This window comes from Roseibium sp. Sym1 (assembly GCF_027359675.1).
GTDB lineage: Bacteria > Pseudomonadota > Alphaproteobacteria > Rhizobiales > Stappiaceae > Roseibium.
The window spans coordinates 5,883,399-5,998,741 of record NZ_CP114786.1 but is presented as its reverse complement, the minus strand read 5'-3'; the positions used below and the strand labels follow the sequence as shown (position 1 = coordinate 5,998,741).

General features: G+C 61.8%; 102 protein-coding genes (1 of these 102 only partly in view). 68 read left to right on the top strand and 34 right to left on the bottom strand.

What is annotated here, in order from left to right; all coding sequences use genetic code 11:
* Positions 1-157: the final stretch of a fumarylacetoacetate hydrolase family protein gene (locus O6760_RS27780; RefSeq protein ID WP_269582897.1), read on the top strand. 698 nt of this gene lie to the left of the window's left edge; the window shows 157 of its 855 coding nt (coding positions 699-855); its start codon lies off the left edge, out of view; the stop codon is at positions 155-157.
* A 218-nt stretch (positions 158-375) separates the two neighbouring features.
* Here the strand turns inward: O6760_RS27780 and O6760_RS27775 are convergent, their stop codons facing one another.
* Positions 376-936 (bottom strand): PAS and helix-turn-helix domain-containing protein, encoded by a 561-nt coding sequence (locus O6760_RS27775; protein ID WP_269582896.1) that lies wholly within the window; start codon positions 934-936, stop codon positions 376-378.
* 92 nt (positions 937-1,028) lie between these two features.
* On the opposite strand from O6760_RS27775, the gene O6760_RS27770 reads away from it, so the two are divergent.
* The 30 genes from O6760_RS27770 (at position 1,029) to O6760_RS27625 (ending at position 31,622) form a co-directional block, all read left to right on the top strand.
* Positions 1,029-2,354, top strand: a complete 1,326-nt coding sequence (locus O6760_RS27770; RefSeq protein ID WP_269582895.1) for an acetylornithine deacetylase/succinyl-diaminopimelate desuccinylase family protein — start codon at positions 1,029-1,031, stop codon at positions 2,352-2,354.
* Positions 2,341-3,825 carry an ABC transporter substrate-binding protein gene (locus O6760_RS27765; protein ID WP_269582894.1) on the top strand — a complete coding sequence of 495 codons (1,485 nt, stop codon included), beginning with the start codon at positions 2,341-2,343 and terminating at the stop codon, positions 3,823-3,825. The genes O6760_RS27770 and O6760_RS27765 overlap by 14 nt, the downstream gene beginning before the upstream one ends.
* A gap of 92 nt (positions 3,826-3,917) precedes the next feature.
* Positions 3,918-4,865 carry an ABC transporter permease gene (locus tag O6760_RS27760; protein WP_269582893.1) on the top strand — a complete coding sequence of 316 codons (948 nt, stop codon included), beginning with the start codon at positions 3,918-3,920 and terminating at the stop codon, positions 4,863-4,865.
* Positions 4,865-5,695, top strand: coding sequence for an ABC transporter permease (locus tag O6760_RS27755; protein ID WP_269582892.1), 831 nt, complete (start codon positions 4,865-4,867; stop codon positions 5,693-5,695). The genes O6760_RS27760 and O6760_RS27755 overlap by 1 nt, the downstream gene beginning before the upstream one ends.
* On the top strand, positions 5,692-7,281 hold the full coding sequence (locus O6760_RS27750; protein WP_269582891.1) for an ABC transporter ATP-binding protein: 1,590 nt from the start codon (positions 5,692-5,694) through the stop codon (positions 7,279-7,281). The genes O6760_RS27755 and O6760_RS27750 overlap by 4 nt, the downstream gene beginning before the upstream one ends.
* Positions 7,282-7,291: 10 nt before the next feature.
* Entirely contained in the window at positions 7,292-8,746 is a 1,455-nt protein-coding gene (locus O6760_RS27745; RefSeq protein WP_269582890.1) for an aldehyde dehydrogenase family protein, read from the top strand.
* Positions 8,747-9,034: 288 nt separating this feature from the next.
* Positions 9,035-9,775, top strand: a complete 741-nt coding sequence (locus O6760_RS27740; protein ID WP_269582889.1) for an SDR family oxidoreductase — start codon at positions 9,035-9,037, stop codon at positions 9,773-9,775.
* 10 nt (positions 9,776-9,785) lie between these two features.
* Entirely contained in the window at positions 9,786-10,172 is a 387-nt protein-coding gene (locus tag O6760_RS27735; protein WP_269582888.1) for a GFA family protein, read from the top strand.
* 368 nt (positions 10,173-10,540) lie between these two features.
* Positions 10,541-11,191, top strand: coding sequence for a hypothetical protein (locus O6760_RS27730; RefSeq protein ID WP_269582887.1), 651 nt, complete (start codon positions 10,541-10,543; stop codon positions 11,189-11,191).
* A gap of 35 nt (positions 11,192-11,226) precedes the next feature.
* On the top strand, positions 11,227-11,598 hold the full coding sequence (locus O6760_RS27725; protein ID WP_269582886.1) for a hypothetical protein: 372 nt from the start codon (positions 11,227-11,229) through the stop codon (positions 11,596-11,598).
* Between the two features lie 47 nt (positions 11,599-11,645).
* A complete protein-coding gene (locus O6760_RS27720) occupies positions 11,646-11,912 on the top strand; it encodes a hypothetical protein (protein WP_269582885.1) in 267 nt (88 codons plus the stop codon).
* 99 nt (positions 11,913-12,011) lie between these two features.
* Positions 12,012-14,306 carry a bifunctional salicylyl-CoA 5-hydroxylase/oxidoreductase gene (locus O6760_RS27715; protein WP_269582884.1) on the top strand — a complete coding sequence of 765 codons (2,295 nt, stop codon included), beginning with the start codon at positions 12,012-12,014 and terminating at the stop codon, positions 14,304-14,306.
* Positions 14,303-15,046, top strand: coding sequence for an SDR family NAD(P)-dependent oxidoreductase (locus O6760_RS27710; protein WP_269582883.1), 744 nt, complete (start codon positions 14,303-14,305; stop codon positions 15,044-15,046). Before O6760_RS27715 ends, O6760_RS27710 begins: the two co-directional genes overlap by 4 nt.
* Complete coding sequence (locus tag O6760_RS27705; RefSeq protein WP_269582882.1) at positions 15,046-15,510, top strand: MarR family winged helix-turn-helix transcriptional regulator; 465 nt, start codon at positions 15,046-15,048, stop codon at positions 15,508-15,510. Before O6760_RS27710 ends, O6760_RS27705 begins: the two co-directional genes overlap by 1 nt.
* Complete coding sequence (locus O6760_RS27700; RefSeq protein WP_269582881.1) at positions 15,500-16,300, top strand: enoyl-CoA hydratase family protein; 801 nt, start codon at positions 15,500-15,502, stop codon at positions 16,298-16,300. Before O6760_RS27705 ends, O6760_RS27700 begins: the two co-directional genes overlap by 11 nt.
* Positions 16,300-17,454, top strand: a complete 1,155-nt coding sequence (locus O6760_RS27695; RefSeq protein ID WP_269582880.1) for an acyl-CoA dehydrogenase family protein — start codon at positions 16,300-16,302, stop codon at positions 17,452-17,454. Before O6760_RS27700 ends, O6760_RS27695 begins: the two co-directional genes overlap by 1 nt.
* Before the next feature lie 3 nt (positions 17,455-17,457).
* On the top strand, positions 17,458-19,077 hold the full coding sequence (locus tag O6760_RS27690; protein WP_269582879.1) for an AMP-binding protein: 1,620 nt from the start codon (positions 17,458-17,460) through the stop codon (positions 19,075-19,077).
* Between the two features lie 137 nt (positions 19,078-19,214).
* Positions 19,215-20,351 carry an ABC transporter substrate-binding protein gene (locus O6760_RS27685; RefSeq protein WP_269582878.1) on the top strand — a complete coding sequence of 379 codons (1,137 nt, stop codon included), beginning with the start codon at positions 19,215-19,217 and terminating at the stop codon, positions 20,349-20,351.
* 60 nt (positions 20,352-20,411) lie between these two features.
* Positions 20,412-21,332, top strand: a complete 921-nt coding sequence (locus O6760_RS27680) for a branched-chain amino acid ABC transporter permease (RefSeq protein WP_269582877.1) — start codon at positions 20,412-20,414, stop codon at positions 21,330-21,332.
* Positions 21,329-22,312: a branched-chain amino acid ABC transporter permease gene (locus O6760_RS27675; protein WP_269582876.1), complete on the top strand. Its 984-nt coding sequence runs from the start codon at positions 21,329-21,331 to the stop codon at positions 22,310-22,312. Before O6760_RS27680 ends, O6760_RS27675 begins: the two co-directional genes overlap by 4 nt.
* Positions 22,305-23,069 carry an ABC transporter ATP-binding protein gene (locus O6760_RS27670; RefSeq protein WP_269582875.1) on the top strand — a complete coding sequence of 255 codons (765 nt, stop codon included), beginning with the start codon at positions 22,305-22,307 and terminating at the stop codon, positions 23,067-23,069. Before O6760_RS27675 ends, O6760_RS27670 begins: the two co-directional genes overlap by 8 nt.
* Positions 23,066-23,755, top strand: coding sequence for an ABC transporter ATP-binding protein (locus O6760_RS27665; protein WP_269582874.1), 690 nt, complete (start codon positions 23,066-23,068; stop codon positions 23,753-23,755). The genes O6760_RS27670 and O6760_RS27665 overlap by 4 nt, the downstream gene beginning before the upstream one ends.
* A gap of 4 nt (positions 23,756-23,759) precedes the next feature.
* Entirely contained in the window at positions 23,760-24,167 is a 408-nt protein-coding gene (locus O6760_RS27660; RefSeq protein ID WP_269582873.1) for an acyl-CoA thioesterase, read from the top strand.
* Complete coding sequence (locus O6760_RS27655; protein WP_269582872.1) at positions 24,164-24,559, top strand: RidA family protein; 396 nt, start codon at positions 24,164-24,166, stop codon at positions 24,557-24,559. The genes O6760_RS27660 and O6760_RS27655 overlap by 4 nt, the downstream gene beginning before the upstream one ends.
* 1,025 nt (positions 24,560-25,584) lie before the next feature.
* Positions 25,585-26,313 (top strand): FadR/GntR family transcriptional regulator, encoded by a 729-nt coding sequence (locus O6760_RS27650; RefSeq protein ID WP_269582871.1) that lies wholly within the window; start codon positions 25,585-25,587, stop codon positions 26,311-26,313.
* Complete coding sequence (locus O6760_RS27645) at positions 26,303-27,472, top strand: aminotransferase class I/II-fold pyridoxal phosphate-dependent enzyme (protein WP_269582870.1); 1,170 nt, start codon at positions 26,303-26,305, stop codon at positions 27,470-27,472. The genes O6760_RS27650 and O6760_RS27645 overlap by 11 nt, the downstream gene beginning before the upstream one ends.
* A gap of 43 nt (positions 27,473-27,515) precedes the next feature.
* On the top strand, positions 27,516-28,772 hold the full coding sequence (locus O6760_RS27640; protein ID WP_269582869.1) for an ABC transporter substrate-binding protein: 1,257 nt from the start codon (positions 27,516-27,518) through the stop codon (positions 28,770-28,772).
* Complete coding sequence (locus tag O6760_RS27635) at positions 28,769-29,698, top strand: carbohydrate ABC transporter permease (protein WP_442969836.1); 930 nt, start codon at positions 28,769-28,771, stop codon at positions 29,696-29,698. The genes O6760_RS27640 and O6760_RS27635 overlap by 4 nt, the downstream gene beginning before the upstream one ends.
* Before the next feature lie 8 nt (positions 29,699-29,706).
* Entirely contained in the window at positions 29,707-30,549 is an 843-nt protein-coding gene (locus O6760_RS27630; RefSeq protein ID WP_269582868.1) for a carbohydrate ABC transporter permease, read from the top strand.
* A gap of 11 nt (positions 30,550-30,560) precedes the next feature.
* Complete coding sequence (locus O6760_RS27625) at positions 30,561-31,622, top strand: ABC transporter ATP-binding protein (RefSeq protein ID WP_269582867.1); 1,062 nt, start codon at positions 30,561-30,563, stop codon at positions 31,620-31,622.
* Positions 31,623-31,656: 34 nt separating this feature from the next.
* On the opposite strand, the gene O6760_RS27620 is transcribed toward O6760_RS27625, so the two are convergent.
* From O6760_RS27620 to O6760_RS27605, 4 genes are all read right to left on the bottom strand, one after another.
* The gene (locus O6760_RS27620; protein WP_269582866.1) at positions 31,657-33,066 is read right to left on the bottom strand and encodes a metallophosphoesterase; all 1,410 of its coding nucleotides are present in this window, start codon (positions 33,064-33,066) and stop codon (positions 31,657-31,659) included.
* A 150-nt stretch (positions 33,067-33,216) separates the two neighbouring features.
* Positions 33,217-34,494, bottom strand: a complete 1,278-nt coding sequence (locus tag O6760_RS27615) for a TRAP transporter large permease (RefSeq protein ID WP_269582865.1) — start codon at positions 34,492-34,494, stop codon at positions 33,217-33,219.
* Positions 34,495-34,512: 18 nt separating this feature from the next.
* Positions 34,513-35,121, bottom strand: coding sequence for a TRAP transporter small permease (locus tag O6760_RS27610; RefSeq protein WP_269582864.1), 609 nt, complete (start codon positions 35,119-35,121; stop codon positions 34,513-34,515).
* A complete protein-coding gene (locus O6760_RS27605) occupies positions 35,118-36,095 on the bottom strand; it encodes a sialic acid TRAP transporter substrate-binding protein SiaP (protein WP_269582863.1) in 978 nt (325 codons plus the stop codon). Before O6760_RS27605 ends, O6760_RS27610 begins: the two co-directional genes overlap by 4 nt.
* 234 nt (positions 36,096-36,329) lie before the next feature.
* Between O6760_RS27605 and O6760_RS27600 the strand changes: the two genes are divergently transcribed.
* Complete coding sequence (locus tag O6760_RS27600; RefSeq protein ID WP_269582862.1) at positions 36,330-37,100, top strand: GntR family transcriptional regulator; 771 nt, start codon at positions 36,330-36,332, stop codon at positions 37,098-37,100.
* 117 nt (positions 37,101-37,217) lie between these two features.
* Here O6760_RS27600 and O6760_RS27595 read toward each other — a convergent pair whose 3' ends face one another.
* Complete coding sequence (locus tag O6760_RS27595; protein ID WP_269582861.1) at positions 37,218-38,582, bottom strand: MBL fold metallo-hydrolase RNA specificity domain-containing protein; 1,365 nt, start codon at positions 38,580-38,582, stop codon at positions 37,218-37,220.
* Positions 38,583-38,703: 121 nt separating this feature from the next.
* A complete protein-coding gene (locus tag O6760_RS27590; protein ID WP_269582860.1) occupies positions 38,704-39,543 on the bottom strand; it encodes a universal stress protein in 840 nt (279 codons plus the stop codon).
* Positions 39,544-39,643: 100 nt separating this feature from the next.
* On the opposite strand from O6760_RS27590, the gene O6760_RS27585 reads away from it, so the two are divergent.
* Positions 39,644-42,478 (top strand): cation-translocating P-type ATPase, encoded by a 2,835-nt coding sequence (locus O6760_RS27585; protein ID WP_269582859.1) that lies wholly within the window; start codon positions 39,644-39,646, stop codon positions 42,476-42,478.
* Here the strand turns inward: O6760_RS27585 and O6760_RS27580 are convergent.
* Positions 42,444-42,902: an Lrp/AsnC family transcriptional regulator gene (locus O6760_RS27580; protein ID WP_269582858.1), complete on the bottom strand. Its 459-nt coding sequence runs from the start codon at positions 42,900-42,902 to the stop codon at positions 42,444-42,446. The two genes, O6760_RS27585 and O6760_RS27580, sit on opposite strands and share 35 nt — an antisense overlap.
* A gap of 142 nt (positions 42,903-43,044) precedes the next feature.
* On the opposite strand from O6760_RS27580, the gene O6760_RS27575 reads away from it, so the two are divergent.
* The 8 genes from O6760_RS27575 to O6760_RS27540 all read left to right on the top strand — a co-directional run bounded on the left by O6760_RS27575 (position 43,045) and on the right by O6760_RS27540 (position 50,723).
* Positions 43,045-43,479, top strand: a complete 435-nt coding sequence (locus O6760_RS27575) for a universal stress protein (RefSeq protein WP_269582857.1) — start codon at positions 43,045-43,047, stop codon at positions 43,477-43,479.
* Positions 43,480-43,501: 22 nt separating this feature from the next.
* Positions 43,502-45,043 (top strand): alanine/glycine:cation symporter family protein, encoded by a 1,542-nt coding sequence (locus O6760_RS27570; RefSeq protein ID WP_269582856.1) that lies wholly within the window; start codon positions 43,502-43,504, stop codon positions 45,041-45,043.
* 96 nt (positions 45,044-45,139) lie between these two features.
* Positions 45,140-45,421, top strand: a complete 282-nt coding sequence (locus tag O6760_RS27565; protein WP_269582855.1) for a hypothetical protein — start codon at positions 45,140-45,142, stop codon at positions 45,419-45,421.
* Between the two features lie 179 nt (positions 45,422-45,600).
* Complete coding sequence (locus O6760_RS27560; RefSeq protein ID WP_269582854.1) at positions 45,601-46,854, top strand: ABC transporter substrate-binding protein; 1,254 nt, start codon at positions 45,601-45,603, stop codon at positions 46,852-46,854.
* A gap of 73 nt (positions 46,855-46,927) precedes the next feature.
* Positions 46,928-47,842 carry a carbohydrate ABC transporter permease gene (locus O6760_RS27555; protein ID WP_269582853.1) on the top strand — a complete coding sequence of 305 codons (915 nt, stop codon included), beginning with the start codon at positions 46,928-46,930 and terminating at the stop codon, positions 47,840-47,842.
* A gap of 15 nt (positions 47,843-47,857) precedes the next feature.
* The gene (locus O6760_RS27550; RefSeq protein ID WP_269582852.1) at positions 47,858-48,697 is read left to right on the top strand and encodes a carbohydrate ABC transporter permease; all 840 of its coding nucleotides are present in this window, start codon (positions 47,858-47,860) and stop codon (positions 48,695-48,697) included.
* Positions 48,694-49,728 (top strand): Gfo/Idh/MocA family protein, encoded by a 1,035-nt coding sequence (locus tag O6760_RS27545; protein WP_269582851.1) that lies wholly within the window; start codon positions 48,694-48,696, stop codon positions 49,726-49,728. Before O6760_RS27550 ends, O6760_RS27545 begins: the two co-directional genes overlap by 4 nt.
* Entirely contained in the window at positions 49,725-50,723 is a 999-nt protein-coding gene (locus O6760_RS27540; protein WP_269582850.1) for an ABC transporter ATP-binding protein, read from the top strand. The genes O6760_RS27545 and O6760_RS27540 overlap by 4 nt, the downstream gene beginning before the upstream one ends.
* Positions 50,724-50,998: 275 nt before the next feature.
* Here the strand turns inward: O6760_RS27540 and O6760_RS27535 are convergent, their stop codons facing one another.
* From O6760_RS27535 to O6760_RS27520, 4 genes are all read right to left on the bottom strand, one after another.
* Positions 50,999-52,432: an NAD(P)(+) transhydrogenase (Re/Si-specific) subunit beta gene (locus O6760_RS27535; RefSeq protein ID WP_269582849.1), complete on the bottom strand. Its 1,434-nt coding sequence runs from the start codon at positions 52,430-52,432 to the stop codon at positions 50,999-51,001.
* 12 nt (positions 52,433-52,444) lie between these two features.
* Positions 52,445-54,016: a Re/Si-specific NAD(P)(+) transhydrogenase subunit alpha gene (locus O6760_RS27530; protein WP_442969942.1), complete on the bottom strand. Its 1,572-nt coding sequence runs from the start codon at positions 54,014-54,016 to the stop codon at positions 52,445-52,447.
* Positions 54,017-54,414: 398 nt separating this feature from the next.
* A complete protein-coding gene (yghU, locus tag O6760_RS27525) occupies positions 54,415-55,281 on the bottom strand; it encodes a glutathione-dependent disulfide-bond oxidoreductase (protein ID WP_269582847.1) in 867 nt (288 codons plus the stop codon).
* The gene (locus tag O6760_RS27520) at positions 55,274-55,564 is read right to left on the bottom strand and encodes a hypothetical protein (RefSeq protein ID WP_269582846.1); all 291 of its coding nucleotides are present in this window, start codon (positions 55,562-55,564) and stop codon (positions 55,274-55,276) included. Before O6760_RS27520 ends, yghU begins: the two co-directional genes overlap by 8 nt.
* Before the next feature lie 155 nt (positions 55,565-55,719).
* On the opposite strand from O6760_RS27520, the gene O6760_RS27515 reads away from it, so the two are divergent.
* Positions 55,720-57,120, top strand: a complete 1,401-nt coding sequence (locus O6760_RS27515; protein ID WP_269582845.1) for a selenium-binding protein SBP56-related protein — start codon at positions 55,720-55,722, stop codon at positions 57,118-57,120.
* 3 nt (positions 57,121-57,123) lie between these two features.
* Positions 57,124-57,783, top strand: coding sequence for a hypothetical protein (locus O6760_RS27510; RefSeq protein WP_269582844.1), 660 nt, complete (start codon positions 57,124-57,126; stop codon positions 57,781-57,783).
* A 12-nt stretch (positions 57,784-57,795) separates the two neighbouring features.
* Here O6760_RS27510 and O6760_RS27505 read toward each other — a convergent pair whose 3' ends face one another.
* Complete coding sequence (locus O6760_RS27505) at positions 57,796-59,055, bottom strand: M24 family metallopeptidase (RefSeq protein ID WP_269582843.1); 1,260 nt, start codon at positions 59,053-59,055, stop codon at positions 57,796-57,798.
* A 95-nt stretch (positions 59,056-59,150) separates the two neighbouring features.
* Here O6760_RS27505 and O6760_RS27500 point away from each other — a divergent pair, with 95 nt between their 5' ends.
* The gene (locus tag O6760_RS27500) at positions 59,151-60,038 is read left to right on the top strand and encodes a LysR family transcriptional regulator (RefSeq protein ID WP_269582842.1); all 888 of its coding nucleotides are present in this window, start codon (positions 59,151-59,153) and stop codon (positions 60,036-60,038) included.
* Between the two features lie 158 nt (positions 60,039-60,196).
* Here O6760_RS27500 and O6760_RS27495 read toward each other — a convergent pair whose 3' ends face one another.
* The 4 genes from O6760_RS27495 to O6760_RS27480 form a co-directional block, all read right to left on the bottom strand.
* Positions 60,197-60,631 carry a universal stress protein gene (locus O6760_RS27495; protein WP_269582841.1) on the bottom strand — a complete coding sequence of 145 codons (435 nt, stop codon included), beginning with the start codon at positions 60,629-60,631 and terminating at the stop codon, positions 60,197-60,199.
* On the bottom strand, positions 60,628-63,252 hold the full coding sequence (locus tag O6760_RS27490) for a TRAP transporter permease (RefSeq protein ID WP_269582840.1): 2,625 nt from the start codon (positions 63,250-63,252) through the stop codon (positions 60,628-60,630). Before O6760_RS27490 ends, O6760_RS27495 begins: the two co-directional genes overlap by 4 nt.
* 183 nt (positions 63,253-63,435) lie before the next feature.
* Positions 63,436-64,404 (bottom strand): TAXI family TRAP transporter solute-binding subunit, encoded by a 969-nt coding sequence (locus O6760_RS27485; protein ID WP_442969835.1) that lies wholly within the window; start codon positions 64,402-64,404, stop codon positions 63,436-63,438.
* Between the two features lie 56 nt (positions 64,405-64,460).
* Positions 64,461-65,321 carry a MurR/RpiR family transcriptional regulator gene (locus O6760_RS27480; protein ID WP_269582839.1) on the bottom strand — a complete coding sequence of 287 codons (861 nt, stop codon included), beginning with the start codon at positions 65,319-65,321 and terminating at the stop codon, positions 64,461-64,463.
* A gap of 295 nt (positions 65,322-65,616) precedes the next feature.
* On the opposite strand from O6760_RS27480, the gene O6760_RS27475 reads away from it, so the two are divergent.
* A complete protein-coding gene (locus tag O6760_RS27475) occupies positions 65,617-66,495 on the top strand; it encodes an alpha/beta fold hydrolase (RefSeq protein ID WP_269582838.1) in 879 nt (292 codons plus the stop codon).
* Positions 66,496-66,713: 218 nt separating this feature from the next.
* Here the strand turns inward: O6760_RS27475 and egtD are convergent, their stop codons facing one another.
* Together egtD and egtB are read right to left on the bottom strand one after the other, a co-directional pair.
* Positions 66,714-67,661, bottom strand: coding sequence for an L-histidine N(alpha)-methyltransferase (gene egtD, locus O6760_RS27470; RefSeq protein WP_269582837.1), 948 nt, complete (start codon positions 67,659-67,661; stop codon positions 66,714-66,716).
* Positions 67,658-68,923, bottom strand: a complete 1,266-nt coding sequence (egtB, locus tag O6760_RS27465; protein WP_269582836.1) for an ergothioneine biosynthesis protein EgtB — start codon at positions 68,921-68,923, stop codon at positions 67,658-67,660. Before egtB ends, egtD begins: the two co-directional genes overlap by 4 nt.
* Positions 68,924-69,437: 514 nt before the next feature.
* Between egtB and O6760_RS27460 the strand changes: the two genes are divergently transcribed.
* The 6 genes from O6760_RS27460 (at position 69,438) to O6760_RS27435 (ending at position 73,592) form a co-directional block, all read left to right on the top strand.
* Positions 69,438-70,022: a TetR/AcrR family transcriptional regulator gene (locus O6760_RS27460; protein WP_269582835.1), complete on the top strand. Its 585-nt coding sequence runs from the start codon at positions 69,438-69,440 to the stop codon at positions 70,020-70,022.
* Positions 70,023-70,056: 34 nt separating this feature from the next.
* Positions 70,057-70,344 carry a YciI family protein gene (locus O6760_RS27455; protein ID WP_269582834.1) on the top strand — a complete coding sequence of 96 codons (288 nt, stop codon included), beginning with the start codon at positions 70,057-70,059 and terminating at the stop codon, positions 70,342-70,344.
* 131 nt (positions 70,345-70,475) lie between these two features.
* Positions 70,476-71,354: a 4-hydroxy-tetrahydrodipicolinate synthase gene (gene dapA / locus O6760_RS27450; RefSeq protein ID WP_269582833.1), complete on the top strand. Its 879-nt coding sequence runs from the start codon at positions 70,476-70,478 to the stop codon at positions 71,352-71,354.
* 388 nt (positions 71,355-71,742) lie between these two features.
* The gene (locus O6760_RS27445) at positions 71,743-72,255 is read left to right on the top strand and encodes an Hcp family type VI secretion system effector (RefSeq protein ID WP_269582832.1); all 513 of its coding nucleotides are present in this window, start codon (positions 71,743-71,745) and stop codon (positions 72,253-72,255) included.
* Positions 72,256-72,334: 79 nt separating this feature from the next.
* A complete protein-coding gene (locus O6760_RS27440; protein ID WP_269582831.1) occupies positions 72,335-72,745 on the top strand; it encodes a hypothetical protein in 411 nt (136 codons plus the stop codon).
* Positions 72,720-73,592, top strand: coding sequence for a hypothetical protein (locus tag O6760_RS27435; protein ID WP_269582830.1), 873 nt, complete (start codon positions 72,720-72,722; stop codon positions 73,590-73,592). The genes O6760_RS27440 and O6760_RS27435 overlap by 26 nt, the downstream gene beginning before the upstream one ends.
* 58 nt (positions 73,593-73,650) lie before the next feature.
* Here the strand turns inward: O6760_RS27435 and metG are convergent, their stop codons facing one another.
* From metG to O6760_RS27420, 3 genes are all read right to left on the bottom strand, one after another.
* Positions 73,651-75,171: a methionine--tRNA ligase gene (metG, locus tag O6760_RS27430; RefSeq protein WP_269582829.1), complete on the bottom strand. Its 1,521-nt coding sequence runs from the start codon at positions 75,169-75,171 to the stop codon at positions 73,651-73,653.
* 734 nt (positions 75,172-75,905) lie between these two features.
* Complete coding sequence (locus O6760_RS27425) at positions 75,906-76,901, bottom strand: YeiH family protein (protein WP_269582828.1); 996 nt, start codon at positions 76,899-76,901, stop codon at positions 75,906-75,908.
* A gap of 15 nt (positions 76,902-76,916) precedes the next feature.
* Complete coding sequence (locus O6760_RS27420; RefSeq protein ID WP_269582827.1) at positions 76,917-78,497, bottom strand: cytochrome-c peroxidase; 1,581 nt, start codon at positions 78,495-78,497, stop codon at positions 76,917-76,919.
* Here O6760_RS27420 and O6760_RS27415 point away from each other — a divergent pair.
* On the top strand, positions 78,417-78,722 hold the full coding sequence (locus tag O6760_RS27415; RefSeq protein WP_332306208.1) for a tetratricopeptide repeat protein: 306 nt from the start codon (positions 78,417-78,419) through the stop codon (positions 78,720-78,722). The genes O6760_RS27420 and O6760_RS27415 overlap by 81 nt on opposite strands.
* 111 nt (positions 78,723-78,833) lie before the next feature.
* On the opposite strand, the gene O6760_RS27410 is transcribed toward O6760_RS27415, so the two are convergent.
* The 6 genes from O6760_RS27410 to O6760_RS27385 are packed head-to-tail and all read right to left on the bottom strand — an operon-like array spanning position 78,834 to position 84,604.
* On the bottom strand, positions 78,834-79,892 hold the full coding sequence (locus tag O6760_RS27410) for a TRAP transporter substrate-binding protein (RefSeq protein ID WP_269582825.1): 1,059 nt from the start codon (positions 79,890-79,892) through the stop codon (positions 78,834-78,836).
* Positions 79,893-79,920: 28 nt separating this feature from the next.
* On the bottom strand, positions 79,921-81,396 hold the full coding sequence (locus O6760_RS27405) for a TRAP transporter large permease (RefSeq protein ID WP_269582824.1): 1,476 nt from the start codon (positions 81,394-81,396) through the stop codon (positions 79,921-79,923).
* Positions 81,396-81,986 (bottom strand): TRAP transporter small permease, encoded by a 591-nt coding sequence (locus tag O6760_RS27400; protein WP_269582823.1) that lies wholly within the window; start codon positions 81,984-81,986, stop codon positions 81,396-81,398. Before O6760_RS27400 ends, O6760_RS27405 begins: the two co-directional genes overlap by 1 nt.
* A gap of 58 nt (positions 81,987-82,044) precedes the next feature.
* On the bottom strand, positions 82,045-82,560 hold the full coding sequence (locus O6760_RS27395; protein WP_269582822.1) for a flavin reductase family protein: 516 nt from the start codon (positions 82,558-82,560) through the stop codon (positions 82,045-82,047).
* On the bottom strand, positions 82,560-83,450 hold the full coding sequence (locus O6760_RS27390) for an aldo/keto reductase (protein ID WP_269582821.1): 891 nt from the start codon (positions 83,448-83,450) through the stop codon (positions 82,560-82,562). Before O6760_RS27390 ends, O6760_RS27395 begins: the two co-directional genes overlap by 1 nt.
* Positions 83,450-84,604: an LLM class flavin-dependent oxidoreductase gene (locus O6760_RS27385; protein ID WP_269582820.1), complete on the bottom strand. Its 1,155-nt coding sequence runs from the start codon at positions 84,602-84,604 to the stop codon at positions 83,450-83,452. Before O6760_RS27385 ends, O6760_RS27390 begins: the two co-directional genes overlap by 1 nt.
* A 193-nt stretch (positions 84,605-84,797) precedes the next feature.
* Between O6760_RS27385 and O6760_RS27380 the strand changes: the two genes are divergently transcribed.
* Positions 84,798-85,508, top strand: coding sequence for a GntR family transcriptional regulator (locus O6760_RS27380; RefSeq protein WP_269582819.1), 711 nt, complete (start codon positions 84,798-84,800; stop codon positions 85,506-85,508).
* 34 nt (positions 85,509-85,542) lie between these two features.
* Positions 85,543-86,667 carry a Gfo/Idh/MocA family protein gene (locus O6760_RS27375; protein WP_269582818.1) on the top strand — a complete coding sequence of 375 codons (1,125 nt, stop codon included), beginning with the start codon at positions 85,543-85,545 and terminating at the stop codon, positions 86,665-86,667.
* Positions 86,668-86,741: 74 nt separating this feature from the next.
* Here the strand turns inward: O6760_RS27375 and O6760_RS27370 are convergent, their stop codons facing one another.
* A complete protein-coding gene (locus tag O6760_RS27370; protein WP_269582817.1) occupies positions 86,742-87,173 on the bottom strand; it encodes a hypothetical protein in 432 nt (143 codons plus the stop codon).
* A gap of 222 nt (positions 87,174-87,395) precedes the next feature.
* On the opposite strand from O6760_RS27370, the gene O6760_RS27365 reads away from it, so the two are divergent.
* Positions 87,396-90,059: an SH3 domain-containing protein gene (locus O6760_RS27365; protein ID WP_269582816.1), complete on the top strand. Its 2,664-nt coding sequence runs from the start codon at positions 87,396-87,398 to the stop codon at positions 90,057-90,059.
* A 180-nt stretch (positions 90,060-90,239) separates the two neighbouring features.
* Here O6760_RS27365 and O6760_RS27360 read toward each other — a convergent pair whose 3' ends face one another.
* Complete coding sequence (locus O6760_RS27360) at positions 90,240-90,701, bottom strand: Lrp/AsnC family transcriptional regulator (RefSeq protein WP_269582815.1); 462 nt, start codon at positions 90,699-90,701, stop codon at positions 90,240-90,242.
* 105 nt (positions 90,702-90,806) lie between these two features.
* On the opposite strand from O6760_RS27360, the gene O6760_RS27355 reads away from it, so the two are divergent.
* Positions 90,807-92,273: an aminotransferase class V-fold PLP-dependent enzyme gene (locus O6760_RS27355; RefSeq protein WP_269582814.1), complete on the top strand. Its 1,467-nt coding sequence runs from the start codon at positions 90,807-90,809 to the stop codon at positions 92,271-92,273.
* Between the two features lie 11 nt (positions 92,274-92,284).
* Entirely contained in the window at positions 92,285-93,073 is a 789-nt protein-coding gene (locus O6760_RS27350) for a class II glutamine amidotransferase (RefSeq protein ID WP_269582813.1), read from the top strand.
* Positions 93,074-93,294: 221 nt separating this feature from the next.
* Here O6760_RS27350 and O6760_RS27345 read toward each other — a convergent pair whose 3' ends face one another.
* From O6760_RS27345 to O6760_RS27330, 4 genes are all read right to left on the bottom strand, one after another.
* Positions 93,295-93,660 carry an STAS/SEC14 domain-containing protein gene (locus O6760_RS27345; RefSeq protein WP_269582812.1) on the bottom strand — a complete coding sequence of 122 codons (366 nt, stop codon included), beginning with the start codon at positions 93,658-93,660 and terminating at the stop codon, positions 93,295-93,297.
* A 135-nt stretch (positions 93,661-93,795) separates the two neighbouring features.
* Positions 93,796-94,416 (bottom strand): HD domain-containing protein, encoded by a 621-nt coding sequence (locus tag O6760_RS27340; protein ID WP_269582811.1) that lies wholly within the window; start codon positions 94,414-94,416, stop codon positions 93,796-93,798.
* 49 nt (positions 94,417-94,465) lie between these two features.
* Positions 94,466-95,032 carry a helix-turn-helix domain-containing protein gene (locus O6760_RS27335; RefSeq protein ID WP_269582810.1) on the bottom strand — a complete coding sequence of 189 codons (567 nt, stop codon included), beginning with the start codon at positions 95,030-95,032 and terminating at the stop codon, positions 94,466-94,468.
* A gap of 188 nt (positions 95,033-95,220) precedes the next feature.
* On the bottom strand, positions 95,221-95,847 hold the full coding sequence (locus O6760_RS27330; RefSeq protein WP_269582809.1) for a chloramphenicol acetyltransferase: 627 nt from the start codon (positions 95,845-95,847) through the stop codon (positions 95,221-95,223).
* Positions 95,848-96,241: 394 nt separating this feature from the next.
* Here O6760_RS27330 and phnC point away from each other — a divergent pair, with 394 nt between their 5' ends.
* The 11 genes from phnC (at position 96,242) to O6760_RS27275 (ending at position 115,338) form a co-directional block, all read left to right on the top strand.
* On the top strand, positions 96,242-97,075 hold the full coding sequence (gene phnC / locus O6760_RS27325) for a phosphonate ABC transporter ATP-binding protein (RefSeq protein ID WP_269582808.1): 834 nt from the start codon (positions 96,242-96,244) through the stop codon (positions 97,073-97,075).
* Between the two features lie 58 nt (positions 97,076-97,133).
* Positions 97,134-98,051: a phosphonate ABC transporter substrate-binding protein gene (gene phnD, locus O6760_RS27320; RefSeq protein ID WP_269582807.1), complete on the top strand. Its 918-nt coding sequence runs from the start codon at positions 97,134-97,136 to the stop codon at positions 98,049-98,051.
* Positions 98,052-98,125: 74 nt separating this feature from the next.
* Entirely contained in the window at positions 98,126-98,974 is an 849-nt protein-coding gene (phnE, locus tag O6760_RS27315) for a phosphonate ABC transporter, permease protein PhnE (RefSeq protein WP_269582806.1), read from the top strand.
* An 11-nt stretch (positions 98,975-98,985) separates the two neighbouring features.
* Positions 98,986-100,323, top strand: coding sequence for a phosphonate ABC transporter, permease protein PhnE (gene phnE / locus O6760_RS27310; RefSeq protein WP_269582805.1), 1,338 nt, complete (start codon positions 98,986-98,988; stop codon positions 100,321-100,323).
* 137 nt (positions 100,324-100,460) lie between these two features.
* Entirely contained in the window at positions 100,461-101,951 is a 1,491-nt protein-coding gene (locus tag O6760_RS27305) for a serine/threonine protein kinase (RefSeq protein WP_269582804.1), read from the top strand.
* A gap of 188 nt (positions 101,952-102,139) precedes the next feature.
* Positions 102,140-103,312 carry a lytic murein transglycosylase gene (locus tag O6760_RS27300; protein WP_442969941.1) on the top strand — a complete coding sequence of 391 codons (1,173 nt, stop codon included), beginning with the start codon at positions 102,140-102,142 and terminating at the stop codon, positions 103,310-103,312.
* A 195-nt stretch (positions 103,313-103,507) separates the two neighbouring features.
* Complete coding sequence (parA, locus tag O6760_RS27295; protein ID WP_269582802.1) at positions 103,508-104,149, top strand: ParA family partition ATPase; 642 nt, start codon at positions 103,508-103,510, stop codon at positions 104,147-104,149.
* Between the two features lie 110 nt (positions 104,150-104,259).
* Positions 104,260-109,791, top strand: coding sequence for an alpha-2-macroglobulin family protein (locus O6760_RS27290; protein WP_269582801.1), 5,532 nt, complete (start codon positions 104,260-104,262; stop codon positions 109,789-109,791).
* Between the two features lie 18 nt (positions 109,792-109,809).
* On the top strand, positions 109,810-111,939 hold the full coding sequence (gene pbpC, locus O6760_RS27285) for a penicillin-binding protein 1C (RefSeq protein WP_269582800.1): 2,130 nt from the start codon (positions 109,810-109,812) through the stop codon (positions 111,937-111,939).
* Between the two features lie 651 nt (positions 111,940-112,590).
* On the top strand, positions 112,591-113,742 hold the full coding sequence (locus tag O6760_RS27280) for a porin (RefSeq protein ID WP_269582799.1): 1,152 nt from the start codon (positions 112,591-112,593) through the stop codon (positions 113,740-113,742).
* A gap of 444 nt (positions 113,743-114,186) precedes the next feature.
* Positions 114,187-115,338 carry a porin gene (locus O6760_RS27275; RefSeq protein ID WP_269582798.1) on the top strand — a complete coding sequence of 384 codons (1,152 nt, stop codon included), beginning with the start codon at positions 114,187-114,189 and terminating at the stop codon, positions 115,336-115,338.
* Positions 115,339-115,343: the final 5 nt, after the last annotated feature.

Below are 115,343 nucleotides of genomic sequence, written 5' to 3'. Positions count from 1 at the left end.
CTTCATGAGCCTGCAGCCGGGCGATGTCATCTCCACCGGCACCCCTCCCGGCGTCGGCATGGGCTGCAAGCCGCCGGTTTATCTGGAGGGCGGCGAGGTCATGAAACTGGGCATCGACAAGCTGGGTGTTCAGACCCAGAAGGTGACGAAAGCCTGAGGCGCCAACCACACCTTGTCGTTTTTTGGGTGTCACCCCGGGCGAGCAACGCGAGACCCGGGGCCTACTCGCATTGCCACTTGCGATCAGGATTGGCCCTTCAGGGCACTGACCTCAAAACGGTCGGCGCTCTGGAAATGATTGGGCCCCGGATCTTCGCTTCGCTCGTCCGGGGTGACCCCTGGGTTTGTAGCTGTGGCCGATTGCCTAGTCGTCTCTTACCGCCCCCCTTTGCCCGCCTGATGCCCGGACAGCCGCGCCAGAAGCACCGCGACGCTTTTCACCTGAAACTTCTTCAAGAGCCGCGCGCGGACGTCCTCGACCGTGCGCGGTGACAGGCCGAGAACGCGGCCCATTTCTTTGCTGGTCTGGCCCTTGGACAGCAGCAGGAGAACCTCGCGCTCGCGCGGGGTGAGTTTCGGACCGGCGCTGGCATTGTCGATCAGGGCAAAGCTCAGCACGATGCGCCTGAGCGGCGCTTCGGGTGTCAGCGTGCGGGCCCGGAACCGGCACCAGATCCGGGAGCCGTCGGCGCGTTGCATCAGGCGCTCGTCCGTATAGGGCAGGGACCGGCGCAGGGGTTCAAGGCCGATATCGCGGATCTGGTGGAATTCCTGGTCGGTGCCGTAGAGCCGGCGGAAACTCTGGCCGATCAGGTCCTCCTTCCGGTAGCCGAACATCTCGGCAAAGGTGCCGTTGCAGGTGCGGATGATCCGGTCCTCGGTGAGCGCAAGGCCCATGGGGGCGTGATCGAAGGCGAGCTGATCGAGATCGTGCATGTGATTGGGTCACCGTGAAACTACGGTATTGGCACCGTAGGAAGAGGGTAGCATAGTGATTGCTCCTTTTGCCAATGGGAGATGATACCGGAATGCCGCTTGCAGACGACCTGATCCGGGAAATTGACATGAGGCGTGACGACCTGGTCGCGCTGACCCAGGATCTCCTGCGCATTCCGACATTGAACCCGCCCGGCGAGAACTACCGCGAGATCTGCGACTACCTGCAGAAACGCCTGGCGGCGTCCGGTTTTGACGTGGAACTGATCCGCGCGCACGGCACGCCCGGAGACAGTGACCGCTATCCGCGCTGGAACATCGTTGCGCGCCGGGACGGCGACAGGCCCGGCGAGTGCGTTCATTTCAACAGCCATATCGACGTGGTCGATGTCGGCCATGGCTGGACGAAGGACCCGTTCGGCGGTGAACTGATCGACGGCAAGATCTATGGCCGCGGGGCCTGCGACATGAAGGGTGGCCTGGCCGCCAGCATCGTCGCGGCCGAGGCTTTTCTGGCCGTGTGCCCGGACTTCTCCGGTGCCATCGAGATCAGCGGCACGGCGGATGAGGAATCGGGTGGATATGGCGGCGTCGCCTATCTCGCCGGCAAGGGCTATTTCAGCCCGGAGCGTGTCCAGCATGTCATCATTCCCGAGCCGCTCAACAAGGACCGGATCTGCCTCGGTCACCGCGGTGTCTGGTGGGCCGAAGTCGAGACCTACGGCGAGATCGCCCATGGCTCCATGCCGTTTCTGGGTGACTGTGCCGTCCGTCATATGGGCGCGGTGATCGACGAGATGGAAGAGAGCCTCTTTCCCGCCCTGGCGCAAAAGCGCACGGACATGCCGGTGGTGCCGGAAGGCGCGCGCCAGTCGACCCTGAACATCAATTCCATCCATGGCGGCCAGTCGGAAGGCGATGCCGATTTCACCGGCCTGCCCAGTCCCTGCGTGCCCGACAGCTGCCGCATGGTGATCGACCGACGCTTCCTGCTGGAGGAAAATATCGACGAGGTCCAAGCCGAAGTGATGGACGTGTTGAAGACGGTTGAGGGCCGGCGAGAAAAATTCCGCTACGATGTCCGCGAACTCCATCGGGTGCTGCCGACCATGACGGAAAAGGACGCGCCGGTGGTCACGACTGTTGCGAAAGCCATCCGCGAGACCATGGGCAGGGACGCGGAATATGTGGTCAGCCCCGGCACCTACGACCAGAAGCATATCGACCGCATCGGCAAACTGAAAAATTGTATCGCCTATGGCCCGGGCATTCTGGATCTGGCACACAAACCGGACGAATATGTCGGCGTGGACGACATGCTCGACTCGGCGAAGGTGATGGGCCGCTCGCTGATAGATCTTCTGGCTGAAGACGAAAATCAGCCGACAGAAAAAGGGGGAAGTCATGAGCTTGCGTAAGATCGGACTGGGAGTGATAAGTGCCTTGGCGCTGACCGCGAGCATGGGGCTCGCCCATGCCAAGGGCGATATCGTTGTCGCCATGCAGCTCGAGCCGCCGCATCTGGACCCGACCAGTGCCGCGGCCGGGGCCATCGATTCCGTGCTTTATTCCAATGTTTTCGAGGGCCTGACCCGCTTCGGGCCGGACGGTTCGGTCAATCCGGGCCTTGCCGAAAGCTGGGAGATCTCCGAGGACGGCAAGACCTATACGTTCAAGCTGCATGAGGGCGTCAAGTTCCACGACGGCACCGACATGACTGCCGAGGACGTCAAGTTCAGCCTGGACCGTGCCCGTGCCGATGACAGCCAGAACGCCCAGAAGGCGCTGTTTGCCGGCATCGACAGCGTCGAGGCAGTCGATCCGCTGACCGTCAAGGTGACCCTGAAAGAGCCGAATGGCAGCTTCCTGTTCAACATGGCCTGGGGCGACGCGGTCATTGTCGCGCCGGAGAGCGTCGGCGACATCAAGTCGAAGCCGATCGGCACCGGTGCCTTCCAGTTTGCCGACTGGGTCCAGGGCGACCGGATCGACCTGGAAAAGAACGCCGACTACTGGGGCGAGCCTGCAAAGCTCGACAAGGTCACCTTCAAGTTCATTTCCGATCCGACCGCGGCCTTTGCGGCGGTGATGGCCGAGGACGTCAATGCCTTTGTCGGTTTCCCGGCACCGGAAAACCTGCCGCAATTCGAGGCCGATCCGCGCTTCCAGGTGCTGGTCGGGTCGACGGAAGGCGAGACGATCCTGTCGACCAACAACAAGCTGCCGCCGCTCGACAACATCAAGGTGCGCGAAGCGATTGCCCATGCCATCGACCGGCAGGCGATCATCGACGGCGCCATGTTCGGCTACGGCACACCGATCGGCACCCATTTCGCGCCGCATAACCCGGACTATGTCGATCTGACTTCCTTGAGCCAGTACGACCCGGAACTGTCGAAGAAACTGCTTGCCGAGGCCGGGTTCCCGGACGGTTTCACCACCACATTGAAGCTGCCGCCGCCGTCCTATGCCCGCCGGGGCGGCGAGATCATCGCCGCGCAGCTGCGCGCCGTCGGCATCGAGACGGAGATCACCAACCTGGAATGGGCGCAGTGGCTGGAGCAGGTGTTCAAGGGCAAGGATTTCGGCCTGACCATCGTCAGCCACACCGAACCGATGGACATCGGCATCTATGCCCGACCGGACTACTATTTCCAGTATGACAATGCGGACTTCCAGAAGCTGATCGAGGCCCTGACCGTTGAAAACGATCCGGCAAAACGCTCGGCGCTTTTGAAGGACGCGCAGGAGATCATCTCCAACGACTATGTCAACGGCTACCTGTTCCAGCTTGCCTTCCCGACCGTTGCCAACGCCAAGATCAAGGGGCTCTGGAAGAACCAGCCGACCCAGGCGACGGACCTGACGGCCGTCTACTGGGAAGACTGATCGTCGCCTGAACACGCGTGTCCGTGCCTTTTCGCGGACACGCGCCACTCCCTTCGCCTTCCTGGAACCGCCGATAGGCACTTAACGCGGTCATGCTGCACTATTTCCTGAAACGCCTGTTGTCCCTGGGGCTGAGCCTCGTGGCCGCCTCGGTGGTGATCTTCCTGGCGCTGGAAGTCGTGCCGGGCGACCCGGCGGCCTATATGCTCGGCCTCAACGCCCAGGAAGACACGCTCAATGCCCTACGGCAGGAACTCGGCCTGAACGGTTCGGTGCTTGAACGCTACCTGTCCTGGGCGGGCGGCCTGCTGACCGGCGATTTCGGCACCTCCTACACCTACCGCACGCCCGTGGCCGGCATGATCGGCGACCGGCTCTGGGTGTCCCTGCCGTTGGCGCTTTACGCGCTCACCCTGAGCACGCTGATCGCATTCCCGGCCGGGATCTGGGCGGCTTCCCGGCGCGGTTCCGCCGTTGATGCCGGTGTCATGGGGGTAACGCAGCTCGGCGTCGCCATTCCGAATTTCTGGTTCGCCATGCTGATGGTGCTGGTGTTCGCCATCAATCTGCGCTGGTTCTCCGCCGGCGGATTCCCGGGCTGGGATGCCGGTTTCTTCCCGGCCATGAAGGCGCTGACCCTGCCGGCCATCGCGCTTGCGTTGCCGCAGGCGAGCATCCTGACCAGGGTGATGCGCTCCAGCCTTCTCGACACGCTCAGCGAGGATTTCATCCGCACCGCCCGTGCCAAGGGACTGAGCAGGGGCCAGGCGCTCTGGCGGCACGCGGTCCGCAACGCCCTGATCCCGGTGCTGACGATTCTGGGCCTGCAGTTCTCGTTTCTGCTGGCCGGTGCCATCATCATCGAGAATGTCTTTTTCCTGCCGGGCCTTGGCCGGCTGGTGTTCCAGTCAATCAGCGCGCGCGATCTGATCGTGGTCGAGAGTGTCGTGATGCTGCTGGTCTTCGCGGTGATCCTGGTCAATTTCGCGGTCGACATGGCCTATGCCTGGGTGGATCCGCGCCTGAGGAGACGCCGCTGATGAGTGTTCTCCTTTCCAGCCGAACGCTTTTGCCCGGCCTGATCCTGACGCTTGTCTTTGCCGGTGCCGCGCTGATCAGCCTCGTCTGGGTGCCCTACGACATCACCGTGCTGGACATCGCGAACCGCATGAAAGGTCCAGGCTGGGCCCATCCTTTCGGCACGGACCAGTTCGGCCGGGATATCCTCAGCATGATCATGGAAGGCGCGCGAACCTCCATTGCCGTTGCGTTGGTCGCTGTCGGCATCGGCATGGTCATCGGCGTGCCGTTCGGCCTGGCTGCGGCCGCCAGGAAGGGGGGGCTCGTGGACGAGGTGATCATGCGCGGCAACGATCTCGTCTTTGCCTTTCCGAGCCTGCTGATTGCCGTGATGATCACCGCCGTCTTCGGCGCGTCGGCGCTGAATGCCATCATCGCCATCGGCATTTTCAACATTCCGGTCTTCGCGCGCCTGACGCGCGGCGCGGCGCTGTCGCTGTGGAGCCGGGACTACATCCTGGCGGCGCGGGTGGCTGGCAAGGGGCCGGCGCGGATCTCGCTGGAACACATCCTGCCCAATGTCGCCAACCTGCTGATCGTCCAGGGCACCATCCAGTTTTCGCTCGGCATTCTCGCCGAGGCGGGCTTGAGCTATGTCGGGCTCGGCGCGCAGCCGCCGATTGCCAGCTGGGGGCGCATGCTGGCAGACAGCCAGACGATGATATCGCTCGCGCCCCATCTCGCGCTCTTCCCGGGCCTCGCCATCCTGCTGACCGTACTCGGCCTCAACCTGCTCGGCGACGGATTGCGGGACGTGCTCGACCCGAAACTCAGGAGGGCGCGCGCATGAGCCTTCTGGCGATCGACGCCCTGTCGCTCACCATTCACGGACAGCCGATCCTGAAGGGCGTGTCCATGAAGGTTGCCCCCGGGAGGATTCTCGGGGTCATCGGCGAGAGCGGTTCGGGCAAGTCGATCACCGCCTTCAGCGTGCTGCAGCTCCTGCCAAACGGGTCGGACTGCGCCGGCCGGATTACGCTGGACGGAAAGGACATTCTCTCCCTTGCCGAAAAGGACCTCTGCAGCCTGCGGGGCCGGGATGTCGGCATGGTCTTCCAGGAGCCGATGACGGCGCTCAACCCGCTGAAGACCATCGGGGCACAGGTGGCCGAGACCATTCTCATCCATGAGAATGTTTCAAAAGCCGACGCCATGTCCCGTGCCGCAGAGGCGCTCTCCCGGGCCGAACTGCCGCAGGACAGGTTCCCGCTGTCGCGCTATCCGCATGAACTCTCCGGCGGCCAGCGCCAGCGTGTGGTGATCGCCATGGCGATTGCCCTGAAACCGAAACTCCTGATCGCGGACGAACCGACAACCGCCCTTGATGTCACCACCCAGGCGCAGATCCTCGATCTCCTGAAACGGCTAGTCGCCGAGGACGGCATGGGTCTGATGCTGATCAGCCATGACCTTGCCGTCGTCGCCGATCTCGCCGACGACCTTGTGATCATGAAGGACGGCGAGGTGGTCGAAAGCGGCCCGGCCGACCACCTCTTCTCCAACCTGAAGCATCCCTATTCCCGGGCCCTGCTGGAAGCGTCCGGCCATGTGCCCGAGCGCACCGGCGAGGCAGTCGAGACACCGCTTCTTCAAGTGCGGGATGTCGTGCGCGATTATACCGGCCACACCCACGGCTGGTGGGGCAAGGCCACGCATTTCAGGGCCGTCGACAAGGTGAGTTTCGAGATCCGCAAGGGCGAAAGTCTCGGGCTTGTCGGCGAATCCGGCTGCGGCAAGTCCACGCTGACACGGGCGATCCTCGGGCTGGAGGAAGTCCAGGGCGGCGAGATCCTGTTCGACGGCCAGCCGGTCTTCACCCACCATCACGCAAATGCCGCCGTGCGCCGGCGCATGCAGGTGGTCTTCCAGGATCCCTATGGCAGCTTCAACCCGCGCTGGAAGGTCGACCGGCTGGTCACCGAGCCGTTCCATCTTCTGGAGGCGCCGCCGAAAGGGCAAGATCGGGCGGACGCCATCGCCGAGGCACTGGAAAGTGTCGGCCTGAAGGCGTCCGATGCGGACAAGTATATTCACGAGTTCTCCGGCGGTCAGCGCCAGCGGATCGCCATTGCCAGGGCGCTGATCATCAAACCGGACCTGATCATCCTGGACGAGGCCGTTTCGGCGCTCGATGTCTCGGTGCGCGCCCAGGTGCTCGATCTTCTGGCGGATCTGGGCGGCCGCTTCGGTCTGACCTATCTCTTCATCAGCCATGACCTCAGCGTGGTGCGCTCGATCACCGACCGGGTCCTGGTGATGCAGGCCGGCAAGATCGTCGAGGAAGGCCCGACGGCCACCGTCCTTGACCACCCGAACCATCCCTACACCAAACAGCTTGTTGCCGCCGCGCCGGTTCTGCCGGCGGACGCGGCCTGAAGGAGGTATCATGACCCAGGAACTCGATCTCTGGTTCGATCCCGCCAAATGCCTGATCGCCGGTCAATGGGTGGACCCGGTGGGCGGCGAGGACCTGCCGCTGAACGATCCCTCGACCGGCGCCCGCATCGGCTCCATCGCCCGGGGCGGGGCGGAGGATATCGATGCGGCGGTTGCCGCCGCCGAAGCCGCGATGCAAGGCGAGTGGGGCCGGGCGACGGCCGCCGAACGCGGCCGCTTCCTGTTCCGTCTGCGCGAGCTGGTACTGGAAAAGGTCGAGCATCTCGCCCGGATCGAGGCCATCGATGTCGGCAAGCCGCTGAAACAGGCGCGGGCCGATGCCGTCGCGCTGGCGCGTTACCTGGAATTCTATGGCGGTGCCGCCGACAAGCTGCACGGGCAGACCATTCCCTATCTCGACGGCTACACGGTCTACACCCTGCGCGAGCCGCACGGGGTCACCGGCCACATCGTGCCGTGGAACTATCCGATGCAGATCATCGGCCGTTCGGTCGGGGCGGCGCTGGCAACCGGCAATGCCTGCGTCCTGAAGCCGGCGGAAGACGCCTGCCTGACCGCGCTCGCCTTTGCGGATCTCGCCCGTCAGGCCGGATTGCCGGACGGCGCGCTCAACGTGGTGCCTGGTCTCGGCTCGGAAGCCGGCGCGGCGCTCACCGCCCATCCGCGCGTCCATCACATCAGCTTCACCGGCTCGGTCGCGACCGGCGTGCATGTCCAGACCGCGGCGGCGAAGAACGTCGTGCCGGTGACGCTGGAACTCGGCGGAAAGTCGCCCCAGCTTGTCTTTGACGACGCCGATCTCGACGCCGCCCTGCCGTTTCTCGTCAATGCCGGTATTCAGAACGCCGGCCAGACCTGCTCGGCCTCCTCGCGCATCCTGGTGCAGCGCTCGAGGCTCGACGAGGTCACGGCACGGATGGCCGAGCGCTACGGCGCCTTGAAGGTCGGGCCGGCACTGGCCGATCTCGATGTCGGACCGCTGATCTCGGCGAAACAGCAGGGCATCGTCTCCAGTTTCCTGGATCGCGGCGCGGACCTGGAAAAGGCCGCCGAAGGCGTGCTTCACGAGGCGCCTGAGGGCGGCAATTATGTCCGCCCGACGCTGTTTGCCGGTGTCGCGCCCAACCACACGCTTGCCCGCGACGAGATCTTCGGGCCGGTCCAGGTGATCATTCCCTTCGACGACGAGGACGAGGCAATCGCCATTGCCAACGGCACCGATTATGGCCTGGTGGCCAGCCTGTGGACCCGCGACGGCGCGCGCCAGATGCGCCTTGCGAAGAAGATCCGCACCGGCCAGGTCTTCATCAACAATTACGGCGCCGGCGGCGGTGTCGAACTGCCCTTCGGCGGCATGGGCAAGTCCGGCCACGGAAGGGAAAAAGGCTTCGAGGCGCTCTATGGCTTTACCACGCTGAAGACCGTGGCGGCGTTCCACGGGTGAGGAGAAGGGCAAACCGACTTGAACCAAACGTGACAATTGAGGGCGGCCATCCTCTCCTCCGTCATGCCATGGCTTGGCCATGGCATCCATCCCGTTTCGTTTCCGCAAGCACGGCCTGGGCGTGATGCGCGGTCACGGCATGGATTGCCGGGTCGCGCCCGGCAATGACGAATGGTGAGGGTGGGCGTTAAAGAAACGAACAGATGAACGTGGCTCTTCGGTCCCGGTGTTTGCTGCGCTTGGCCGGGATGACGACGGAGAGCAGGGATACAGGAACGGGAGACAGACATGAGACTGGACGGAAAAAAAGCGATCGTCACCGGCGGTGCCTCCGGCTTCGGCGCCGGGATCGTGCGCAAATTCGCCGCTGAAGGCGCGAAGGTGATGGTTGCCGACCTGAACCTTGACCTGGCGGAGGAAATCGCGGCGGAGGTGAAGGGTCTCGCCATCAGGGCCGATGTCTCCAGCAATGACAGCGTCAGCCACCTGGCCGACGTTGCCTCCTCGTTGCTCGGACCCGTCGATATCCTCGTCAACAATGCCGGCATCACACATCTGCCCAAGCCGATGCAGGACGTCACCGAGGAGGAGTTCGACCGGGTCATGGCGGTCAACTGCAAGTCGGTCTACCTGACGGCGAAACATTTCGTGCCCGCTATGACGGAGGCTGGCAGGGGCGCGATCCTGAACGTTGCCTCGACCGCCGGTCTCAGCCCGCGCCCGAAACTCAACTGGTACAATGCCTCCAAGGGCTGGATGATCACCGCGACCAAGACCATGGCGGTCGAGCTGGCGCCGTCGGGCGTGCGCGTCAACGCCATCTGCCCGGTTGCCGGCGAAACCCCGCTCCTGAAGAGCTTCATGGGCGAAGACACGCCGGAAATGCGCGCCAAGTTCCTGTCGACCATCCCGATCGGCCGCTTCTCGACGCCGGAAGACATGGGCAACGCCGCGTGTTTCCTGTGTTCGGATGAAGCCGGCATGATCACCGGCGTGGCGATGGAGGTTGATGGCGGCCGCTGTATCTGAGGAGAAGGCCATGGAAACCCATACCGGCGGCTGCCTATGCGGTGCGGTTCGTTTCACCGCCACGGGCCAGCCGCTGCGCGTCGGCCTCTGCCATTGCATGGACTGCCGCAAGCACCATGGTGCGCTGTTTCATGCTTCGGCGATCTATCCCGAGGACGCCGTCACGGTCGAAGGCGAAACGGGGTCTTATCAGCGCCGGTCCTTCTGCCCCCGCTGCGGATCCTCGGTGTTTTCACAGACCGGCGATGAGATGGAGCTGCATCTGGGCGCATTTGATGCGCCGGATCAGTTCCGGCCGAGTTATGAACTCTGGACCATAAGGCGCGAGGCCTGGCTGCCGGACATTTCCGAGATGACGCTTTACGAGCGGGACCGGGAGGACGGAGAGGACGAGTAGGGTGCTGCCTGCTTTCAAGGACCTTGGCCACCCTAAGCGCTGTCACCCCGGGCGAGCAGCGCGAGACCCGGGGTCCACTCGGTTCCAGTGCGTTTGGTTTTCCAGAAGCGCTGGTGCGACCTGGCCAGGGTTTGATGCAAGTTGAAAGGCGAGTAGGCCCGGGATCTGCGCCTCACTTGTCCGGAATGACGATGGCGAGAGAGATTCGATCTCTTTTCGGAAAGTTCTTAGCAACGAACTGAGCTCGTTGGTTGAAATTGCTACGAAAGGATAAACAGTTGTTTGAATAACATGAACGTCAAGCAACGGCATGAAGAATAGTCAGAATTCGTTTTTTGAAACTGAGATCTTTGGATGGGGTGTCGTATTTGACTAACAACAAAAAAAATCCAGACAAATACATCTGGCTTGTTCGTGGCCACAAAGATCCTCGGAATGTTAGGGGGTGGTGTTCTTTTGAGACGCCGGAAGACACGGAAAGAACTCCCAAAGCGGAGTTGTCTGCGATCAGGAAAACAAAGGCGGGTTTGTATTTGCCGGCATCTCAGTTTCCCAAAGACAATTATCCTCTCCCTAGCGATTCAGTTGGTGCTCATCTTGAGAGGGTTCCGCAAATTTTTTCTTCCGGATTCTTTTTCTTGTCAGGAGAAAGCGCTGAAGTACTTCAGAAATTCGATATGGGAGATGGAGCGCTTCATTCGACGCGGCTATGGTGCCCGGACAGAAAAAGTCGTGTTCCAGGTGAATTCTTCTACCTCAGTCAAGGTAACAGAAAAGACGGATTTTTGGTTGAATTGTCACCTGATGCAAAACCTTTTGGAAAAAACCGCTGGACTTTGCCTCCTATCCCATCTGATGACCAGCTTTTCTTCTCCGAGAGAGTGCTGAATGGGCCAGATATCTGGTGGGACAAAAGCATTGCCTCCTACTTTTTTGTCAGTGACCGGTTGGCAATCGCACTCCGTGAAGTCGGACATGCCGAGGATTGGCATTTGCTGCGGTGTCTGGTGGTTGAGTAAGGGTGACTTCTCCTGAAACTCATTTCGAGTAATTAATGAAGCAAAACAAAGACATTTGGGCCAGCAGTGCTCTCAACAGTGGCGAGTTCAGCAACAAGCTGGGAATCCGCGCCAAATACTTTGGTCATGACTGGGAAGCGCCGACGCATATTGTTCCTCCAGAGCCGGATGAAGTTTTCAAAAACGTGCAGCGGCATGCACGCGGTGAAACGCTGAAACGCGAAGATTTTCCGGAGGCTTGTTATGTCTTTGATCCAAAAAGATTTCGTCAGGCAAAAGACTTCTTCTTTCTTGGTAGCTTTGCAGCTGTGAAAGGGCGTTTGGCAAAGGTGCTCGAAGGTGCTGACCTGGGTTCTGGTGGGTTGGTTCAGGTGCCAGTCTTCGATGCGGACAAAAAACCGAGATAAAAGGTCCGTTCTATGCCCTCAACTTTGGAACCCGTGAGGGGATGTTTGTGGCTGAGAAAAGCGAAAACGTCCGCCCAATTTTGACACAAGCTCTTGATGGGAAAGACCTTTGGCGTTCCTACGCCGAAGCAGATGGAGAAATCGCCGTGTCATCGAAGGCGTTGGAAGAGGGGCCAGACTTGTGGGTTGATCCGAGGCTTAAGTCCAAAATTTTCCTGAGCGGTTCACTCGTCAAAGCCATTCGACAGGCGAAAATCAAGGAAGGCTACTTGCGCCTGCTGCGCTGCCGAACCGTCGGCCAACCTCCTGACTAGGTCAGCCCCCCTGTCTATTTATTTCAAACTTAAAACTTTAGGCTTGAAATAATTTACCGCCTGTGGTTCGCTGAGATCCTCGCAGCAATGGAGGATCACATGCGGATTGCCTGTCTGGGTGGAGGACCTGCCGGTCTTTACTTTGCCATCTCGATGAAGCTGCGTGATCCCGGACACGAGATCGACGTGATCGAGCGCAACCGGGCCGATGACACGTTCGGCTGGGGTGTGGTGCTCTCCGACGAAACCCTGCAGAACCTTGCCGAAAACGACGCGGTCAGCGCCAAGGCCATCGGCGAGAACTTCGCCTATTGGGACGACATTGCCCTGCATCTGCGCGGCGAGCGGCTTGTATCCACCGGCCATGGCTTCTGCGGCATCGGCCGCATGAAGCTGCTGCTGCTGCTGCAGGACCGCGCCCGCGAACTCGGCATCAACCTGAAATTCGAGACCGAGGTCGACAGCGCCGAGGACTATCGCAAGGACTACGACCTTGTTGTTGCCAGCGATGGACTGAATTCGAAGACCCGCACGCTTTACCAGGACACGTTCAAGCCGGACATCGACAAGCGCCTGTGCCAATTCGTCTGGCTCGGCACCCACCAGAAATTCGCCGACGCCTTCACCTTCATCTTCGAGGAAACCGAGCATGGCTGGGTCTGGGCGCATGCCTACCAGTTCGATGACGAGACGGCGACCTTCATCGTCGAATGCGACCAGAAGACCTTCGACGCCTTCGGCTTCGGCGAGATGAGCCAGGAAGACAGCGTCCGGACCTGCGAGGAGATCTTCAAGGACCACCTTGGCGGACATCCCCTGATGACCAATGCCAAGCACATCCGCGGCTCGGCCTGGATCCGCTTCCCGCGCGTCCTGTGCGAGAAGTGGAGCCACGAGAACGTGGTGTTGCTCGGCGACGCCGCTGCGACAGCGCATTTTTCCATCGGTTCGGGCACCAAGCTGGCCTTCGAATCCGCCATCGCGCTGGCCGAATACCTCCACACCGAGCCGGACATGGCAGCCGCCTTCAAGCGCTACGAGGAAGACCGTCGTCTGGAAGTGCTGCGCCTGCAGTCGGCGGCGCGCAACTCGCTGGAATGGTTCGAGCACGTCAAGCGCTACCTCCATCTCGACCCGGTCCAGTTCAACTATTCCATGCTGACGCGCTCGCAGCGGATCAGCCACGAGAACCTGCGCCTGCGCGATCCGAAATGGCTGGAATCGGCCGAACGCTGGTTCATGGACCAGGCGGGCGTCTCGCCGAACGCGCCGGTGCGCGCGCCGATGTTCACGCCTTTCAAGCTTCGAGGCATGGTGCTGAAGAACCGCATCGTCGTCTCGCCGATGGCCCAGTACAAGGCCGTCGACGGCGCACCGACCGACTGGCACCTGATCCATTACGGCGAACGCGCCAAGGGCGGGGCGGGGCTCGTCTACGTGGAAATGACCTGTGTCAGCGCCGAGGGCCGGATCACCCCGGGCTGCCCGGGCCTTTATGCGCCGGAGCACGAGGCCGCCTGGAAGCGCCTGACTGATTTTGTCCATGCCGAGACGGACGCCAGGATCTGCTGCCAGATCGGCCATTCCGGCCGCAAGGGCTCCACGCGCATTGGCTGGGAAGGCATGGACCAGCCGCTCGAAAGCGGTAACTGGGAACTGGTCTCCGCCTCGGCCATCCCCTGGTCCGACGGCAATGCCATGCCGCGCGAGATCACCCGCGCCGAAATGGACGAGATCAGGGACCAGTTCGTCGCCGCCGCCGAAATGGCCGGCCGCGCCGGTTTCGACATGATCGAGCTGCATGCCGCCCACGGCTATCTGTTGTCCTCCTTCATCTCGCCGGTCTCCAATATTCGAGACGATGAGTACGGCGGCTCCCTGGAAAACCGTCTGCGCTGGCCGCTGGAGGTCTTCCGGGCCATGCGCGCCGTCTGGCCGGACGACAAGCCGATGTCCGTGCGCATTTCCGCAAATGACTGGGTCGGCGAGGAAGGCATCACGCCGGATGACGCGGTCGAGATCGCCAAGCGGTTCCGCGAAGCAGGCGTCGATCTTGTCGACGTCTCTGCCGGCCAGACCACACCCAAGGCCAAACCCGTTTATGGCCGCATGTTCCAGACGCCGTTCTCCGACCGGATCCGCAACGAAGGCGGCCTGCCGACCATGGCGGTCGGCAACATCTACGAGGCCGACCACGCCAACTCCATCCTGATGGCGGGCCGTGCCGATCTGGTCGCCGTCGGCCGGCCGCATCTCGCCGATCCCTACTGGACCTTCCACGAGGGCGCCAGGATCGGCGACCGAAACGCCGGCGACTGGCCGAAGCCCTATCTGGCGGGCCGGGACCAGCTCTGGCGCCTCGCCGACCGTGAAGCGGAGATGCTGAAAGTATGAGTGTCGCCGGCCGCCATATCATCGTTACCGGGGGAGGCAGCGGCGTCGGCGCCGCCTGCGCGCGCATTTTGGCGGACAACGGCGCCAAGGTCACGATCTTCGGCCGCACCGAAGCCAGGCTGGCGGAACGGGAACTGGCCTACCAGGTCTGCGACGTCACCGATGCAGAGGCGGTGAATGCGGCTTTCGAGGCAGCCCGCCAGGACAACGGACCGGTCGACGGCGTGATCGCCAATGCGGGCGGAGCGCTGAGCAAACCCTTCGCGCGGACGACGCCTGAAGATCTGCAGGCGATGATCGCGGTCAATCTCCACGGGACCTCGAATGTCTGGCAGGCGGCCCTTCCCGACATGAAGGAGCGCGGCTGGGGCCGGATGATCGCGATCGCCTCGACGGCGGGTCTGCGCGGCTATCCCTATGTCAGCGGTTATTGCGCCGCCAAACATGCCGTAGTCGGCCTGACCAGGTCGCTCGCCAGGGAACTCGCCAAGACCGGCATCACGGTCAACGCGATCTGCCCGGGCTTTGTCGAGACGCCGATGCTTGAGCGGTCCATTCAAAACATCGTCGAAAAGACCGGAATGAGCGCGGAAGCTGCTGCCGACAGTCTCAAGGCGGACAATCCGCAAGGCCGCTTCATCCAGGTCGACGAAGTCGCCGAGGCGGCACTCTACCTGTTTTCGGAAGGGGCCCGGTCGGTCAACGGCCACACCCTCACGCTGGCGGGAGGCGAACTCTGATGCCGGATCAACTTTCCAAGGCACGTCTGCGCCTGTGGTTGAAGCTTCTGAAATCCGTCAACGGCATCGAGGCCGAGATTCGGCGCAATCTCAGGGACGGCCACAACACCACGCTGCCGCGCTTCGATGTCATGTCGGCGCTGGCACGGTTTCCGGAAGGTCTGAAGATGTCGGACCTTTCCACCTACCTGAAAGTCTCCAACGGCAATGTCACCGGCATTGTCGACAAGCTGACCGAGGAAGGCCTTGCGGAACGTGTTGCCGTTCCGGGCGACCGCCGCGCCCAGCAGGCCCGGCTGACGGACAAGGGCAGGGCGGCCTTCGAGGATCTTGCCCAGCATCATGAAAACTGGATCAACGACCTGCTGGACGGCTGGTCGCCCGACGATATCGACGCGCTGTCGGCCCGCCTCGAGGTGGTTTTGAACCGGCAGAACGAAGAGGACAGCAGCCATGCGCAGTGACGTCACTCACTTCAATTGCGAGATTTCGGGCGGCGTCGCGCGCATTTCGCTCGACCGGCCGGAGCGCAAGAACCCGCTGACCTTCGAAAGCTACGCCGAGCTGCGCGACTGGTTCCGCGACCTGCATTATTCCGACGATGTCCATGCGGTGGTGATCCTGCCCAATGGCGGCAATTTCTCCTCCGGTGGCGACGTGCACGACATCATCGGTCCGCTGACGAAAATGACCATGAAGGAGCTGCTCGCCTTCACCCGCATGACCGGCGATCTGGTCAAGGCCATGCTCAATTGCGGCAAGCCGATCATTTCCGCCGTCGACGGCATCTGCGCCGGGGCCGGTGCGATCATGGCGATGGCCTCGGACCTGCGTGTCGCGACACCGGAGGCCAGGGTGGCGTTCCTGTTCAACCGGGTCGGCTTGGCTGGCTGCGACATGGGCGCCTGCGCGATCCTGCCGCGCATCATCGGTCAGGGCAGGGCGGCGGAACTGCTTTATCTCGGCCGATCCATGAAGGCCGAGGAAGGTCATGCCTGGGGCTTCTTCAATGCCGTTGTCGGCGCAGACGAGCTGGAAGGGACGGCCGTGCAGATGGCCGAGCGCATCGTTGCGGGTCCGACCTTCGCCAATTCCATGACCAAGACCATGCTGGCCCAGGAATGGTCGATGAGCCTGGAACAGGCCATCGAGGCCGAGGCCCAGGCCCAGGCGATCTGCATGCAGGGCAATGATTTCCGCCGGGCCTACGAGGCCTTCGTCAAGAAAGAAAAACCGGTCTTCGAGGGCGACTGATGGCCGACAAGACGTTTCTCAACTGGCCGTTTTTTGAAGGAAAGCACCGGGTTCTCTCCGAGGAACTGGAGAACTGGGCCGACGCTCACCTGGCGGATGTCGACCATGCCTATACGGATGCCGCCTGCAGGCATCTGGTCACGGCACTGGGTGAGGCGGGTTTCCTGCAGCATTCCGGCGCATCGGACGGAAAGCTGGATGTGCGCAGTCTCTGCCTGATCCGCGAGACGCTGGCGCGCCACGACGGGTTGGCCGATTTTGCCTTTGCCATGCAGGGGCTTGGCACCGGTGCGATTTCGCTGTTCGGCACCGACGCCCAGAAGGCCGAGTGGCTGCCGCAGACACGCTCCGGCAAGGCGATCTCCGCCTTCGCGCTGACCGAACCGCAGTCCGGATCGGATGTCGCCAATTCGACCATGACCGCCACGGATGATGGCGATGCCTACGTGCTCGACGGCGAAAAGACCTGGATTTCCAACGGTGGCATTGCCGATGTCTATACGCTCTTTGCCCGCACCGGCGAGGCACCCGGCGCCAAGGGTCTCAGCGCCTTCATCGTGACGCCGGACCTGCCAGGCTTCGAGATCGTCGAACGACTGGAAACCATCGCGCCCCATCCGCTCGCAACCCTGCGATTCACCGGCTGCCGGGTGTCGAAGGAAAACCTGGTCGGCACGCCGGGTTCAGGTTTCCGGATCGCCATGTCCGTCCTCGATATCTTCCGGTCCACCGTCGCCGCGGCCGCCCTCGGCTTTGCCCGGCGCGCGCTCGACGAGGCGCTCTCCCGGGTGATCTCAAGGGAAATCCAGGGGGCGCCGCTCTTCGACCTGCAGCTTGTGCAAGGCCATATCGCGGACATGGCGCTCGATGTCGATGCCGCCGCCCTGCTGGTCTATCGGGCCGCCTGGACCAAGGATTCAGGCGCACCGCGTGTCACCCGTGAAGCGGCGATGGCCAAGCTCTTTGCCACCGACCAGGCGCAGCAGATCATCGACAAGGCGGTGCAGCTGCACGGCGGCGATGGCGTCCGTTCCGGCACCACCGTCGAGAAGCTTTATCGCGAGATCCGGGCGCTGCGCATCTATGAAGGCGCGTCCGACGTCCAGAAAATCATCATCGCGCGCCAGGCCCTTGGCGCCTTTCAGGGAGACTGATCCATGCTTGGTCCCTCCGCACATGTCGACACCTTCACCCGGGACAATCTTCCGCCGGAAGACCAGTGGCCCGATTTCCTGCTTGAGAATTTCCAGTACCCGGAGCGCCTCAACGCGGGCGTCGAGCTGACCGACCGCATGGTCGAGCAGGGCTTCGGCGATCACACCGCCCTGATCGGCAACGGCCGCAGGCGCACCTACAAGGAACTCGCCGACTGGACCAACCGGCTGGCCCATGCGCTCACCGAGGATCTCGGCGTCAAGCCCGGCAACCGGGTGCTGATCCGCTCGGCCAACAACCCCGCCATGGTCGCCTGCTGGCTGGCCGCCACCAAGGCCGGCGCGGTGGTCGTCAACACCATGCCGATGCTGAGGGCCGGGGAGCTTGCCAAGATCGTCGACAAGGCCGAGATCGAGTTCGCCCTGTGCGACACGCGTCTGATGGACGAGATGGTCGCCTGCGCCAAGACATCGTCGTTTCTGAAGAAGGTCGTCGGCTTCGACGGCACCTCGAACCACGACGCGGAACTGGATCGGCTGGCGCTGGAAAAATCGGTGCTTTACGACGCCGTGCCGACTGGCCGGGACGATGTTGCCCTGCTGGGCTTCACCTCAGGCTCCACCGGCACGCCCAAGGCGACCATGCATTTCCACCGGGATCTCCTGATTATCGCCGACGGCTACGCGAAGGAAGTGCTCGGCGTGACCCCGGACGATGTCTTTGTCGGCTCGCCGCCGCTCGCCTTCACCTTCGGTCTCGGCGGCCTCGCGATCTTCCCGCTCCGTTTCGGCGCGGCGGCCACACTTCTGGAAGCCGCGACGCCGCCGAACATGATCGAGATCATCGAGAAATACAAAGCCACCGTCTGTTTCACGGCGCCGACCGCCTATCGCGTCATGCTGCAGGCGATGGACGAGGGCGCGGACCTGTCGTCACTGCGGGCCGCCGTCTCTGCCGGTGAAACCCTGCCGGCCCCGGTCTATGACGCCTGGATGGCAAAGACGGGCAAGCCGATGCTCGACGGCATCGGCGCCACCGAGATGCTGCACATCTTCATCTCCAACCGCTTCGAGGACCACAAGCCCGCCTGCACCGGCAAGCCGGTGAGCGGCTACGAGGTCAAGATCGTGGGCCTGGACGGCAAGCCGGTGGCACCGGGCGAGGTCGGCCGGCTGGCGGTGCGCGGCCCGACCGGCTGCCGCTATCTCGCGGACGAGCGCCAGAAGGACTACGTGGTCGACGGCTGGAACATCACCGGTGACAGCTTCTCCATGAGCGAGGACGGCCATCTGCATTTCGCCGCCCGAAATGACGACATGATCATTTCCGCCGGCTATAACATCGCCGGACCGGAAGTGGAGGCAGCCCTGCTTGCCCATCCGGCCGTCCAGGAATGCGCGGTTATCGGCGTACCGGACGAGGAACGCGGCTCGATCGTGCAGGCCCATGTCGTTGTCGCCGGCGGAATCGAAATCTCTGAAGAACTCGCCAAGGCACTGAAAGATCACGTCAAAGCGACGATTGCGCCCTACAAGTATCCGCGCTCCGTCATTTTCGCGGACACGCTGCCGAAAACCGAGACCGGCAAGATCCAGCGCTTCCGGCTGCGGCCGGACGCCTGATCACAAGGTCCCCCGCAGGGGCGCGGGAAATCAAATGAAAACAAGCCCTTGGCCGATTGCGCTCAACAAAGAAGGCGTGGCGGCAACCTAATAAAGTCAACGGGAACAGCAGTCTCAAAGACCAAGAGGAACAACAGATGAAATTCACGACAATGGCAGCCGCCGCGGCTCTCGCGATCGGTCTTACCAGTGCCCAGGCCGAACCGGTCAAGGTCGGCATGATCACCACGCTTTCCGGCGGTGGTGCCGGTCTCGGTATCGATGTCCGCGACGGTTTCATGCTGGCGGTCAAGCAGGCCGGCAACGAAGACCTTGAAGTTGTCATCGAGGACGATCAGCGCAAGCCCGACATCGCCGTTCAGCTCGCCGACAAGATGGTGCAGTCGGAGAAGGTCGATGTCCTGACCGGCATCATCTGGTCGAACCTTGCCATGGCCGTGATCCCGTCCGTGACCGCCCAGGGCAAGTTCTACCTGTCGCCGAACGCCGGACCGTCCATGCTCGCCGGCAAGGGCTGCCATCCGAATTACTTCAATGTCGCCTGGCAGAACGACAACCTGCATGAAGCCGCCGGCGCCTATGCCAATTTCGAAGGCTTCAAGAACAGCTTCATCCTGGCGCCGAACTATCCGGCCGGCAAGGATGCGCTCACCGGCTACAAGCGCTTCTACAAGGGCGACCTGGCGGGTGAGGTCTACACCAAGCTCGGCCAGACCGACTACGCCGCCGAGATCGCCCAGATCAGGGCGTCGGGTGCCGACAGCGTGTTCTTCTTCCTGCCGGGCGGCATGGGCATCTCCTTCCTGAAACAGTACAAGGATTCTGGTGTCGACCTTCCGGTCGTCGGTCCGGCCTTCTCCTTCGACCAGGGCATCCTTCAGGCCGTCGGTGACGCCGCGCTCGGTGTGAAGAACACCAGCCAGTGGAACAAGGACATCGAGGCGCCGGCCAACAAGGCCTTCGTCGAGGCCTTCCAGGCCGAATATGGCCGCCTGCCGTCGCTCTATGCGTCCCAGGGCTTCGACACCGCCAACCTGTTGCTCTCCGCGATGGCAAAGGCCGACGTCAAGGACGCCGACGCCTTCCGCGCGGCGCTGGAAGAAGCCGATTTTGCCTCGACCCGCGGTAACTTCAAGTTCGGCCCGAACCACCATCCGATCCAGGACATCTTTGTCCGTGAAGTGGTCAAGGAAGGCGATGTCTACACCAACAAGATCATCGGCAAGGCGCTGACCAGTCACGCCGATGCCTACTGGTCCGAGTGCAGCATGTAAGGTAAGCACCTGAGTCTTGTGCGGCGGCACTGCCGCGCAAGACAACGGGGCGGGGATCTCATGTCACTTATTTTGCTCATAGAGCAGGTTCTGAACGGCCTGCAATTCGGCATCATGCTGTTCCTGATGGCTGCCGGGCTGACGCTCATCTTCGGCGTGATGGGGCTGATCAATCTGGCCCACGGCTCGCTCTACATGATCGGTGCCTTCTGCGCGGCAGCCGTCGCCGCAGCGACCGGTTCCTTCCTGCTCGGCCTCGTGGCCGCGCTGGCCGGCGCCGCGATAGCCGGTGCGCTGGTGGAGCTGGTGGTGATCCGGCGTCTTTACGACAAGGACCATCTCGACCAGGTGCTGGCAACCTTCGCCCTGATCCTGATCTTTTCCGAAGGCACGCGCTGGATCTTCGGCTCCTTCCCGCTGTTCCTGAATGTGCCCGACTTCCTGTCCGGTCCGGTGACCCTGCCGGGCGGGATCGAATATCCTCTCTACCGGCTGACCCTGATCGTCGTCGGGCTGCTGGTGGCGCTCGGCCTGTGGCTGCTGATTTCCCGGACGCGTCTCGGCGTTCAGATCCGGGCAGGGGAGAACGACCGCGAGATGATCGCCGCCCTCGGCATCGACATCGCCAGGCTCTACACCATTGTTTTCGCGCTCGGCGCCGCACTGGCCGGGCTGGCCGGAGCGCTGGTCGGCGCGATCCAGTCGGTCCAGGTCGGCATGGGCGAACCGGTGCTGATCCTGGCCTTCGTCGTCATCGTCATCGGAGGCATCGGCTCGATCAAGGGCGCGCTGATCGGCGCGATCCTCGTCGGCCTCACCGATACGCTCGGCGGCATTTTCCTGCCGGAGCTGCTCAAGCTGGTGCTTGATCCCTCAACGGCCACCTCGGTCGGCTCCTCGCTCGCCTCCATGGCGATCTATATTCTCATGGCCGCGGTGCTGATCCTGCGTCCCGCCGGACTGTTCGGAGCGCGCGCATGATCCGGGAACGCACTCTCAACGCCGTCACACTGGCGCTCCTCGTTGCCATCCCGTTCTGGGCGGTGACGGCGGACGAACCCTTCACCATCACGCTGATGACCCGCGCCGTGGTCTTCGCCATCGCCGCGGTCGGCCTCAACATCGCGCTCGGGCTCGGCGGGCTGGTCAGCCTCGGCCATGCCGTCTTCTTCGGTCTCGGCGGCTATGCCATGGGCATTCTCGCCCATCACGCCCAGACCTATACGGCGGTCACCGAGTGGCCGGTCCTGATCGAGGGCACCAAGTCGATGCCGGTGATCTGGCTGGTCGCCGTGGTGTTCTCCGCTCTGGCCGCGCTGGTGATCGGCATCCTGTCGCTCAGGACGGCGGGCGTCTATTTCATCATGATCACGCTGGCCTTTGGCCAGATGTTCTTCTTCTTCGCCATTTCCTGGGCGGAATATGGCGGCGAGGACGGCCTGTCCATCTATGTCCGCAATGGCTTTCCCGGGCTGAACACGCTGGACCCGATCCAGTTCTACGGGCTTTGCCTGGCGCTGCTCTGCGGGGTGCTGGCCTTTGCCTGGCGCCTTGGCGGATCGCCGTTCGGCCTCGCTTTGAACGCCGCCCGGCAGGTGCCGGTGCGGGTGGAGACGGTCGGGCTCGATCCTGTTCGCCTGAAACTGGTGGCCTTCGTGGTCTCCGGCGCCATCACCGGCCTGGCCGGGGCGCTTTTTGCCGACCTCAACCGCTTTGTCAGCCCGACCATGTTCTCCTGGCAGACCAGCGGCGAGATCATGATCTTCATCATCATCGGCGGTGTCGGCCGCCTGTTCGGACCGGTTGTCGGGGCGCTGGTCTTCGTGGCGCTGGAGCACTGGCTCGGCGGCTTGAGCGACTTCTGGCACATCTATCTGGGGCTGCTCCTGCTCGTCATCGTCCTGTTCGGGCGCGGCGGACTGATCGGCATGATCTGCGGACGGGAGACGGTTCATGACTGAGGCTGTTCTTCAAACGCCCGTCCTCGAAACGCATGGCATCTCCAAGAATTTCGGTGCGCTGCGCGCCAGCCGGGACATCTCCATCGACCTGAAACCCGGTGAGATCCACGCCATCATCGGCCCCAACGGGGCTGGAAAATCCACCCTGATCGGCCAGATCTGCGGCACGCTGAAGCCGGACGCCGGCTCGGTGCGCCTGCTCGGCAGGGATGTGACACACGAGCCGACCAGGGTGCGTGCGCATGCCGGACTGGGGCGTACTTTCCAGATCTCCGCGCTCGCCATGGAGGACACGGTCCTTCAGAACGCGGTGCTCGGTGCGCTTGGTGCGGCCGGCAAGCCCTGGCGGTTCTTCGGCAATGCGCTGAAGGACAAGGACCTGCGGGCGACCGCCGAAGAAGCGCTTGAAAGGGTCGGCCTGCAGGACCAGGCACGCATGCGCACGGCGGAACTCAGCCACGGGCAGCGCCGTCAGCTCGAGGTTGCCGTCGCGCTGACGCTGAAGCCGAAGGCCCTGGTGATGGACGAACCGATGGCCGGCATGGGCTCCGAAGGATCCAAGGTCCTGACAGGGTTCCTGGACATGCTGCGCCAGGAGGCACCGATCCTGCTGGTGGAACACGACATGGACGCGGTCTTCTCGCTCGCCGACCGGATCAGCGTGCTGGTCTATGGCGAAGTGATTGCCACCGGCACGGTCGACGAGATCCGCGCCAACACCGCCGTGAAGGAAGCCTATCTGGGAGACGAGGCATGAGCGCGCTTCTGACGCTATCGAATGTCACCGCCTCCTATGGCGCCAGCCAGGCGCTGTTCGGGGTCGATCTGGAAATCCGCGAAGGCGAGGTGCTGGCGCTGCTCGGCCGCAACGGCATGGGCAAGTCGACCACGGTCAAATGCATTTGCCGGATGTTGGCGGCGGGGGGAACGCTGACCTTTGACGGCAACGATCTCTCCCGCCTGCCGAGCCACAAGGCCGCGCGCCTGGGGCTGGGCCTGGTGCCGGAGGGCCGCCGCTGCTTCGCCGATCTCAGCGTCCAGGAAAACCTGATCGCGGCCGCACGGCACGGCGACTGGACCTTCGAACGGGTGATCGGGCTGTTTCCGCGCCTCGGCGAGAGGCGCAACCAGCGGGCCGGCTCGCTGTCGGGCGGCGAGCAGCAGATGCTCGCCATCGGCCGGGCGCTCATGACCAATCCGAAGCTCCTGATCCTGGACGAGGCCACCGAGGGTCTCGCACCGGTCATCCGGCAGGAGATCTGGGCGGTGATCCGCCAGCTCAAGGCCGAGACAGGCCTCGCCATTCTTGTCATCGACAAGTCGATCCGGGAACTCAGGCAGGTCTGTGACCGGGCAACGATCCTGGAAAGGGGCGCATCTGTGTGGGAGGGCGCGATCGACGCGCTCACGGAAGACGTCACCTCCAGGTATATCGGGGTCTGACGCCATGTTCCGGTACCATCAGCCAGTCAGTTTCAAGCACTGCGACCCGGCGGGGATCGTCTTCTATCCGCGCTATTTCGAAATGATCAACGACTGTATCGAGACGTTCTTCTCGGCGATCGCCGAGTGGCCTTTCCTCGAGATCCATCAGAACGGGGCGGTGCCGACGGCGGAAATCCGCACGCGTTTTATCCGGCCGAGCCGGCTGGGCGATCATCTGATCCTGTCTCTTGCTGCCACCCGCGTCGGCCGCACAAGTTTCGGCCTGACGATCAGCTGCGCCTGCGGGGAGGAGACACGCTTCGAAACGGAACAGACCCTCGTCAATGTCGACAGCGCCGGCAAGCCGGCGGCCTGGCCGGACGAGGTCAGGGAACGATTGCTGCAATTCAAGGAAAGACTGGACCAATGACGCTCAAAACCATTCAACCGGACGGCTGGGCGCCGGCAAAGGGCTATGCCAACGGCATGCTGACCGAGGGCCAGACACTCCATATCGGTGGCCAGATCGGCTGGAACGGCGATCAGGTCTTCGAGGTGCATGATTTTGTCGGCCAGATGGAGCAGACGCTGCAGAACATTGTCGACATCGTCGAGGCAGCCGGAGGAGCCGTCACGGACATCGCCCGCCTGACCTGGTTCATCAAGGACAAGCGCGAATATCTCGCCCGGCAGAAGGACGTCGGCGCCGCCTACCGCCGCGTCATGGGCCGCCATTTCCCGGCCATGTCGGTCGTGGTCGTCGCCGACCTGATCGAGGACGAGGCCCTGATCGAGATCGAGGCGACAGCCCAGATCGGCTGAACCTGCCCGAAACGTGAAGCTGACAATTTACAGCCCGGCACCGCGTGCCGGGTTTTTTGTGGCCGCCTGTTCTTGCATCGCATCACCACTGGCTCCGTCATTGCAGGGCCTGATCCACTGGTGTCCGATTTAACACGGCTCAGTTTCAACAGGTCATTGATTCCTTGTCGATATTTCCGCTTTTTCCGATCCGGGACACGCAGCGCCTTACCACTTGCGCCCCTCTCCCCCTGGAGGGGGAGATGTCCGGGAACCGGACAGAGGGGGGGCAGCGGTTCCTCGAATTCGGAAAAGGTCTTGTCTGCCGAGAGGTTGAGCCCCCCTCTGTCTCCTGTCGGAGACATCTCCCCCTCCAGGGGGAGAGGGGAACAAGCGGTGAAGCCTGTTTGCGCGCAGAGGCTCCTGCTTAACCGGACACCAGTGGGCCTGACCCTGCAATCCATGCCGTGAGGTTTGCCTCAAGTGAGGCGTGACCGTTCGAGACCGGATCGACATGGATGCCATGGTCGAGCCCACTACTGTCCGGTTTAACTCGGTCCATGTTCAGCAGGTCATTGATTCCTTGTCGATATTTCCGCTTTTTCCGATCCGGGACACGTAGCGCCTTACCGCTTGCGCCCCTCTCCCCCCTGGAGGGGGAGATGTCCGGGAACCGGACAGAGGGGGGCGCAGCGGTTCCTCGTATTCGGAAAAGGCCTTGTTTGCCGAGAGGTTGAGCCCCCCCCTCTGTCTCCTCCCGGAGACATCTCCCCCTCCGGGGGAGACTGGTACAAGCGGCGAAACCTGTTTGCATACAGAGGCTCCTGCTTAACCGGACAGCAGTGGGTCGAGCCATGGCATGACGAAGAAAGAAGCGAGCAACCGGAAAATTGGTTGCGCCATCACGTCTAGTTTCAAATTCCTTCAGCAAATCCAGCTATTTATCACCTCGAAAATTTGCCTGAGAATTATGTCAGACAATGTCTTTACAATGTCAGACAAAGTGGTAACGTGAAATGCACAGCAACAAAGGTCGACGTCGGTCCATGCCGGAAAACGCAAATCAGACACCTTCAGAAATCGATACGGAACGGCCGGATGGCCCGCGCGATGTGCCGCGGGCGCTGATCGCCCTGATCGAGGAGGAGGGGCTCAAGGTCGGCGATCGCCTGCCGCCCGAGCTGGATCTGGTGCGCCGCCTCGGTTTCGGCCGGTCGACCATCCGCGAAACCCTGAAAACCTGGGAAAGCATGGGCGTGGTAAGCCGGAACAAGGGCGCCGGCACCCGCCTGATCGCGGAAATTTCAAGAAACACTCTGCGCGTGGCCCTGACCATCAAGCACGAGGCCGACAGCCTGTTGCGCATGCAGCAGGTGCGCGGTCCTCTGGAAATCGAGGCTGTCCGGATCGCCACACGTCAGGCGACCCCGGAACAACGCAAGGTCATCAATGCCCGCGCGGCGGAGCTGATGGCGGTGTTCGAGGCCGGTGAGGACTGGCGGCCGGCGGACCACCGCTTTCACAACGCCATCCACGAGGCCACCGGCAATCCCTTGTTTCAGCAGTTCATCGAACAGATCCAGAAAGCCTTTCACGACATTTACGAAACCCCGTTCGGCAAGGCCCATCTCGGCCAGGAGACGATCCCGCTGCACCGGCCGCTCGCCGACGCCATCATCGCGGGCGACGAGGACAAGGCGGCCGAGCTGACCGCGCAGATCATCGACATGGTCTGTGTCGAGACCCAGAAAATCAAAGAGGAACATGATGGCTGACGCTGTGCCGGGCGGTTATTCGATCGAGACCCTGCTGGCCGCGGCCGCCACCGATTTCGGCGGTGCGGTCGCCCCACCGATCGTGCAGACCTCGCTGTTCACCTTCGACAGTTACCAGGCGTTCGAGGACCGTATGGCCGGGCGCGCAAACGATCCGCTCTACACGCGTGTCCAGAACCCGACGGTCGCGGCCTTCGAAAAACTGATGGCCGAGGCTGAGGACGGCGAGGCCGCCGTCGGCTTTGCTTCCGGCATGGCGACGATCTCTTCAGCCGTGTTGGCTTTCGTGCGTCCCGGCGACCGGATTGCCTGTGTCGAGCATGTCTATCCGGACGCCTACCGGCTGTTCGAGCGGTTGCTGAGACCCTTCGGCGTCGACATTGCCTATCATCCGGTCGAGGCCTTCCAGAACGATCCGGACCTGCTCAAGGGCGTGAAGCTCGCCTACCTGGAAAGTCCCAATTCCGTGGTGTTCGAAACCATGGACCTTGCAGCGGTTGCCGCCCATGCCAGGCAGCATGGTGCGCTGACAATAGTCGACAATTCCTGGGCAACGCCGCTGTTCCAGCGCCCGCTGACCCTTGGGATCGATATCACTCTGCATTCGGCGTCCAAGTACCTGTCGGGCCATTCGGATACGGTTGCCGGCGTGGTTGTCGCGCGCCGGGAGCTGATCGACCGCATCCGCGACCTCACGCTGCCCTTGCTCGGTGGCAAGCTGGCGCCCTTCGAGGCGTTTCTGCTGACGAGAGGCTTGCGGACACTCGGCGCGCGCATGCGCCAGCATCAGGAAACGGCAAATCTCTTCGTCGACCGGCTGTCGGCCCATCCGAAGGTGACCGCCGTCCTGTCGCCAGGACCGAATAATGTCCCGGGCCTCACCGGACGCTCCGGGCTGCTGTCCGTCGAAGTGGACGAGACCGTCGACATTCCCCGGCTTGCCGACGCTCTCAACCTGTTCCGGCTGGGCGTGAGCTGGGGCGGCTTCGAAAGCCTGATCCTGCCGACGCGGATCGGCCTCGCCCAGGCGGGTGAACAGAATTCAATGCAACGCTTTGGCGTCTCCGACCGGATCCTGCGCCTGAGCCTGGGTCTGGAAGACCCCAACGACCTTTGGGCCGACTTCGAGGCGGCCCTGAGCACAAGCGCCCGGACATAAGCGGCGCATTCACGGCGAAACCTTTCAACAAGTGGAGTTGATCATGAGGGGACTGATAGGAGCAATAAGCGCATTGGCGATCATGGCGGGGTCGACCGCCAGCGCCGAGACGCTGAAACTGGTGGAAGTCATCACCAGCCCGGAACGCACAAAGGTGCTGCAGGCCCAGGTCGATGCCTTCGAGGCAGCCAATCCGGGCACCGAGGTCGAGATCGTCTCGCTGCCCTGGGGGCAGGCTTTCGAGAAATTCGCCACCATGGTGGCCGGCGGTGACATTCCCGATGTCGTCGAGATGCCCGACCGGTGGGCAGGTATCTACAAGGACAAGCTGGTCGACCTGAACGACCGCATCGCCGAATGGGAACACGGAGCCACGCTCACCCAGAAGACGCTCGACATGGGGCGCCAGACGGATGGCAAGTCCGCTCGCATGATCCCTTACGGCTTTTATTTGCGGGCTCTGTTCTACAACAAGAAGCTGCTTGAAGAGGCCGGCGTCAGCGCACCTCCGCGCACCATGGAAGACTTCATGGCGGCCTCCAAGGCGGTGTCCGAGCTGGACGGCAAATACGGCTACTGCCTGCGCGGCGGGCCGGGTGGTCTCAACGGCTGGATCATGATGGCCGCCACAATGAACGGCAACAACACCTTCTTCGACGAGGACGGCAAGAGCACGCTCAACCAGCCGGGCTCCGTGGAAGGTATCCAGTTCCTGATCGACATGTACCAGAACGGCTACGCGCCGAAGGACTCCGTCAGCTGGGGCTTCAACGAGATCGTGGCCGGCTTCTATTCCGGCACCTGCGCCTTCCTCGACCAGGATCCGGACGCGCTGATCGCCGTGTCCGAGCGCATGGATGCGGAAGACTTCGCCGTCATTCCGATGCCCGTCGGCCCGGCCGGCAAGGCCTTCCCGACCATCGGTTTCGCCGGCTGGTCCATGTTCGACACCTCCGCCGACAAGGACCTGTCCTGGAAACTGATCGCGCATCTCTCCAGCCCTGAAGCCAACAAGGAATGGGCCAAGCGCGTCGGTGTCATTCCGATCCATGAGGGCGCCGAGCAGGATCCGCATTTCAGGACCGAGCAGTTTGCCGGCTGGTTCGAGACCCTGAACGGCGAGGAATACGTCCCGACGGTCATGCCGACCTACCTGGAGCAGTTCGGCTACTTTGCCGACAGCATCGCGCTGGAAACCAGCCAGGAAGCCCTGCTGGGCCAGATCAGCGCGCAGGAAGTGGCCGATCAGTGGGCCGCGTTCCTGACGGATGAATATGCTCGCTGGAAAGCCGCACAATGACCGCGATTGACTCCGTCGCGCCCGGGAAATCCCGGGCGCGACCCTCCTTCTATTTCCGCTACATGGTGGAACCGTATCTCTACATAGCCCCCGCGCTGATCCTGATCGCGCTGGTGATGCTGGTTCCCCTGGTGATCGGGATCTCCTACGCCTTTCAGGCCGTCAACCTGCTCAGGCCTTTTCAGACCGGCTGGGTCGGTTTCGAGAATTTTCAGGCGCTGTGGAGCGACAGGAAGTTCTGGCTGGCGCTGAGCAACACCTTCTGGTGGACCATCGGGTCCATCTTCTTCCAGTTCTTCCTCGGCCTCGGCCTGGCCTTGCTGCTCAACACGCAGTTTTACGGCAAGCGCCTGGTGCAGGCGCTGGTGTTCCTGCCCTGGGCCGTGCCGACCTTCCTGTCCGCGCTGACCTGGGCGTGGCTGTTCAACCCGACCATCGGTCCGCTGCCGCACTGGCTGGCCGCGCTCGGCATCCTGTCCGAACCGTTCAACATCCTCGGTGACCCGAACCTGGCCATGTGGGGCCCGGTCACCGCCAACGTCTGGTTCGGCATTCCGTTCTTCGCCATCACGCTGCTGGCGGCCCTGCAGTCGATCCCGGGAGAGCTCTATGAAGCCGCGGAGATCGATGGCGCCACCGCCTGGCAGACCTTCACCAAGATCACGCTGCCGTTCCTGGCACCGATGATCGCCATCACCGTCATGCTGAGGACGATCTGGATCGCGAACTTCGCCGATCTCATCTTCGTCATGACCGGCGGCGGACCTGCCAATTCCACGCAGATCCTGTCGACCTACATTTTCACCACCGCCTTCCGCAAACTGGATTTCGGCTACGCCTCGGCCATCGCCGTCGCGCTGCTGGGCCTGCTGCTGCTCTATGCCGTGATCCTGCTGGTTCTGCGCAGGAAGCTGGTCAAGATCTGAGGACATCCATGAGCGCTCTCCGCAGAAGCACGCCCCTGGCGGTCACGGGAAAATACCTCGCGCTGGCCTTTTATGTCGGCTTCGCCCTGTTCCCGCTCTACTGGCTGGCCAAGATCGCGATCACGCCGGACAAGCTGATCTACACCGAGGGCACGGCGCTGTTCCCGAGCAGGGTCACCTTCGAGAATTTCAGCACGGTCCTGGTGGCAACGGATTTCCTGGCCTATTTCCGGAACAGCCTGATCGTGTCGCTGGGCACGGCAGCGATCACCACCTGCGTCGCGGCGGCCGCCGGCTATGCGTTCTCGCGTTTCGATTTCCGCGGCAAGCGGCTGGTCATTGCGCTGATGCTGATCACCCAGATGTTCCCGCTCCTGATGATCATCGCGCCGATCTACAAGATCGTCGCCGCCATCGGGCTCCTGAATTCGCTCACCAGCCTGATCATCGTCTACACGGCCTTCAACGTACCCTTCGCCACCTTCCTGATGCAGTCCTTCTTCGACGGCATTCCGAAGGACCTGGAGGAAGCCGGCATGATCGACGGCTGCACCCGCTTCGAGGCGCTCAGGAAAATCATCATGCCGCTGACTCTGCCGGGGCTGGGAGCGACGCTCGGCTTCGTGTTCACGGCGGCCTGGAGCGAGCTCCTGTTCGCGCTCATGCTGATCAATTCCAACGACACCATGACCTTCCCGGTCGGGCTGCTGACCTTCGTCTCGAAGTTCTCGGTCGACTGGGGACAGATGATGGCCGCCGGGGTGCTCGCACTGGTGCCGTCCTGTCTCTTCTTCATCTTCATCCAGCGCTATCTGGTCCAGGGGCTGACCTCTGGCGCGGTCAAAGGATAGGGACTTCATTGATGGCACGTATCCAGCTCAACAACATCGCCAAGTCCTACGGATCGGTCGAGGTCATGCGTGACATCAACCTGTCCATCGATGACGGCGAATTCATCGTCCTCGTCGGACCGTCCGGTTGCGGCAAGTCGACCCTGTTGCGCATGATCGCCGGCCTGGAGCCGATTTCCGGCGGCGACTTCACGGTCGACGGAAAGCGCATGAACGAAGTGCCGCCGCGCGACCGCGACATGGCCATGGTGTTCCAGTCCTACGCGCTCTACCCGCATATGGACGTGGCCCGGAACATGGGGTTCTCACTGGAAATCCGGAAGGCTCCGAACGAGGAACGTGCCGGCAAGGTTCAACAGGCCGCGCAGACGCTTGGCCTGACCAGGCTGACGGAGCGGCTGCCCAAACAGCTTTCCGGCGGCCAGCGCCAGCGCGTCGCCATGGGCCGGGCCATCGTGCGCGACCCGAGTGCCTTCCTGTTCGACGAACCGCTGTCCAACCTCGACGCGGCCCTGCGCGTGGAAATGCGCCTGGAAATCGCGCGCCTGCACCAGCGCCTCAAGTCCACCATGATCTATGTCACCCATGATCAGGTCGAGGCTTTGACCCTGGCCGACAGGATCGTGGTGCTGAACGCGGGCGACATCCAGCAGGTCGGCACGCCCCTGGACCTTTATGAGCGGCCGGCCAACAAGTTCGTCGCCCAGTTCATCGGCTCGCCGACCATGAACATCCTGGAAATCGAACCGGGAAGTGACGGCATCCGCCTCAAGGACGGCACCGTGTTGTCGCTCGGCCTGACGAACGGACAGACCAACGCCAACGAGCTCGGCGTGCGCCCCGAGCACCTCAACATTGTCGCTCCGGACGCCGCGCACATGTCCGGCACGGCGGAACTGGTCGAGCACCTGGGATCGGATACCAATATCCACGCGCATGTGCCCGGGTTCGGCCAGGTGCTCGTGCGCGAACATGGCCATTTTCCGCTGAAGTCGGGTGAACCTGTGGGCATCGCGCTCGATCTCGCCAAGGCGCATCTGTTCGACCCGGACGGGCGCCGTCTGGCGGCCTGAGGGCAGGTGCCGGCGGACGCCCTTTCGGGGACACTCAATTGCTGTCGCAGTAGCAGGCCTGGTAGGTATCCCGGTTGGCGGCGTCGAGAGCGCAGCCAAAGGCCTGCCAGCTCGCGCCATTTATCTGCTTTTTGGCCGCCGACACGGCGTAGAGGTCGATGAAACGCTGCTGCAGCGACGTGTTTCCTTCGAGCGTTTCCGCCACCGATGCAAAGCTTTCAGCCGACAGGTCGGGGACGGAGTAGGTGCCGCGGTAGTCGTATTCCAGCTGCCAGTCCGGCTCAGCGCCCGTTGTCGCGGTCTCGAGGTTCGACAGATAGAACGTCACGGAGTCCTTCAGCGCCCCGCTTGTGCGGTCATAGAGAAAAACCGAGAATGCCGGATTGTTGCCGAACTTGGGGCTCACGGACGGGCTGATCTTGTTGACCATCAGCGGATGGCCGCTCTCATCCCTGAGGACGGTAAAGCCGTCCATATGGGTGTGGCCCGAGAACGTGTAATCGATGGTCCCCGCGTATTTGTGCATGAGGGCGAGATAGTCCCTGTGATAGTGATCGTGCCAGAAGAGCCGGATGGTTGCGTCGCAGGTGCCCGAGCCGGCATCCCGCGCGGTGTCGTGGGCGTCGATCCCCGGGGGAACATGCATCAGGATCTGCGCTTTCCGGCCGGCGTCCCGCGTCTGGGAAAGCTGTTCGTCGAGCCAGGACATGACATCAGCGCCCGGGTCGCCGCCATCCGGATTGCAGGTGTCTGCGTATTTCGTCGACCAGAAGACACTGTTGAGGGCAATGATGTCCTGATCCGGTATGGTCGGATGCGCAACCTTGTAATAGCCACCCGAGCGAAACGCGCCAAAACGGGCCGGCTGCCCGCTCAGATTGGCCCATTGCTCCGCAAGGCCGTCCAGATAGCCGCCGTCCGGACCGATATTGTAGTCGCCACAGGCGGAGTCCTCGTTGCCGAGGACGCCGTAGACCGGAATGCCGCCGAATTTCTCGCCAAGGAGCCTGGAGACAAATTGCGTGGTCTTGATGGCGAAGGCGGAAATGCCTTCCGGTGACGGGCCGGCGTTGTTCCAGTAGTTGGCATTGAAGTCGTGGCTCAGGTAGTCACCGGTATACAGCAGATAGTCATAGGTCATGTTCTGCGCGGCCGCCGTTTCGAGGGCGGAAAGCATCAGGGTGTACCCGGCATCCTTTCCGTATCCCGCGATGTCCGGGGGCGACGATCCCAGGATTGCCGACCAGCCGGCGACCGGGCTCTTGTCAAGTTTCGGCACAAGGGCCGGATTGGCGAAGGGATCGAAATGGATGTCGGTGACGATAAGAAAAAGTCCCTCGTCCGGACCGGGTTGAAGCGGCGGGGCAGGCTCCTGGGCAAGCGGCGCCTGCGGCAACGCAAGTGCCGTGAAAATTGTCAGGGCAAAGGCCCGTGTCCTGAACATGTCGAACATCCCTGAATTGAGGAGCGTCTCAAAAGCCACCCAAGATAAGCATGGTTTCCCGGGCAATGACAGCGTTTCAGGGGAAGAGGCAGCAATCTCGTCTCAAGGAGAACGGGGACATGAGGGCATGTCTCCGTTCTCCTTCTTTGACTACCTGTAGATCAGGCTCGGCAGCCACATGGAAAAGGCCGGTATGAAGGTGAGCAACAGGAGAACCGTGACCAGCGGCACCAGGAAGGGTGCGGTCGCCGTGACGCATCGCTCGAACGGCACCTGGGCAACTTTCGACAACACATAAAGGACAAGGCCGACCGGGGGTGTCAGCAGACCGATCATCAGGTTCAGGATCATGATGATCCCGAAATGCACCGGGTCGATGCCGAGACTGACGGCCACCGGAAGCAACACCGGTGTCAGGATCGTGATCGCGGCGATGGTTTCCATGAACAGCCCGATCACCAGCACGATCAGCGTGATGATCAGGAGCAGGGCGACCTTGTTGTCCGTGAAGGAGATCATGAGTTCGGAAAAATGCCGTGCCGTCTGGTTCGCTGTCAGGATCCAGGCAAAGATCGTCGAAGCGGCCACGATGAGCATGATCGCCGCGGTCATTTCCACCGTCTCGAAGGACACTTTCAGGATCTTCCTGAAGTCCAGCGTCCGGTAAATCGCGCTGCCCAGGAAGATACACCAGGCGACCGCAGCGATGGCTGCCTCTGTCGGGGTGAAGATGCCGAACATGATGCCGCCGATGATGATCATCGGGGTCATCAGCGGCAGGATCGCATCCAGGAACGTGCTGCCCAGGCGAGAGAACCTGAAATCCAGATCGCGCGGATAGTTCCGCCGGCGCGAATACCAGGCCACCATGATCATCAGGGCAAGCGCCATCATCAGTCCGGGAACGATTCCGGCCATGAACAGCTGGCCGATGGAAGCGTCCGCAACGACCCCGTAGATGACCAGCGGCAGGGACGGGGGTATGATCGGGCCGATCGTGGAGGAGGCTGCCGTGACACCGACGGCAAAGTCGGTGTCGTAGCCGGATTCCCGCATGGCCTTGATCTCGATGTTGCCCAGCCCGCCGGCATCGGCCACCGCGGCGCCGGACATGCCGGCAAAGATGACACTCGCACCGACATTCACATGACCCAGTCCGCCATGCATCCAGCCGACCGCCGCGCGGGCGAAGGCGAAGATGCGCGTGGTGATGCCGGCCGAGTTCATCAAATTGCCGGCCAGGATAAAGAAGGGAACCGCGATCAGCGGAAAGGAATTGATGCCGTTGACCATGTTGGCCAGGACGATCATCGGAGGCAGGCCTTCAAAGACAATGAAGGCCAGTGACGCCAGTCCGAGGGCTGCGGCGATCGGAACGCCGATGATCATCAGCGCAAACAGGAAAAGGATCATCAGCACGATGGCCATTCACGGAATTCCTTGAATTCAATCGTTGATCAGGTGTTCGTCCAGTGACTGGACGATGTCTTCGGGTGTCTGGCGCAGGCGGCGCCACAGCCACAGGATGGAATAAAGTGTCATGATGGCGAGTGCGGCCACGCAGATCGTGTAGATCCAGGCTTTCGGAATCGGCAGCGAGATCATTTTCTGACGGGTCTTCTGCGTCAGCTCCACGCCGATCCAGGTCATCGCGCCGAAGAAACTCAGGGTGATTGCCTGGGCGAGGACCGCCAGAACCTTCGCCATGCGCGCAGGCAGCAGCCGCAACAGGAACTCCAGCGTGATGTGTGATCCGCGCCGTGTGGCGGTGATCGATCCCAGGAAACAGACCAGGATCAGGAGGTAGCGCGCCACCTCTTCCGTCCAGGCCAGGGAATCGTTGAGCACATAGCGTGTGAAGAACTGCAGGAAAACGACGACGGCCAGCATCCAGAAGACGACGATGCCGGGGGCATCGATCCACTTCAGGGAGCTCAGGTCGGTCGCCTTGTCTTCGAACTTGAGCAGATCGGGCGCGCCATCGGCGCGCCCTTCCTGCGAAGGAGCGGTGTCCTGCCCGGAGGTTTCCGACACCGCTTCACTGCTGTTGGTCATTTAGCGAGGGCCTGCATCCGCTCATAGTGCTCCTGGGTGTAGGGCACCTTGCTTTCATCGGTCAGGATGGGAGCGACCGCAGCCTGGAAGGCGGCCTTGTCGACCTCGTTCACCTGGATGCCCTGTTCGACGAACCAGTCGGCCAGTTCCTGTTCGGACTGGTAGATTTCGTCCGCGTTCTGCGCGAGGGCGTCCTTGACGACTTCTTCCACGATTGCAGCGTCATCGCCGAGTTGTCCCATCGCGGTCTCGGAGACCACGACAATCAGCGAATTGCCGATATGACCGGTCAGGTTGATGTTCGACTGGACCTCGTAGAACTTCTTGAACTTGATGGTCGGCAGCGGGTTTTCCTGGGCGTCGACGACACCCTGCTGCAGGGCGAGGTAGACTTCCGAGAAGGCGATCGGCGTCGGGTTGGCGCCCACGGCATTCGGGAACAGCACCATCAGCGGCGAATCCGGCACGCGGATCTTCAGGCCTTCCATGTCGGCCGGCTTGGTGATCGGGAATTTCGAGGTCACATGCCGGTAGCCGTACCAGGTGATGCCCATCACCGTGTGGCCGGTGGCGTCCTTGTAACCGTCCGACAGGTCCGAGAACAGGTCGCTGTCGCGATAGGCCTTCCAGTGATCGTAATCCTTCAGCATGAAGGGATAGTCGGAAATCGCGATCGGACCGTAGTCGCGTTCGGCGAAGTTGGGACCGGTATAGATCATGTCGACGGAGCCGATGGTCAGGCCCTCGTTGATCTCCGCTTCCTTGCCGAGAGACGAGGCCGGAAAGACCGAAATGGTCACGCGGCCGTCGGTCTTGTCCTTGATCTGCTCGGCGGCCCAGAGCGCCCACTTGTGATAGCTGGACCCTTCTTCATAGACATGCGCCCATTTCAGGTCGGCCGCCCAGGCCTGGCCGGTAAGGGCGATCGTCATCGCGGCGGCCAGCAGGCCCCGCTTCATCTTGCTTCCAATCATGTTGTCCTCCCGTAGGCCGGACCCGGGTTCCTCCACCCGACCGGCAAATTCATGTATAACTAGTATACAAGATATTTTACGTATATGACATAAAGGTGGAATGCAACCCAAATCAGCTGGTCATTCGACGGAGTGGCTGTTAGTGAAACGTGCAGGACAGGGTGAAACCGTTGTGACTTGAGGCAGATAGACCAACTGCCACTGGGGTCGAGCAGCGCGGTTTCGGGAGACGAGATGGCCGCATCATTGGAAAAAACGCCTTCGGAAAAGGCAAAGCCACGCAAGCCAAGAGCGCGCAATTCACCGCCGCGCAGTTCGGCGACGCGCCAATCCGGGCAAGCGACCCGCAACTCCGAAATCGTCTATCGCGACCTGCGTGACGCCATCATCAACGTCACGCTGCCTCCCGGAACGCCGCTTGCGGAAAAGGAACTCACCGAGAAATACGGAATCAGCCGGACGCCGGTGCGCGAAGCGATCCTGCGGCTGGCCGAGGAGCGCCTGGTGGATGTGGTGCCGAAATCGGGAACCTTCGTCGCCAGGATACCCGTCTCGGAACTGCACGAAGCCATTGTCGCCCGCAAGGCGCTGGAGGAGGTCTGCGTCCGCGAGGCGACCGCCAGGGCCAGCAAGAGCCAGTTGATGACCCTGCATGCCGTCATCCAGCGCGAGCGCGAACTGGCGGAGACCGGCGACGAACAGGCCTTCCACGAGGCCGACAACGCCTTCCATTCCGGCATCGCCTCGGCAGGCGGGTATCCGGGCATCTGGAACATGATCGAGAAGATCAGGGTTCAGGTGGAACGCTATCGGCGGCTGACCCTGCCCATGGAGGGCCGGATGGAGATGGTCGTCTCCGAGCATGCGGCGGTGCTCGAGGCCATTGAACAAGGCGATGCGGATGCCGCCGTTGCCGAAATGAACAACCATCTCAACAAGCTGCAGATCGACATCGGCACCTTTCAGGATCTGTGGCCGGACTATTTCCTGTTCGACAAGGACTGACAGGAGCGGATTGGCGCGGTCGCGCAATTACCGGTTCTGGCGACTGGGTCTGATAGCCGGTACAGCACCACCGCAAGCCGGAACGCTGCCTCGGGCGGGGCCGGATGCCGGCCGTGTTCAGTCAAGCTCGATCTCCTCGCGGTAGTCCGGAACGTAACAGGGCCAATGCAACTCGCTCTCGATCCGGTGACGCAGCGCGTCGGCCGCATCCGGCTCGCCATGTGTGATGAAGGTCTGTTTGGGCGGCGCCTCGAAATTTCCGAGCCAGCGCATGATTTCATCCGCGTCGGCATGAGCCGAGAGCATGTCGAGGTTGTCGACCTGCGCGCGCACGGGCACCTGTGAGCCATGGATCTTCACGCTGGTGGCGCCGGCTACGAGAGCGGCTCCCCGGGTTCCGCCGGCCTGGTAACCGGCAAACAGGATCGTGTTGCGGTGATCCGGCGCGTAATGCTTGAGATGGTGCAGCACGCGTCCGCCGGTGGCCATTCCACTTGCCGAAACGATCACCTTCGGCATCCGGTTCCAGTCGAGCGCTTTCGATTCCTCCACGTCTCTCACGTAGTGCGCCGCATTGTCCGACCAGCTGCACTGGTCGGCCGACAGCCTGTGAGCTCCCAGGTGACGGCGGAAAACCTCGGACGCGCTGACGGCCATGGGACTGTCCAGAAAGACCGGAAGGTCGGGAATGCGGCCGGTGTCCTTCAACTGCTGAATGTGGAACAGAAGCGCCTGGGCCCGGCCGACGGCGAAGGAGGGAATGACCACGGTTCCGCCGCGGCCGGCGGTCTCGGTAATGATGTCTGCCAGCACGTCTTCGGGATCCGATCCTTCGTGAAGACGATTGCCGTAGGTGGATTCCACCAGCAGGTAGTCGGCCTGGTGCAGGGCCGCGGGATCCAGCATCAGGCTGTCCCCATAGCGGCCGAGGTCGCCTGAAAACACGATCTTCCGACCGTCGATTTTCAACTCGAGCGACGAGGCTCCCAGGATATGGCCAGCGCCTCGGAAACACAGGCTCAGCTTGCCGAACAGGTCCCGCTGCTCGTTGAAGTCCACCGGCCTGAAATGCTCCAGCGACACTTCCGCGTCCTTGCGTGTGTAGAGCGGCAAGGCGGGATGGTGCTTTGAAAACCCGTGACGATTGGCAAACTCCGCATCCTTTTCCTGCAGGAAACCGCTGTCCGGCAGCAGGATCCTGCAAAGGTCGCGTGTTGCCTCCGTGCACAGGATATGCCCCTTGAAGCCGTTACGCACCAGAAGCGGAACATAGCCGGAATGGTCCAGATGCGCGTGGGTCAGGATGACGGCGTCGATGTCGGCGGGTTTTACCGGCAAGGGAGCCCAGTTGCGCAGGCGCAGCTGCTTGTAGCCCTGGAACAGGCCGCAATCGACGAGGATCTTCAGGCCGTCCGTCTCCAGGAGATATTTCGACCCTGTGACGGTTCCGACACCGCCGAGAAAGGTAATCTTCACACTCATTCGGTTGGTTTCCCAATGCCTTGCAGCGTTTTGTCCGGCTACTGCGGGTGAGGGCGCCTTCAGTCATGCGGCCGGCGCGGCGGTCCGTTTTCCTGGAGCGGCCCCGGTGATCAAGTCGGAATCAGTGTGACAGCAGGAGCGGCAACGGGCTCATTTCCAGCATCTCCCGCGTGGTGCCGCCAAGAACGTTCTGGCGCAGCCGGGAATGGCCGTAGGCTCCCATGACAATCATGTCGGCACCGAGTTCGCGGGACGTGTCGAGAAGGGTTTCGGAAACGGACCGGCCGGTGGCGGCCACGGTTTGCACGGTGACCTTCAGTCCCTGGCGCGCCAGAACGAGTGCTATGTCACTGCCCGGGTCCTCGCCGTGGTCTCCGTCTCCAACCTCCGGATCGACCAGCAGGAGCGTGATCTCCAGCGCTCTCTTCAGGAACGGCAATGCGTCGGACACGGCACGCGCCGCTTCGCGGCGGGAATTCCAGGCGATTGCGATCCTGTCGCCTGCCCCGTCGGAAAACGATCTGGGAACATAGAGAACCGGCCTGCCGCTATCGAACAGGGCGCCGTCGATCGCGTTTTTCTCGACCGGCGTGAGCTCCTGCTCCGCCGAACGCAGAACGAGTGCGAGGTCACAGTAGATCGCATGCCTCGCGACGAGATCGTCCTCGCGCGCGATCGCGGACAGGCCGGGACGCACGTCAAAGGAAATGCCTTCCCGGGCAAGCTGTGCCTCCAGTTGCTCCGCGAGAGTGGTCAGTGCGGTCTTGCGCGCATCGCATTCCCGCGCCCAGATCTCGACATAGCCGTGACCGCCATAACCGTAGAACGGCAGGTGCGGTACCTCACTCACAGCCAGCAGGGTGAGATGGGCATCGTGGGCCCTGGCGAGCGAAACGGCCTTGCCGACAGTTTCCGTCGCTGTTTCGAGCTCCGTTATCGCGAGTATCGTCTTGATGGACATTCCTTGAATTTTCCGCATCGCTGATATCTTTGGTACCAACATTATTGGCGATGCAATCTGTTGGGCACAAGCTCGTGGTGATTACCTACAAGAGGGGCGGATGCGCTGCTCCGTCTTGCAGGTGCCTTCCGTCGTCCGCAATGCTACAGATGACGGTGTGGCCGGTGGCGCCAAGACCTGTCTGAGCGAAGCGATGGGGGAAAGTCTGGAAAACACGGAAACGCCTTTCGCGGCCCAGGCGGGCGAAGTCGCCACATATCTGGGAACCCGTCCGGCATTCGGCCTTGAAACGTCCGACGCGAAAAAACGCCTGCAGCGCCATGGGCCCAACAGCCTTCACACAGATACAAGCAAAGGCGCGCTGGAAATTCTCGTGCGCCAGTTCAAAAGCCTCATCGTCTGGCTTCTCGCCGCCGCCGCTGGTCTGTCGCTGGTGCTCGGCGACATTCCCGACGCGATTGCGATCGGGGTCGTGCTGCTGCTCAACTCGGCCATAGGTTTCGTCACCGAACTGCGCGCGGCCCGGTCGATGGAAGCGCTGCTGCGCATAACCGAGATCCGTTGCCGTGTGCGCCGGGATGGCCTGGTGCGTGAGATAAATGCGCGGGATCTCGTGCCGGGGGATATCGTGATCCTCGAAGCCGGCGATATTGTTTCCGCGGATCTTCGCCTCGTTTCCGCATCGAACTTCCTTTGCGACGAATCGCTTTTGACGGGGGAATCCGCTCCGGTGGCCAAGCACACGGCACCGTTGCCCGAAGATATGGAGCTGGCCGATCGGACAAACATGGCCTTCAGCGGAACGGCGGTGACCCAGGGGCTGGGAGAGGGCATTGTCGTTGCCACCGGACTGGCGAGCCAGATCGGGCAAATCAGCAAGCTGGCGCAGGAGGCAGACGAGGAAGCCTCCCCCCTGGAAAAACGCTTGGACAGGCTGGGGCACAAGCTGGTCTGGCTGACCCTTGTACTTGCCGCGGCGACAAGCCTTGCCGGCATGGTCTGGGGCCATTCGGTTCCCGAGATGCTCAAGACAGGGGTCGCGCTTGCGGTCGCAGCCATTCCGGAAGGGTTGCCGGTTGTGGCGACGCTCTGTCTGGCGCGCGGCATGCTTCGGATGGCGGCGCGAAATGCCCTGGTGACCCGGCTTGCCGCGGTGGAAACGCTGGGAGCGACGACAACGATCCTGACCGACAAGACAGGCACGCTCACGGAGAACCGGATGGCGGCGGTCAGATACCTGCTGGATGGGGGGGATGTCTCCGTCTCGCGCGGTTCGTCGGGTTTCAGTTTCGAGACGGAAGACGGGAAATGCGACCCGGTGGAGGGGAAAACCCTCACCTGGGCCCTCAGGATCGGCGCGCTCTGCAACGCCGCAGAGACCGGTGATGGTGGCGCCAGTGCAAGGACTGGCGATCCGATGGAGTTGTCGCTTCTCGAGACGGCGGCGGGGGCGGGGGTTGCCCGAACGGAGCTGGGCCGCGAGTTCAAGCAGGTCCGGCAGCACGCCTTCGAACCGGAACGAAAGATGATGGCGACGGTTCACGCCCGGGACGGACAGTTCCTTTATGCCGTCAAGGGAGCGCCGGAGGCGGTCATCCACGCCGCAACCTGCATGATGGGAGTGGGCGGCGAGCGCCCCCTGACCGATGAGGACCGCAAGGAGTGGCACGCGCGGCAGGCCGAGGCCGCCCGGTCGGGACTGAGGCTTCTGGCCCTGGCGTCAAAATGGTCCGACAGCGCGTCGGCGGATCCTTATGAGGGCCTTTGCCTTGTCGCGCTGGTCTGCTTCCTCGATCCCTTGCGCGCCGATATTCCGGCCGCGATCGGAGCCTGCCGGAACGCGGGTGTCCGCGTTGTGATGATGACCGGCGATCACGCGGACACCGCGGCAAAGATAGCCCAGGATGCAGGCATCGGCAGGCACGTCCCCAGTGTGCTGACCGGACGGGATGTGACGGATCTCGATCCGAGATCCATGGACGAAAACGCGCGCGCCAGGCTGATGGAGACGGATATTTTTGCGCGGGTCGCGCCGGACACCAAGTTCAATCTCGTTTCTCTCTTCCAGGATGGCGGCCATGTGGTCGCCATGACCGGCGACGGCGTCAACGATGCCCCGGCGCTCAAGAAGGCGGATATCGGGATTGCGATGGGATTGCGCGGCACCCAGGTGGCGCGCGAGGCATCGGACATTGTCCTGAAGGACGACAACTTCGCGACCATTGTCGATGCCATGCGCCAGGGCCGGATCATCTTCAGCAACATTCGCAAGTTCGTGCTCTACCTGATGTCCTGCAATGTCAGTGAGGTCCTTATCGTCGGTATCGCCGTGGGCATCGGCCTGCCGGTGCCGCTGCTGCCGCTCCAGATCCTCTTTCTGAACCTTGTCACGGATGTCTTCCCCGCATTTGCACTGGGATTGGGTCGCGGCGACGAGGATGTGATGAAGCGGCCGCCACGCGACCCGCGCGAACCGATCGTCGACCGGCGTGGCTGGTTCCTGATCGCCTTGTTGGGCAGTGTGATCACATTGGCGACCCTCGCTGCCTTCGTCGTGGCGCTGTATTACCTTGAACTGGACGCCGCCAGCGCCGTCACCGTCGCGTTCCTGACACTTGCCCTGGCGCAGCTCTGGAACGTCTTCAACGTCCGAAATGTCTCCACGCAGTTCCTGAAAGGCGACATTGTCCGCAACGGCTATGTCTGGGCGGCTCTGGGCCTGTGTCTCGTCCTGATCGCGTTGGCGTTGTGGCATCCGGGTCTGGCAGGGCTTCTCGGACTGCCCTGGCCGGGACGGACGGGCCTGGTGCTGGCCATCGGGGCCAGCCTCGTGCCGCTCGTGTCGGGACAGGCGCTTCTCCTGGCCCAGGCGGTCAGACGGGGCAGGCGGTCCCGCAACGCTACTGTTCCAGGTGAAGGCCGCGAAACTCCTTGACCGTCGACAGGCTCAGCAGGGTCTTCATCTGCGACACGCTCGGGATCTGCGACAGCCTGTTGCGGTAGAGGTTTTCATAAGCGGCAGTGTTTCTGGTGATCAGCCGGATCAGGTAGTCGAACTCTCCCGAGATCAGGTGACACTCAAGCACTTCCGGCATCCGCTCGATCGCGGCTTCGAACGCCGTGATGTCATCCTTGCGCTGGCTGGTCAGTTTCACCTCGATAAAGACCTGGATCTCGAGGTTGAGCGCATTGCGGTCCAGACGAACCGTGTATCCGGAAATGATCCCTCTGGCTTCCAGCAGCTTGACCCGGCGGTGGCACGCCGACAGCGACAGACCGACCTGGTCCGACAGCTTGGCCATCGAGATCCGGCTGTCTTTTTGTAAAGCTGTAAGAATTTTCTGATCCAGTGCATCCATGAGAAATTTTCCGAATTTTGAAGTCTAAAACAACAATTCTTCATAAAATATCCCATTTCTGTCGAAATTCGAGAACATTTGTGAATCTTAGCAGGGTAAATTTCCCTTACGGCAAAATGCCGCATGACAGGGGAAAACAAACATGTCGAAGAGGATCGTCGTCGGATATGACGGCAGTAAAAGCGGCGCGAATGCGCTGGAATTCGCGGCTGGTCTTGCCAAGGCCAGTGGAGCGGGGCTCGTCATTGCACATGTGCTGGAATGGTCGCCCTACACCTTCCTGACACCTACGGAAATCGAGGAGCGGCACACACGGCGCAAGGAGGAATTGCAGCGTGCGGAAACCGCGGTGCTTTCTCCGGTCGTGGAGAAACTGGCCGGCAGCGGCCTGGATGTCACGACCGAGCTGCGCTACGGCCACATCGCCGAAACGCTGATCAAGATCGCCGAGGATGAAGGCGTCGAGCACCTGGTGATCGGCCGGACCGGCCATTCCAGTCTCTCCTCCCGCATTTTCGGATCGGTCGCCGGCAGCCTGGCCCAGGCAGCGCCCGTGCCCGTCACCATTGTTCCGTAAATTTCCCGAAGGCGAATTCAACATGAAAAAATTCAGCGCTGCGGCTTTCGCCGCAACGGCCACGCTATGCGCGTCCGCGCCGGCGATGGCCCAGTCGATCGATGAACAGGTCAATGCCATCTTTGCCAGCTCCACCGGCTGGTTTGTCAGCTTCATCTTCAGCCCGTTCCCGGGCACGTCCTTCCCGTGGATCGTGGCCTGGCTCGTGGTCGCCGCAACGGTGTTCACGCTCTATTTCGGCTTTATCCAGTTCCGGGCCTTCCCGCATTCCATCGCGCTGGTGAAGGGGGACTATTCCGATCCCGACGATGCCGGCGAAGTCAGCCACTTCCAGGCGCTGGCAACGGCGTTGTCCGGAACGGTCGGGCTCGGCAACATCGCCGGTGTGGCCGTTGCCGTGGGTATCGGCGGACCGGGAGCAACCTTCTGGATGATCCTCGCCGGTCTCATGGGCATGGCTTCCAAGTTCACCGAGTGCACGCTCGGTGTGAAGTACCGGAACGAATATGAGGACGGTACGGTCTCCGGTGGTCCGATGTATTACATGACCAAGGGGTTCGAGGAACGCGGCCTGCCGGCAGGCAAATTCCTGGCCGTCCTGTTTGCGATCTTCTGCATTCTCGGCGCGCTGGGCGGCGGCAACATGTTCCAGGCCAACCAGGCCCATGCCCAGATCGCCAACGTGATTGGCGATTATCCGGGCTGGATCACGGGTGTCGTCTTCGCGGCAATCGTCTTTGCGGTGATCGTGGGGGGCCTGAAGTCGATTGCCTCGGTGACCGAAAAGGTCGTTCCGTTCATGGGGGTTCTCTATGTCGTCACCGCCCTGGTGATTATCGGCGTCAATGCCGACAAGATCGGCTGGGCCTTCGGTCAGATCATCGACGGCGCTTTCACCGGTCTCGGCGTTGCCGGCGGCCTGGTCGGTGCGCTGATCCAGGGCTTCAAGCGGGCGGCTTTCTCCAACGAAGCCGGCGTCGGCTCCGCGGCCATCGCCCACTCGGCCGTGCGCACCAAGGAACCGATCACCGAAGGCTTCGTGTCGCTGCTGGAGCCGTTCATCGACACGGTCGTCATCTGCACCATGACCGCGCTGGTCATCATCATCACCGGTCAGCTGGTGGCCGATCCTGAAACGGGTCTCTACATCCTCAACGAAGCAGGTTCCGCCATCCAGACGGTGGACGGGAATTCCGGCGTCGCGCTGACCTCGGCAGCCTTCTCCTCCGCTTTCGGCTGGTTCCAGTACGTTCTGGCGGTCGCGGTGGTGCTGTTTGCCTTCTCCACCATGATCAGCTGGTCCTATTATGGTCTGAAGGCCTGGACCTTCCTGTTCGGCGAGGGCAAGACCAAGGAGCTGGTGTTCAAGATCCTGTTCTGCATCTTCGTGGTGATCGGCGCCGCGGCCAGCCTCGGCCCGGTGATCGACTTCTCCGACGCGGCGATCTTCGCCATGGCGGTGGTCAACATCATTGCGCTCTATGCCCTGATGCCGATCGTCAGGACCGAGCTCAACAGCTACCTGAGCCGTTTGAAGACGGGCGAGATCAGGAAATTCGCCTGATCCTCGCAGCGAGGTTTCCCGCCAAGACAGGCCGCCCATCGGGCGGCCTGTTTCATTTGACGGTTCCCATTTCACCGTTTTCACAGGGGGGAAGGAGTGAGCGGCGAAGTCCGTTCCTTGTCTGTTTTGAGTGAGGTGAATCTGTGGTCTCTCCGGCAAGCCGTTTTTTTCAAGGCGTTGCCAAAAGAGCGGTTTCTGGCGAAATTCCCGTTAGGAAACGCCGCGAAAAAGAATACCTTTGAGCCTGTAAAAGGCGAAAAACAAGCCCAATTAAATACCAATAATCGTATTATAGGGGTAAAATACCCCGTCAAAAATGATTTTCACAAAACCAAACTAACATGTCGACAAGTGGTATCAAATAGGTATTATATGTAGGGAGCAGGGGAGTGGTATCACTCTTCGGCACGGTTGTTCTGCATCCGGCGGTAAAACAAAATCGCGACAGACCGCGGCGGCTCTTCCGGGGCCGGTGGGGTCGGCAAGCGACAAGCACCAGCGCCGGGCAGGAAGAATTGGAAGCATCCGCAAGCGGATGAACTTTTCGGAGGTGTCTTATGAAACGGAAATTCCTAGCACTGGCCATGGCCAGCACCGCTCTTTTCACGTCGGCTGCCTATGCCGAGGATGTCACCCTGACCATCGAAAGCTGGCGCAACGACGATCTGGCCCTGTGGCAGGACAAGATCATCCCGGCATTCGAAGCGAGCCATCCGGGCATCAAGGTGAAGTTCACCCCGTCCGCGCCGACGGAATACAACGCCGCGCTGAACTCCAAGCTGGACGCAGGCTCCGCGGGCGACCTGATCACCTGCCGCCCGTTCGACGCGTCCCTGGCGCTCTATGACGCCGGACATCTCTCGGATCTTTCCGGCATGGAAGCCATGGGCAACTTCTCCGACGTCGCCAAGTCCGCCTGGCAGACGGATGACGGCTCGGCCAGCTTCTGCGTGCCGATGGCGTCCGTCATTCACGGCTTCATCTACAACAAGGACGCCTTCGAGGAAGTCGGTGTCGAGGTTCCCACGACCGAAGAGGAATTCTTCGCGGCGCTGGACAAGTTCAAGGAAGACGGTTCCTACATCCCGATGGCCATGGGCACCAACGACCAGTGGGAAGCGGCCACGATGGGCTACAACAACATCGGTCCGAACTACTGGAAGGGTGAGGAAGGCCGCCTGGCACTGATCTCCGGCGAACAGAAGCTGACCGACGAGCAGTGGGTCGCTCCTTACGCCACCCTGGCGAAATGGGCCGACTACCTGGGGGACGGCTACGAGGCACAGACCTATCCGGACAGCCAGAACATCTTCACGCTCGGCCGCGCCGCCATCTATCCGGCCGGCAGCTGGGAAATCTCGGGCTTCAACACCCAGGCCGACTTCGAAATGGGCGCGTTCAAGCCGCCGGTCCGGAACGAAGGCGACACCTGCTACATTTCCGACCACACGGATATCGGCATCGGCATGAACGCCAAGACCGAGCATCCCGAGGCCGCGAAAACCTTCCTTGCCTGGGTCGCATCTCCGGAATTCGCCACGATCTTCGGCAACGCCCTGCCGGGCTTCTTCCCGCTGTCCAAGACGCCGGTTGAACTCGAAGATCCGCTTGCCAAGGAATTCGTCAGCTGGCGCGGCGAGTGCGAAAGCACCATCCGCTCCACCTACCAGATCCTGTCCCGCGGCACGCCGAACCTCGAAAACGAGACCTGGGGTGCATCGGTCGCGGCCATCAAGGGCACCGAAACTCCTGAAGCTCTCGGTAAGAAGCTGCAGGACGGCCTGGCAAGCTGGTACGATCCGCAGAAATAACCGGCTGTAAGACACATCGCCCGGACAGGCCCCGCCTGTCCGGGTCTTTATTACCGGATACCCGGAGCTGCAGATGAGTACGCCCCGCTTTCGCTGGCACATCGTCGTGTTTCTGGCCCCCGCGGTCCTGGTCTACACGGCCGTGATGATCTTCCCGCTGTTCAACACCCTGCGGCTTGCGCTCTACAGCAAGATCGACCAGGAGCGGGTGTTTGTCGGTCTCCAGAACTTCTACACGCTGCTCGGCGACCCGATCTGGTCGGACCAGTTCTGGAACGCCCTTGGCAACAATTTCTGGTTCTTCCTCATTCACATGGCTGTCCAGAACCCGATCGGTATCGCGCTGGCCGCCATCCTGAGCCATCCGCGCCTGCGCTTCGCGGCCTTCTACCGCTCGGCGATCTTCATCCCGACCATCCTGTCCTTCGTGATCGTCGGCTTCGCCTGGAAACTGATCCTGTCGCCGATCTGGGGCATCGCACCGTCCATGCTGGACGCCGTCGGGCTCAAATCGCTGTTCGCCCCCTGGCTCGGCAAGGAGGAATACGCCCTGACGGCGCTGTCGCTGATCTCCGTCTGGCAGTTCGTGGGCATCCCGATGATGCTCATCTACGCCGCCCTGCTGTCCATTCCCGAGGAGGTTCTGGAAGCTGGCGAAATCGACGGCATCACCGGCATGTCGGCCTTCTGGAAGATCAAGCTGCCCTTGATCCTGCCCTCGATCGGCATCATCTCGATCCTGACCTTCGTCGGCAACTTCAACGCCTTCGACCTGATCTACACGGCCCAGGGCGCGCTTGCCGGTCCGGATTTCTCGACCGACATTCTCGGCACCTTCATGTACCGCACCTTCTTCGGCTTCCAGCTGCAGCTCGGCGATCCCTACATGGGTTCGGCGATTGCCAGCGCCATGTTCGCGATCATCCTGGTGGGGGTCTGTCTCTATCTCTTCGGCATCCAGACCCGGATGCGCCGATACCAGCTGTGACGGGAAGGGACACTCATGCATAAGGCACGGACCAATCCGTTCAACACGGCCGCCATGCACGGCGCGCTGATCCTCTACACCCTGATCGCGCTGTTCCCGGTCTTCGTGATCCTGATCAACAGTTTCAAGACCCGCAAGGCGATCTTCCGCGAGCCGCTGGCACTGCCGAGCGCCGACAGCTTCTCGATGATCGGCTACCAGACCGTGATGAAGCAGGGGGACTTCTTCCTCTACTTCCAGAACTCGATGATCGTCACGGTCGCCTCGCTGTTCTTCATCCTGCTGTTCGGCGCCATGGCGGCCTTTGCCCTCAGTGAATACCGCTTCAAGGGCAACATGCTGATGGGCCTCTACCTGGCGCTCGGCATCATGATCCCGATCCGGATCGGCACGGTGGCGATCCTGGAAATGATGGTGTCGACCGGCCTCGTCAACACGCTGCTGGCGCTGATCCTGGTCTATACGGCGCAAGGGCTGCCGCTGGCCGTCTTCATCCTGAACGAGTTCATGCGCCAGGTGTCGGATGACCTGAAGAATGCCGGCCGCATCGACGGGCTGTCGGAATACACGATCTTCTTTCGCCTGGTGCTGCCGCTGGTCCGCCCGGCCATGGCGACGGTCGCCGTCTTCAACATGATCCCGATCTGGAACGACCTCTGGTTCCCGCTGATCCTGGCACCCGCCGAGGAAACCAAGACGCTGACCCTCGGCAGCCAGGTGTTCATCGGCCAGTTCGTCACCGACTGGAACGCGGTCCTGTCGGCGCTGTCCATGGCGATCCTGCCGGTTCTGATCCTCTACGTGATCTTCTCGCGCCAGCTGATCCGGGGCATCACCTCGGGAGCGGTCAAATGACGAGGGTCCTGATCGTCGGCCTCGGCAACATGGGGCTCTCCCATGCGCTGGCCCATCACAAGCAGGCGGAAGCCGAAATCGTCGGCCTGGTCAACCGGTCCGGACTGGTTACACACCCCGACCTGGCGGACTACCCGGTCTTCACCGACTATGCCCGCGCACTGGAGACAACACGGCCGGACCTGGTGGTCATCGCCACCTATTCCGACACCCATGCCGACTATGCGGTCGCGGCCATGCGGGCCGGGGCGCATGTCTTCATCGAAAAACCTTTGGCAACCACCGTTGCCGATGCCGGGCGTGTGGTTGCCTGTGCCGTGGAAACCGGCCGAAAGCTCGTGGTCGGCTACATCCTGCGGCACCACCCGTCCTGGCAGCGGCTGATCGCGGAAGCCCGCGCACTTGGCGGTCCTTATGTCTTCCGCATGAACCTCAACCAGCAGAGTTCGGGCGCGGAATGGGAAACCCACAAGGCCCTGATGCAGACGACCGCCCCGATCGTCGATTGCGGCGTCCATTATGTCGATGTCTGGTGCCAGATCACCGATGCCGCACCGGTCAGGGTCCACGGCATCGGCCTGCGCCTGTCCGACGAGATTGCGCCGGACATGTACAATTACGGCCAGTTCCAGGTCACTTTCGAGGACGGCTCCGTCGGCTGGTACGAGGCCGGCTGGGGACCGATGATGTCCGAGACGGCCTTCTTCGTGAAGGATGTTGTCTCGCCGGCGGGATCCGTCTCGATCGTCGAGGACGACAAGGGCGCGTCCGCCGATGTCGACGGCCACACGAAAGTGGGCGGGCTGCTGGTCCACCGGCCGGACGGCGACCGGCGCATCGACCTGCCCGGTGAACCCGGCCACCAGGACCTCTGCGACGCCGAGCAGGCCTACATGCTGCGCGCCATTTCCGAAAACATCGATCTGACCCGGCACATGCAGGATGCCGTCACCTCGCTGGCGATCTGCCTTGCGGCCGACGAGAGCATCCGCACCGGGCAACCCGTTACCCTAAAGGAGCAAACGCCATGACGGCGCTGACCCTGACCAATGTCAACAAGTCCTTCGGCGCGGTTCATGTCCTGAAAGACATCAACCTGGACGTCGAGGACGGTGAGTTCGTCGTGTTTGTCGGCCCGTCCGGCTGCGGCAAGTCCACCCTGCTGCGCGTGATTGCGGGACTGGAGGATGTCTCGTCCGGTGACGTGCGCATCGGCGGCGAGACGGTCAACACCACGCCGCCGTCGAAACGCGGCATCGCCATGGTGTTCCAGAGCTACGCGCTCTATCCGCACCTGAACGTGCGCAACAACATGACCCTGGCCCTGAAGCAGGAGCGCCAGAGCAAGGAGGTCATCGAGCAGCGTGTCGCCGAGGCCACCCGCATGCTCAATCTCGAGGACTATCTCGACCGCTATCCGTCCGAACTCTCTGGCGGACAGCGCCAGCGCGTTGCCATCGGCCGGGCGATCGTGCGTCACCCGAAGCTGTTCCTGTTCGACGAGCCGCTGTCGAACCTCGACGCGGCGCTGCGCATGAACACGCGCCTGGAAATCGCCAACCTGCACCGCCAACTGAAGACCTCGATGATCTACGTCACCCATGACCAGTCCGAAGCCATGACGCTGGCCGACAAGATCGTGGTGCTGAAGGACGGCCGGGTGGAGCAGGTCGGCAGCCCGATGGAGCTCTACAACAACCCGGTCAACAGGTTTGTTGCCGGGTTCCTCGGATCTCCGGCCATGAATTTCCTGCCCGCCGGGCTTGTCAGCGAAGGCGATACGCGCATCCTCGGTGTGCGGCCTGAAGACCTGGTCCTGAGCGCGGACGGTCCGCTGAAGGCAACCGTCCAGCATGTCGAGCAACTAGGCGGCGACACCAACGTGATTGCCATGGTGAATGATCACCAGGTCACGGCCCGCCTGTTCGGCCAGCACGCGGTGGAGCCCGGCGCCGAACTCAGCTTCGGCATCGCCGAGGGCAAGTCGTACTATTTCGACAAGGATGGGGCGCGGTTGAGCGCCTGAGGCAAGGCGGGAGCAACCTCACCATCGTCATTCCGGACAAGTGAGGCGCAGCCGAACGCCGATCCGGAATCCGGATATATTTGTGCCGAAGGCACGCCGAATTGGTTTAGTCTTACAGGTGAGTTCGCTGCGCTCACGCTGATGTCTGGATTCCGGATCTGCGTGCAACTTACGTTGCACTTGTCCGGAATGACGGTCGAGAGATCGAGCGCAGGAAACGAAAGGCCCTCCCGGTCTCCCGGGAGGGCCATTCCATTTCGTGTGTGCCCTGGACCCTAGCTGATCTGGGTCAGCAGCTTGTCCAGGCTGGACTTGGCGTCGCCGTAATACATGCGGGTGTTCTCCTTGTAGAACAGCGGGTTTTCGATGCCGGAATAGCCGGTGCCCTGGCCGCGCTTGGAGACGAACACCTGCTTGGCCTTCCAGACTTCCAGAACCGGCATGCCGGCGATCGGCGAGTTCGGGTCTTCCTGGGCCGCCGGATTGACGATGTCGTTGGAGCCGATGACGATCGCGACATCCGTGTCCGGGAAGTCCTCGTTGATCTCGTCCATTTCCAGAACGATGTCGTAAGGAACCTTCGCTTCGGCGAGCAGCACGTTCATGTGGCCGGGCAGGCGTCCGGCGACCGGGTGGATTGCGAAACGCACCTCCTTGCCCTTGGCGCGCAGGCGCCGGGTCAGTTCGGCGACATTCTGCTGGGCCTGGGCAACGGCCATGCCGTAGCCCGGAACGATGATGACGCTGTCGGCATCTTCGAGCGCGGCAACAACGCCGTCGCTGTCGATGGCGATCTGTTCGCCTTCCACTTCCATCGCCGGGCCGGTCGTGTTGCCGAAGCCGCCGAGGATCACCGAGATGAACGAGCGGTTCATCGCCTTGCACATGATGTAGGAAAGAATCGCACCCGAGGAACCGACCAGCGCGCCGACGACGATCAGCAGATCGTTGCCGAGCGAGAAGCCGATGGCGGCCGCGGCCCAGCCCGAATAGGAGTTCAGCATCGACACCACCACCGGCATGTCGGCGCCGCCGATGCCCATGATCAGGTGATAGCCGATGAAGAAGGCGAGCAGTGTCATCAGGATCAGCGTCCAGATGCCGGCCCCGTTGAGGAACAGGAGCAGCAGGATGACACTGAGGCCGGCCGCACCGGCATTCAGCATGTGGCCGCCCGGCAGCTTTTCCGCCTTGGAGGTGACCTTGCCGGCGAGCTTGCCGAAGGCAACCACGGACCCGGTGAAGGTGACGGCCCCGATGAAGACGCCAAGGAACACCTCGACCTTCAGGATGCCCTGTTCGACCGGCGTCTTGTGGGCGAGCAGCGCGGCAAACCCTTCAAGCGCATGACGCTCTTCTTCACCCATGGCCATCACGCGGCCGAGTTCGATATAGGCGTTGAAGCCGACAAAGACCGCGGCGAGGCCGACCAGCGAGTGCATGGCGGCGACCAGCTGCGGCATCTCGGTCATCTGCACCTTCTGGGCGACGTAGTAGCCGATGATGCCGCCGGTGGCGATCAGGACAAGCGACAGCAGCCAGAGACCGGAGCCCGGGCCGATCAGGGTGGCGACAACCGCCAGAGCCATGCCGACGATGCCGTACCAGATGGCGCGCTTGGCGCTTTCCTGGCCGGAAAGGCCGCCGAGGGAAAGAATGAACAGAACAGCCGCAACGACATAGACGGCAGTCGTGAAACCGAATTCCATCTTACGGCCTCCTTAAGATTTCTGGAACATGGCGAGCATGCGCCGGGTGACGAGGAAACCGCCGAAGATGTTGATCCCGGCCATGAAGACGGACAGACCCGCGAGCAGGATCACCAGGTAGGAGCCCGAGCCGATCTGCATCAGGGCACCGAGAATGATGATCGACGAAATCGCGTTGGTCACCGCCATCAACGGTGTGTGCAGCGAGTGGCTGACATTCCAGATCACCTGGAAGCCGACAAACACGGCCAGCACGAAGACGATGAAATGCTGCATGAAGCTTGCCGGGGCGATCAGGCCGACCAGCAGCATCAGGAGGCCGCCGATGCCGAGCAGCGTGACCTGCTGCTTGGTCTGCGCCTTGAAGGCAGCGGTTTCGAGCGCGCGCTTTTCCTCTGCCGTCAGTTCCTTGGCCTTTTCCTTCGGCTTGGCGGCGATCGCCTGCACCTTGGGCGGTGGCGGCGGGAAGGTGATCTCGCCCTTGTAGGTCACCGTCGCGCCGCGGATGACATCGTCTTCCATGTCGTGATTGATCTGACCGTCCTTTTCGGGCGTCAGGTCGGTCATCATGTGACGGATGTTGGTGGCATAGAGCGTCGACGCCTGGGTCGCCATGCGCGAGGGGAAGTCGGTATAGCCGATGATGGTGACGCCGTTGTCGGTGACGACCTTGTCATCCGGCACGGTGCCTTCCACGTTGCCGCCGCGCTCCGCGGCCAGGTCCACGATCACCGAACCCGGCTTCATGGCCTTGACCATGTCCTCAAGCCAGAGTTTCGGGGCGGGACGGTTCGGGATCAGCGCCGTGGTGATGACGATGTCCATCTCCGGGGCCAGTTCACGGAACTTGGCGAGCTGCGCCTCGCGGAATTCCGGTGAAGAGACGCTGGCGTAGCCGCCGGTGGCGGCGCCGTCCTGCTGTTCTTCCTCGAAATCCAGGTAGACGAATTCGGCACCCATGGATTCAACCTGCTCGGCGACTTCCGGGCGGACGTCGAAGGCGTAGGTGACAGCACCAAGGGACGTTGACGTGCCGATGGCGGCCAGGCCCGCGACACCCGCGCCGACGACCAGAACCTTGGCCGGCGGCACCTTGCCGGCGGCGGTGATCTGGCCGGTGAAGAAGCGGCCGAAATTGTTGCCGGCCTCGATCACGGCCCGGTAGCCGGCGATGTTGGCCATCGAGGAAAGGGCGTCCATCTTCTGCGCACGCGAGATGCGCGGCACCATTTCCATGGCGATGACGTTGGCGCCGGCTTTCCTGGCCTTCTCCATCCCCTCTTCGTTGCCGCCAGGATTGAAGAAGGAAATCAGTGTCTTGCCTTCGGTCAGGTAGCCGAGTTCCTTGCCTTCCGGCGGGCGGACCTTGGTGACGATGTCGGACTTCTTCCAGAGGCTGGGGGCGGTCTTGACGATCTCGACACCGGCTTCCTGATAGGCTTCATCGGAAAATCCGGCAGCCTTGCCCGCGCCGCTCTGGACGAGACAGGTATATCCGAGTTTCTGGAGTTGCTTGGCGGACTCCGGGGTCATCGCCACACGATTTTCCCCGGGAAACGATTCCTTCGGTGTGCCGATTATCAGGGCTTCTGGCATTCGTCGCTCCAACAAGATTGTTGAGAAGAGGGCGCGAACGGCCGCTCCGGCGAATGAAATCCCCCTGCGACGCCCGATCCCTCAAAAACGTGTAGCGAATTTAGAAACGAAAAAATTACTTATGACAAGGTGTGTTTGCTCTTATTTCGCACGGTATTACCGCACTGCACCCTGAGAGCAGACCGACATTAAATTCAGAGGCGCAACGCAACGTGGCCGCCGGAAACTGGCATTGGACGGATGGATTGGCCGGAATACTCAGCAATCGCCGGGATTTAGTATTTTTTACCCCGCCGAATTAAATATCCGGGTCGTTCGTCTATAATTTCACCATGTATATTTTTTCGGCGGCAGACACGACTTGCGCACCCGCCGCCGTCAGGAAATTATTCCGCGGCGGCGGCCGCCTCCTTGGCGTCCAGGTCTGCGGCGTCGTGACGCTCGGCAAGCTGCTCGTGATCTTCGCCCCAGGTCCGGTTAACCTTGCGTCCGCGCACGACGGCCGGACGGGCATCGATCTTCTCGGCCCAGGCAATGAGGTTCTTGTACTCATGCACCGAGAGGAATTCTCCGGCGTTGTAGGCGCGGCCGAGGACCATGTTGCCGTACCACGGGAAGATCGCCATGTCGGCAATGGTGTAGTCTTCGCCGGCAATGTAGGGACGCTCTGCAAGGGCCTTGTCGAGCACGTCAAGCTGGCGCTTGGCTTCCATGGCGAAACGGTCGATCGGGTACTGGAACTTCTCCGGCGCGTAGGCATAGAAGTGGCCGAAGCCGCCACCGAGATAGGGGGCGGAGCCCATCTGCCAGAACAGCCAGTTGAGGGTTTCTGTGCGCTTGGCCGGGTCGGTCGGCAGGAACTCACCGAACTTCTCGGCGAGGTACAGAAGGATCGAGCCGGATTCGAAGACACGCGTCGCCGGTGTCGTCGAGTGGTCGACCAGGGCCGGGATCTTCGAGTTCGGATTGGCGCCGACAAAGCCGCTGGAGAACTGGTCGCCTTCCTGGATCTTGATCAGCCAGGCATCATATTCCGCGCCCCGGTGGCCAAGCGCCAGCAGCTCTTCCAGCATGACGGTGACCTTGACCCCGTTGGGGGTGGCCAGGGAATAGAGCTGCAGCGGATGTTTGCCGACCGGCAGGTCCTTGTCATGGGTCGCGCCGGATACAGGCCGGTTGATGCTGGCGAACTCACCGCCATTGGGCTGTTCCCAGGTCCAGACTTTTGGCGGGGTGTAGGTGGGGTCACTCATGAGGCAGGTCTCCGGCACGGGGCGGGCTTTGAACAGAAACGAAAGCAGACTTGGTGGACTGTATAATCCATCGCAATCTTACGATCAAATAGGAGGTGAAGTCGGAATTGCCTAGGGTCGCGTTTGTGTCATAGGAAATTTGTTGCGCAAAGATATCTGAAACTGAAACCAGTTTGCTGAAAGTGCTGATGCTGAAGTCTCTGATGCCGGGATCGTCGCGGAAGAGCGATTCTTTTTTCCATCGACCTGTGCTCGCGGTTGGTGCATTCTCTTTCTGTTGCACCAGGCCGAGCGCTTCCCCGGAGAAGGGCGCGGGTCGAGGCCAAGGATGCGACGTGCTTGGACAACCGCGTCCGGTATGAAGGCGGGAGTTCGACAAAATACAAAAAGATTGCGGGAACTCCGTCTTGAAATGCGTCATGCTTGAGGGAGGACGACATGAATTTGAGACCAGATCCGAGTTTTTACCCGACCGCCAGAATGGCAATGGAAGCACCGGTCGAGAAACTGGCCTTCACCCTGATGCTCAGTCCGGATTTCTCCCGGCCAGACGGTCTGGCGGTGGTCAATGTGGATCCCGATAGTCCCGACTACAGCAAGATCGTGCATACCGTTTTGATGCCGAACAAGGGCGACGAGTTCCATCACTTCGGCTGGAATGCCTGTTCTTCGGCCCTGTCGCCACTGACCGGGCACGCCTTTCTCGAACGCCGTTACCTGATCATCCCGGGCATCCGCTCGTCGCGCATCTACGTGATCGATGTGAAGGAGCCGCTGAAGGCGAAGATCCACAAGATCATCGAACCGGAAGAAGTGTTCGCCAAGACAGGCTATTCCCGCCCGCACACCATCCATTGCGGTCCGGAGGGGATCTATGTCTCGACCCTCGGCGGCGGCGGGCCGGACGGCACTGACGGTCCGCCGGGCATCTTCATCATGGATTGCGAGACCTTCGACATCCTCGGCCGCTACGAGATGGATCGCGGCATCCAGGACAAGCACTATGATTTCTGGTGGAACCTGCCGCGCGACTACATGGTTTCCTCCGAATGGGGACTGCCGCCGCAATTCGAGAACGGCATCGTCGCGGAGGATCTTCTGTCCAACAAATACGGCCACAAGATCCATTTCTGGGACCTGCGGGGGCGCAAGAACATCCAGACCATCGATCTGGGTGAAAACCATCAGATGGCCCTGGAAATCCGGCCGGCACATGACCCCGCCAAACAGTATGGGTTCTGCGGTGTCGTGGTCGACACGACCAACCTGCAAGGGGCGATCTTCACCTGGTGGCGCAAGGACGACGGCACTTTCGAGGCCAAGAAGACCATCACCATCGACCCGCAGCCGGCCGATCCGGCGGACCTTCCGGACCTCCTGAAAGGTTTCTCCGCGGTGCCGCCCCTGGTGACGGATATCGACCTGAGTCTCGACGACAGGTATCTCTACGTGGCCTGCTGGGGAACGGGCGAGATGCATCAGTATGATGTCTCCGATCCGATGAATCCCACGTTGGCCGGCAAGGTGGAGATCGGCGGTATCGTCAAGAAGACGAAACATCCAAACGGCAAGACGTTCGGTTACGGACCGCAGATGGTCGAGATCAGCCGGGACGGCCAGCGGGTCTACTGGACCAATTCGCTCTATTCCACCTGGGACGACCAGTTCTATCCGGGAGAGGGCGGCGCCGCCATGGTGATGGCACGGGCCACGGCCGGTGGCGGGCTGACGCTCGATCCGGATTTCTGGGTGGACTTTCCGGAAGGCTACCGGTCCCACCAGATCCGGCTTGAGGGCGGTGACTGCTCGACCGACAGTTTCTGCTTTCCGTCGGTCTAGGTTTTGAGTGAGACGGGTCTGGCGGCCCTGTGGTGGGCCGTCATCGCATCGGGTCTTTATCACGGTTTGAACCCGGGCATGGGCTGGCCGCTTGCGGTGTCGGCTGCCCTGATGGAGCAGCGCGCAATGGCCCTTCTGCGCGCGCTGCTGGCACTGGCTGCGGGGCATCTGGCGGCAATGCTGGCCATTCTCCTGCCGTTTTCGGCGATGATCACCCTGGTGAGCCTGGAACGGGAAATCCGCATCGGCGCTGCCTGCCTCGTCATCGGGCTGGGTGTCTATCTCCTGGTCGTCAATCGCCATCCCCGGTTCCTGGCGCGGATCTCGCCGGCAAAACTCGGCCTCTGGTCCTTTCTGGTCGCCATTGCCCACGGGGCCGGGCTGATGCTGGTGCCGATCTATCTGGGCATTTGCGCGGTCGATACGGAGGCGGGCCACGAGGCAGCCGGCGCCCTCATGTCGGCCGGCATGCGTGCTGCATTGGCCGTGGCCGCGGTGCACACGCTGGCCATGGCCCTTGCCGGCAGCCTGCTTGCCGTCGGGGTCTATTACTGGCTCGGGCTGCGTTTCCTGCAAAAGGCCTGGTTCAACCTGGACCGGGTGTGGGCCGTCAGCCTGGTTGTTGTCGGCGTGTTTTCGCTGGCGCTGACCCTGAGGGCCTGATCCTCTTGTTTCCTAGGCCATCAGATGCGCCTCGAACGGAAACTCGGACAGGATCTCGATGCCGGTCTCCGTCACCAGGACCTGCTGCTCCAGCTTGACGCCTTCCTTGCCGCCTTCCGCGCCGATGAAACTCTCGACACAGAGCGTCATGCCCGGCTCGACGATGCCGTCATAGCCTGCATCCGGGAAATCGCCGTGGTGATAGAGATAGGGGTATTCCCCGGTCATGCCGCAGCCATGGGCGGAAAGATAATAGCGGTTGGCGTAATATTTCTCCGGGATGTTCCAGGCCCGGTCGGCATAGTCGCGGAAACTCATGCCCGGATACAGGATGCCCATGTTGCAATGCACCTGTTCATAGGCGACCTTGTAGAGCTCGCGCTGGATCTCCGTCGGCCGGTCCGGCCCTGAATGGAAGGTGCGGGAAAAGTCGGCGTAATAGCCGTGGCAGCCGACCACGTCCGTATCGAGCGCGATCAACTCGTTGGCGCCGATGACATTGTCCGAAGTTTCCTGGAACCACGGATTGGTTCGCTCGCCGGCATTGAGCAGCCGCGTTTCGACATAGTCACCGTTCTGCTCGATGATCGACTGGTGCAGCACCGACCACAGTTCGGCTTCGGTCAGTCCCGGGCGGATCGCCTCGCGCAGCTTGCCGACGCCGATTTCAGTGGCGCGCAGGGACGCGATCACACATTTCATTTCTTCCGCCGACTTGATGGCACGCGCCATCTCCACCGGCTGCTGGGCATCGACCACTTTCAGGCCTGTTTCCTTGAGCGCGATCGCGGTTCCCGCGTTGAGCCGTTCGAGCCCAACGACGGCGTCCTTCAACCCGGTCAGTTCGAAGATCGTGTCCGCCATCTCATCCGCCCAGCTGCGTTCGCGCTCGGCAATATGCGGGCCGGCGGCAACGAAACTGGCGGTCTTGGACGGGCGGACCTCGTCGACGGTCTCGAAGCCTTGCCCGAGATGCAGGCAGCCGGTGAATTCAAACAGGATCGAACGGTTCTGTGTCAGGAGCAGGTAGCGCGATGCGGCGTTGCGCATGGAAAAGACCTGCATGTTGCGGGTGCCGGTGGCATAGCGGATGTTGACCGGATCGGACAGGATCACCGCGTCAACGCCGTATTCGGCCATCTTGTCGCGCACACGCTGCTGCCGGTAGGTGCGCACGGCGACGAGGTCTATGTCCTCGTTGGCGGGCGCGCGATCCAGTTGGGTCAGTCCGTCAAGATCGCTGCGTTCCGCATGCCAGTCCAGTTCAGCCATTTCGAATGTGCTCCAGGTTTCCTTGAAGGAATAATGCCATGGGCATGTTTTGCGAAAAGACTGGAAAAAATCGCTCTTATGGATAACCTGAAGGAATGTATGGCTTTCGAAAATCCCTGCCGCCCCTTGATACGCTGGTGTTCTTCGAGGCCGCCATGCGGCACCAGAGCTTCACCGAGGCGGCCGAAGAGCTGTATGTCACCCAGGCTGCGGTCAGCAAGCGCATCCGCCAGCTCGAGGAGTGGCTCGGCGTCGACCTGTTCGAGCGCACGGGGCGGCGGCTGGTGCCGACGGAGGCGGGCACGTACCTGGCCGACAAGGCCGGCATGACGCTCGATTACCTCGACCAGGCCCTGCGGGCGGTCAAGGTGCCCGGCCAGCCAGTGGTCCGGATCGCTTCCGTCACCGCCCTTGCGGCCTTCTGGCTCCAGCCGAAGCTGAAGGAATTCGCCCTTTCGGACGAGGCCTGTCTGTTCAACCTGTCGACCGTCGACGATCTCGGCGATCTGCTGCGCGCGGATCACGATCTGGTGGTCCTGCATGGCGACGGCCGCTTTCCGGGCTGGGTGTCGCAGCTCCTGTTTCAGGAGATCGTTGTGCCCGTTGGTGCGCCTGCCGTCATCGCGGCGGTGCAATCGGAGGAGGGGGCGGATCGCCCACCGCTGCTGCACTATCCGCGTGTGGCACCCAACTGGATCGACTGGCCGGGCTGGATCCAGCGCAGCGGACGCTCGGAATTCCGTGACTGGCCGGGCCAGTCCTGCGCCAGCTACAACCAGACAATCGGCCGTGCGCTGAAAGGGCAGGGGCTCGCGCTCGGTGCCTTGCCGTTGCTGAGGGAGGAGATTGCTGCAGGGGATCTGGTGCCGCTCAACCGGGGGGAACTGGCCACCGGCAGGGGCTACTACATTGCCTGGCCGGAGAGCCGGCCGCTCAGCGGTGAAACCGAGCGGCTGAAAACAGCTTTGCTGGGAAGTGGTTAGACGGTCTCGCCGGATTGGTGACGAATGCCACGAAACCCCGGTGTCACCCCCGGTCTGAACAGGTCACCCGGGGTGACACGGAGTTTGATGGCGCGCGTGATCTGCAGCCTCGACGCAATCACCAAAGGGAGTGCCGGTTCAGCAGACTGTGTGCCGGTTCAGTTGTCCCGCACCACATAGACCGAGGCCTTGGAATGGCGCACGACCCGGGCCGCGTTCGGGCCGAGCAGGTATTCGCTCAAATGCGGCTGGTGCGCACCGATGACGATCAGGTCGGCTCCGGTCTTCTTGGCGACTTCCAGGATCTCCTCGTAGATCGAGCCGGTGGTCACCAGGTGGCGGATGTCCTTGTTGCGCTCGTCGCCAAGCACGGCGCCGACCTTTGCAACGAGCTTTTCGCGGGTCTGTTCGACCATCTGCCCCTGGAAGTTCTCTTCGAAATAGGAGGCGACCAGGTTCATGCCGGCATTGGGAACCACGGAGATGACGTCGAGCTGGGCATCGTCCAGACGGGCCAGCTTGTCGGCCACCTCGAGCACCTTGGTGTCGTGGTCCTGCTGAATATCGACGGCGCACAAAACGGACTTGGTCATGCCGTTGCTCCTTCTTCACGGGGTGCCCGGCCGGCACGGCTGCGCTGCAGCAGATAGACCAGGACGAGGAGAATGAGACCGGGAATGTAGATAAGTTCCTTCGGTAGCTGGTCGGCCTCGACCCTGGCTTCCTTCACGACGACGGGCTCGTCGCCATAGAAATCGAACATGCCCAGCTGATCGAAATAGGGTGTGCCCGGGAACGGCTCGTCCAGCTTGAGGACGCCGTCCTCGTCGATGGTTGTCAGGCCGAGGGCCGTCAGCCGGGCCTCGCCGCCGTCCTCGGATCCGGGATTGATCAGGATACGGGTCTCGGTGGTGTCACCGGTATCGAAATCGGGACCGCTCAGAACCATCCGGATCTCGCTGCCTGCAGGCGCATTGCCGACGGCCTCGACAAACTGGGCCGGCGCGACCGTCTCGAAGGGAGGCTGGATCCGGTTCATGAAGAAATCGGGCCTGAACAGCACGAAGGCAATCAGAACCAGGGCGACGCTCTCGTAGATCCGGCTCTTGGTGATGAAATAGCCCATGGTTCCGGCGGTGAACACCAGTATGGCTATGGTCGCCATGACGAACACCAGGATGCCTTGCGTGACCGTGACATCGATCAGAAGCAGATCGGTGTTGAAGATGAACACGAAAGGCAGGGCGACGGTGCGCAGCGAATAGAAGAAGGCGGTAAAGCCGGTCTTGATCGCATCGCCGCCCGACACCGCTGCGGCGGCGAAGGACGCAAGCCCCACGGGTGGCGTCACATCCGCCATGATGCCGAAATAGAACACGAACAGGTGCACGGCGATCAGGGGAACGATCAGGCCCGACTGAGCACCCAGTTCGACCACGACCCCGGCCATCAGTGACGACACCACGATGTAGTTGGCCGTCGTCGGCAGGCCCATGCCAAGCACCAGGGACAAGATGCCTACAAAGATGAGCATAAGCACCAGGTTGCCGCCGGACACGAACTCGACGAGGTCGGCCATCACCTGGCCGATGCCTGTCAGCGTCACAGTGCCGACGATCACGCCGGCGGTGGCAGTCGCAAGGCCGATGCCGATCATGTTGCGGGCACCGTCGATCATGCCGTGAACGAGGTCGGTGATACCGGCCTTGAAGGCTTCGACATGTTCGTTTTCACCCCGGAACAGGGTCTTGATCGGACGCTGGGTCAACAGGATGACGAACAGCAGCGCGGTTGCCCAGAATGCCGAAAGGCCCGGTGACTTTTGTTCGATCATCAGGAAATAGACCAGCACCACGATCGGCAGCAGGTAGTAGAGGCCGGTCTTGTAGATCTCGGAAATCTCCGGAAGCGTGATTTCCTTTGCGTTGGGATCGTCCGGATGAAGGTCTTCCGCCGTGGAGGCCAGCTTCAGGAGAGCAAGATACGCCAGGACCACCAGTGCGGCGAGGATCCAGCCGGATCCCTCGGGGACCAGCGCGACGATCCAGCCGATCGGATACTGGATGCCGTAACACAGCGCCGCGAAGCCGGCGAAGAAGAAGAACATGCCAAGGACGGTCCGCAGGGTCGACACGGTCTTGTGGCCGATGGTCGGCATGTTCCGCTTCACCGCTTCCAGGTGCACGATGTAAACGAGCGCGATATAGGAGATCACGGCGGGCAGGAAGGCGTGGGTGATGACGTCGACGTAGGAGATGCCGACATATTCCACCATCAGGAAGGCCGCTGCACCCATGACCGGCGGCATGATCTGGCCGTTTACCGAGGACGCGACTTCCACGGAACCGGCTTGCTCGGAGGTGAAGCCGACCCGTTTCATCAGCGGAATGGTGAAGGTGCCGGTGGTGACCACGTTGGCGATCGAGGAGCCTGAGATCAGGCCGGTGGCGGCGGAGCCGACCACTGCGGCTTTGGCCGGGCCGCCCTTGAGGTGGCCGAGGGCGCCGAACGCCATCTTGATGAAGTAATTGCCGGCGCCTGCCTTGTCCAGAAGTGCGCCGAACAGCACGAACAGGAACACGAACTTCGTCGAAACGCCGAGGGCGATGCCGAAGACGCCTTCCGACGTGATCCACATGTGGCTCATCGCCTTTTGCAGCGAAGCGCCCTTCCAGCGGATCACTTCAGGCACCCATTCGGACGAGCCGAAGAAGACATAAAGCAGGAACACCGTGGCGACGATGGCCATGGCGGGGCCGAGGGCGCGGCGCGCGGCCTCGAACAGCACGACGATACCCGCCAGTGCGAACCACTTGTCGGTGTCGTCGGCCAGGCCGCCATTGTTGACGATCTTGTGGTAGAAAAAATAGCCGTAAAGCGCGATGAACGCGCCGAACAGCGCAAGCACCCAGTCCTGGACCGGAATGTAGTGGCGCGGGCTGCTTTTCAAGGCGGGATAGGCCATGAACGCCAGGAACATTGCGAAGGCGAGGTGAAACTGGCGGCTGTTGTTGATCAGATCCGAGGGCAGGACATAGTTGGCGATCGGGGAAGCGAGCAGAACCTGAAAACAGGACCAGACCAGCGCGACCGTCGCGATGAGAAGACCGACGGCACCCGCAGGGTTTCTGGCTCCGGAATCGGAGGCGGCAACGAGTTCCTGAAGTTCCGCTTCGGACAGACCTTGCCCGCTATTCTGATTCTGGTCAGACATGAAAATCCCCCGGGTTTCCGGCTGAAGATACAGCGCCGGCGCTGTGCAATTCCGTGTCCGGTCGGTCATGGTGCCGCCAGGACAGATGTCAGTCAGTTGAAACGCGGACGGTCCGGTGGAAGGTGCCATACCGTCTCAGCAGAACGGGCCCGGAATAATCCGGGCCCGTGAGCGTTGCGGGGCTTACTCGATCCAGCCCTGTTCCTTGTAGTATTTCGCCGCTCCCGGATGGAGCGGGGCGCTGAGGCCGTCCTTGACCATTTCTTCCGGCTTCAGGTTGGCGAAGGCAGGGTGCAGCTTCTTGAAGGCGTCGAAGTTTTCGAACACCGACTTGACCAGCACGTAGACGGTCTCTTCCGGCACGTCGGCGGAGGTGATGAAGGTGGCGCCGACACCGAAGGTTTTCGTGTCGTCGTCATTGCCGCGATACATGCCGCCCGGGATCGTCGCTGTCCGGTAGTAGCTGTTGTCGCCGACCAGCTTGTCGACGGCGCCGCCACCGACATTCACCAGGTTGGAATCACATGCGGTGGTGGCTTCCTGGATGGAACCGGACGGATGGCCGACCGTGTAGACCATGGCGTCGATCTGGTTGTCGCACAGGGCGGCGGACTGTTCGGCTGCCTTCAGCTCGGTGGCAAGGGCAAAGTCGTCCTTGGTCCAGCCCATGGCTTCCATAAGCACTTCCATGGTGCCGCGCTGACCGGAGCCCGGATTGCCGATGTTGACGCGCTTGCCCTTCAGGTCCTCGAAGTTCTTGATGCCGCTGTCGGCGCGGGCAACGACGGTGAACGGTTCCGGATGCACGGAGAAGACGGCGCGCAGGCCTTCGAACGGACCCTTGTCCTCGAATTTCGAGGTGCCGTTGTAGGCGTGATACTGCCAGTCCGACTGGGCAACACCGAACTCCAGCTCGCCGGCGCGAACGGTGTTGATGTTGTAGACGGACCCGCCGGTGGATTCGACCGAGCAGCGGATGCCGTGATCCTTGCGGCCCTTGTTGACCAGGCGGCAGATCGCGCCACCGGTCGGATAGTAGACGCCCGTCACACCACCGGTACCGATGGTGATGAACTCCTCCGCGGAGGCTGCGCCGGTGAATGCGATGCTGGTCGCCAGTACGGCGCCGGCAAGGTTCAGTTTCATCATCATTTGACTAGGCTTCCCTCTTGTTAAAATTCAGTAGGCCCAGGACGGTCGTTGCCACCCTAGACATTTTCAAACTCGTCGAGCAAGCGATTATGCCTGTCGACCTCCTGGATCCGGGCTTCGGCCTCGGATCCGGCTCGCGCAACCAGCATGCCCGTAATGGTTTCGATGAGAACGAGCGTGGCTGCGTAAGACGAAAAAAAGTGAGGACTTTCAGTGCGTTGTATGAATTGAAAGTCGGCGAATTGCAGTCCCGGGAACGCGTGGCTGTCGGTCAGGACGATGACTTTTGCACCGCTTGTCGCCGCCACTTCCGCGGCCCGGACGGACCGGTGCGCGTAGGGATGCTTGGAAATGATGATGACGCTGTCGGCGGAGGAGACGCCGGCAAGCGTGCTGCCGAGCGTCGCGCCGTTGCGGCCCGCCACGACCCAGCGGTCGTCGAACCATTTTGCCAGATAGGCGAAATAGTCGGTGAAACCGGCGGAGGCGAGGGCGCCGATCAGGATGATCTTGCGGGATTTTTCCAGGCATTCGACCGCGGCCTCGAGCTGTCTCGGGTCGATGTCGTCGACCAGGGCCCTGATGTTGTCGATGCAGGCCGCGACCTGTCTGGGCAGCAGCGGCTGGTCCGCATCCGACTGCAGGCGCCTGGCCTTGTCCTGGAATGACTCGTTGCCGCGCCGGCTTACTTCCGCGCGTGCCTGTTCGCGCAGGGCCTCGTAGTCGGGATACCCGAGCGCCCGGGCCAGCCGGGTGTAGCTCGCCGGCGATACGCCGCTGGCGGACGCCACCGCGCGCAGGCTGCGCGTCGCGATTTCCACTTGATTTTCAGCAATATAGTCGGCAGCTATGCGCAACGTTTCGCTGAGCTCGGCATAGTTGGCCGAGATCGCGGTCCGGAGCTGAGGCGGCGACATGGTTTCCATCCGGTTACTGTTTCATTTGTTTTTTACCTTGTCAATTTCTGAAACAAATGTTTCGCAGACGAAATCGCACCCATCGGACAAGCACCTTAGCGATCCGATGAGCATGGGAAGATCGCCATGAGGAGCTGGGGTGATTCCCGCAAGCCGCAGCGTAGGGCGGACAGGGTGTTCAGATACAATTAAAAATTGTTATAGTTTTTACAATACATCTTAAGGTTTAGGTAATGCTAGGCTGCACAGGGGGCGTTACGCCGTTCCCTCAGAGGGGATGGAGATGGAGGAAAACATGTCTGCATGCAGTGCCAAATGCCTGGCGGCCGGTCTCCTGACCGTGCTGGCCGGCAATCCGGTTGTGGCGGGAGACTATTTCGAAGTCGAACCCGGGGTCGATCTCTACTACGAGGATCACGGGGAGGGTCTGCCGATTGTCCTGGTGCCCGGATGGACTTTCACGACCGAAGTGTTCGAACACCAGGTCGCGGCCTTTTCCGGAACCCACCGGGTCATCACCTTCGACCCGCGCAGCCACGGACGATCGACCGTCACGCTGGAAGGCAACAACTACGTCACGCAAGGGGCGGACCTTGCCAGACTGCTGGACCATCTGAAGGTCGAGAAACCCGTCCTGGTCGGCTGGTCCTTCGGATGCCTCGCCACCTGGGAATTCGTGAAGATACGGTCGACGGAAGCCGCAGCCGGACATATGTGCATCGACCTGTCGCCGACTCCCATGACCGGCCAGGAAGGCGACTGGACCGAAGGCAGTATTGCCGACATTTCCGGTCTTTTCGATGCGGTGCAGACGGCGAGGGGGCACAGGGACGCCATCCACTGGTACGCGGACGAGGTCATGATCGAGCAGGACTACACGCCCGCTCTGGCCCGCTGGATCGAAGACCAGTCGACCCATTCGCCGCCCTGGGTGGCCGCTGCCTATCTGGCTTCGGGCAACTTCAGCAACTATCTCGTCACCGCCAAGGAAGTTGACGCCCGGATTCCCTCCGCGTTCGTGGTTGCCGAGCACTGGTCCGGCACCGCTAAGGCCTACCTGGCCAAACACACGCCCAACAGCGAAGTGCACGTGTTTGGCGGTCACATGATGTTCTGGGAATATCCGGACCGGTTCAATCGTGTTCTGGCCGGCTTCATAGCCGGGATCGAATAGGGGTGATGTGACGGGTGGCTGTCCAGGCTGACAAGCCGGCACTCCCCCTTCGCAGTCTTTCCTGGCAAACGAAGTGCGGGCCGGGACCAGAGTGCCGCAGCTCCCGGTCCCGGTGGCAGGCTGATGGGCCCCGGCTCGCCGGTGGCCGGACGCCGCCTTGAAGAAAGGAAATGACTCACGAGCGCCGGCTTCCCGGCCGGCGCCCGTGAACTGAAGGGTCAGTTTGCCTGCAGCGTGTTGACGGAAAAGAGGCCGTCCGGATCGGTGTCCACGTCCAGAACGCGCCAGCCGCTCTCGCCGGCGATTTCCGAAAGCGCCTTTTCGCTGTATTTGTGCGAGTTCTCCGTGTGGATTGTCTCGCTATCCGCAAAGGCAATATGTTCACCCGCCACTGTAACGGTTTGTGCCTTCAGGCTTTTCAGGTGCATCTCGATGCGGCTTTCCCCGGCATTCCAGATGGCCTGGTGGGCAAAGGATGCCAGATCGAAATCCGCCTCAAGTTCCCGGTTGATCCGTTGCAGCAGATTCATGTTGAACGCGGCCGTGATCCCGGCCGGATCGTCGTAGGCCTCCAGCAGAACCGATTCCGCCTTTGGCCGGTCGACACCGACAATCATGGTTGCTTCCGGCATTGCGTCCCGGATCTGCCTGAGCAGCCCGATGGCCGCGTCCTTTTCGAAGTTGCCGATCGTGGAGCCGGGAAAGAACACCAGGACCGGTAATTCGGGCAGGAGAGGCAACTTGCCGAAGGGTTGGGTGAAGTCGGCCGCGACCGGGATGACAGCGAGCGACGGATACGCCCGGCGCACCCGTTCGGCCGAGGCCTTGAGGTGATTGGCCGAAATGTCGATCGGCATGTAGACGGACAGATCCTGAAACGCGTTCAGGAGCAGGTCGGTCTTGCGGCTGGAGCCGCTGCCGAGTTCCACCATCGTGCCGCGTGCACCGGGAAGCCTCCGGTATTTCGCGGCATTCCGCTTCAGGATCGCCAGTTCCGTCCGGGTCGGATAATAGGCATCCAGTTCGGTAATGGCCTCGAAGAGATGAGATCCCACATCGTCATAGAGCCATTTGCTGTTGCAGGTCTTGCGCGGTGCCGTCAGGCCCGCGAGGATCTCGGCGCGGAAGGTCTTCCGGTGTTCGTCGGGGGAAACATGTTTGGTCATTTGTCTGCCGCCAGTCTGAGGCCCAGCATCTGCCAGCGCTGGTGCGGATAGAAGAAGGTCCGGTAGGACGCGCGCATCTGGCGTTTCGGCGTCGCGCAGGAGCCGCCGCGCAGCACCATCTGGTTGACCATGAACTTGCCGTTGTATTCCCCGATGGCGCCGTCCGGCGGGGTGAAGCCCGGATAGGGGGAAAACGCGCTGGACGTCCACTGCCAGACATCGCCCCAAAGACCGGAGCTGCCTGGCAGCGGCGTGAGCGCACCGCTTTCCAGGAAGTTGCCCTCTATGCGGGTCGGCCCGGCGGCAGCTTCCCATTCTGCTTCCGTCGGAAGCCGGTGACCGGCCCAGCGGGCAAAGGCATCCGCCTCATAGTAGCTGACATGAACCACCGGGGTGGAAAGGTCGACCGGTCTGGGGCCCTGCAGGGTATAGGTCCACCAGGCATCGTCCTGGCGCCACCAGTAGAGGGGACTGTCCCAGCCGTTCTTCTCCCGAACAGCCCAGCCTTCCATCAGCCAGAGCGTCTGGGTGGCATAGCCGCCATCCTCCATGAAGGCGATCCAGTCGCCGTTCGTCACCGGCCGGTCCGCCAGTCTGTAAGGCTCCAGCCAGACCCTGTGGCGCGGGCCCTCGCAGTCATAGGCGAAACCGTCTCCGTCATGACCGATCTCCACCAGGCCGCCGTCATGGTCCGACCAGCCGCTGTCATGTACCGGCTGCACCGCGGCCGGTTTCGGATCGACATAGGCCGGCAGAAGCGGATTGTAGGAAAAGGCGTGAAGCAGGTCGGTCACCAGCAGTTCCTGGTGCTGCATCTCGTGATGACATCCGAGCGTGAGCAGGGCGCCAAGTTGATCAGGGTCAAGCGTGAATGCGTCCCGGGCAAGCCCCTCCAGAAGAGCATCCTCGACATGGCTGCGATAGTCCGTCACCTCCTGCACAGACGGTCTGGACAGGAGGCCCCGTCTGGACCGCGTATGCCGCGGCCCGGCCTGCACGTAATAGGAATTGAACAGGACGGCGAACCGCTCGTCCCGGGGCAGATAACCGGGCAGCGACGGTTTCAGGATGAATTCCTCGAAAAACCAGGTCGTGTGGGCCAGATGCCACTTCGGTGGGCTGGCATCCTCCATGGACTGAAGGCCCATGTCCTCCGGCGTCAGGGGCCTTGCGAGCGCCAGCGTCTGAGCGCGTGTCTGCTCGAACAGGTCTGCGGCGGATGAGGTCCGTGACGGTTCGACCCGCCCGTCCAAAAAAGTCATCTTGTTTCCCTCCACATGGGGACCGGCCGGCAAGGTGCGGGCCGGGCAGTTGAGTGCCGCCAAGCGGCTAAAACGTAGGCGTGCATGGCGGGTTTCCAATGATGGAAATTGCACCGGCGGGGTGCAAAAATACGCCGCGAAGCCATCTGATCGCGGAATGTTGATAAAAATAAACAGTGTAGTATTTTTCTATCATTTTCGGTCAATTGGTTCGAATAGGCGTAAGCTGTTGAAATAATGGGTGAATGCTTTTGCTGCGTGACAAGGGCCGTTGTTTCGCTGGTTCCGAATGTAGGAAAAGGCTCCTGACAACTGCGTGTCAGGAGCCTTTTCAGGTGGACTTCACATTGGCGTGAGCCCCGCCGGCAGCCAGCTCGGATGGAGTTCTCCCCGCCGGGTCGGGACCCGCTCAGCAAGGTGCTTGACTGATTTGGACGTTTGTCCTAATCATTGTTTAGGTCAAGTGTCCTAATCGGGATTGCTCGCATCGGATTGGTGGACAGGGGAGGGTGACATGTCGGCAGGCAGCACGCGCCAGCAGATCGTCAATGCTGCGGACGGGCTTTTTTACGAACAGGGCTTTGCGCAGACATCCTTTGCCGACATCGCCGCGGCGGTGAACATTTCGCGCGGCAATTTCTACTATCATTTCAGAACCAAGGACGAGATCCTCGATGCGGTGATCGACAAGCGTCTTGCGGACCGCGAGGCACTGCTCGGCAAGTGGAATGAAACCGCCGCGACCCCGCAGGAGCGGATCGCCTGTTTCATCAGGATCGTCATCACCAACCAGTCGAAGATCATGGCCTCTGGCTGCCCGGTCGGCACGTTGACCACCGAGCTGAGCAAGCTCGATCATCCGTCCAGGGACAAGGCCAACCGGATCATGGCGCTGTTTCGCGACTGGTTGGAACGCCAGTTCGAGGAGATGGGCTGCGGAGATGCGTCAGCCGAGCACGCCCTCCACGTTCTTGGCTGGAGCCAGGGCGTGGCGACTCTCGCCCAGGCCTTCAGGGACGAGGTCTATGTCCGCCGGCAGGTTGACGACATCCTCGTCTGGCTCGGCGGCGTTGCCGCAAAGGCCTCCCCCGTCAATTGAACCGGATCAATCGTCAAAAACCAAGGAGACACCCATGTATGTCGTGACCCTGACCTTTTCCGAGCACAAGGCCCGCGCAGGCGAACTGATGGAGGGCCACAAGGCCTGGATCCAGCGCGGTTTTGACAAGGGACTGTTCCTTATGGTCGGCAGTCTGCAACCGAACAGGGGCGGGGCCATATTAGCCCATGGCACAGACAAGGGGACGCTTGAGGCGTTTGTTGCGGAAGATCCCTTCGTCATCGAGAACGTGGTGAGCGCCGACATTCTGGAAATCACGCCGGCGCGGCTGGACGAGCGTCTGGACTTTCTCGCCGCCTGACGGGGAAGGTGCTCACGGGACACCTCCGGAGCTTGCCAGGCGCCACGGTTTGATGGCACAGACATTGGCGGGACAAACATTCGACACAGAGCGGCGCCATCAAGCCCGAACAAGCTCTGGGAGGACGCCGCATGCTCGACATCAAGGGATCCCTGCCTGCCCTCGTGACACCGTTCAGGGAAGGCAAGGTCGACTACGACGCGCTGGAGCGCCTGGTCGAGTGGCATATCGCCGAAGGCAGTGACGGTCTTGTGGCCGTCGGCACAACCGGCGAGAGCCCGACGGTCTCCAAGGACGAGCACAAGGAGGTCATCCGGCGGGTGGTCGAGCTGGTTTCAGGCCGCGTGCCGGTCATAGCGGGAACCGGTTCCAACGCCACCGCACAATCGCTCGACATGCTCCAGCATGCCGAAGCGGTCGGTGCCGACGCGGCGCTGATCGTGACTCCCTACTACAACAAGCCCAGCCAGGAAGGGCTGCTGGCGCATTATCGCGTTCTCCACGACAACAGCGACCTGCCGATCATTCTCTACAACATCCCCGGCCGCTGCGTGATCGACATCCTGCCGGAGACCATGGCAGAGATGGCACGCTGGCCCCGGATCATCGGTGTCAAGGATGCCACGGGCAGCATGGAGCGGGTCAGCCGGCAGCGGGCGCTCTGCGGCAAGTCCTTCATTCAGCTCAGTGCGGAAGATGCCGCCGCTCTCGGCTTCAACGCCCATGGCGGCCGTGGCTGCATTTCGGTCACCGCCAACGTGGCACCGCGCCTGTGCGCCGAATTCCAGAAGGCCTCGCTGGCCGAGGACCTGAACCTGGCGCGCGACTACCAGGACCGTCTTCTGCCGCTGCATTCGGCGGTGTTCCTGGAGCCGCCCGCGGCTTGCGTCAAATATGCCCTGTCGCGGCTCGGACTTTGCGGGGAAGACGTGCGGTTGCCCCTGGCTCCGGTCACGAATGACACCCGCCGGGCAATCGACAAGGCCATGGAGGCCGCAGGTCTCCTCTGACCGGGCACCATTGCCCGGGAGCGTGCAGACTCTCGCGCGTCCTGTCCCCTACCGGTGCGAAAGCGCTTGATTTGCCCCGTGGGAGCCACACCGCCGGGCCATCTTTCCCGTGCGGAACCGCATTTTGTGATGTTCGTCACACTTGCACTGCGCATGTTTGTTCGCACCGCTGGGGAGACTGTGCAGATTTCTGCACAGTTGTACATGTTAACACTTTCGCGTTGATCCTGTTTTCATCAGCAATTTCAATGAATTGAGAAAATTTCAGCGAGTTGGCACAGCCGTTGCAATTCACTTGGCATCGGCACCGGACATCACGGCGCCCCGGAATTCGGAAGACAGACTGCACTCAGTCACGGACACAAACCCAGACTCAAGGAGCACTCAAATGTCCAACATCGCATACATCACCGTCAAGGGCGCAACCCAGGGCGACATCACCTCCGACGCAACCACCGCCGACAGCATCGGCAACCTGTGGCAGGAAGGCCATGAGGGCGAATCCCTGGTCTATGCCTTCGAACAGAACGCCGTCGTGCCGCGGGATCCGCAGTCCGGCTCCATCATCGCCACCCGGCGCCACATGCCGACCACCTTCATGAAGCCGGTCGACAAGGCCACCCCGCTGTTGTGGCAGGCATTGGCCACCGGCGAGACCATGGAAATCGAAGTCCAGTTCTGGCGCACCTCGACTTCCGGCGTGCAGGAACACTACTTCACCGTCAAGTTCACCGACGCGGTCATGGTCGAAGGCAAGACGATCCTGCCGGACGTCAATGACGAAGCCAATGCGTCCCGCGGGGATTGCGACAAGTGGTCCTTCACCTACCGCAAGGTCGACTGGACCCACGAAAAGGCCGGCACCAGCGCTTCCGACGACTACCGCGCTCCGGTCACCTGATCACACCAGCGCCTATGGGCTGCGTCCTGCAACGCAGCTCAAAGGCCATACCCTCACAAAATTGGCTGAATTGGTAGGAATGAATTTGTTTGCATTCAAGGCGCGAAGTTGCAGGAAACCAACTGGTTTTCAAAACTTCGCAACGATGCAGGCGCGCAAATTCATCCTATCCCGCAGGGACGAGCAAACGGCTTCGAGCAACCGCGTTAAATCTTTCAACCGGGTCAAAACCCGCTTTTCAAGATTTGCCTCGCTGCTCAGTGCCGTTTGCACGCCAATTCAGCCAATTTTGCGAGGGTATGGCCTCAGCCGGAAGGATGCCCCTCCCGACGGCTGGAACCGCCCGGTCCCTGCGCCGGGCGGTTATTTTTTTGCGCATCGCTATGCCATGCAACACGCCGCGCCGCTTTCCCTGTGGTTAAATATTGCCAGCAACGGCCCGACCGGCCGGGAGGGAGGTCAGCGTGAATACAGGCCAGATCAGCAGTGAAGCCGTTCAGTGGATCGCGCTTGTTACCGGATTTCTCATGTTCCTGGTTGCAGATCTGCGCCGCAACCGCGTCCCGCTGGCCTCCGAGCCCGTCACGACCAACCAGGGTTCCATCATGATGTACATCGTCTGGCAGGCGGTGATCGCCATTGCCCTGTCCGTCGTCCTGGCGGTTTATCTGGGGATCCTGTTCCGCTTGAGCGAAGAACCCGTGCCCTTGGCGGGGACGGGCGGACTGGCCCTGCTGTCGGGCCTTGCGGGCATCGCCTTCGGTTGCGCCGCCAAGCTGCGTGCGCGGGACGCGGGGCAGGGGCGCGGTGTCGCCCTTCTCGGCATCATCCCGCTCGCCAATCTGGTGCTGATGGTCTTGCCTCCGAAAAAGACGCCCGAACGGCCGCCCTACAGGCCAGAGGCTAGGCCTGCCCGCATCTTGATCGGGCTGGCCGCGATTGCGGGATTCGCGGCCCTGTGGCCGTTCAATGCCCTGGTCAGCGACTATCTTGTCGCAGCGCGGCTTCAGACCATCGCCGGGCGGTCGGCTTTCACCGAACACGCCTATCCGCCGGCAGATGTGTCCGAACCCGCGCAAGCGAACGGATTTGGGGTTTCTCGTGACGAGAAAGGCATCCAGTACCGCTTCATCTTGCCTGGCGCGCAGGCCGATGCGGACAAGTTGAAGGACTGGATCGTCGACACGATGCTGCCGGAAACGCAAGAGGCGGTCTGCCGGCAAACCCTCGTGACGGAAGCGGGCTGGACCATTTCGTACGAGTACAGGGGCGAGGACGGCAACCTGATCGCCAATGTCTTTGTCCTGCCCGGGGATTGTCCTGAGCAGAAACAATAATCGCCCTCACAACAAAAAAGCGCCCCGGTGGAGCGCTTTTCTGTTTTGTTTCAAAAGATTACTGAACCCGCGGGAACAGGGTTTCGATCTCGCCAAGCGTGCCATCGCCCTGAAGCCGGTCCAGTTCCGGTTTCCACGGCGTGCTGGTCTCAGGAGCGTTCAGCATCTTGAGGGCGCGGCTGGCAGAGCCCGGTATGACCTGGGTCAGCGCTTCCATGACGACACGCAGGCAGTCGAGCGTGACATAGATCACCGTCTGGCAGCGCTCCCTCGTGTCCTCGTTCTTGATGAGTTCCCAAGGGGCCTGCTCGGCGAAATAGTTGTTCATCTCGTCGGCGACGGTGATGATCGCCTGCATCCTTGCCGGAATGTCGGCCAGGTTGATCCAGTCGCCAAACCCGGACGTTGCCTCGACCACGAGCTTGCGGATGGCTTCGTCCCCGGCTGACAGGGGCCCCGGAGCCGGGACCGTGCCGTCGAACCTGGCATTGGAGAACTTCGCCGCCCGCGACAGCAGGTTGCCGATCTTGTTGCCAAGCTCGCTGTTATAGGCCTGGGTGATCAACTCGACGGAGATCTGGCTGTCGCTGTCGGCGCGCATGTGCCGGGCGAGATACCAGCGCAGGGCGTCGACGCCGAGCTTCTCGATCACTTCGCCCGGATCGACCACGTTGCCGATGGATTTCGACATTTTCACACCGCCGGCCCCGACCCAGTGGCTGTGCACAGAGAGCTTCTTCGGCAGCGGCAGGTCGGCGGCCATCAGCATGATCGGCCAGTAGACACCGTGCGGCTTCAGGATGTCCTTGCCGATCAGGTGCTCGCACTCGGCCCACCAGGAAGCAAAGCTCTCGTCCGGCCAGTCGATATTGGTCAGGTAGTTGGCCAGGGCATCGAACCAGACATAGGTGACAAAGTCGGTGTCGAAGGGCAGTTCGACGCCGAGGGTCACGCGAGTCTTCGGCCGGGAGATGCACAGATCCTCCAGCGGCTCGGAGAGCATCTGTTTCAGCTCGTTCCTGAAGGCCTCCGGCTGCACGAAATCCGGGTTGTCGGCAATGTGCTTCAAGAGGCGCTCGCGGAACGGCTCCATCTTGAGGAAATAGTTGGTTTCCGCGGTCTGCTCGACCTTCATGGTCGGGTGCAGCGGGCACTGGCCCTCTTCGGTCAGATCGCTCTCTTTCTTGAACTCCTCGCAGCCCTTGCAATAGGTGCCGGTGTAGTTCTTCTTGACGATCAGGTCCTTGTCGAAGATCGACTGCTCCATGCCGGCAACGGCCTGCTTGTGGCCTTCGCGGCTGGTGCGCACGAAATAGTCGTAGGTCACGTCGAGCTGGTCGAAGACGTCCCGGAATTCCTTGCAGCGCATGTCGAGGAATTCCCCGACCGGCATGCCGAGATCCTGGGCCGCTTCCTGGTTTTTCTGGCCGTGTTCGTCCACGCCGGTCGACAGCATCAGCTCATGACCCAGCGCCTGGCGGTTGCGTTTCAGGATATCCGCCATGATCGACGTGAAGGCGTGACCGATATGCGGTGAACCGTTGACGTAGTAGATCGGGGTGGTGATGTAGCTTTTCATCCAAACGCTTTCGAAATTCCGGCTGAGACGGGCGGAACGCTTTCAAAACGCTGCCGTTCGGTCGCTGGGACAGGCCCAAGAGTGAAGTCGCTGCTATATTTCACACTCACGGGATCAAGAAAAGCCCCGGCCTTGCTTTCTACGCTCAAAGTGGGTGATCGGACATGGAACTCAAGGGGAGGCGGAGTTTCTCATTCGGGTCCCATCGCCGCCGCGACCAGCGAGTATCGGCCCTATCTTGTTCGTCATTGCCGGGCATGACCCGGCAATCCATGCCGTTGTATCACCCCGAAACCGGGCCTCTCCTTGAGGCCCCTGAACGGTATGGATGCCATGGTCAAGCCCACTACTGTCCGGTTTAACTCGGTCCATGTTCAGCAGGTCATTGATTCATTGTCGATATTTCCGCTTTTTCCGATCCGGGACACGTAGCGCCTTACCGCTTGCGCCCCTCTCCCCCCTGGAGGGGGAGATGTCCGGGAACCGGACAGAGGGGGGGCGCAGCGGTTCCGCGAATTCGAAAAAGGCCTTGTTTGCCGAGAGGTTGAGCCCCCCTCTGTCTCCTATCGGAGACATCTCCCCCTCCGGGGGGGAGACTGGAACAAGCGGCATAGCCTGATTGTGGTCAGAGGTTCCTGCTTAACCGGACAGCAGTGGGTCAAGCCATGGGATGACGGAGATTGGCGAGATCGGTTCTTTCCAAGCTGCGCCTGTCTGCGTTCGGCAATCGCCTGCTACCCGATCACCCAGATCCCGCCCAATACGAACAGGGCCAGAAACACAGTCTGCGTGACCAGCATCCAGATGGCCGGGCCGCCGACTTCCAGCAACTTGGGGATCGAGGTTTTCATGCCGACCGCGGCAATCGCCGCAAGCAACGCCCAACGGGAGACCTGACCGGCCGCGTCCTTGACCATCTCCGGGATCAGTCCGAAGGAATTCAGTGCCGCCAGCACCAGGAAGGCGATGACAAAGGCCGGCATCAAGGGCGGCCGAGACGTTCCCGGCCCGGTGCTGCTGCGCAGGATCAGCGCGGCCACCAGCACGATCGGTGCCAGCAGCGTGACGCGGATCAGTTTCACCAGGGTGGAAAGATCGCCGGTTTCCTCGGAGATCGAGAATCCCGCACCGACCACCTGGGCCACATCATGGATGGTGCCGCCGAGGAAAACGCCGGTGGCGTCCATGGAAAGACCGAGGGCGCTGGTCAGGATCGGGTAGAAGATCATGGCCAGCGTCGAGAGCACGGTCACGGTGATGACGGTGAAGGCGAGGTCCCGCTCCGCGTGTTCGCGCTTGGGCAGGATCGAGCCGATCGCCATAGCAGCCGAGGCACCGCAAATGGCGACGGCACCGCCGGACAGAAATGAAAACAGCCGGTCGCGACCAAAAAACCCACCGATCAGCAGCGAAAAACCGATTGTGGCCAGGACGCCGACGATCACCAGGGCCAGGAAAGGCAGGCCGAGCGCCTGTACCATTTCCACGCTGATGCGCACACCCAGAAGCGCCACGCCGATCCTGAGCAGCGTGCGTGCGGAGAAGGCGATGCCTTCGGCGGTGCGCTGTTCGTCGGACAGGAAGTTGAGCGGCATGCCCAGCAGGATCGCCATCAGCATGGCCGGGGCGCCGTAATGCTCGTTCAGGAACTGGGCGGCGATGGCCACCAGGCCGGCGATGACGATGCCCGGGAACAGCTGGTTGGCCCGGTCTTTCAATGGTTCGACCATTGTTGTTCCTTCTGGTTATCTGTCGACCGGCAGGCCGCTGGGGACGGTGTCCGGGACACCAAGGGGCGGGGTGGTGACAGAAGTCGTGCCGGTCAGGCTTTTCAGGAAAGCGATCAGGTCGGCAACATCATTGTCTGTCAGCGCAACGGGGGCAATATCGCGGAAACGCGCCTGGCGTGCCATCTCACGAGCGTCATTCCAGACCACGAAATCGATGGCCTCCAGCCATGGCGCGTGCGGCAGGTCCGCGGTCTGCGGCGACCAGGAGGCCAATGCGCCGTCCGGATCGAGATGGTGGCGGATGATGCCTTCGAGTGTTGAATAGGCGCCGTTATGGCCATAGGGTGCGGTGAGTTCAACATTGCGCAGCATGGGTGTGCGGAAGCGATAGGCGTCCTCCAGCCGGTCGGTCTCGCCCATCACACCGACATCGCGCACCATCGGATCGAACCGCCGGGTGCGGCCGGGGCCGAAGGGCGGCAGACCGAGCGCATGGAATTTCTGGTCGCTCAGAAGCTTGCCGGAATGGCAGCCCGAGCAGCCGGCCTCTCCGAAGAACAGGTCGAGCCCGCGCTTCTGGGCATCATTCAGGGCCGCATCGTCCCCGGACAGAAAACGGTCGAACGGACTGTCGAAGCTCTGCCACTCGACGGCCTGGAAAGCGGCCAGCGCGTTGGCGATCTCGACGATGGTAACGTCCTTCGGCGTGTCGATGTGATCGAACGCCTCGACGAACAGTCTGCCGTATTCGGGGATCACCCTGACCCGCTTGGCGAGGATCGGCCAGGCGTAGTCGATCCGGTCGTGGATCGCGCCGGCGACTTCGTTTTCCTTCGGGTTGCCGGCCATTTCGAACTGCGCGGTCACCGGAAAGACGGCCTGTGCCGCGAGCAGCGAATTGAACCCCGTCGGCAGCCATTCCTCCGCCGGAGAATTGAAGCCGTTCTCAAAGGTGTCGGCAATCGAGAGCCGGCCGTCGTGAAAGAGGGTGTGAAGTTCTTTTGCGCCAAGATTCCAAAGACCTGGCGCGTTTCGTGGAATCCGTTTCTTGATCCGGCTGTCGCCCGAACCGGCAACACGATCGGTGCCGAGCCCGTGGCCACCTTCGCCGATCCCGAGAGACAGGCGATCTCCGGTGCCGAGCCGTGGATGATGGCAGGTTGCGCAGGCGATATTCCTGTTGCCGGACAGGATCCTGTCGTAAAAGAGAAGCTGACCGAGCGCAGCCTGTTTGCGGTCGAAATTGAGAAAATCCGCCTGCGTCAGAGGCGCGGGCAGGTCTGCCGCAAAAGCTGCTGGCGCCGACAGAACAACAATCAGAGGGAGCGAGCAGAACCCATGCAGAAGACCCTGAAAGCCGCGATCCTGTGTCTTGCCGTTGCGGGCACGCCGGCGCTTGCCGAGATCGAGCAGGCCCGCGACCTGATGGAGGCCGACCGCTACGAGGAGGCGATGAAGGAACTCTGGCCGGCGGCGCGGTCCGGCAATGCCGACGCCGAGGAACTGATCGGCGTCATGTATGCCATGGGGCTTGGGGTCGAGCGCGACGACCAGCGGGCATTCGAATGGTATCTCAGAAGCGCCATGAAGGGACACCCAGGCGCGCAATCGGGTGTCGGCTGGTATTATGAGGTCGGCCGGGGCATGCCGGCGCCCGATCTCGTACGGGCCTACATGTGGTACACGCTCTCTGCCATCGGGGGTGATCCCGATGCCGCGATCTCTCTGGAAGAGGTGGTCAAGAAGATGACCAGGGAAGAGATTGAGAAGGCGCATATCCTCGTCGATGACTACAAGGTCTGGATGTATCCGTTCCGTTGATTTTCTTTTCCGGTCGGTTCAAGCCTCCAGTTTAGAGGCTTCAACGGATCGGAACCGCAAAGAAATTGCCAAGATCGGGAACCCGGCAATGGCCGGGTTCCCGTTTTCAGGTCAGTTCAGGTCGGCGTCGCGCTCACCGTTGACGTCGCTTTCCGCTGCTGCCACGGCTTCTTCCAGGGCGCCGAAGATCTCGCCGCCACGGGTGACGTTTTCCTTGAACCAGTCATAGACCGGAGCGGCTGCCTCCTTGAAGGCGGCCTTCTGTTCCGGGGTCGGCACATAGAGGTCGCCGCCGCCGGCGACGAAGTCCTCATAGGCCTGGATCGACTTGCGCTTCGGCGAGGCGAAGGTGGCCTGCTGCAGAGCGTAGAAGCCGTCCACGACCACGCGGCGCATGTCTTCCGGCATCGACAGGAACTTCTCGTTGTTCATCCACCACAGGGCGCCCATGTAGGCATGGCCGTCCAGGGTGACATATTGCAGGCCGGCATCCGGGAACTTCATGCCCATGATGTCGGTGATGCCGTTCTTGGAGCCTTCGACGACGCCGGTCTGGAAGGAGGTGAACAGTTCCGGCCACGGGATCGGGGTCGGGGAGGCACCGAGGGCACGGACCAGTTCCTGCGGCAGGTCGGCGACGACGGTACGGATCTTCAGGCCTTCCATGTCGGACGGGTTTTCCACGCGACGCTTGGTGTTGGCGAAGTTGCGCCAGCCGCCGGTGTTGCCGATGGTCATCAGGCGGATGGCATTGCCGCTGTCTTCCAGTGCCATGTCGCGCATGGTGCGGGTGAAGTCACCGGACAGGACGTGCTCGGCGATGCGGTCGTCGCTCATCATGTAGGGCAGGTCGAGCACCTGCACATACGGGAAGATGCCCGAGGCACCGCCCGAGGTGGAGATGTAGATGTCGATCGCACCGTCGGCGACGCCCTGCAGGCATTCCGCGCCGTTGGAGCAGAGCTGCGTACCGATGAAGAGTTCGACCTCGATGGCGCCGTTGGAGGCGGATTCGACGAAGTTCTTGAAGACCACCAGGCCGTCATAGTCCTCGTCGTTCTCGTTCGAGTTGGCCGTGGCGCGCAGGGTGTAGTCCGCGGCCAGGGCGCTTAAGCTCGATCCGGCGAGCATCGCCGCGACGGTGAGCGTTTTGAGGGCAGTTTTGAGCATGAGGTTCCTCCCTTTGATAAAGCTCAAATCAGTTGGCAAATCCGGTCCAGCGCGGGATCGTCATCGAAAGTGCCGGGATATAGGTGATCAGGAAGATCACGGCGATCTCCACCGCGAGAAACGGCAGAATGGCCTTGGCGATGGTTTCGACCCGTTCCCGGGACACCGACGCCGCGACAAAGAGCACCAGTCCCATCGGTGGCGTCGCCAGGCCGATGGTCAGGTTGACGCTCATGATGATGGCGAAATGGATCGGGTCGACGCCCATTTCGACAAAGATAGGGCCGAGGATCGGACCGAGAATGATGATCGCGGGACCCGCGTCCAGGAACATGCCGACCACGAACAGCAGCAGGTTGATCAGGAACAGCAGGATCAGCGGGTTCTCCGACAGGCTCAAGACGAAGTCGGCCATGATTTCCGGCGCGTGGCTGAGGCTGACCACCGTCTTGAAGGCCATCGCCGCCCCGACCAGAAGAAGCACCACGGCGGAGGTGATGCCGGCGCGGTTCAGGATGCCGGGCAGGTCCTTCATCTTGATGGAATGCAGCACGAAGAAGCCGATGACCAGCGCATAGGCAACTGCGACCGCGGCTGCCTCTGTCGGCGTGAACACGCCGATCAGGATGCCGCCAAGGATGATGATCGGCGTCTGAAGCGGTGCGACGGCCTTTTTACAGACGGTGCGAAAATCCGCGGAAACGGCCTGGCGCAAGCTGATCAGAATGCCGTGTGAGACCGCCAGCAGCACCAGGAACAGGACGATGCCCGTCGCACCGGACAGGTCGACGAAGGCTGAGGCCACCACCATGAGCAGCGAGGCCAGGTTGAGCCGCAGCAGCAACAGGGACACCCAGTACTCGACCGGCGCCAAGGTCTGGCCCGGATTGACGATCCGCTGGGCCTTCGGCAGGTCGTATTTGTCGGCCATGAAGCGGACCATCAGCATCAGTCCGACGCCGACCATGACACCGGGCACGATGCCCGCGAGGAACAGGGCGGCGACGCTTTCACCCATGACATAGGCGTAGATGATCATGATGCCCGACGGCGGGATAATCGGGCCGATGACGGAGGAGGCCGCGGTGACGGCGGCGGCGAACTTGCGGGTGTAGCCCTGTTTTTCCATGGCCGGGATCAGCATGGAGCCGAGCGCGGAGGTGTCGGCGACCGCAGAGCCGGAGAGACCGGCAAACAGCATGGAGGACAGGATGTTCACATGGGCCAGGCCGCCGCGCAGATGGCCCATCAGCGCCTGGGAGAATTCCACCAGGCGGGTGGTGATGCCGCCCTTGTTCATCATCTCGCCGGCGAGCATGAAGAACGGAATCGCCATCAGAGGAAAGCTGTCCATGCCGTTGTAGACGTTGCGGTAGAGCAGCGTGATGTCGCGTTCCTGGCCGTTCAGCCACAACAGCAGGCCGGGTGCGGCCAGGAGGCCGAAGAACACCGGCAGGCCGATCATCAGGAAGACGAGAAAGACGGGAAGGAACCAGATCAGCATCAGTCGGCTCCCGCCATGTCGGCATCCGGAATGACGGGAAGGCGCTCGGCCCCGCCAAGCGTCGAGATCAGGTTGCGCAGGATCAGTTCGATATTGACCAGGATCAGCAACGTGACGCCGACCAGCAGGGACATCATCATCCAGCTGCGCGGCACACGGAACCATTCGCTCAAGGTCAGGTTGCCGGGAACGTAGAGCGAGGCGGTCGCGAATTTGCCGCCGAAACCGGTGACCTCGCCGTAACCTATCTGGACCGCGACCACGAGGACGGCGAGGGAGATCAGCAGAAGGGCCAGGGAGAGGAGGTTGCCGAGCATGCGTGGCAGCGCAACGGTCAGCATGTCAATGGCGACAAAGCCGCCGCGGCGGAAGGCGGTCGGCGCCATCAGGCCGGTCATCCAGAGCATGCAGAAGCGCGCGGCCTCGTCCGGCCAGGGCAGGGCGTTGTTGAAGACATAGCGGGCGACAACCTGAATCAGGATCGCGACCACCATCAGGGCCACGGCAACGATGCCGATCCAGCGGCCGATCCGCAGCAGGTGCGAATTCAGCCAGTCGAGCGGCACAAGGACCGCCAGCAAAATGCCCATCAGGGCTCCTCCCTAAACTACCCTTTCAGCGGGCCGGTCTTCGCCCCGCTTTCCGCGCTTATTCTGGCGCGATCTGGCCAAGCTTGCCCGCGAAAAAGGTCAGTGCATCTCCCTGGCGCATTTCCGCCTGCATGACTTCTCCGAGCACGATCAGGTGGTCGCCGCCCTCATAGGCGGCAAAGCGCTTGCACTCGAATCGGGCAAGGCAGTTCTCGATCAGCGGAACGCCGTTGTCGTCGATCCGGTGCGGCAACCGGTCGAATGCATGGGCGTTGCGCACGAAACCGTTGCAGACCTCGGCCTGGTGATGGCTGAGAACATGGATCGCGTAATGTTCCGCGGTCTCGAAATAGCGGAACCGGCGCGAGCCCTTGTCCGGCATCCACAAGACAAGGGGCGGATCCAGCGACACGGACGAGAAGCTGTTGGCGGTGATGCCGACGGGACCGTCGTCCGAATGGGTGGTCACCACGGTGACACCGGTGGCAAAGCGTCCAAACGCGTCGCGCAGGAGGCGGGTGTTGTCCGTGTCCGGTTCGAATGTGACGGGATGATTGGCATTCTGCATGGTCATCAGGGCACCTCTTGTCCAAGGGCCGCCTCGTAGAGGCGATACCAGGTTTCGCGGTCCAGGTTGACTTTCAGGGCATCGGAAATCCGGGAGATCCGGTCCAGGTTGTTGGTGCCCATGACCGGCAGGAGCTTTGCCGGATGTGCGAGCAGGAAGGCGACCGCGACAGCAGGCCGGTCGACACCGGCATCGAGCGCCAGTTCGTCCATCACCTTGCCGAGTGCGCCGCCTTCGGTGATCAGCGAGCCGCCGCCGAGCGGTGACCAGGCCATCAGTTTCGTGCCGAGGCGCTGGTGGAAGGCAAGATCGCCATTGGTGAACGGCCCGATTTCCTTGAGCGATATCTCGATCTGGTTGGTCACCAGCTTCGACGACATGGCCGACTGCAGCAGCTCCCAGTCCCAGGGACGGAAATTCGAGACGCCAACATTCTTCACCTTGCCGCTCTTGATCAGATCGTCGAGCGCAGCGCCGGTCTCATGATGGTCCATGAACGGATCTGGCCGGTGGATCAGCAGGAGATCAATCGTCTCGATGCCCATGTCGCTGAGCGAAAACTCGACGGCCCGTTCGATATGGGCGCGCGAGGTGTCGTAATGCTTCACCTTCGCGTCCGCATAGCGGCCCGTCGGCGCGACGATGTCGCATTTGGTGACGATTTCCATTTTGCTGCGCAGGGAAGGGCTGGCCTTAAGCGCGCCGCCGAGCACCGCTTCGGCGGCATAACCGCCATAGATGTCGGCCTGGTCGAAGGTGGTGATGCCCTGGTCGAGACAGGCCTGGATTTTCCGCTCCACATGGGCCGGCGACGTGTCGGCATCGTCGCCGAGACGCCACATGCCGTAGATCAGGCGGGAAAATTCCAGCGTTTCGGAGAGTTTGACGCGTTCCATTAACGGCGGACTCCATTGCCAAGCGGGGTTGCGGGGGTATCGGCCGGAACGCGGCCATAGGCTTCGGGAAGCGAGCAGGTCTTCAGGTTCGGCATCACGCGGGCGCCGAAATGCCTGGCTTCTTCCAGGTGCGGGTAGCCGGAGAAGATGAAGGCGCGGATGCCCATCTTCTGGTAGGCCTCGATCTTCGACATGACCTGGTCGGTGGAACCGACAAGCGCGGCGCCGCAGCCAGAGCGGGCCCGGCCGACGCCGGTCCAAAGGTTCGGCTCGATATATCCGAACGCGTCGGCGACATCGCGGTTCTTGGCTTGGTGGCTCACGCCGAGCGACTTGGCGTCGAGCGCGCGTTCGCGGATCGCCGTGCCCTGGTCGTCGTCCAGCTTGGAGACGATGTAGTCGGCGTATTCCTGAGCTTCCTTCTCGGTGTCGCGCACGATCATGTGGACACGTAGGCCATAGTCGAGCGTGCGGTCAAATTGCTCGGCGACCGCATGGACCGCCTTCATGCGGCCTTCCAGCTCTTCCATCTTTTCCGGCCACATCAGGTAGACATCGCAGTGCTGGCCGCACAGCTCCAGGGCTGCCGGCGAATAGCCGCCGAAATAGAGCAGGGGGCCACCGGTCTGGTAGGGGCGGGCAGGGTCGGTGGTCAGACCCTTGAAGGTGTAGACCTCACCCTCGTGGTTGATCTCGTCCTGCGTCCAGGCCTGTTTCAGGATCTCGACCACTTCGCGCGAGCGCTGGTAGCGATAGCCGCTGTCCGCCTGCTCGCCGGGGAAGTCGGACGAGATGATGTTGACTGTCAGCCGGCCCTTCAGCATGTGATCCAGCGTCGCGATGGTGCGCGCCAGCATGATCGGCTGCATCTCGCCGCAGCGCACGGCCGCCAGCAGGTTGATCCTGTCGGTGATCGGCGCACAGCCGGCGACGAAACTGAGCGTGTCCTGGCCGACCTGGTAGGAGGACGGGCACAGGATGTTGCGGAAGCCCTCGGCCTCGGCGGTCTTCACGATCGAAGAGCAATGTTCCCAGGACGAGCGCAGATGGCCTTCCGGAACCCCCAGAAACTGATAGTCGTCGGAACATAATGCAGCGAACCAGGATACCTCCGCTGCATCGAGATCCGGTGACGTGACTGGGACTACGGTCATGAATTTCCTCCCCGGGATCAACCGTTTGAAACACGAAGCGCTCGCATTGCCCCTGGCAGGGGCGTTTGAGGTTTCGTTATTTTCGTTTGTTTTCGATTGGCTTCACTTTGCCGTCGATTTTCTCTTGCATATCACCCGGTTTGATGTAAATCAATAGTGTATCAATTTTGAAAATCAGGCAACCGGAAACGTCATGGCCACCGCCTCACAGTCGCCGAACGCACTGCCGCTCTATGTGCAGATAAGCGAGCTTTTGATCAGGGATATCGCCGCCGGACGGTTGATTGACGGGGAGAGATTGCCGCCTGAAAGGGACATGGCCGAGAACCTGGGCATCTCCATCGGCACGCTGCGCAAGGCGCTGGCGGACCTTACGGAAAAAGGCTTACTCGAGCGAATCCAGGGTTCGGGAAACTACATACGCCAGGGCGGCACCCAGGAAAGCGTCTACGCGATGTTCCGCCTGGAGCTTCTGTCCGGTGGCGGTCTGCCTCGGGCGGACGTCCTCGACGTGACCCGTATCGCCAAGCCCGGTGATCTGCCGGCCTTCGGTACGAGCGGCGAGGGGACCCGGATCCGCCGTCTCAGATATCTCAATGACGTGATGATCGCGGTCGAGGAGATCTGGCTCGATGGCGATGCCGGCACCGTCCGCCGCGACCTCCTGTCCGATTCCCTCTACCGCTATTACCAGAAGCAGCTCGGCTTCTGGATCGTGCGGGCCGAGGACCGGGTGACTATCGGCAAGGTGCCTGACTGGGCGCCGAAATCCTTCACGCTGGCTCCCGGTACGCTCACCGGCTTCATCGAGCGCTTCAGCTGGGCCGACCGGCCCGAGCCCGTCGAATATTCGCGAACCTGGTTCGATACGGACCGGGCGCATTACGTACAGCGACTGAAATAGGCGGACCGCAAGGCCGCCGCACAAGGAGAACAAAATGCCTGCAAAGGTACGGTATGGCGTCATTGGCTGCGGGATGATGGGGCAGGAACACCTGCGCAACATCGCGCTTCTGCCGGACACGGAGGTCACGGTGATATTCGAGCCGGACGCCGGCATGGCCGCTGAAGCCGCGCGCCATGCTCCCAACGCCGTCTTCGTGGACACGCTTGCGGAGCTTTTGAAGGTCGATGCGCTCGACTGCATCCTGATCGCCAGCCCCAACCATTGCCACGTGCCGCAGATGGAAGAGATCCGCAGGACGCGCCCGCTGCCGCTGCTGGTCGAAAAGCCGCTGTTCACCGACCCGAAGGATCTTGCCGAACTCGACAGTTTCAAGTCGACCTACCCGGCGCCGGTCTGGGTGGCCATGGAATACCGCTACATGCCGCCGATCGCGGCGCTGGTCGAGCAGGCGGAGCTTGCCACCGGTGGCATCAAGATGCTGACCATCCGCGAGCACCGGTTCCCGTTCCTCGACAAGGTTGGCGCCTGGAACCGCTTCAACAAGTACTCCGGCGGCACGTTCGTCGAGAAATGCTGCCACTTCTTCGACCTGATGCGCCTGATCATGAAGGCGGAACCAGTGCGCGTCATGGCCTCCGCCGGTCAGGATGCCAATCACAAGGACGAAATCTACGACGGCGAACAGCCCGATATCCTCGACAATGGCTACGTGATCGTGGATTTCGAGAACGGCGCGCGCGCAATGCTGGAACTGTGCATGTTCGCGGAAGGCTCGCGCTACCAGGAAGAAGTCGTCGCCGTCGGCCCGCAAGGCAAGATCGAGGCCTTCGTGCCGGGTCCCGGGAGGTTCTGGCCGCAGGAGCTCGGCGAGCCGCCGGTGCCGCAGCTGGTTGTCTCGCCGCGCAGCCCCAAGGGACCGCGCCAGATCGACATTCCTGTCGATCCGGCCATTCTCGATGCCGGCGATCACAACGGCTCCACCTTCTACCAGCATGAAGGCTTCGTGGCCGTTGTGCGCGGCGAGAAGGCGCTTCCGGACGTGACGCTCGAGGATGGCCGGCGCGCCGTGGAAATGGGCCTGGCGGCCCAACAATCGGCACGAACGGGCCAGGCGGTTTCCCTGCAGCCTCAATCGCTGTCCTCTGTCGCTTGCTGATCGTGAACTTTGCATCCGGCGTTTTGCGGCCGGCGCGTTGATCAACGCGCCGGTCTTCTTTGTGCTGGAGCCACCTACCAGTTGCTTCGGGACGGCAGGGAACCAACAGCGTCGGTGCTGAAGCCGTTCCGGCCGCGCCGCATGTTGAGCGCCCGGATCGGGACCTTGTATTCCTTTCCCGTATCGGACTTGCGGCACTGCTGCTTGCGATAGGCAATGTTGTTCGGCACGCCCTTCGTGTTTTGAACCAGCACGCAGAACAGGTCGTAACGGCCATTGATGGCCACCTCGCGCCGGGCGCCCTGTGCGACGATCACTTGCCGGTGCCGGCTGAAAGACCGGTCAAACAACAGGAAATTGCAGTATTTGGCCGCACCGTTCGGGCCGCGGGTGCTCTCGCAGTAGAACGTTTCCGCTTGAGCGCTGCCCGCGGCGGCGACGCAAGCCCACAAGGCGACCAGAAGGATCGCAGGTCCCATGAAGGCGGCACGGCAGGCAATCGGCATTGATCAGGCTCCTGAATTGGGCGCTTTGTCGGACGGTTGTCACAATAGGGTCTGACTATGATCCCGCAACGGGGATGATGGATGTGCCGCGCGACACTGGACATTTTTTCGCCGCTTGCGCAGGATCTGTTGGTGACGTGCCGGTTGTTCCCATCTTTTGCCTGCAACCGGCAATGTGCGCGTCCGGACCGGCTTGCCCGGCCTCGCCTATGGGAGACCCCAATGCGCAAGACCCTTTCTGTACTGCTTTCCTCCACCCTTGTTCTTCAAACGGTGTTCGTGAACGGTGTTCTGGCTGCCCCGGCGGTCACCACGGCCAATGTCAATTTCCGCCAGGGGCCCGGGACCGGCTTCGGTTCACTCGGGACCGTTCCGAACGGTACCCAGGTCGAGCTTGAAAACTGCGACGACAGCGGTGCCTGGTGTTCCGTCAGCTACAATGGCCAGAACGGTTTTGTCAGCGGCCAGTACCTGCAGCTGACGGAACCCGAAGAGACCACCGGCTGGCCGCGCTCCTTCCAGACCGACGCCGGCGCGACACTGGTGCTCTATCAGCCGCAATTCACCGACTGGGACAATTTCAAGACGCTCAAGGCGCTGGTGGCGGCCGAATATATCAAGGACAAGGACGCCAAGCCGGTCTTCGGCGTCATCGGCGTCAGCGGCACGACCGTGGCGGACACGGAAAAAGGCGAGGTCGACGTCAACCAGATCCAGGTGACCCAGCTCGACTTTTCGGCCCTCGACCGCGAATCCCTTACCGATCTGTCGCTGCAGGTCGGCAAGATCATGCCGACCGGCACGATCACCGTGAAGGAGGACCGCATCACCGCAGGCCTCGCCGAATACAAGCGCATGGATGATGTCCAGGGTCTCAATGCGGAAGCGCCCCCGATCTTCATCTCAACCGAGCCGGCCATCCTGGTGCAGACGGAAGGCGCGCCGATCTTCGCGCCCGTCAAGGGCGACCAGGGTCTCAGTTTCGTGGTCAACACCAACTGGGACATCCTCAAGATCGACGACACCGGGGAGCTCTACCTGCGCGACGAGAAGTCCTGGATGACGACCAAGGACGTCTCCAGCGGCTGGCAATCCGTGGACAAGCTTCCAGATCTGATCAGCTCGTTGCCGGACGATGACAACTGGACCGAAACCAAAGCGGCCATTCCGGGCGAGCCGTTTCCGGACAACACGCCGCCGAAGGTGATCTATTCCGACAAACCGGCGGAAATGATCGTCTTTGACGGCGAGCCGAAGCTCGAACCGGTGGAAGGCACGGACCTGGAATGGGCATCCAACACCGACAGCGATGTCTTCTTCCTGAAATCCACCTCCACATGGTACATCCTGGTCTCCGGACGCTGGTTCAAGTCGGCCTCGCTCGATGGTCCCTGGACCTTCACCACGCCTGACATGCCGTCGGATTTCCAGAACATTCCAGAGGACGCGCCCTATTATTCGGTGCGCTCCTCCATTCCCGGAACGTCCGAGGCGTCCCAGGCACGTCTCAAGGCCAGCATTCCGACAACGGCACGGGTCGAGGTCGGCTCGGTCTCGGCGGATGTCTCCTACGCCGGAGACCCTGAATTCGAGAAGATCGAGGGCACGTCCCTGTCCTACGCGGTCAATACCAGCGACCAGGTGATCCAGGTGGGCGCGAAGTATTACGTGCTGCAGGACGGCGTCTGGTTTGTCGGTGACAGCCCGGAAGGCCCGTTCCAGGTAGCGACCTCCGTGCCGGACGAGATCTACACGATTCCGCCCTCCTCGCCGGTCTACAACACCACTTATGTGCGGGTGTACGAGAGTGAGCCGGGTGCGGTCTGGTACGGCTATACGATGGGCTACCTGACCGGCTTCCTCGCCTGGGGGACCTTCGTCTACGGCACCGGCTACTACTACCGGCCCTGGTTCCGGCCGGGCCTTCGGCCGATCTATTTCCCGCGTCCGGTGAGCTACGGCATCGGCGCTTTCTACAATCCGATCCGGGGAACCTTCGGCCGCTACGGCTACGCTTATGGCCCGCTGCGCGGCATTGCCGGCGGCGGCATCTACAATCCGCGCACCGGTGGATACATCCGCGGCGGCGCGATCAGCGGACCGCGCGGCAGCGCCGGTTTCATCTCCGCCTACAACCCGCGCACGGGCAACCGGATTATCGCGGGAGGTGCCCGGGGCATCTACGGCTCCTGGGGCGGCAAGGTCGTGACCGGTCCGCAATGGTCGCGCACCCGCGACCTGCAGGCCGGCGCGGTCAATCGCTGGAAACAGGAAGGGGCCACCGGGCGTGTTGCCAATCTGGGCCGCCGTGGCGACGTGTTCGCCGGGCGGGACGGCTCGGTCTATCGCCGGGATGGCGACAACTGGAAGAAATTCGAGGGCGGCCGCTGGGGTGATGTCGCAGCGCCGTCGCGTGAAAACATCCAGAACCGGCTCGGGGACATCGGCGCGGGCGCAGCCATCGGGGCGGGAGCCGGCGCGGCGCTGGCCAACCGGCCGATCGGCGACAAGCTTCAGAACCGCCCGAACGCCGGCAACCGGCCAAATATCGAACGTCCGGCCAACCTGCCGGCCGGCCAGAGGCCGAATGTCCAGCGGCCCAACGTTCAAAAGCCGAATGTGCAAAGGCCGGCGCAACGGCCAAACGTGCAAAAGCCGAATGTTCAGCGGCCCGCGCAGCGCCCGAATGTGCAAAAGCCGAATGTTCAGCGCCCGGCACAACGTCCGGCGACACGCCCCACCAAGCGGCCCCAGGCGCCGGCCCATCTGAACCGGGACCGGCAGGCGCGCCAGGCCGGCAACCGCCAGGTCAACCGCCAGCGCAACGTTCAGCGCTCGCGGCCACAGGCCCGCCCGCAACGGGGCGGTGGCCGCCGGCGGCGGTAGGTTTGTGAGAAAGGCGACCGCACATTCCGCGTTATCCTGAGGAAGCGCAACTGCGCTGTCTCGAAGGATGGGCCTCACGCCTGGGTGCTTGCCGCCCATCCTTCGAGACGGACCTGCCGGCCCTCCTCAGGATGACGCCGTTTGTTTGGCGCTGCTGCTGCGAGAGAGGACTGCCTGCAGCTATATCGGCAGGTCGCGGGCATCCGCGATGGCTTCCATGGTCATGTAGGACGTGACCGTGTCGAGATCGACCTTCTCGATCAGGCGCTGATAGACCCTGTCGAAAGCGTTCATGTCCTCCACGACGACTTTCAGCATGTAGTCGTAGTCGCCAGCGATCCGGTAGAAGTCGATCACGTTCGGGATCGCCAGGACCTCGCCGCGGAACGTTTCCAGCCAGTCCTTGGAATGGTGGCGCGTGCGGATCATCACGAAAACGGTGAGGTCGAGCCCGAGCCGCTCCGGATCGAGCCGCACCGTGTGACCCTCGATCAGTCCGCTTTCATAAAGCGCCTTCAACCGCCGCCAGCACGCATTCTGCGACAGCCCGACCCTGTCGGCGAGTTCGCGTTGCGACAGGCGGGCATCCCGTTGCAGGGCGCGCAAGAGTGCGCGATCAATATGATCGAATTTCTTGTCCATATTCGATCAAATGACACAAATTTAGCGTAATGACAATCAAGGAAGGTGAGGAACACCAATCCTGAAGGGTCGTATGATCCACGCAAACAGGATCTGGAATTTCACATGACCCACACAACGGGCACGGCCCTCGACCATTTTCGCAACGCCCTTTCCGGCCCGGACCTGATCGCGCGCCTGCGCACCGGTCTGATCGGTGAGGGCGCCACGATCGCCGGTCCGTTCGGAGACCGCGAGCTGATCTATGCCGACTATGTCGCCTCCGGACGCGCCCTGCGCCAGATAGAGGACTTCGTGCTGGAGGAGGTGCTGCCGGTCTACGCCAACAGTCACACGGAAGCCTCTTTCTGCGGCGGTACCATGACGCGCATGCGCGAGGTGGCACGCAGCGAGATCGCCCGGATCTGCGGCGCGGACACACGTTTTGCCACCGTCTTTTGCGGCGCAGGCGCAACGGCGGGCCTGAACCGGCTGGTGCACCTGCTTGGTGTTTCCGGCGCGGCTGTACGCGGTGAAAACCCGCTCGTTGTGATCGGCCCCTATGAGCACCATTCCGACATCCTGCCCTGGCGGGAAAGCGGCGCCGAAGTCGTCGAGATCGGGGAAGCCGCGGAGGGCGGACCGGATCTGGCTCACCTGGAAAAGGTGCTGAAGGCGTCCGGCAAGGGACGGCTGATCGTCGGTGCGTTTTCACTGATGTCCAATGTCACCGGCATCGTCACGGACGAGGTTGCCGTCACCCGGCTGCTCAAGCGCCACGGCGCGCTCAGCGTCTGGGACTGCGCCGGCTCCGGGCCCTATCTGCCTGTCGACATGATGGCCGGTACCGATGCACAAAAGGATGCGGTTGTCGTCTCGCCGCACAAGTTCATCGGCGGCCCGGCAGCCTCCGGTGTCATGATCCTGCGCAAGGCGGCCGTGCAGAAGGCTACGCCGGTTTTTCCGGGCGGGGGCACCGTCCGTTTCGTATCCCCCTGGGACCATGACTACAGCGACAACATCGCCGCCCGCGAAGAGGCGGGGACGCCGAATGTCATCGGCGATATCCGTGCCGCGCTGGCCTTTCTGGTCAAGGAGGCCATCGGACAGCGGCTGATGGACGAGCGTCATGCCGCCTGGCGCGCCAAGGCGCTCGGCGTCTGGCAGGACAATCCCGCAATCGAGATCCTGGGCAATGCGAATGCCCGCCACGTCTTGCCGGTGTTTTCCTTCCGCATTCGCGATCTCGTGCGCGGCGGCTATATCCACCAGCAGCTGGTCACCCGCATGCTGTCCGATCTTTACGGGATCCAGGCAAGGGGCGGCTGCGCCTGCGCCGGGCCTTATGCCCACCGGCTGCTCCAGATCAGCAGGGAAGAATCGGAGACCCTGCGCCGGGGGATTCTCTCCGGTGAGGAACTGAAGAAACCCGGCTGGACCCGGCTCAATTTTTCCGTGCTGATGAGCATGGAAAAAGCCGACAGGGTCATCGCTGCCGTCGAGGATCTGGCAATGAATCCTTATCCGGTCGCGGATTATTATGACTGCGACAGGTCCACGGCCCGCTTCAGGGCCGTCCCGGACGCAGCATAGGAAAGACACACATGTGCCGCTGGGCAGCCTGGAGCGGGGCTCCGAAATATCTTGAAGAACTCATCTGCGATCCGGACCATTCGCTGATCGACCAGAGCCGCAACGCGCTGTCCTGCAAGACCGCGGTCAACGCGGACGGTTTTGGTGTCGCCTGGTATGGAGACCGGGAAACACCATGTCTCTACAAGGACGTGCGACCGGCCTGGTCGGATCCGAACCTGTTGCAGATCGCCGGGCATGTCCGCTCCGGCCATTTCCTGGCCCATGTCCGGGCCTCCACGGGCACGGCGACGACCCGCGAAAACTGCCATCCGTTCACCCATGAGCGCTGGACTTTCATGCATAACGGCCAGGTCGGCGGCTATGACCGGGTGCGGCGGCGGCTCGACAACATGATTCCGGACGATCTCTACCGGCACCGGATCGGCGGTACGGACAGCGAAAGCCTGTTTCTCGTCGCGCTGGCCTATGGCCTGAAACAGCATCCGCGCGCGGCCATGGCGCGTGCCGTCTTCGAGGCCGAGGCCCTGTCCCGCTATGCCGGGACGACACCGCACATGCGCTTCGCCGCCGGCTGGTCCGACGGTACGGTGCTTTACGCCGCTCGCTATGCTTCGGACGCCTTTGCACCCTCGCTCTATTACCGGGTCTATGAAGACGGCGTCATGGTCGTCTCCGAACCGCTCGACGGAGCCCGCGGCTGCTGGATGGAAGTGCCGCAGGGCCAGATGATCGAGGTCCGGGACGGCAGGGTGAACCAGGCAGCGTTCCTGAGCGACGAGGAACTCGCCGAGGCCTGACCCGTCAAGCGTTGTTTGACTGCTTCTTGCCAAGATTTCAGGGCCTTTGCCAATAAACTCAGCGTCATCCTGAGGAGCCGCGCTTGCGGCGTCTCGAAGGATTTGCCGCACGGAAATGAGCAAGTGGCAGATCCTTCGAGACGGACCTGGCGGTCCTCCTCAGGATGACGTGGATTGTGTAGCAAAGACGGGCGGACACAATAAGATTGGGTCGGCGGGACCTAACTCTCCACCCAGTGCCACGCTGTTTCTATGTCCGCCTTGTCGAAATGCTTTTCCTGGATGCCGACCATCCTGGCGAAGGTGGCGTCGACCGCGACCAACGCGGCCAGCAGCTTGCTGTCGGTCACAATGGCAACCTTGTTCATGTGCTGCATGTTGGTGAGCACCCACTTGATGTCCGCGGCGGCAGCTTCGAAGGAAACACCGGCATGCTCGCCGATGACCACCAGGACGCTGATCTTGCCGTGATCCTCGATCAGGTCTTCGGCCTTGGCGATCAGTTCCTTTTCCTGATCCATTTCGATCTTCCCGGTGATCTCGACACCGAGAACCGGTCCCCGGCTGCGCGGCAGGATCGTATACATGGCAGTTCCTCCGACGATGCGCACAGTTGCCAGTGCAACCGGAGCAAGGATAGGAGCAGGAGCGGGCAGGGATCAAGGAATGGCTTTGCCTTCCGGGTTACTGCGTAGTGCGTATTGCCCCGGGCGCGGGGGTCCTCAGGCGGTTTCCTGTTCCAGCCCGATCAGGATGTCCCGTGTCTGTACATCGACCCTGTCGCGGATTTGCCGCGTAAGCGGGGAACAGTCCGTCCGGTCCCGCCCGTAGCCCAGATTGAAGTCGTAGAAAATCGCATCCCGTGTCGGCATCAGCAGGTGCTGCAGCATGGTCTCAAGCTTGTCGAAAGCCTTGGCAAGCTGCGCTTCGAGGCTTTCCGCAGCGTTGTATTCATCGAAAAGGGCCAGCAGCTCCGCTGCAAGGTCCAGGGGCAAGGGCGTGCACAGGGTCTGGAAGTCGCGCCGCTCGCGGGCCGCGCGATCGTCCCCCGGTGTCTGGTGGGGCGCAGGCACATCGCCGGAGATGGCTTCGCCGAGATCGTGGACCAGGCTGAGCTTGAGCAGCTTGGGAACATCCAGTCCCTTCAGGTCACGTTCGAACAGCAGGATCATCAGCGCCAGCCGCCAGCTGTGTTCGGCGGTGCTTTCCGGCCGGCCCTTCCGGGTTGCCCCCGAGCGGAGCGTGTCCTTCAGTTGTTCGCAGGCCTGGAGGAAATCGAGAATACCGGTCAGTCTGGCCGGGTCGATCGTGTCGGGCGGGGAGGGGAAGTCGCTCTGTGTCATGGAACCGACGTTACCAGCCTCGCACCGCCCGCCTAAGCAGGCGAATATTTTATGCGGCCGGCTCTTCGCGAACGAGCCGCGCGAAGCTGCCGTCCGAAAGCGGCAGTCGGGAAATGCGGATAAGACTCTCCGGGATCGTCATTTCCGGATAGTCGACCCTTTCGGTCCGGTAGACGATGTCGGGTCCTGCCGGCTCGAACCAGCCATGGTCCGCGAGACGGTGTTCCGTTGAGCGGATCCCTTCCGAAGCAAAGCGCCACAGGGGCCGGTTGAGAAACTCGGACACGGGCGCACGCCACTCCGCTGCCCGGGAGGGCGACATCGCCAGCAGCCTGTGTGTCAGGTCGCAGACCAGATGAACCGGAGCTCCGGACCGGGTGACGAGGTCGAGCAGCGCCCGGTCGGATGCCGTCTCGGGCCGTGCCCGCAGGAGCTGGGTGATCTTCTGCAGATGCCGGCCTTCCGGTCTGGCCTGGCCGCTCTCCCACCTGGAAATCCGCGTCTGCGACACGCCGAGATCCCGCGCCAGCACTTCCTGCTTGACGCGGTTGAGCACCCGCCACCGGCGCAGGGACGGGCCGAGACTGGAATTGAGAACGGCGGTTTCCGTCGGCATGGCCTCAGGATACAGCGTTTCGACGTGAACTGCATTGGGAAACCAACAGGGGAAACAGCCGAAGGCCGGAGTGAAGACGAAATCCGGTCAAAAGAATTTTCCTCAAGCCTCCCATTCGTCCTCCCGGCCAAGCGCAGCGCGAGCCGGGAGGATGAAGTCGGGCTGGTTCTGCTGGATACGAAGTTCGCTTACCGGTATTTTTCGATGAACCCGTCGATCGGCAGATTGCGGAAGTCCGGCAATCGCTCTTTCAACTGGTCATGGCTCCAGTCCCACCAGGCGATCTCCATCAGGGCGTCTTCCTGTCCTTCGGTGAATCTGCGCTTGATCGGCTTCGCGGCGACGCCACCGACGACGGTATAGGGGGGAACATCCTTTGAAACGACCGCGCCCGCCGCGACGATGGCGCCGGTGCCGATGGTCACACCGGCGAGCACGGTGACATTGTGACCGATCCAGACGTCGTGGCCTAGGGTCACCCAGTCGTTCTTGCGCCACTGGAAGAAGTCGCCGTCATCCTCGCCGAGGCCATAGGCCGCCGCGCGGTAGGTGAAGTGATGCTGGGACGCGCGCCAGGTGGCGTGGTTGCCGGGGTTGAGACGGACCCTGCGGGCAATGGAGCAGAACTTGCCGATGGTCGACCAGACCACGTCGCCGTCCTGGACAATATAGGAATAGTCGCCCATCCGGCTCTCGCGCATATGCGTTTGGGCTCCGACCTCCGTCCAGACGCCGAGTTCGCAATTCAGGACGCTCGCGTCCGGATGAATGTTCGGAGATTCGGTCAGTGTCGGTTTCTCGGTAGGCGCGGACATGAAGGCTCCATGGGTGTCAGGGAAGAACTGAGGCGCGTTTTAGCCGTGTCGAGAACGGCTCCGGTGACGGTTCGATGACAGTGTGATGACTGTTTTCAGATTTTTCCGGTTTTTGTCTGCTCGGAAAATTGAAACCGGGACATATTTTTCCTGCGCGCGAAAAACCGGCGTGCAACGAATTTGAACACACGCGTTTGACTGTCTGGAACACGGGAAGCTTCTGAGCACGCTGCGGAATTGGAAGCCTCTTGTGTGCCCGTACCCGTTTCTAAGGCGGCTATGTCATTGATCCGTCACAAATCTTTGACGTTTCAGTCAAGGTTCCGTCATCAACCTGTAATCGTTCGATGGCTCATGTCGCCCAGCACAAAACCAACACGGACAGGGCTGGCGCGTGATTCAGTTTCAGGATGTCACCAAGACTTTCGGGTCTCGGACCGCGGTCAACAAGGTAAGTTTTAATATCGACCGGCCGCAGATGGTCGGCATCATCGGCAGGTCCGGTGCGGGCAAATCGACTCTGCTGCGAATGATCAACCGGCTGACCCCGGCGACCTCCGGGCAGATCTTCTTCGAAAACAGGGACATTCTTGGCCTGAAGGGCGGCATGATGCGCCGTTGGCAGCGCGACTGCGCCATGGTGTTCCAGCAGTTCAATCTGGTGCCGCGCCTGGATGTCGTCACCAACGTGATGCTCGGCCGTCTGAACGGTCACGGCACCCTGAAAAGCCTGTTCAACATCTTCAGCGCAGACGACGTCAACGCCGCTCTGGAGGCGCTTGACCGACTGGGTATTGCCCAGGAGGCCCCCAAGCGCGCCGAGGAACTCTCCGGCGGTCAGCAGCAGCGCGTCGCCATTGCCCGGGCCCTGATGCAGGATCCGCACATGATCCTCGCGGATGAACCGATCGCCTCGCTCGACCCGATGAACGCGAAGATCGTGATGGACGCGCTGCGCGAGATCCATGAGCGCGACAACAAGATCGTCCTCTGCAACCTGCATACGCTCGATACGGCACGCGGCTATTGCGACCGGGTCATCGGCATGCGTGACGGCTTCATCGTCTTTGACGGTGCGCCGGAGGACCTGACCACGGAAGCCGCGCGCGAGATCTACGGCGCCGACGAGACCTTCAACGAGGCGGCGACCTCGACAGCCATCGATGCCGGCAGGACCGGTTCCCAGGAATCCGCCGGTGCGATGACCCCGGCGGCGGCAGCGGTCTGATCCGGCTGCACACCCTATCAACGTCATCAAGATTGAGAACTCTCGGGGAGTGTCCCACATGAAAATCGTTGCCAAAGTCGCTGCGCTGGCCGCAGTCAGCATGATCGCTCTGAACGCCTCTTCCGCAGGCGCTGAAGAAATCACCGAATTCCGTATCGGCATCCTGGGCGGTGAAAACGCCTCCGACCGCCTGCGCGCCTACGAGTGCCTGGAAACCAAGACCGCCGACCTGCTCGGCGTTCCGGTCAAGCTGTTTGCGCCGGCCGACTATAACGGCGTCATCGAAGGCCTGCTTGGCGGCAACCTCGACCTGGCATGGCTGGGCGCTTCCGGCTACGCGAAAGTCTACCTGACCGACCCGGAAGCTGTTGATCCGGTTCTCGTCAAGGTCAATGTTGACGGCGGTTACGGTTACTATTCCATCGGCTTTTCGCGCGTCGACAGCGAGATCAACTCCCTGGAAGACATGAAGGGCAAGGTCTTCGGCTTCGGCGACCCGAACTCCACGTCCGGCTACCTGATCCCGTCCATCGCCATCCCGCAGGAAGGCTACTCCATGGAAAAGGGTGAGTATTTCGGCGATGTCGTCTTCACCGGCGGTCACGAGCAGACCATCGTTGCCGTGTCCAACGGTGACATTGACGCCGGCGTGACCTGGGCTGACGGCCTCGGCGAGTGGGAAGACGGCTACAACTCCGGCGCTCTGCGCAAGGCCTCCGACGCCGGTCTCGTCGACATGACCGAACTGCAGCAGATCTGGCGGTCCCCGGTGATCCCGGAAGGCCCGATCGTCCTGTCCAAGAAGCTGCCGGAAGACGTCAAGGTCAAGATGACCGGTCTGATCGCGTCCATGAACTCGATCGACCCGGACTGCGCCTACAACATCGCGGCCGGTGAGACCAAGGGTTTCATGCCGATCACCCACGAAGCGTACGTGAACATCATCGAAGCCCGTAAGGCCAAGAACAAGAACTGAGCGGTTCGCTTGAACCCGAACGCGGGCCGGTTTTCGGCCCGCGTTTTCTGAGGACACCTCAAAGGACCCTGGTAATGGCCGTTGCCGCTCTCGAACAGGAAATCCTGACTCTGCGCAAACGACGTCAGCTCTATTCCCTCATCGGGTTGCTGCTTGTCGTTGCCGTGCTGGTTTCCGGATACTCGAAATCGAACGCGATGAATTCCGGCGGCTTCTTGCAGGGCCTGTCCAAGTTCTTTGATTATCCCGGCGAAATCGTCATCGAAGCCTGGGAAGCAGGGCCCGCTTTTTTTGCCCTGATCATCAAGTTTGTCCCGGCCATGCTGGAGACCCTGAACATTGCCGGCGTGGCCACATTGCTTGGTGGCGCCATGGCCGTTGTCCTGGCGATGGCCTCGACCCGCAATGTCGACAGCTGGGGACCACTCATCCCGGTGGTGCGCCGGATGATGGACATCATGCGCGCCTTTCCGGAACTGATCATCGCGCTGTTCCTGATCTTCGTGCTCGGCTCCAGCCCCGTTCCGGCGATGATTGCCGTCGCCTTTCACACGGCAGGCGCGCTGGGCAAGCTGTTCTCCGAGGTCAACGAGAATATCGACCGCAAGCCGATCGAGGGCCTGTCCGCCTGCGGTGCCAGCTGGTTGCAGCGCATTCGCTACGCGGTCATGCCGCAGGTCGCCCCGAATTACCTGAGCTATTTCCTGCTGCGTCTGGAGATCAACGTGCGCGCCTCGGCCATTCTCGGCTTTGTCGGTGCGGGCGGTATCGGCCAGGAACTGAGGCGGACCATCGGCTGGGGCAAGGGCGCCGGTGACGAGACCGCCGCGATCTTCGTGCTGCTGTTTGTCACCATCATGCTCATCGACCAGGCGTCGTCCTACCTGCGCGGCAAGCTTGTCGGCGCCGGCCGGGCTCATTGAGGACTTGCGACATGGCTATCGACACGCTCAATCAACCCGCCTTCGACCGCAACTCGGTCTTCAGGAATGTCCGCCGCCGCGCCTGGGTGACCGTCGGCGTGCCCTGCGCCGTTCTGGCCTATCTCGTCTATACCTGGTTTGCCTTTGGCGTTCCGGACTTGCTGGCCAAGGCGCAGCCGGAGCGGGCGGCGATCCTGGCAACCGATTCTGTCGCCTACAAGGTCCATGTCACCAAGCTCCTGCGGCGCGACATCATGGAAGTGGCCATCGAAGGCGAGCGCCGGGCGACATACGACACCGAGGATCTGCCGGATTGGGTCGAGGTCGATGGCACCGATGCGTTCGTCGATCTCGGCAAGGGATATACGGTGTCGATCACCGGCAAGGTCATGGAATTCGACATTCCGGACTATGGACTGGTCAGGGTCACCGCGACCAACAGCGGCGTTAACTCGGAGCTGCCGCCGGGTCCCGTGCCGGACTGGCTCAAGGACGATCCGAAGAAATTCGACGCCCGCCCGACGCTCGACCGGCGCGTCCAGGTGACCCGGACCAAGATCGAGGTGCACAACTATTTCGGCGGCTGGGAGAACTTCTGGTTCCCGTTCACCTCAGAACTCCACGGCATGCCCTTCAGCCAGCTCTGGGCGCTGGCTCTGTCGAACGAGCGGATCGACCCGGAACAGTCCAACATGTCGTTTGTCCTGCACGAGTTCCTGGACAATCCGGACTGGCAGCACGGCGAAGTCTTTGTTGCGCTGCTCGAAACCATCATGATGGCGGTCCTGGGAACGCTGACGGCCGCGATCTTCGGACTGCCGCTGGCCTTCCTGGCGGCGCGCAACTTCACGCCCTCGATGATCCTGCGTTTCGGCACCCGCCGCCTGTTCGATTTCCTGCGCGGCATCGACATGCTGATCTGGTCGCTGATCTTCATCCGGGCCTTCGGCCTCGGTCCGTTGACCGGCGCGCTCGCCATTGCCTTCACCGACACCGGTTCGCTCGGCAAGCTGTTCTCCGAGGCCCTGGAGAACATCGACAACAGGCAGGTCGAAGGGGTTCGGGCGACCGGAGCCAGCCAGATCCAGCGTTACCGCTTCGGGGTGATCCCGCAGATCCTGCCGGTCTTCGTCTCCCAGGTGCTCTACTATCTGGAATCCAACACCCGCTCGGCCACGGTCATCGGCGCGCTCGGCGCCGGAGGGATCGGCCTGATGCTGGTGGAAACCATGAAGACCTCCCGCGACTGGGAAAACACCAGCTACATCATCATCCTGACAATCGTCGTGGTGATCGCGATGGACCAGGCATCCGGGTGGTTGCGGCGCAAGCTGATCGAAGGGAGGTAGTGATCAGCTCAGATAAGCAAAACGGTCAGAGTACAACCTTCTTTTTCTTCGAGGCCTAATGCGTTAGCTTGCAATCGATGAACTCGAATTCCTAGTTATGGATTGCAAACATATGTTCCGAGTTGGGGGCTTCTCGGATGAAGGTTTTTGAAACCGGCCTGCGTATCGGCGCTCGGCTGAACGGCTATTACGAGATAGATGCTCCCATCGCCCAGGGCGGGGTCGGCATGGTGTACAGGGCGCATGACCTGGAAACTCTGGGGCCGGTCGCGATAAAAGTTCTGCATCCCGTTTTCTCTTCAGATCCGGTGTTTCTGAAACTTTTCCGCCGCGAAGCACTCATTCTTCGAGATCTGAGACATGATGCGCTGACCCGTTCGTATGTTTTTGCGCGAGAACCCGACCTCGGGGTGCACTATCTCGCGATGGAATACATAGACGGCCCGTCCCTTGCCGAAAAATTGAATGAGGGTGCGCTACGACCTGACATTGCCTACGAGTTGCTGCGCAGACTGGCTTCGGGATTGGACGCGGCCCATCAAATGGGCATCGTTCATAGGGACATTTCACCGGACAACATTCTTCTCCCCGGCGGGGAAGTGACGAAGGCCAAAATCATAGATTTCGGGATAGCCCGTTCCGATGCGCACGGAACAACCGTGATCGGCAGCGGGTTTGCCGGAAAAGAGCTTTATGCCTCACCGGAGCAGATTGGTCTTTTCGACGGTCAAGTGACAGCACGTACCGATGTCTATTCTCTCGGGCTTGTTATTGCGCATGCTTTGAGCGGTAAAAGAATAGACATGGGAGGCACTCATGTTGACCTTGTTGAAAAACGCAAGAAGGTTCCGGATTTAGGGCAGCTCGACGAGAGGTTTCAGGCACTGCTTTCAGCTATGCTTCAACCTGATCCGAATGATCGTCTGCAGAGCATGTCTGACGTGATGAATTGGCGACTTTTTGAAAGAATGCCGGTACAGGTCAGCAATCAAACGGGACTAGAAGAGTCTCTTGAAGCCACTTTGATTAGTGAACTGTCTGACAAACAGGGCAAAAGTATTTTGCATGAGCAGGTTCTGTCTTCAGAGCTCGACCGCTTGGTGCACGAAATGCAAAGAGATAAGCCCGATGTAGTGGAACCTGTAAAGAGCGTTTCAAATCAACAAGAACTTAATATTCCAGCAGAAATTGGAAAATCTGATTTCAGTTTGGGAGGGCAAAAGCCTAGGGAGTTTGGAGTTGTTGTTGAATCGGGTTTGAAGGAAAGAAATGACTATTTGGCCAAGAAAGTAATTCCAAATGTGGTGAAGGTCTATTTTTGGAATGTTTGGGGTGCCACGGTTTTGGTAGTCATGTCGATCATGTTAGCGGCATTGGTGTATTTTGAGTGGGTATCGCCTTGGAAAGGTGGAACATTTGGTCCATTTGGAACAAATAGATCCGCGAACTCGTTTATTTACAAAATTCAAAATAGTGAGAGTGGAGCATCCGTAAGAGATTTAAGTTTAATAGAAAAAGATGGAAAGTTTTTTATACGTGGGTCTTTTTTTGATGATCAAGATTTCTGGGATGTTTGTGAGGATTTGAAATTTTCTTATCGGAATGTCGAGTGCAGAATCTACAAATAAAGCGCAACTTTTTGGTGGAGCGATTTTTTAACTCCGTTCACTGGGCACAGCGATTGCAATAAAGAGACTTCCTAAAAATCTATTTTACTATTTCTTGCCGTATTTCCGTCGCGCTATCGTGGCAGCGTCGGATCAGTGATTCATTGCTGGAGGAGGGGGCTTTGCCTCAGCGGGTCTTGAAACGTCTTCTGGGAAGTCTGGTCGCAACAGGTCTGGTCGGACTGGTCTCGACGAGCGCAGCATACGCCATCGAGAGTTGCGTCGCCTCTCTCAAGAAACAGGCGATCGCGGCCGGTGTACGTCCGGAAATCGCCGAACAGATGCTGGGCAAGGCCTCCTACGATGAAAAGGTCATCCGCTTCTCCACCTCGCAACCGGAACACAAGACCGAGATCTGGGACTACATGGCCTTCCTGGTCGACCCGCAGCGGATCCAGGACGGCAAGAAAAATCTCAACCAGCACAGCCGCACGCTTGCCTCGATCGAAAAGCGCTATGGTGTCAACCGGCACGTGGTTCTGGCGGTCTGGGGCATCGAAAGCGACTACGGCAATTTCCGCGGTGATTTTTATACGCCTCATGCCCTGGCCAATCTGGCCTGCGCCGGCAAGAGGCGCCAGAAATACTTCCGCGGCGAACTGATCAAGACCCTGCAGATCGCCTCTCGCGGAGATGTTCCGGCGAAGGATTTTGTCGGATCCTGGGCCGGGGCCTTCGGCCAGACCCAGTTCATGCCGAGCACCTACAACAGTCTCGCGGTCGATTTTGACGGCGACGGCCGCAAGGATCTCGTGAACTCGGTGCCCGATGCGCTCGCGTCGACAGCAAATTTCCTGAAGAATGCCGGCTGGCGCGACAGCCGCCCCTGGGGCTACGAGGTCACGGTGCCGAATGGCTATTCGGGCCCATCGGGCCGCAAGACATACGCCTCCCTGTCGACCTGGTCGAAGCGCGGCCTGAAAAGGGTTGGTGGCGGTGGTCTGTCCGGAAAACTGGAAGCCGCGCTGATCCGGCCGGCAGGTGCCAACGGTCCGGCCTTTCTTGTGACCCGGAACTTCCGCGCGCTCCGCTCCTACAACGCCTCGACGTCCTACGGGCTCGCGATTGCCCTTCTGTCGGAGCTGGTCGCCGGCCGTGAACCGTTCAAGACGCCCTGGCCGACCAGCAACCCGGGCCTGTCCCGCGCCCAGCGTCTGGAGCTGCAGAAGCTTCTGAACAGGAACGGTTTCGATGTCGGCGAACCCGACGGCAAGGTCGGGCCGGCAACACGTGCCGGCATTCGCAAGGCGGAGGCCAAATACGGCCTGCCTGTTACCGGGCGGCCGTCCTGGAACGTCTATACGGCGCTTGGCGGCAAGTGAGCGAACCCTCAGGCGTCCGATGACGCCTCGCCGGTCTGCACGAGAGCGGCTCTCTCAACTGCAACACCTGAGAAACATTGGCGATCATAGCCATTTTTCCGGATTTGCGCCGGACACTCATTGGGATAAGCGATAGATATGTTGCGTTGCGAAAGACCGCAGCGCAATATATTGGTGTTTTTCTGGAGGAATGGCATGTCCGGACGCATATTGACTGTCGCACAGCAAAAAGGCGGTTCAGGCAAGACAACGCTGGCTGTCCACCTTGCGGTGGCTCTGGCGAAATCGTCCGGCGAGCCGGTCGCTGTCCTGGATGTGGATCCGCAGGGCTCGCTCGGGACCTGGTTCGAGGCACGCGAGGACAGGCTCGGAGAAGACAATACCGGCCTGGAATTCAGGACCGCTTCCGGCTGGGGCGCACGCCGTGAAGCCAGGTCACTGGCACGCTCCCACGGGTATGTGGTCGTGGACACGCCGCCCAAGACGGATGTCGATGCCAAGCCGGCCATTGATGTCGCCGATTTTGTCATTGTCCCTGTCCAGCCGACACCGGTTGACTTGTGGGCGACCTCGCAGACGCTCGAGATGGCGTCCCGCGAAGACACGCCGGCGCTGCTGGTCTTGAACCGGGTGCCGCCGCGCGCCTCCCTGACCGGAGAAATGGCCGCGGCCATAGCGCAATCCGACTATGACGTGCTCGCGGCCCGTCTCGGCAACCGGACGGTTTTCGCCGCCGTGATGGGACAGGGGGCGGCTGTTACCGAAACCGCGCCCGGCAGCAAGGCGGCGAAGGAAGTCGACATCCTGATCGAAGAGCTGATCGGACGGATCGGCTAACGTTCCGGCAGCTCTGCATCCGTAGGAATGCCCATCAGTCCATTTTTGCCTTGTCCTTGTCATGATCCGGTGCCTTGATAGGGAAAATTCTCGGCCCGGGAGGACTGGCCATGTCCATTTATTCGATTGTTTCAAAACGCTTTCATCAGAAACCAGGCACTCAGTTCAAGGCTTTGCGCGCGCTCCTGCTCGCAGCCGGTGCCGCTGTGTTGCTTTCCTTGCCGGCAGCTGCACAGGACAAGCGGATCGTCACCATCGACGATGCCGATTACTTCGGCTCCGACTACAGAACCGTCAAGGATGTCGACCTCGAGGGCTGCAAGTCCTCCTGTCTTGGCGACAACCAGTGCCGGGCATTCACCTACAACACGTCCGCAGGCTGGTGTTTCCTGAAATCCGATTTCGGTGAATTGCAGAGCTTTGTCGGTGCGATCGCCGGGCGTGTGGTCGAGGTCCAGGCGCCGCGGGCCGACCAGAGCGCGGACCGGAAGGCGGAACTCGTGTTTGTGCCGCGTTCCCAGCTGGAAAGCGCGGAGACCTATTCTCTCAGCATCGCCAATTCGGTGCGCGCGGGTGGACAGTCCGCCGATCGGTTGCGCCAAAGCGGTCTGGCTGCGCTTGGCAACAGGCAAGGGGCGCTTGCAGAAGCGGACTTCCTGCAGCTGATCAAGCTTGAACCCGGCGACTTCGAGGCCTGGGTGAACCTGTCGACGGCCTTGCTGCTTCAAAAGCCGGATGACTGGCAGGAGCGGGAAACCAAACGGAAAAATGCGATTTCCGCGTCCGTCAACGCCTATCTGAGGGCGGTCAGCGCACCGGAACGCTCGCTCGCGCTGGAACTTCTGGGCCGGGCTCTGACCAATCGCAGCGAATACAAGGTTGCCATCAAGGCGCTTCGGGCGTCGCTCGCGCTGGAGGAAAACACGACTGTCCGCCGCCGGTATGAAGAACTCATCGCCGAACATGGCTTCCGGATCGTGGACCATCAGGTGGATTCCGACAGTGCCGCGCCGCGCATCTGTCTCGTCTTTTCCCAAAAGCTGCCGGTCGGGGAAGACATGGCGCCTTATGTCTCCGTCGACGGTGAAGGCAGCTTTGCCATCGAGACCGAGGAAAACCAGATCTGTGCCGACGGCCTGAAACACGGCGCCCGATACCGGGTCACCGCACGCAGCGGGCTGCCGGCCGCCGACGGTGAGAAGCTCGAGAAATCCGCGGAACTGACGGTCTATGTCAAGGATCGCGCACCTTCGGTGAACTTCCTGAGCCGGTCCTATGTGCTGCCGTCGGGCGGCAATCCGACCATTCCGATCGTGTCGGTGAACACATCCGAGGTCGAGGCTTCGATCTACCGGGTCGGCAACCGGACGATAGCCGATGTCCTGCGGGACAACCGGTTCCTGCGCCAGCTTGATTCCTACCAGGCCGACCAGATCGAGGAAGAGCTTGGCGAGAAGGTCTGGACCGGAATTGTCGAGACCGGCAACGAGCTCAACCTCGATGTCACCACCGCGATCCCGGTCACAGAGACAGGCATTGACCTGAAACCCGGCGTCTACGCCATGACGGCGCGGTCGAAGCTTGACCAGCAGAACCGCTGGGGCGCCCTGGCAACCCAGTGGTTCCTGGTCTCCGATCTGGGCCTGACGGCGTTGACGGGGGACACCGGGCTTGCCGCGAATATCCGCTCGCTTACGACCGCGGAAGCGCTGGAAGGCGTGACCGTGCGCCTGCTTGCGGTGAACAACGAGATCCTTGGAGAAACGACCACCAACGCGGACGGGTTTGCCGATTTCGCCGTCGGCAAGACCCGTGGCCGCGGAGGGTTGGCGCCCGGCGTTCTGGTCGCGGAAACGTCGGATGGGGACTATTCCTTCCTGGACCTGCGCAAACCGGCCTTCGATCTTTCCGACCGGGGCGTCGAGGGGCGCCCGGCGCCCGGACCTCTCGATGTGTTTGCCTGGACCGAGCGCGGCATCTACAAGGCCGGGGAAACCGTTCATGCCCAGGCCCTGTTGCGCAATGCCAGCGCGGTCGCGCAGGAAAACTTCCCGCTTACCTTTGTGTTCAATCGTCCTGACGGCGTCGAACACGCGCGCTTCACCGTTGAAGACGGCGGTCTTGGCGGGCACCTTCAGGACCTGACCCTGGCCGCCTCGGCCCAGCAGGGCATCTGGTCCTGGCGGGTCCACGCCGATCCGAAGGGAAAGGCGCTCGCCGAGCAGACTTTCCTGGTCGAGGACTACCAGCCGGAACGGGTTGATTTCGATCTGGAGACCGCGGCCGCATCGTTCAGCAGGACCGGGCCCACGGAAGTGTCGCTGGAGGCGCGGTTCCTTTACGGCTCGCCGGCAAGCGGACAGTCTCTCGAAGGAGACGTGATCGTTCGTCCGGTGCGTGCGCTGGAAGCCTATCCCGGCTACCAGTTCGGCGTTCCGGACGCGGATGCCTATTCCGAGCGCGGCTCCATCACCTCCGGCCTGAAGACCGGTGACGACGGCAAGCTGACCTTCGAGGTCTTCATGCCGGACCTGCCCGAAACGACCATGTTGTATGACGCCGAACTGATCACACGTCTTGTCGAGGCCGGCGGCCGCTACGTGGAACGCAACCTCGATCTGCCCGTTGCACAGGACAGCGCCCGCATCGGCATCAAACCCGCCTTTGACGGCGGCGTTGACGAAGGCGGTCCGGCGGATTTCTCCGTGATCGTTGTCGGAGCCAATGGCGAGGAAATCGATGGGGAGGGACTCAACTGGACCCTTTCCAAGGTCGACCGCCGTTACCAGTGGTACCGCTATGACGGCCGCTGGTCCTACGAGCCGATCACGACGACGCGCCGCGTCGACAGCGGCGACTTCAACGTTGTTGCCGGCCAGCCCGCGCGGCTGTCCCTTCCTGTCGAATGGGGAGAATACCGTCTCGATGTCGCGGGCAGCGGCGCGCTGCAGACAACAACCCGGGTGACGTTCAATGCCGGCTGGTACACGGCCGACGCCACGTCGGACACGCCGGACTATCTGGATGTCGGGCTCGACAAGACCAGCTACCGGCCCGGGGATGTCGCCAAATTGCGCCTCAAGCCGCAGATGGCCGGTATCGCCGTGGTGAATGTGGTTTCCGGCGGTCTTCTGGCCAGTCAGACCGTGGAGGTCAGCGGCGAGGAGACCGAAGTCGAGATCCCGGTGAGCGACGACTGGGGGGCGGGGGCCTATGTCACCGCAAGCCTCTATCGTCCGATGGACCTGGATCAGAAGCGCATGCCGTCAAGGGCCATGGGTCTGTCCTGGCTGCAGGTCGACCCGGGAGCGCGGGCGCTCGACGTGGAACTGTCCGCGCCGGATCGTATCCTTCCGGAAACCACGCTCGAAGTACCGGTCAGGCTTGCCGGCCTCGCGCCGGGCACGCAGGCTTTCCTCACGGTCGCGGCGGTTGATGTCGGCATTCTCAATCTGACCGCCTATGAAACACCGGATCCGGAAAGCTGGTATTTCGGTCAGCGCCGCCTCGGCACGGATATCAGGGACCTCTATGGACAACTGATCGACCGGACCGCCGGGACACTCGGAAGGGTCAGGTCCGGAGGAGATGCGGCCGGCATGCGTCTGGATGCACCGCCGCCGGACGAAGAGCCCGTGGCACTGTTTTCCGGTCTTGTTGACGTTGGACAGGATGGCGGGACCACGGTGTCCTTCGACATTCCCGCCTTCAACGGAGCGCTCAAGCTGATGGCCGTTGCCTGGACAGCGGACGGCGTCGGTCATGCCGACAGGGAAGTGGAAGTGCGATCGCCCGTGGTGATGACCGCAAGCGCGCCTTCGTTCCTTGCGCCAGGCGATCAATCGCGCCTGGCACTGGAGATCGACAATGTCGACGGGGAGCCTGGCACCTACGAACTCGAGGTGTCCGTTGCCGAGGGGCTCAGCCTGGAAGCCGGAAGCGCCAGCCTGACGCGGTCTCTTGAGCTTGAACCCGGCGACAAGGACCTGGTGCTCTTGAGCGTCACGGCAGGCGACAGCCTGACGACGGCAGAAATCGTCGCCTCGCTGACCGGGCCGGATGGCAAGAGCTACGTGAAGCGGTTCGGACTGGAGGTCGAGGACACCCAGCCCGAGGTGGTGCGCCGATCGGTGTTCACGCTCGCGTCCGGTGACAACCTGAGCCTGACAGCGGACAGTTTCGACGGTCTGCGTCCAGACAGTGTCGACATCACGCTGACGGCGGGAGGGGCCGCGAGCATCGATGTCGCCGGACTTCTGGCGGCTCTGGACCGCTATCCCTATGGCTGCACCGAGCAAACCACCAGCCGTGCGCTGCCCTTGCTCTACTTGAGCGAAGTCGCGGAGGCCGCCGGGCTCGGTGGTGACAGCGCCATCCGTGAGCGCGTGGTCAAGGCGATCGCGCGGGTTCTTTCGAACCAGTCGTCGTCCGGCGACTTCGGTCTCTGGTCAAGCTATGGAGACGGGGATACCTGGCTCGACGCCTATGTCACGGATTTCCTGACCCGCGCCCGGGAAAAGGGATATCTGGTGCCGGATCTGGCTTTCGATACGGCGCTGGACAATCTGGAGAACAGGCTCGCCTACGCCTCCGACTTCCAGGATGGAGGCGAGGGTGTTGCCTATGCGCTTTACGTCCTGGCCCGCAACGGCCGCGCCTCCATGGGCGACCTGCGCTACTATCTCGACGCAAAGCTGCAGAACTTCGCCACGCCCATGGCAAAGGCGCAGGTTGCCGCCGGTCTCGCCCTTTACGGGGAAGGGGACCGGGCTGCAATCGGGTTCCGGGCTGCTCTTGCCGCTCTGCCGGCGGACACCACAGGCTCCTACCGCAGCGACTATGGTTCGCGTTTGCGCGACAGCGCCGCCGTGACCGACTACGTGGTGTCGGCGTCGATGGGTGATTCCCTCCAGGGGGAGGCTGTCGATCGCCTGAAGGCGGCACAGAGCGATGCACGAGGCAGGTCGACACAGGACATGGCCTGGCTGCTTCTGGCTGCCAAGGCCCTGAATGAATCGGCGGCCGAGGCCCGGCTGTCTGTTCGCGGCGAGGAAACGCCGGGTCGCCTGGCGTGGACGCTGGCCGGCAGTGAAGTCAGCCAGTTCCCTGCCGAGGTGAAGAACAATGGCGACGCCGCAACCGAGCTGCTGGTTTCGATCGCCGGCAAGCCTCTGGTCCCCGAACCTGCCGGCGGCAAGGACTATGCGGTCGAACGGACGGTCTACGATCTCGACGGCAATCCGGTCGATCCGTCCGCTGTGCCCGTCAACACGCGGCTCGCCGTCGTCGTCACCGTGCGTGCGCTCAGCAACAGGCCTGGCAGGCTGATGGTGGTCGACAGGTTGCCGGCGGGGCTGGTGATCGACAATCCGCGGCTGGTGCGCTCCGGCGATCTCGGCGGACTGTCTTTCCTCGACACTGTGGACCAGCCGGAGCACGCGGCGTTCTACGGGGACAGGTTCGAGGTTGCGGTCAACCAGACGCGCTGGAGCGACAAGGAACTCTCCTTTGCCTATCTCGCACGCGCGGCGACACCGGGAGACTACGCGCATCCGCCGGCTTCGGTCGAGGACATGTACAGCCCTGACCGGCGCGCCATCACCGCAACAGGCCGGTTCGTGGTGCTGGGTCCGACCCGGTAAAAGGCCGGGAGGCGCGTCATGCCCGTCTTGCGGCGTGTAAACTGGCTGAAGGTTCGGCGGTGGAGTGCGGCCGCCGGACTGGCATTCGGGGCACTTGCCTTTTGTGCGCAGCTCAAGGTCCGGCACGACTACCAGTCGCTGCCTCCTTTGTCGCAGCTTGCCGACCTGCCGCTGTCCACCGTCGTTCTCGACCGGGAGGACCGTCTGCTGCGTGCCTTCACAAGCGCGGATGACAAGTGGCGTCTGCCGGTGGACCTCGACGCCATCGACCCGCTCTATTTCAAGATGCTGCTTGCTTTCGAAGACAAGCGCTTTCATGAGCACGGTGGCTTCGACCTGTGGGCGATCATTCGCTCCGGACTTCAGAGCCTGCGCCACGGCCGGATCGTCTCGGGCGGGTCGACCCTGACCATGCAGGTCGCCCGGCTCCTGGACGAACGGCCGACAAAATCCCTCGCGCGGAAATACGAGCAGTTGCTCGGGGCTGTCCGGCTCGAAAACCGGTTCTCCAAGGAGGACATCCTGAGGCTTTACGTGCTGCGGGCTCCGTTCGGGGGCAATCTGGAGGGATTGCGGGCGGCGAGCCTGACCTGGTTCGGCAAGGAACCGGGACGGCTGACACCGGCCGAAGCCGCGCTTCTGGTTGCCCTGCCGCAGAGCCCGGAGGGCCGGCGGCCGGACCGGTTCCCGGACCGGGCACTCCAGGCACGCAACCGGGTGCTTGGGGTTGCCGCCAGGTCCGGGGTGGTCAGCGCCGAGGAAGCGGCTTCCGCGGCTGCCGAGCCGTTGCGGGCGCGGCGGCATGCCATGCCGCTTGTTGCGCCGCATGAAAGCCGGCAGGCCCGTCTCGACGCGCCGGAAAAACAGGTCCACCGGCTTACGATCGACCGGGATCTTCAATCGGGTCTGGAAACGCTTGCCAGGCGGAAGGCCGCCGTGATGCCGCGCTCGGTATCCCTGGCAATGCTTGTTGCGGATCACGAGACGGGCGAGATACTTGCCAGCGTCGGCGCGCCGGACCTTCTGGATGACACGAGAGCCGGGCACATTGACATGACCCGTGCGATCCGGTCCCCGGGTTCCACGCTCAAGCCGTTCATCTACGGCCTGGCGTTCGAGGAAGGCATCGGCCTGCCGGAAAGCTTTATCGTCGACAAGGCAACGGACATTGCCGGGTATCAGCCGACAAACTTCGATCAGTCCTATCAGGGCACCGTCACCCTTCGGGAAGCCCTGCAACTGTCCTTGAACACACCGGCCGTCAAGCTGCTGGAAGCGGTCGGCCCCGCGCGGCTGATCGCTCGGCTCAGACGTGCGGGTGTCAGGCCGGTCATGGAAAAGGGGATCGCCCCGGGACTGGCAATCAGTCTCGGTGGTTTGGGTCTTTCCCTGAGGGACCTGACCCAGGTCTATGCCGCGCTGGCGCGTGGGGGAACACCGGTCGCGCTGTCGGTGTGCCGGATGGACTGCGCCGAGCCGGACGCGGTTTCCGCTGCGGCTCCGGTGCTGAGCGAAAAGGCAAGCTGGCTGGTCGCCGACATATTGTCGGGATTGCCGCAACCGCTCGGCGCGCAGACCATTCCCGTCGCCTACAAGACCGGAACGGCTTACGGCTACAGGGACGCCTGGGCGATCGGGTTCGACGGACGCCATGTGGTGGCGGTCTGGTCGGGCCGTCCGGACGGGACGCCCGTTCCGGGTGAAACGGGAGCGTCAGTGGCCGTGCCGATCCTGTTCGAAGCCTTTCAGGTTCTTGGACCCACGAGGATTCGCTTGCCGTCCGCTCCCCCCGATGCCCTCGAGGCACTCAACCGGGACATTCCGGCCCCCTTGAGATACGCGAGGCTGCCTCAGCGGCACCGGTCCGCAAGGGCAACGGACCAATTGCGCATCGCCTATCCTCCAGATGGCGCGGAACTTGACCTGGGGGTCTCGAACGGGGCCGCCGGCGCCGGGCAGGCGCAGCCGCTTGTGGTCAAGTTCAAGGGAGGGGTCGGGCCGTTCTCCTATCTTGTCAATGGCAAGCCCTTTGGCCAGCGCCAGGGGGACAGGCAATTGGTCTGGAAGCCGGACACTTCGGGGTTCGCCGACGTGACCATCGTGGATGCCAAAGGGCGCAGCGCGGGAATCACGGTCTATCTGCGCTGACGTCCCCCTCCATTCGGGAGCCCCCTCAAAACGCGAATCTTTCAAGCCCGCCGAACCTTGAAGGTCCCCGGGCTGGCGTGTGCAAGGCCGTGGCGTTTCAATCCGGGTGTCCCGTGTGGTTGTGGAATGCCCGATGGGCATGCCTGAGAGGAATGTTGCCGGATTTATTGACCTGGTTCGCAAACAAGACCCGGAAAGTAGAAGAACACTTCCAAAAATTGAGTGAATTTCTTCGGAATTTCGTTGTTGTGAAGCAAGCCGGGCGAGAGCTGGAGGGATTAATTCGATTTCAGTTTGATGGAATCAATTTGCTTACTTGTAATTGGCGTCGAAATTCGTTTCCAGGGATGTAAGTGTTGTTGTTTCTGCAAAAGGCGGGGTCAGGTTCCGCAGAATAACGGGAAAGCTTTGAAACACAATTTGTTGCAGAAAAAACACACGGTGGCCCGACTGTGCATCCCTAGGGCTGTTTGGGCTTGCTGTGGCGGCTCGAGTTTGGTTCTTAAGCTTTGCGACGGCGAGTAATCGCTAGAAAAACGGTTCGGAAATTTTGATCTGGATCGTGTTTCGACGAAATCGCGGGGATGGAGCCCCGCCAGGAACCCGGTTCCGGTGTCGGCTCCAATGAAAATTGACTTTTGGAGGTCAGATATGAAACTCAAGAGCTTGATGCTCGGCGCGGCAGCAGTTGCCACCGCCACCACCGCTCAGGCAGCCGATCTTCCGGTTGCTCCGGAGCCGGTTGACTACGTTCGCGTCTGCGACGCTTACGGCGCACGCTTCTACTACATCCCGGGCACCGAAACCTGCCTGCGTGTTGGCGGCCGTGTTCGTACCCAGTTCATCGCGAACAACGTTCTGTCCAACGGCAACTGGTCCAACCGTGATTCCGACGGCTACGGCTGGCGCAGCCAGGCTTGGCTGTACCTTGACGCCCGCACCGCTACCGAATTCGGTACCCTGCGTGCATACGCTTCCATGTCCCAGCGCGTTCAGAACGCTGTTGAGATCATGGACCTGGACAAGGCCTACATCCAGTGGGGCGGCCTGACTGCAGGTTATGCAACGTCGAACTTCGACATCTACACCGGTCAGACGTTCATGGGTGTTGTCACTCGTGACTGGTCGGATACGACCACCAACCAGATCGCTTACACCGCTGCCTTCGGCAACGGCCTGTCCGCAACGATCGCTCTGGAAGACCGTTCGCACCGCGAATCCGGCACCTACGGCGGCACGCGCGCTCCGGACCTCGTCGCAGCTCTCGGCATCTCCCAGGGTTGGGGTTCCGCTCAGCTTTCTGGTGCTCTGCATCAGGTTTACCCGAGCGCAGCTTTCAACGGCATCAACCCGGGTAACGGCGAAGATGAACTCGGCTGGGCAATCGGCGCTGGTGCAAGCATCAACCTGCCGATGATCAACTCCGGTTCGAACATCTTCTTCCAGGGTTTCTATGCTGACGGCGCTCTGTCCTACACCGGTAACGCTGCTGGTGTGACCGACTTCGTGATCAGCGCAGCTTCCGGTAACGCAACCACCAACAGCGGTTACTCCCTGTCGGCTGGTGCTTACATCCAGGCCACCACGACCATCGGTCTGGCACTGGACGGCTCCTACGCTCACTACGACAACGCTGGTACCGCTGGCGATGCCACCCGTTGGGCAATCGACGGTTCCGTTGTTTGGGAGCCGGTCTCCGGTTTCCAGATGGGTGCCGACATCGGTTACTCTGACACCGAGTGGGACAACATTGCTGACACCGACGAACTCCTCTTCGGTGTTCGTATGCAGCGCACCTTCTAATCAGCCGATTAGAACTTGGCTGTGAATCTCTGAACTCCAGTCAGTCATGCGGCCCGGCAGGCTTCAACCTGCCGGGCCGTTTTCGTTTCAAGGAACGGTGCATGATTCCCAAGCCGCGAAGCAGCTCCGCTGTGCGGGGCTGCCGATGCGTTGAAACGTAAGGCCTTGAGCCGAGTTTCCTAACGAAGTCTAAATTTCCAATCCGTTTTTGTGACATTCACGCAACACCGGTTTTTGAAAACAGCCTCTGCGGAAGGGCTGGACCGCTTTCTGTATTGAACCGGGAAACCGGATGCGTATGGTCACACTTGCGAGCGGCTTCGAGCCGCACTGATTTGTCTGCCTCGGACGTCCAACCTCCGATCGGTGGCGAACTCAGAAACATTTCGCGGGGACGACGGCACGCATTTGGTGCCATTTGATATGACTGATTGGAGGTCAGATATGAAACTCAAGAGCTTGATGCTCGGCGCGGCAGCAGTTGCCACCGCCACCACCGCTCAGGCAGCCGATCTTCCGGTTGCTCCGGAGCCGGTTGACTACGTTCGCGTCTGCGACGCTTACGGCGCACGCTTCTACTACATCCCGGGCACCGAAACCTGCCTGCGTGTTGGCGGCCGTGTTCGTACCCAGTTCATCGCGAACAACGTTCTGTCCAACGGCAACTGGTCCAACCGTGATTCCGACGGCTACGGCTGGCGCAGCCAGGCTTGGCTGTACCTTGACGCCCGCACCGCTACCGAATTCGGTACCCTGCGTGCATACGCTTCCATGTCCCAGCGCGTTCAGAACGCTGTTGAGATCATGGACCTGGACAAGGCCTACATCCAGTGGGGCGGCCTGACTGCAGGTTATGCAACGTCGAACTTCGACATCTACACCGGTCAGACGTTCATGGGTGTTGTCACTCGTGACTGGTCGGATACGACCACCAACCAGATCGCTTACACCGCTGCCTTCGGCAACGGCCTGTCCGCAACGATCGCTCTGGAAGACCGTTCGCACCGCGAATCCGGCACCTACGGCGGCACGCGCGCTCCGGACCTCGTCGCAGCTCTCGGCATCTCCCAGGGTTGGGGTTCCGCTCAGCTTTCTGGTGCTCTGCATCAGGTTTACCCGAGCGCAGCTTTCAACGGCATCAACCCGGGTAACGGCGAAGATGAACTCGGCTGGGCAATCGGCGCTGGTGCAAGCATCAACCTGCCGATGATCAACTCCGGTTCGAACATCTTCTTCCAGGGTTTCTATGCTGACGGCGCTCTGTCCTACACCGGTAACGCTGCCGGTGTGACCGACTTCGTGATCAGCGCAGCTTCCGGTAACGCAACCACCAACAGCGGTTACTCCCTGTCGGCTGGTGCTTACATCCAGGCTTCCTCGACCATCGGTCTGGCACTGGACGGCTCCTACGCTCACTACGACAACGCTGGTACCGCTGGCGATGCCACCCGTTGGGCAATCGACGGTTCCGTTGTTTGGGAGCCGGTCTCCGGTTTCCAGATGGGTGCCGACATCGGTTACTCTGACACCGAGTGGGACAACATTGCTGACACCGACGAACTCCTCTTCGGTGTTCGTATGCAGCGCACCTTCTAATCAAT

Bases quoted from the DNA above. Each gene is read 5' to 3' on its own strand.
- O6760_RS27580 (WP_269582858.1), bottom strand. From the start codon at position 42,902: ATGGATGCACTGGATCAGAAAATTCTTACAGCTTTACAAAAAGACAGC.
- O6760_RS27645 (WP_269582870.1), top strand. From the start codon at position 26,303: ATGATGGCTGACGCTGTGCCGGGCGGTTATTCGATCGAGACCCTGCTG.
- O6760_RS27495 (WP_269582841.1), bottom strand. From the start codon at position 60,631: ATGACCAAGTCCGTTTTGTGCGCCGTCGATATTCAGCAGGACCACGAC.
- O6760_RS27445 (WP_269582832.1), top strand. From the start codon at position 71,743: ATGTCCAACATCGCATACATCACCGTCAAGGGCGCAACCCAGGGCGAC.
- pbpC (WP_269582800.1), top strand. From the start codon at position 109,810: ATGCCCGTCTTGCGGCGTGTAAACTGGCTGAAGGTTCGGCGGTGGAGT.
- O6760_RS27675 (WP_269582876.1), top strand. From the start codon at position 21,329: ATGATCCGGGAACGCACTCTCAACGCCGTCACACTGGCGCTCCTCGTT.
- parA (WP_269582802.1), top strand. From the start codon at position 103,508: ATGTCCGGACGCATATTGACTGTCGCACAGCAAAAAGGCGGTTCAGGC.
- O6760_RS27665 (WP_269582874.1), top strand. From the start codon at position 23,066: ATGAGCGCGCTTCTGACGCTATCGAATGTCACCGCCTCCTATGGCGCC.
- O6760_RS27585 (WP_269582859.1), top strand. From the start codon at position 39,644: ATGCGCTGCTCCGTCTTGCAGGTGCCTTCCGTCGTCCGCAATGCTACA.
- O6760_RS27655 (WP_269582872.1), top strand. From the start codon at position 24,164: ATGACGCTCAAAACCATTCAACCGGACGGCTGGGCGCCGGCAAAGGGC.
- O6760_RS27680 (WP_269582877.1), top strand. From the start codon at position 20,412: ATGTCACTTATTTTGCTCATAGAGCAGGTTCTGAACGGCCTGCAATTC.
- O6760_RS27500 (WP_269582842.1), top strand. From the start codon at position 59,151: ATGTATGGCTTTCGAAAATCCCTGCCGCCCCTTGATACGCTGGTGTTC.
- O6760_RS27760 (WP_269582893.1), top strand. From the start codon at position 3,918: ATGCTGCACTATTTCCTGAAACGCCTGTTGTCCCTGGGGCTGAGCCTC.
- O6760_RS27330 (WP_269582809.1), bottom strand. From the start codon at position 95,847: ATGTCCGCGCCTACCGAGAAACCGACACTGACCGAATCTCCGAACATT.
- O6760_RS27540 (WP_269582850.1), top strand. From the start codon at position 49,725: ATGACGGCGCTGACCCTGACCAATGTCAACAAGTCCTTCGGCGCGGTT.
- O6760_RS27765 (WP_269582894.1), top strand. From the start codon at position 2,341: ATGAGCTTGCGTAAGATCGGACTGGGAGTGATAAGTGCCTTGGCGCTG.
- O6760_RS27620 (WP_269582866.1), bottom strand. From the start codon at position 33,066: ATGTTCAGGACACGGGCCTTTGCCCTGACAATTTTCACGGCACTTGCG.
- O6760_RS27725 (WP_269582886.1), top strand. From the start codon at position 11,227: ATGAAGCAAAACAAAGACATTTGGGCCAGCAGTGCTCTCAACAGTGGC.
- metG (WP_269582829.1), bottom strand. From the start codon at position 75,171: ATGAAAAGCTACATCACCACCCCGATCTACTACGTCAACGGTTCACCG.
- O6760_RS27515 (WP_269582845.1), top strand. From the start codon at position 55,720: ATGAATTTGAGACCAGATCCGAGTTTTTACCCGACCGCCAGAATGGCA.
- O6760_RS27380 (WP_269582819.1), top strand. From the start codon at position 84,798: ATGGCCACCGCCTCACAGTCGCCGAACGCACTGCCGCTCTATGTGCAG.
- O6760_RS27400 (WP_269582823.1), bottom strand. From the start codon at position 81,986: ATGGGCATTTTGCTGGCGGTCCTTGTGCCGCTCGACTGGCTGAATTCG.
- O6760_RS27345 (WP_269582812.1), bottom strand. From the start codon at position 93,660: ATGTATACGATCCTGCCGCGCAGCCGGGGACCGGTTCTCGGTGTCGAG.
- O6760_RS27690 (WP_269582879.1), top strand. From the start codon at position 17,458: ATGCTTGGTCCCTCCGCACATGTCGACACCTTCACCCGGGACAATCTT.
- O6760_RS27640 (WP_269582869.1), top strand. From the start codon at position 27,516: ATGAGGGGACTGATAGGAGCAATAAGCGCATTGGCGATCATGGCGGGG.
- O6760_RS27275 (WP_269582798.1), top strand. From the start codon at position 114,187: ATGAAACTCAAGAGCTTGATGCTCGGCGCGGCAGCAGTTGCCACCGCC.
- O6760_RS27390 (WP_269582821.1), bottom strand. From the start codon at position 83,450: ATGGAACGCGTCAAACTCTCCGAAACGCTGGAATTTTCCCGCCTGATC.
- dapA (WP_269582833.1), top strand. From the start codon at position 70,476: ATGCTCGACATCAAGGGATCCCTGCCTGCCCTCGTGACACCGTTCAGG.
- O6760_RS27405 (WP_269582824.1), bottom strand. From the start codon at position 81,396: ATGCTGATCTGGTTCCTTCCCGTCTTTCTCGTCTTCCTGATGATCGGC.
- O6760_RS27375 (WP_269582818.1), top strand. From the start codon at position 85,543: ATGCCTGCAAAGGTACGGTATGGCGTCATTGGCTGCGGGATGATGGGG.
- O6760_RS27395 (WP_269582822.1), bottom strand. From the start codon at position 82,560: ATGACCATGCAGAATGCCAATCATCCCGTCACATTCGAACCGGACACG.
- O6760_RS27555 (WP_269582853.1), top strand. From the start codon at position 46,928: ATGAGTACGCCCCGCTTTCGCTGGCACATCGTCGTGTTTCTGGCCCCC.
- O6760_RS27615 (WP_269582865.1), bottom strand. From the start codon at position 34,494: ATGGCCATCGTGCTGATGATCCTTTTCCTGTTTGCGCTGATGATCATC.
- O6760_RS27755 (WP_269582892.1), top strand. From the start codon at position 4,865: ATGAGTGTTCTCCTTTCCAGCCGAACGCTTTTGCCCGGCCTGATCCTG.
- O6760_RS27610 (WP_269582864.1), bottom strand. From the start codon at position 35,121: ATGACCAACAGCAGTGAAGCGGTGTCGGAAACCTCCGGGCAGGACACC.
- O6760_RS27340 (WP_269582811.1), bottom strand. From the start codon at position 94,416: ATGACACAGAGCGACTTCCCCTCCCCGCCCGACACGATCGACCCGGCC.
- O6760_RS27745 (WP_269582890.1), top strand. From the start codon at position 7,292: ATGACCCAGGAACTCGATCTCTGGTTCGATCCCGCCAAATGCCTGATC.
- O6760_RS27625 (WP_269582867.1), top strand. From the start codon at position 30,561: ATGGCACGTATCCAGCTCAACAACATCGCCAAGTCCTACGGATCGGTC.
- O6760_RS27715 (WP_269582884.1), top strand. From the start codon at position 12,012: ATGCGGATTGCCTGTCTGGGTGGAGGACCTGCCGGTCTTTACTTTGCC.
- O6760_RS27490 (WP_269582840.1), bottom strand. From the start codon at position 63,252: ATGTCTGACCAGAATCAGAATAGCGGGCAAGGTCTGTCCGAAGCGGAA.
- O6760_RS27505 (WP_269582843.1), bottom strand. From the start codon at position 59,055: ATGGCTGAACTGGACTGGCATGCGGAACGCAGCGATCTTGACGGACTG.
- O6760_RS27660 (WP_269582873.1), top strand. From the start codon at position 23,760: ATGTTCCGGTACCATCAGCCAGTCAGTTTCAAGCACTGCGACCCGGCG.
- O6760_RS27355 (WP_269582814.1), top strand. From the start codon at position 90,807: ATGACCCACACAACGGGCACGGCCCTCGACCATTTTCGCAACGCCCTT.
- O6760_RS27485 (WP_442969835.1), bottom strand. From the start codon at position 64,404: ATGATGATGAAACTGAACCTTGCCGGCGCCGTACTGGCGACCAGCATC.
- phnE (WP_269582806.1), top strand. From the start codon at position 98,126: ATGGCCGTTGCCGCTCTCGAACAGGAAATCCTGACTCTGCGCAAACGA.
- O6760_RS27705 (WP_269582882.1), top strand. From the start codon at position 15,046: ATGCCGGATCAACTTTCCAAGGCACGTCTGCGCCTGTGGTTGAAGCTT.
- O6760_RS27605 (WP_269582863.1), bottom strand. From the start codon at position 36,095: ATGATTGGAAGCAAGATGAAGCGGGGCCTGCTGGCCGCCGCGATGACG.
- O6760_RS27385 (WP_269582820.1), bottom strand. From the start codon at position 84,604: ATGACCGTAGTCCCAGTCACGTCACCGGATCTCGATGCAGCGGAGGTA.
- O6760_RS27570 (WP_269582856.1), top strand. From the start codon at position 43,502: ATGAAAAAATTCAGCGCTGCGGCTTTCGCCGCAACGGCCACGCTATGC.
- O6760_RS27700 (WP_269582881.1), top strand. From the start codon at position 15,500: ATGCGCAGTGACGTCACTCACTTCAATTGCGAGATTTCGGGCGGCGTC.
- phnD (WP_269582807.1), top strand. From the start codon at position 97,134: ATGAAAATCGTTGCCAAAGTCGCTGCGCTGGCCGCAGTCAGCATGATC.
- O6760_RS27415 (WP_332306208.1), top strand. From the start codon at position 78,417: ATGTATGCCATGGGGCTTGGGGTCGAGCGCGACGACCAGCGGGCATTC.
- O6760_RS27735 (WP_269582888.1), top strand. From the start codon at position 9,786: ATGGAAACCCATACCGGCGGCTGCCTATGCGGTGCGGTTCGTTTCACC.
- O6760_RS27360 (WP_269582815.1), bottom strand. From the start codon at position 90,701: ATGGACAAGAAATTCGATCATATTGATCGCGCACTCTTGCGCGCCCTG.
- O6760_RS27560 (WP_269582854.1), top strand. From the start codon at position 45,601: ATGAAACGGAAATTCCTAGCACTGGCCATGGCCAGCACCGCTCTTTTC.
- O6760_RS27370 (WP_269582817.1), bottom strand. From the start codon at position 87,173: ATGCCGATTGCCTGCCGTGCCGCCTTCATGGGACCTGCGATCCTTCTG.
- O6760_RS27475 (WP_269582838.1), top strand. From the start codon at position 65,617: ATGTCTGCATGCAGTGCCAAATGCCTGGCGGCCGGTCTCCTGACCGTG.
- O6760_RS27630 (WP_269582868.1), top strand. From the start codon at position 29,707: ATGAGCGCTCTCCGCAGAAGCACGCCCCTGGCGGTCACGGGAAAATAC.
- O6760_RS27455 (WP_269582834.1), top strand. From the start codon at position 70,057: ATGTATGTCGTGACCCTGACCTTTTCCGAGCACAAGGCCCGCGCAGGC.
- O6760_RS27750 (WP_269582891.1), top strand. From the start codon at position 5,692: ATGAGCCTTCTGGCGATCGACGCCCTGTCGCTCACCATTCACGGACAG.
- O6760_RS27590 (WP_269582860.1), bottom strand. From the start codon at position 39,543: ATGTCCATCAAGACGATACTCGCGATAACGGAGCTCGAAACAGCGACG.
- O6760_RS27710 (WP_269582883.1), top strand. From the start codon at position 14,303: ATGAGTGTCGCCGGCCGCCATATCATCGTTACCGGGGGAGGCAGCGGC.
- O6760_RS27410 (WP_269582825.1), bottom strand. From the start codon at position 79,892: ATGCTCAAAACTGCCCTCAAAACGCTCACCGTCGCGGCGATGCTCGCC.
- O6760_RS27440 (WP_269582831.1), top strand. From the start codon at position 72,335: ATGAATTTGTTTGCATTCAAGGCGCGAAGTTGCAGGAAACCAACTGGT.
- O6760_RS27480 (WP_269582839.1), bottom strand. From the start codon at position 65,321: ATGTCGCCGCCTCAGCTCCGGACCGCGATCTCGGCCAACTATGCCGAG.
- O6760_RS27305 (WP_269582804.1), top strand. From the start codon at position 100,461: ATGAAGGTTTTTGAAACCGGCCTGCGTATCGGCGCTCGGCTGAACGGC.
- O6760_RS27545 (WP_269582851.1), top strand. From the start codon at position 48,694: ATGACGAGGGTCCTGATCGTCGGCCTCGGCAACATGGGGCTCTCCCAT.
- O6760_RS27280 (WP_269582799.1), top strand. From the start codon at position 112,591: ATGAAACTCAAGAGCTTGATGCTCGGCGCGGCAGCAGTTGCCACCGCC.
- O6760_RS27685 (WP_269582878.1), top strand. From the start codon at position 19,215: ATGAAATTCACGACAATGGCAGCCGCCGCGGCTCTCGCGATCGGTCTT.
- O6760_RS27770 (WP_269582895.1), top strand. From the start codon at position 1,029: ATGCCGCTTGCAGACGACCTGATCCGGGAAATTGACATGAGGCGTGAC.
- O6760_RS27775 (WP_269582896.1), bottom strand. From the start codon at position 936: ATGCACGATCTCGATCAGCTCGCCTTCGATCACGCCCCCATGGGCCTT.
- yghU (WP_269582847.1), bottom strand. From the start codon at position 55,281: ATGAGTGACCCCACCTACACCCCGCCAAAAGTCTGGACCTGGGAACAG.
- O6760_RS27535 (WP_269582849.1), bottom strand. From the start codon at position 52,432: ATGGAATTCGGTTTCACGACTGCCGTCTATGTCGTTGCGGCTGTTCTG.
- O6760_RS27425 (WP_269582828.1), bottom strand. From the start codon at position 76,901: ATGGTCGAACCATTGAAAGACCGGGCCAACCAGCTGTTCCCGGGCATC.
- O6760_RS27595 (WP_269582861.1), bottom strand. From the start codon at position 38,582: ATGAGTGTGAAGATTACCTTTCTCGGCGGTGTCGGAACCGTCACAGGG.
- O6760_RS27650 (WP_269582871.1), top strand. From the start codon at position 25,585: ATGCCGGAAAACGCAAATCAGACACCTTCAGAAATCGATACGGAACGG.
- egtB (WP_269582836.1), bottom strand. From the start codon at position 68,923: ATGACTTTTTTGGACGGGCGGGTCGAACCGTCACGGACCTCATCCGCC.
- phnE (WP_269582805.1), top strand. From the start codon at position 98,986: ATGGCTATCGACACGCTCAATCAACCCGCCTTCGACCGCAACTCGGTC.
- egtD (WP_269582837.1), bottom strand. From the start codon at position 67,661: ATGACCAAACATGTTTCCCCCGACGAACACCGGAAGACCTTCCGCGCC.
- O6760_RS27350 (WP_269582813.1), top strand. From the start codon at position 92,285: ATGTGCCGCTGGGCAGCCTGGAGCGGGGCTCCGAAATATCTTGAAGAA.
- O6760_RS27365 (WP_269582816.1), top strand. From the start codon at position 87,396: ATGCGCAAGACCCTTTCTGTACTGCTTTCCTCCACCCTTGTTCTTCAA.
- O6760_RS27670 (WP_269582875.1), top strand. From the start codon at position 22,305: ATGACTGAGGCTGTTCTTCAAACGCCCGTCCTCGAAACGCATGGCATC.
- O6760_RS27695 (WP_269582880.1), top strand. From the start codon at position 16,300: ATGGCCGACAAGACGTTTCTCAACTGGCCGTTTTTTGAAGGAAAGCAC.
- O6760_RS27290 (WP_269582801.1), top strand. From the start codon at position 104,260: ATGTCCATTTATTCGATTGTTTCAAAACGCTTTCATCAGAAACCAGGC.
- O6760_RS27575 (WP_269582857.1), top strand. From the start codon at position 43,045: ATGTCGAAGAGGATCGTCGTCGGATATGACGGCAGTAAAAGCGGCGCG.
- O6760_RS27460 (WP_269582835.1), top strand. From the start codon at position 69,438: ATGTCGGCAGGCAGCACGCGCCAGCAGATCGTCAATGCTGCGGACGGG.
- O6760_RS27600 (WP_269582862.1), top strand. From the start codon at position 36,330: ATGGCCGCATCATTGGAAAAAACGCCTTCGGAAAAGGCAAAGCCACGC.
- O6760_RS27635 (WP_442969836.1), top strand. From the start codon at position 28,769: ATGACCGCGATTGACTCCGTCGCGCCCGGGAAATCCCGGGCGCGACCC.
- O6760_RS27740 (WP_269582889.1), top strand. From the start codon at position 9,035: ATGAGACTGGACGGAAAAAAAGCGATCGTCACCGGCGGTGCCTCCGGC.
- O6760_RS27335 (WP_269582810.1), bottom strand. From the start codon at position 95,032: ATGCCGACGGAAACCGCCGTTCTCAATTCCAGTCTCGGCCCGTCCCTG.
- O6760_RS27550 (WP_269582852.1), top strand. From the start codon at position 47,858: ATGCATAAGGCACGGACCAATCCGTTCAACACGGCCGCCATGCACGGC.